112 protein-coding genes (1 of these 112 only partly in view) are annotated in these 113,679 nt (G+C 63.0%); 78 read left to right on the top strand and 34 right to left on the bottom strand.

The window, feature by feature from the left end:
- The 7 genes from GBB11_RS04320 to tuf all read left to right on the top strand — a co-directional run.
- Positions 1–1,006 carry the 3' portion of a DNA-directed RNA polymerase subunit beta gene (locus GBB11_RS04320; protein WP_192795902.1) on the top strand. Its footprint begins 2,492 nt before the window's first position, so 1,006 of the gene's 3,498 nt are visible here — the last part of the coding sequence; the start codon falls outside the window, past its left edge; its stop codon occupies positions 1,004–1,006.
- Positions 1,007–1,150: 144 nt separating this feature from the next.
- A complete protein-coding gene (locus GBB11_RS04315; RefSeq protein WP_151549456.1) occupies positions 1,151–5,167 on the top strand; it encodes a DNA-directed RNA polymerase subunit beta' in 4,017 nt (1,338 codons plus the stop codon).
- A 215-nt stretch (positions 5,168–5,382) separates the two neighbouring features.
- Entirely contained in the window at positions 5,383–6,219 is an 837-nt protein-coding gene (locus GBB11_RS04310) for a hypothetical protein (protein WP_151549457.1), read from the top strand.
- A 448-nt stretch (positions 6,220–6,667) separates the two neighbouring features.
- On the top strand, positions 6,668–7,039 hold the full coding sequence (rpsL, locus tag GBB11_RS04305) for a 30S ribosomal protein S12 (protein ID WP_151528973.1): 372 nt from the start codon (positions 6,668–6,670) through the stop codon (positions 7,037–7,039).
- A gap of 3 nt (positions 7,040–7,042) precedes the next feature.
- Positions 7,043–7,510: a 30S ribosomal protein S7 gene (gene rpsG / locus GBB11_RS04300; RefSeq protein WP_151528972.1), complete on the top strand. Its 468-nt coding sequence runs from the start codon at positions 7,043–7,045 to the stop codon at positions 7,508–7,510.
- Positions 7,511–7,730: 220 nt separating this feature from the next.
- A complete protein-coding gene (gene fusA, locus GBB11_RS04295; RefSeq protein WP_151528971.1) occupies positions 7,731–9,854 on the top strand; it encodes an elongation factor G in 2,124 nt (707 codons plus the stop codon).
- 367 nt (positions 9,855–10,221) lie between these two features.
- Positions 10,222–11,412, top strand: coding sequence for an elongation factor Tu (gene tuf / locus GBB11_RS04290; protein WP_151549458.1), 1,191 nt, complete (start codon positions 10,222–10,224; stop codon positions 11,410–11,412).
- Positions 11,413–11,924: 512 nt separating this feature from the next.
- Here the strand turns inward: tuf and GBB11_RS04285 are convergent.
- The 7 genes from GBB11_RS04285 to GBB11_RS04255 all read right to left on the bottom strand — a co-directional run bounded on the left by GBB11_RS04285 (position 11,925) and on the right by GBB11_RS04255 (position 16,230).
- Positions 11,925–12,545: a hypothetical protein gene (locus GBB11_RS04285; RefSeq protein WP_151549459.1), complete on the bottom strand. Its 621-nt coding sequence runs from the start codon at positions 12,543–12,545 to the stop codon at positions 11,925–11,927.
- A complete protein-coding gene (locus GBB11_RS04280; protein WP_151549460.1) occupies positions 12,546–13,067 on the bottom strand; it encodes a DUF6286 domain-containing protein in 522 nt (173 codons plus the stop codon). It lies immediately after the preceding gene.
- Complete coding sequence (locus GBB11_RS04275; RefSeq protein WP_151549461.1) at positions 13,064–14,047, bottom strand: hypothetical protein; 984 nt, start codon at positions 14,045–14,047, stop codon at positions 13,064–13,066. The genes GBB11_RS04280 and GBB11_RS04275 overlap by 4 nt, the downstream gene beginning before the upstream one ends.
- 3 nt (positions 14,048–14,050) lie before the next feature.
- Entirely contained in the window at positions 14,051–14,239 is a 189-nt protein-coding gene (locus tag GBB11_RS04270) for a hypothetical protein (protein WP_151549462.1), read from the bottom strand.
- Positions 14,240–14,301: 62 nt separating this feature from the next.
- Positions 14,302–14,613, bottom strand: a complete 312-nt coding sequence (locus tag GBB11_RS04265; RefSeq protein WP_151549463.1) for a hypothetical protein — start codon at positions 14,611–14,613, stop codon at positions 14,302–14,304.
- 38 nt (positions 14,614–14,651) lie between these two features.
- Entirely contained in the window at positions 14,652–15,107 is a 456-nt protein-coding gene (locus tag GBB11_RS04260; protein WP_151549464.1) for an Asp23/Gls24 family envelope stress response protein, read from the bottom strand.
- 376 nt (positions 15,108–15,483) lie between these two features.
- Entirely contained in the window at positions 15,484–16,230 is a 747-nt protein-coding gene (locus GBB11_RS04255; RefSeq protein ID WP_192796310.1) for a trypsin-like serine protease, read from the bottom strand.
- An 848-nt stretch (positions 16,231–17,078) separates the two neighbouring features.
- On the opposite strand from GBB11_RS04255, the gene rpsJ reads away from it, so the two are divergent.
- From rpsJ to GBB11_RS04180, 15 genes are all read left to right on the top strand, one after another.
- Entirely contained in the window at positions 17,079–17,384 is a 306-nt protein-coding gene (rpsJ, locus tag GBB11_RS04250) for a 30S ribosomal protein S10 (protein WP_003854291.1), read from the top strand.
- Between the two features lie 32 nt (positions 17,385–17,416).
- Positions 17,417–18,073 (top strand): 50S ribosomal protein L3, encoded by a 657-nt coding sequence (gene rplC / locus GBB11_RS04245; RefSeq protein WP_151528962.1) that lies wholly within the window; start codon positions 17,417–17,419, stop codon positions 18,071–18,073.
- Complete coding sequence (gene rplD / locus GBB11_RS04240; RefSeq protein ID WP_151528961.1) at positions 18,070–18,723, top strand: 50S ribosomal protein L4; 654 nt, start codon at positions 18,070–18,072, stop codon at positions 18,721–18,723. The genes rplC and rplD overlap by 4 nt, the downstream gene beginning before the upstream one ends.
- Positions 18,723–19,031, top strand: coding sequence for a 50S ribosomal protein L23 (gene rplW, locus GBB11_RS04235; protein ID WP_151528960.1), 309 nt, complete (start codon positions 18,723–18,725; stop codon positions 19,029–19,031). The genes rplD and rplW overlap by 1 nt, the downstream gene beginning before the upstream one ends.
- A gap of 33 nt (positions 19,032–19,064) precedes the next feature.
- Positions 19,065–19,901 (top strand): 50S ribosomal protein L2, encoded by an 837-nt coding sequence (gene rplB / locus GBB11_RS04230; protein WP_018018661.1) that lies wholly within the window; start codon positions 19,065–19,067, stop codon positions 19,899–19,901.
- A gap of 15 nt (positions 19,902–19,916) precedes the next feature.
- Complete coding sequence (gene rpsS / locus GBB11_RS04225) at positions 19,917–20,195, top strand: 30S ribosomal protein S19 (RefSeq protein WP_018018662.1); 279 nt, start codon at positions 19,917–19,919, stop codon at positions 20,193–20,195.
- Between the two features lie 3 nt (positions 20,196–20,198).
- Positions 20,199–20,558 (top strand): 50S ribosomal protein L22, encoded by a 360-nt coding sequence (gene rplV, locus GBB11_RS04220; RefSeq protein WP_151528959.1) that lies wholly within the window; start codon positions 20,199–20,201, stop codon positions 20,556–20,558.
- Positions 20,559–20,560: 2 nt separating this feature from the next.
- Positions 20,561–21,304: a 30S ribosomal protein S3 gene (gene rpsC / locus GBB11_RS04215; RefSeq protein ID WP_018018664.1), complete on the top strand. Its 744-nt coding sequence runs from the start codon at positions 20,561–20,563 to the stop codon at positions 21,302–21,304.
- Positions 21,305–21,309: 5 nt separating this feature from the next.
- On the top strand, positions 21,310–21,726 hold the full coding sequence (gene rplP / locus GBB11_RS04210) for a 50S ribosomal protein L16 (protein WP_018018665.1): 417 nt from the start codon (positions 21,310–21,312) through the stop codon (positions 21,724–21,726).
- Positions 21,726–21,956: a 50S ribosomal protein L29 gene (gene rpmC, locus GBB11_RS04205; RefSeq protein ID WP_018018666.1), complete on the top strand. Its 231-nt coding sequence runs from the start codon at positions 21,726–21,728 to the stop codon at positions 21,954–21,956. Before rplP ends, rpmC begins: the two co-directional genes overlap by 1 nt.
- Before the next feature lie 2 nt (positions 21,957–21,958).
- A complete protein-coding gene (gene rpsQ, locus GBB11_RS04200; RefSeq protein ID WP_151528958.1) occupies positions 21,959–22,237 on the top strand; it encodes a 30S ribosomal protein S17 in 279 nt (92 codons plus the stop codon).
- A gap of 293 nt (positions 22,238–22,530) precedes the next feature.
- The gene (locus GBB11_RS04195) at positions 22,531–23,946 is read left to right on the top strand and encodes an aminobutyraldehyde dehydrogenase (RefSeq protein WP_151549466.1); all 1,416 of its coding nucleotides are present in this window, start codon (positions 22,531–22,533) and stop codon (positions 23,944–23,946) included.
- Positions 23,947–24,051: 105 nt separating this feature from the next.
- On the top strand, positions 24,052–25,419 hold the full coding sequence (locus tag GBB11_RS04190) for an NAD(P)/FAD-dependent oxidoreductase (protein ID WP_151549467.1): 1,368 nt from the start codon (positions 24,052–24,054) through the stop codon (positions 25,417–25,419).
- Positions 25,420–25,421: 2 nt separating this feature from the next.
- Complete coding sequence (locus GBB11_RS04185; protein ID WP_151549468.1) at positions 25,422–26,303, top strand: universal stress protein; 882 nt, start codon at positions 25,422–25,424, stop codon at positions 26,301–26,303.
- Complete coding sequence (locus GBB11_RS04180; protein WP_151549469.1) at positions 26,300–27,844, top strand: APC family permease; 1,545 nt, start codon at positions 26,300–26,302, stop codon at positions 27,842–27,844. The genes GBB11_RS04185 and GBB11_RS04180 overlap by 4 nt, the downstream gene beginning before the upstream one ends.
- Positions 27,845–27,923: 79 nt before the next feature.
- Here the strand turns inward: GBB11_RS04180 and GBB11_RS04175 are convergent, their stop codons facing one another.
- Positions 27,924–29,135, bottom strand: a complete 1,212-nt coding sequence (locus tag GBB11_RS04175; protein ID WP_151549470.1) for an amino acid permease — start codon at positions 29,133–29,135, stop codon at positions 27,924–27,926.
- A gap of 170 nt (positions 29,136–29,305) precedes the next feature.
- The gene (gabT, locus tag GBB11_RS04170; RefSeq protein WP_151549471.1) at positions 29,306–30,634 is read right to left on the bottom strand and encodes a 4-aminobutyrate--2-oxoglutarate transaminase; all 1,329 of its coding nucleotides are present in this window, start codon (positions 30,632–30,634) and stop codon (positions 29,306–29,308) included.
- 171 nt (positions 30,635–30,805) lie between these two features.
- On the opposite strand from gabT, the gene GBB11_RS04165 reads away from it, so the two are divergent.
- Together GBB11_RS04165 and GBB11_RS04160 are read left to right on the top strand one after the other, a co-directional pair.
- Positions 30,806–32,347, top strand: a complete 1,542-nt coding sequence (locus tag GBB11_RS04165; protein ID WP_192796311.1) for a PucR family transcriptional regulator — start codon at positions 30,806–30,808, stop codon at positions 32,345–32,347.
- 276 nt (positions 32,348–32,623) lie between these two features.
- Complete coding sequence (locus GBB11_RS04160) at positions 32,624–34,375, top strand: siderophore-interacting protein (RefSeq protein ID WP_151549473.1); 1,752 nt, start codon at positions 32,624–32,626, stop codon at positions 34,373–34,375.
- An 89-nt stretch (positions 34,376–34,464) separates the two neighbouring features.
- On the opposite strand, the gene fabG is transcribed toward GBB11_RS04160, so the two are convergent.
- Positions 34,465–35,202 carry a 3-oxoacyl-ACP reductase FabG gene (gene fabG / locus GBB11_RS04155; RefSeq protein ID WP_151549474.1) on the bottom strand — a complete coding sequence of 246 codons (738 nt, stop codon included), beginning with the start codon at positions 35,200–35,202 and terminating at the stop codon, positions 34,465–34,467.
- Positions 35,203–35,637: 435 nt separating this feature from the next.
- On the opposite strand from fabG, the gene GBB11_RS04150 reads away from it, so the two are divergent.
- The 4 genes from GBB11_RS04150 (at position 35,638) to rplE (ending at position 37,843) form a co-directional block, all read left to right on the top strand.
- Entirely contained in the window at positions 35,638–36,291 is a 654-nt protein-coding gene (locus GBB11_RS04150; protein WP_151549475.1) for a TetR/AcrR family transcriptional regulator, read from the top strand.
- A gap of 286 nt (positions 36,292–36,577) precedes the next feature.
- Positions 36,578–36,946, top strand: a complete 369-nt coding sequence (gene rplN / locus GBB11_RS04145) for a 50S ribosomal protein L14 (protein WP_151528946.1) — start codon at positions 36,578–36,580, stop codon at positions 36,944–36,946.
- 4 nt (positions 36,947–36,950) lie between these two features.
- A complete protein-coding gene (gene rplX, locus GBB11_RS04140; RefSeq protein ID WP_151528945.1) occupies positions 36,951–37,265 on the top strand; it encodes a 50S ribosomal protein L24 in 315 nt (104 codons plus the stop codon).
- Between the two features lie 2 nt (positions 37,266–37,267).
- Positions 37,268–37,843, top strand: a complete 576-nt coding sequence (gene rplE, locus GBB11_RS04135; RefSeq protein WP_151528944.1) for a 50S ribosomal protein L5 — start codon at positions 37,268–37,270, stop codon at positions 37,841–37,843.
- Between the two features lie 135 nt (positions 37,844–37,978).
- Here the strand turns inward: rplE and GBB11_RS04130 are convergent, their stop codons facing one another.
- Positions 37,979–38,707, bottom strand: coding sequence for a hypothetical protein (locus GBB11_RS04130; RefSeq protein WP_151549476.1), 729 nt, complete (start codon positions 38,705–38,707; stop codon positions 37,979–37,981).
- A gap of 140 nt (positions 38,708–38,847) precedes the next feature.
- Between GBB11_RS04130 and pulA the strand changes: the two genes are divergently transcribed.
- From pulA to GBB11_RS04105, 5 genes are all read left to right on the top strand, one after another.
- The gene (pulA, locus tag GBB11_RS04125; protein WP_192796312.1) at positions 38,848–40,824 is read left to right on the top strand and encodes a type I pullulanase; all 1,977 of its coding nucleotides are present in this window, start codon (positions 38,848–38,850) and stop codon (positions 40,822–40,824) included.
- A 130-nt stretch (positions 40,825–40,954) separates the two neighbouring features.
- Positions 40,955–42,640 (top strand): alkaline phosphatase, encoded by a 1,686-nt coding sequence (locus GBB11_RS04120; protein ID WP_151549478.1) that lies wholly within the window; start codon positions 40,955–40,957, stop codon positions 42,638–42,640.
- 140 nt (positions 42,641–42,780) lie between these two features.
- Positions 42,781–43,902 carry a phosphatase PAP2 family protein gene (locus GBB11_RS04115; protein WP_151549541.1) on the top strand — a complete coding sequence of 374 codons (1,122 nt, stop codon included), beginning with the start codon at positions 42,781–42,783 and terminating at the stop codon, positions 43,900–43,902.
- Between the two features lie 224 nt (positions 43,903–44,126).
- Complete coding sequence (locus GBB11_RS04110) at positions 44,127–44,879, top strand: hypothetical protein (protein WP_151549479.1); 753 nt, start codon at positions 44,127–44,129, stop codon at positions 44,877–44,879.
- A 14-nt stretch (positions 44,880–44,893) separates the two neighbouring features.
- Positions 44,894–45,241: a DCC1-like thiol-disulfide oxidoreductase family protein gene (locus tag GBB11_RS04105; protein ID WP_151549480.1), complete on the top strand. Its 348-nt coding sequence runs from the start codon at positions 44,894–44,896 to the stop codon at positions 45,239–45,241.
- Between the two features lie 6 nt (positions 45,242–45,247).
- Here GBB11_RS04105 and GBB11_RS04100 read toward each other — a convergent pair whose 3' ends face one another.
- The 11 genes from GBB11_RS04100 to GBB11_RS04050 form a co-directional block, all read right to left on the bottom strand.
- The gene (locus GBB11_RS04100; protein ID WP_192796313.1) at positions 45,248–46,066 is read right to left on the bottom strand and encodes an SDR family NAD(P)-dependent oxidoreductase; all 819 of its coding nucleotides are present in this window, start codon (positions 46,064–46,066) and stop codon (positions 45,248–45,250) included.
- Positions 46,067–46,178: 112 nt separating this feature from the next.
- Positions 46,179–47,462 carry a hypothetical protein gene (locus GBB11_RS04095; protein ID WP_151549482.1) on the bottom strand — a complete coding sequence of 428 codons (1,284 nt, stop codon included), beginning with the start codon at positions 47,460–47,462 and terminating at the stop codon, positions 46,179–46,181.
- A 614-nt stretch (positions 47,463–48,076) separates the two neighbouring features.
- Positions 48,077–48,910 carry a formate dehydrogenase accessory sulfurtransferase FdhD gene (gene fdhD, locus GBB11_RS04090; protein ID WP_151549483.1) on the bottom strand — a complete coding sequence of 278 codons (834 nt, stop codon included), beginning with the start codon at positions 48,908–48,910 and terminating at the stop codon, positions 48,077–48,079.
- 78 nt (positions 48,911–48,988) lie between these two features.
- The gene (locus tag GBB11_RS04085) at positions 48,989–49,306 is read right to left on the bottom strand and encodes a DUF6457 domain-containing protein (RefSeq protein WP_225979182.1); all 318 of its coding nucleotides are present in this window, start codon (positions 49,304–49,306) and stop codon (positions 48,989–48,991) included.
- On the bottom strand, positions 49,299–51,626 hold the full coding sequence (locus GBB11_RS04080; protein ID WP_192796314.1) for an FdhF/YdeP family oxidoreductase: 2,328 nt from the start codon (positions 51,624–51,626) through the stop codon (positions 49,299–49,301). The genes GBB11_RS04085 and GBB11_RS04080 overlap by 8 nt, the downstream gene beginning before the upstream one ends.
- A 147-nt stretch (positions 51,627–51,773) precedes the next feature.
- Complete coding sequence (locus GBB11_RS04075; protein ID WP_151549485.1) at positions 51,774–52,943, bottom strand: 8-amino-7-oxononanoate synthase; 1,170 nt, start codon at positions 52,941–52,943, stop codon at positions 51,774–51,776.
- A complete protein-coding gene (locus GBB11_RS04070; RefSeq protein WP_151549486.1) occupies positions 52,940–53,644 on the bottom strand; it encodes a 6-carboxyhexanoate--CoA ligase in 705 nt (234 codons plus the stop codon). The genes GBB11_RS04075 and GBB11_RS04070 overlap by 4 nt, the downstream gene beginning before the upstream one ends.
- A 97-nt stretch (positions 53,645–53,741) precedes the next feature.
- On the bottom strand, positions 53,742–54,968 hold the full coding sequence (locus tag GBB11_RS04065; protein ID WP_151549487.1) for an RtcB family protein: 1,227 nt from the start codon (positions 54,966–54,968) through the stop codon (positions 53,742–53,744).
- Between the two features lie 460 nt (positions 54,969–55,428).
- The gene (locus tag GBB11_RS04060) at positions 55,429–56,202 is read right to left on the bottom strand and encodes an ABC transporter permease (protein ID WP_151549488.1); all 774 of its coding nucleotides are present in this window, start codon (positions 56,200–56,202) and stop codon (positions 55,429–55,431) included.
- Positions 56,192–56,992, bottom strand: a complete 801-nt coding sequence (locus tag GBB11_RS04055; protein ID WP_151549489.1) for an ABC transporter permease — start codon at positions 56,990–56,992, stop codon at positions 56,192–56,194. Before GBB11_RS04055 ends, GBB11_RS04060 begins: the two co-directional genes overlap by 11 nt.
- A complete protein-coding gene (locus tag GBB11_RS04050) occupies positions 56,989–58,032 on the bottom strand; it encodes an ATP-binding cassette domain-containing protein (RefSeq protein WP_225979191.1) in 1,044 nt (347 codons plus the stop codon). The genes GBB11_RS04055 and GBB11_RS04050 overlap by 4 nt, the downstream gene beginning before the upstream one ends.
- 394 nt (positions 58,033–58,426) lie before the next feature.
- Here GBB11_RS04050 and GBB11_RS04045 point away from each other — a divergent pair, with 394 nt between their 5' ends.
- From GBB11_RS04045 to rplQ, 20 genes are all read left to right on the top strand, one after another.
- Positions 58,427–59,425 carry a substrate-binding domain-containing protein gene (locus GBB11_RS04045; protein ID WP_151549543.1) on the top strand — a complete coding sequence of 333 codons (999 nt, stop codon included), beginning with the start codon at positions 58,427–58,429 and terminating at the stop codon, positions 59,423–59,425.
- 35 nt (positions 59,426–59,460) lie between these two features.
- The gene (locus GBB11_RS04040) at positions 59,461–60,462 is read left to right on the top strand and encodes an ABC transporter permease (RefSeq protein WP_151549544.1); all 1,002 of its coding nucleotides are present in this window, start codon (positions 59,461–59,463) and stop codon (positions 60,460–60,462) included.
- A gap of 3 nt (positions 60,463–60,465) precedes the next feature.
- Entirely contained in the window at positions 60,466–61,227 is a 762-nt protein-coding gene (locus GBB11_RS04035) for an ATP-binding cassette domain-containing protein (protein ID WP_151549491.1), read from the top strand.
- 303 nt (positions 61,228–61,530) lie between these two features.
- Entirely contained in the window at positions 61,531–61,929 is a 399-nt protein-coding gene (gene rpsH, locus GBB11_RS04030) for a 30S ribosomal protein S8 (RefSeq protein WP_151528927.1), read from the top strand.
- Positions 61,930–61,947: 18 nt separating this feature from the next.
- Positions 61,948–62,484, top strand: a complete 537-nt coding sequence (gene rplF, locus GBB11_RS04025; protein WP_151549492.1) for a 50S ribosomal protein L6 — start codon at positions 61,948–61,950, stop codon at positions 62,482–62,484.
- Positions 62,484–62,885 carry a 50S ribosomal protein L18 gene (gene rplR / locus GBB11_RS04020; RefSeq protein WP_151528925.1) on the top strand — a complete coding sequence of 134 codons (402 nt, stop codon included), beginning with the start codon at positions 62,484–62,486 and terminating at the stop codon, positions 62,883–62,885. The genes rplF and rplR overlap by 1 nt, the downstream gene beginning before the upstream one ends.
- Positions 62,886–62,925: 40 nt before the next feature.
- Positions 62,926–63,552 (top strand): 30S ribosomal protein S5, encoded by a 627-nt coding sequence (gene rpsE / locus GBB11_RS04015; RefSeq protein ID WP_151528924.1) that lies wholly within the window; start codon positions 62,926–62,928, stop codon positions 63,550–63,552.
- A gap of 3 nt (positions 63,553–63,555) precedes the next feature.
- Positions 63,556–63,741 carry a 50S ribosomal protein L30 gene (gene rpmD, locus GBB11_RS04010; protein WP_151528923.1) on the top strand — a complete coding sequence of 62 codons (186 nt, stop codon included), beginning with the start codon at positions 63,556–63,558 and terminating at the stop codon, positions 63,739–63,741.
- A 7-nt stretch (positions 63,742–63,748) separates the two neighbouring features.
- The gene (gene rplO, locus GBB11_RS04005; protein WP_151549493.1) at positions 63,749–64,198 is read left to right on the top strand and encodes a 50S ribosomal protein L15; all 450 of its coding nucleotides are present in this window, start codon (positions 63,749–63,751) and stop codon (positions 64,196–64,198) included.
- A 366-nt stretch (positions 64,199–64,564) separates the two neighbouring features.
- Positions 64,565–65,887 (top strand): preprotein translocase subunit SecY, encoded by a 1,323-nt coding sequence (gene secY, locus GBB11_RS04000; RefSeq protein ID WP_151549494.1) that lies wholly within the window; start codon positions 64,565–64,567, stop codon positions 65,885–65,887.
- Positions 65,887–66,432: an adenylate kinase gene (locus GBB11_RS03995; RefSeq protein ID WP_151549495.1), complete on the top strand. Its 546-nt coding sequence runs from the start codon at positions 65,887–65,889 to the stop codon at positions 66,430–66,432. The genes secY and GBB11_RS03995 overlap by 1 nt, the downstream gene beginning before the upstream one ends.
- A 98-nt stretch (positions 66,433–66,530) precedes the next feature.
- Positions 66,531–67,340, top strand: a complete 810-nt coding sequence (gene map / locus GBB11_RS03990) for a type I methionyl aminopeptidase (RefSeq protein ID WP_151549496.1) — start codon at positions 66,531–66,533, stop codon at positions 67,338–67,340.
- Positions 67,341–67,489: 149 nt separating this feature from the next.
- On the top strand, positions 67,490–68,329 hold the full coding sequence (locus GBB11_RS11020; RefSeq protein ID WP_192796315.1) for a L,D-transpeptidase: 840 nt from the start codon (positions 67,490–67,492) through the stop codon (positions 68,327–68,329).
- Positions 68,330–68,411: 82 nt separating this feature from the next.
- The gene (locus GBB11_RS03980) at positions 68,412–68,903 is read left to right on the top strand and encodes a GNAT family N-acetyltransferase (protein ID WP_192795895.1); all 492 of its coding nucleotides are present in this window, start codon (positions 68,412–68,414) and stop codon (positions 68,901–68,903) included.
- 157 nt (positions 68,904–69,060) lie between these two features.
- Positions 69,061–69,279: a translation initiation factor IF-1 gene (gene infA / locus GBB11_RS03975; RefSeq protein WP_012359610.1), complete on the top strand. Its 219-nt coding sequence runs from the start codon at positions 69,061–69,063 to the stop codon at positions 69,277–69,279.
- 252 nt (positions 69,280–69,531) lie between these two features.
- Positions 69,532–69,900 carry a 30S ribosomal protein S13 gene (gene rpsM / locus GBB11_RS03970; protein ID WP_018018724.1) on the top strand — a complete coding sequence of 123 codons (369 nt, stop codon included), beginning with the start codon at positions 69,532–69,534 and terminating at the stop codon, positions 69,898–69,900.
- A complete protein-coding gene (gene rpsK / locus GBB11_RS03965) occupies positions 69,900–70,304 on the top strand; it encodes a 30S ribosomal protein S11 (protein WP_018018725.1) in 405 nt (134 codons plus the stop codon). Before rpsM ends, rpsK begins: the two co-directional genes overlap by 1 nt.
- A gap of 28 nt (positions 70,305–70,332) precedes the next feature.
- Positions 70,333–70,938: a 30S ribosomal protein S4 gene (rpsD, locus tag GBB11_RS03960; RefSeq protein ID WP_151528916.1), complete on the top strand. Its 606-nt coding sequence runs from the start codon at positions 70,333–70,335 to the stop codon at positions 70,936–70,938.
- Positions 70,939–71,115: 177 nt separating this feature from the next.
- Entirely contained in the window at positions 71,116–72,141 is a 1,026-nt protein-coding gene (locus tag GBB11_RS03955; protein ID WP_151528915.1) for a DNA-directed RNA polymerase subunit alpha, read from the top strand.
- 94 nt (positions 72,142–72,235) lie between these two features.
- A complete protein-coding gene (rplQ, locus tag GBB11_RS03950; protein WP_151549499.1) occupies positions 72,236–72,727 on the top strand; it encodes a 50S ribosomal protein L17 in 492 nt (163 codons plus the stop codon).
- A 138-nt stretch (positions 72,728–72,865) separates the two neighbouring features.
- Here the strand turns inward: rplQ and GBB11_RS03945 are convergent, their stop codons facing one another.
- Positions 72,866–73,627, bottom strand: coding sequence for a siderophore-interacting protein (locus GBB11_RS03945; protein ID WP_151549500.1), 762 nt, complete (start codon positions 73,625–73,627; stop codon positions 72,866–72,868).
- Positions 73,628–73,822: 195 nt separating this feature from the next.
- On the opposite strand from GBB11_RS03945, the gene GBB11_RS03940 reads away from it, so the two are divergent.
- The 5 genes from GBB11_RS03940 to GBB11_RS10995 all read left to right on the top strand — a co-directional run bounded on the left by GBB11_RS03940 (position 73,823) and on the right by GBB11_RS10995 (position 79,397).
- A complete protein-coding gene (locus GBB11_RS03940; protein WP_151549501.1) occupies positions 73,823–74,695 on the top strand; it encodes a DUF998 domain-containing protein in 873 nt (290 codons plus the stop codon).
- Between the two features lie 64 nt (positions 74,696–74,759).
- On the top strand, positions 74,760–75,638 hold the full coding sequence (truA, locus tag GBB11_RS03935; protein ID WP_151549545.1) for a tRNA pseudouridine(38-40) synthase TruA: 879 nt from the start codon (positions 74,760–74,762) through the stop codon (positions 75,636–75,638).
- 111 nt (positions 75,639–75,749) lie between these two features.
- Positions 75,750–78,185 carry a DUF6541 family protein gene (locus tag GBB11_RS03930; protein ID WP_151549502.1) on the top strand — a complete coding sequence of 812 codons (2,436 nt, stop codon included), beginning with the start codon at positions 75,750–75,752 and terminating at the stop codon, positions 78,183–78,185.
- A gap of 28 nt (positions 78,186–78,213) precedes the next feature.
- Positions 78,214–78,372, top strand: coding sequence for a hypothetical protein (locus GBB11_RS10810; protein WP_192796316.1), 159 nt, complete (start codon positions 78,214–78,216; stop codon positions 78,370–78,372).
- An 899-nt stretch (positions 78,373–79,271) separates the two neighbouring features.
- Entirely contained in the window at positions 79,272–79,397 is a 126-nt protein-coding gene (locus GBB11_RS10995; RefSeq protein WP_255441697.1) for a hypothetical protein, read from the top strand.
- A gap of 346 nt (positions 79,398–79,743) precedes the next feature.
- On the opposite strand, the gene GBB11_RS03920 is transcribed toward GBB11_RS10995, so the two are convergent.
- Positions 79,744–80,325 (bottom strand): NADPH-dependent FMN reductase, encoded by a 582-nt coding sequence (locus tag GBB11_RS03920; RefSeq protein ID WP_151528910.1) that lies wholly within the window; start codon positions 80,323–80,325, stop codon positions 79,744–79,746.
- A 489-nt stretch (positions 80,326–80,814) separates the two neighbouring features.
- Here GBB11_RS03920 and GBB11_RS03915 point away from each other — a divergent pair, with 489 nt between their 5' ends.
- Complete coding sequence (locus GBB11_RS03915; protein WP_151549503.1) at positions 80,815–81,075, top strand: hypothetical protein; 261 nt, start codon at positions 80,815–80,817, stop codon at positions 81,073–81,075.
- A gap of 18 nt (positions 81,076–81,093) precedes the next feature.
- On the opposite strand, the gene GBB11_RS03910 is transcribed toward GBB11_RS03915, so the two are convergent.
- Positions 81,094–81,780, bottom strand: a complete 687-nt coding sequence (locus GBB11_RS03910) for a metal-dependent transcriptional regulator (protein WP_151528908.1) — start codon at positions 81,778–81,780, stop codon at positions 81,094–81,096.
- Positions 81,781–82,014: 234 nt separating this feature from the next.
- Positions 82,015–82,683 (bottom strand): SHOCT domain-containing protein, encoded by a 669-nt coding sequence (locus GBB11_RS10900; protein WP_225979193.1) that lies wholly within the window; start codon positions 82,681–82,683, stop codon positions 82,015–82,017.
- Between the two features lie 311 nt (positions 82,684–82,994).
- On the opposite strand from GBB11_RS10900, the gene eccB reads away from it, so the two are divergent.
- A complete protein-coding gene (gene eccB / locus GBB11_RS03900; RefSeq protein ID WP_151549504.1) occupies positions 82,995–84,338 on the top strand; it encodes a type VII secretion protein EccB in 1,344 nt (447 codons plus the stop codon).
- Between the two features lie 44 nt (positions 84,339–84,382).
- Here the strand turns inward: eccB and GBB11_RS03895 are convergent, their stop codons facing one another.
- On the bottom strand, positions 84,383–85,597 hold the full coding sequence (locus tag GBB11_RS03895; RefSeq protein ID WP_151582270.1) for a S8 family serine peptidase: 1,215 nt from the start codon (positions 85,595–85,597) through the stop codon (positions 84,383–84,385).
- Between the two features lie 6 nt (positions 85,598–85,603).
- A complete protein-coding gene (eccD, locus tag GBB11_RS03890; RefSeq protein WP_192795892.1) occupies positions 85,604–87,031 on the bottom strand; it encodes a type VII secretion integral membrane protein EccD in 1,428 nt (475 codons plus the stop codon).
- 362 nt (positions 87,032–87,393) lie between these two features.
- Here eccD and eccCa point away from each other — a divergent pair, with 362 nt between their 5' ends.
- The 4 genes from eccCa to GBB11_RS03870 all read left to right on the top strand — a co-directional run bounded on the left by eccCa (position 87,394) and on the right by GBB11_RS03870 (position 92,979).
- Complete coding sequence (gene eccCa / locus GBB11_RS03885; RefSeq protein ID WP_151549507.1) at positions 87,394–91,029, top strand: type VII secretion protein EccCa; 3,636 nt, start codon at positions 87,394–87,396, stop codon at positions 91,027–91,029.
- The gene (locus GBB11_RS03880) at positions 91,030–92,115 is read left to right on the top strand and encodes a type VII secretion-associated protein (RefSeq protein ID WP_151549508.1); all 1,086 of its coding nucleotides are present in this window, start codon (positions 91,030–91,032) and stop codon (positions 92,113–92,115) included.
- Between the two features lie 190 nt (positions 92,116–92,305).
- A complete protein-coding gene (locus GBB11_RS03875) occupies positions 92,306–92,620 on the top strand; it encodes a WXG100 family type VII secretion target (protein WP_151549509.1) in 315 nt (104 codons plus the stop codon).
- Positions 92,621–92,691: 71 nt separating this feature from the next.
- Complete coding sequence (locus tag GBB11_RS03870) at positions 92,692–92,979, top strand: WXG100 family type VII secretion target (RefSeq protein ID WP_151549510.1); 288 nt, start codon at positions 92,692–92,694, stop codon at positions 92,977–92,979.
- A gap of 271 nt (positions 92,980–93,250) precedes the next feature.
- On the opposite strand, the gene GBB11_RS03865 is transcribed toward GBB11_RS03870, so the two are convergent.
- Positions 93,251–93,934: an SDR family oxidoreductase gene (locus GBB11_RS03865; RefSeq protein WP_151549511.1), complete on the bottom strand. Its 684-nt coding sequence runs from the start codon at positions 93,932–93,934 to the stop codon at positions 93,251–93,253.
- A 320-nt stretch (positions 93,935–94,254) separates the two neighbouring features.
- Between GBB11_RS03865 and rplM the strand changes: the two genes are divergently transcribed.
- Together rplM and rpsI are read left to right on the top strand one after the other, a co-directional pair.
- A complete protein-coding gene (gene rplM / locus GBB11_RS03860; RefSeq protein WP_151528899.1) occupies positions 94,255–94,698 on the top strand; it encodes a 50S ribosomal protein L13 in 444 nt (147 codons plus the stop codon).
- Positions 94,695–95,243: a 30S ribosomal protein S9 gene (rpsI, locus tag GBB11_RS03855; RefSeq protein ID WP_151528898.1), complete on the top strand. Its 549-nt coding sequence runs from the start codon at positions 94,695–94,697 to the stop codon at positions 95,241–95,243. Before rplM ends, rpsI begins: the two co-directional genes overlap by 4 nt.
- Before the next feature lie 103 nt (positions 95,244–95,346).
- Here the strand turns inward: rpsI and GBB11_RS03850 are convergent, their stop codons facing one another.
- Complete coding sequence (locus GBB11_RS03850) at positions 95,347–96,345, bottom strand: TIGR00730 family Rossman fold protein (RefSeq protein WP_151549512.1); 999 nt, start codon at positions 96,343–96,345, stop codon at positions 95,347–95,349.
- A 135-nt stretch (positions 96,346–96,480) separates the two neighbouring features.
- Between GBB11_RS03850 and glmM the strand changes: the two genes are divergently transcribed.
- From glmM to GBB11_RS03835, 3 genes are all read left to right on the top strand, one after another.
- Positions 96,481–97,824, top strand: a complete 1,344-nt coding sequence (glmM, locus tag GBB11_RS03845; protein WP_151549513.1) for a phosphoglucosamine mutase — start codon at positions 96,481–96,483, stop codon at positions 97,822–97,824.
- A gap of 150 nt (positions 97,825–97,974) precedes the next feature.
- Positions 97,975–98,298 carry a hypothetical protein gene (locus tag GBB11_RS03840; RefSeq protein WP_151549514.1) on the top strand — a complete coding sequence of 108 codons (324 nt, stop codon included), beginning with the start codon at positions 97,975–97,977 and terminating at the stop codon, positions 98,296–98,298.
- Positions 98,295–99,776, top strand: coding sequence for a hypothetical protein (locus GBB11_RS03835; RefSeq protein WP_151549515.1), 1,482 nt, complete (start codon positions 98,295–98,297; stop codon positions 99,774–99,776). Before GBB11_RS03840 ends, GBB11_RS03835 begins: the two co-directional genes overlap by 4 nt.
- Positions 99,777–100,088: 312 nt before the next feature.
- Here the strand turns inward: GBB11_RS03835 and GBB11_RS03830 are convergent, their stop codons facing one another.
- Complete coding sequence (locus tag GBB11_RS03830) at positions 100,089–100,955, bottom strand: dienelactone hydrolase family protein (RefSeq protein ID WP_151549516.1); 867 nt, start codon at positions 100,953–100,955, stop codon at positions 100,089–100,091.
- Positions 100,956–101,110: 155 nt separating this feature from the next.
- On the opposite strand from GBB11_RS03830, the gene glmS reads away from it, so the two are divergent.
- Positions 101,111–102,976 (top strand): glutamine--fructose-6-phosphate transaminase (isomerizing), encoded by a 1,866-nt coding sequence (gene glmS / locus GBB11_RS03825; RefSeq protein WP_151549517.1) that lies wholly within the window; start codon positions 101,111–101,113, stop codon positions 102,974–102,976.
- A gap of 68 nt (positions 102,977–103,044) precedes the next feature.
- On the opposite strand, the gene GBB11_RS03820 is transcribed toward glmS, so the two are convergent.
- Positions 103,045–103,782, bottom strand: a complete 738-nt coding sequence (locus GBB11_RS03820) for a CPBP family intramembrane glutamic endopeptidase (RefSeq protein ID WP_151549518.1) — start codon at positions 103,780–103,782, stop codon at positions 103,045–103,047.
- Between the two features lie 43 nt (positions 103,783–103,825).
- Here GBB11_RS03820 and alr point away from each other — a divergent pair, with 43 nt between their 5' ends.
- Together alr and tsaE are read left to right on the top strand one after the other, a co-directional pair.
- Positions 103,826–104,989, top strand: coding sequence for an alanine racemase (gene alr, locus GBB11_RS03815; protein ID WP_151549519.1), 1,164 nt, complete (start codon positions 103,826–103,828; stop codon positions 104,987–104,989).
- Between the two features lie 6 nt (positions 104,990–104,995).
- Positions 104,996–105,484, top strand: a complete 489-nt coding sequence (gene tsaE, locus GBB11_RS03810) for a tRNA (adenosine(37)-N6)-threonylcarbamoyltransferase complex ATPase subunit type 1 TsaE (protein ID WP_151549520.1) — start codon at positions 104,996–104,998, stop codon at positions 105,482–105,484.
- Here the strand turns inward: tsaE and GBB11_RS03805 are convergent.
- Positions 105,462–106,934, bottom strand: a complete 1,473-nt coding sequence (locus GBB11_RS03805) for a hypothetical protein (protein ID WP_151549521.1) — start codon at positions 106,932–106,934, stop codon at positions 105,462–105,464. The two genes, tsaE and GBB11_RS03805, sit on opposite strands and share 23 nt — an antisense overlap.
- A 255-nt stretch (positions 106,935–107,189) precedes the next feature.
- Between GBB11_RS03805 and GBB11_RS03800 the strand changes: the two genes are divergently transcribed.
- Positions 107,190–108,644, top strand: a complete 1,455-nt coding sequence (locus GBB11_RS03800; RefSeq protein ID WP_151549522.1) for an MFS transporter — start codon at positions 107,190–107,192, stop codon at positions 108,642–108,644.
- Here GBB11_RS03800 and GBB11_RS03795 read toward each other — a convergent pair.
- Positions 108,641–109,093 carry a methylated-DNA--[protein]-cysteine S-methyltransferase gene (locus GBB11_RS03795; RefSeq protein WP_151549523.1) on the bottom strand — a complete coding sequence of 151 codons (453 nt, stop codon included), beginning with the start codon at positions 109,091–109,093 and terminating at the stop codon, positions 108,641–108,643. The two genes, GBB11_RS03800 and GBB11_RS03795, sit on opposite strands and share 4 nt — an antisense overlap.
- 37 nt (positions 109,094–109,130) lie before the next feature.
- On the opposite strand from GBB11_RS03795, the gene tsaB reads away from it, so the two are divergent.
- The 5 genes from tsaB to GBB11_RS03770 all read left to right on the top strand — a co-directional run bounded on the left by tsaB (position 109,131) and on the right by GBB11_RS03770 (position 113,621).
- A complete protein-coding gene (gene tsaB, locus GBB11_RS03790) occupies positions 109,131–109,805 on the top strand; it encodes a tRNA (adenosine(37)-N6)-threonylcarbamoyltransferase complex dimerization subunit type 1 TsaB (protein ID WP_151549524.1) in 675 nt (224 codons plus the stop codon).
- 157 nt (positions 109,806–109,962) lie between these two features.
- Positions 109,963–110,463, top strand: coding sequence for a ribosomal protein S18-alanine N-acetyltransferase (gene rimI, locus GBB11_RS03785; protein ID WP_370513514.1), 501 nt, complete (start codon positions 109,963–109,965; stop codon positions 110,461–110,463).
- Positions 110,464–110,477: 14 nt separating this feature from the next.
- Complete coding sequence (gene tsaD, locus GBB11_RS03780) at positions 110,478–111,506, top strand: tRNA (adenosine(37)-N6)-threonylcarbamoyltransferase complex transferase subunit TsaD (RefSeq protein ID WP_225979195.1); 1,029 nt, start codon at positions 110,478–110,480, stop codon at positions 111,504–111,506.
- A 152-nt stretch (positions 111,507–111,658) separates the two neighbouring features.
- The gene (locus GBB11_RS03775; protein ID WP_151549526.1) at positions 111,659–112,087 is read left to right on the top strand and encodes a hypothetical protein; all 429 of its coding nucleotides are present in this window, start codon (positions 111,659–111,661) and stop codon (positions 112,085–112,087) included.
- A gap of 175 nt (positions 112,088–112,262) precedes the next feature.
- Positions 112,263–113,621, top strand: a complete 1,359-nt coding sequence (locus GBB11_RS03770) for a sodium/glutamate symporter (RefSeq protein WP_151549527.1) — start codon at positions 112,263–112,265, stop codon at positions 113,619–113,621.
- Positions 113,622–113,679: the final 58 nt, after the last annotated feature.

Below are 113,679 nucleotides of genomic sequence, written 5' to 3'. Positions count from 1 at the left end.
AACCGGCAAGGTTATCGGCGTGCGTCGCTTCTCCCGTGAGGACGACGACGATCTCTCCCCGGGCGTGAACGAGATGATCCGCGTGTACGTGGCTCAGAAGCGCAAGATCCAGGACGGCGATAAGCTCGCCGGCCGCCACGGTAACAAGGGCGTGGTGGGCAAGATCCTGCCCGCCGAGGACATGCCCTTCATGGCTGATGGCACCCCAGTGGACATCATCCTGAACACTCACGGTGTGCCCCGTCGTATGAACATTGGTCAGGTGCTCGAGGTGCACTTGGGTTGGCTGGCCGCCGCTGGTTGGAAGATCGACCCCGAGGACGAGAAGAACGCCCAGCTGCTCAAGACTCTCCCCGAGGAGCTGTACGACGTTCCCGCCAACTCGCTCACCGCGACCCCAGTGTTCGACGGCGCCTCCAACGAGGAACTGGCTGGTCTGCTGGCCAACTCGCGTCCGAACCGCGATGGCGATGTGCTCATCGACGGCGACGGCAAAGCTCGACTCTTCGATGGTCGTTCCGGCGAGCCCTTCCAGCACCCGATCTCGGTCGGCTACATGTACATGCTGAAGCTGCACCACTTGGTGGATGAGAAGATCCACGCCCGCTCCACCGGCCCGTACTCCATGATCACCCAGCAGCCGCTGGGCGGTAAGGCACAGTTCGGTGGCCAGCGCTTCGGTGAGATGGAGGTGTGGGCTATGCAGGCCTATGGCGCCGCCTACACCCTGCAGGAGCTGCTCACCATCAAGTCCGATGACGTGGTGGGTCGTGTGAAGGTCTACGAGGCGATCGTCAAGGGCGATAACATCCCCGATCCTGGCATCCCCGAGTCCTTCAAGGTGCTGCTCAAGGAGCTGCAGTCGCTGTGCCTGAACGTGGAGGTTCTCTCCGCCGATGGCACTCCGATGGAGCTGGGCACTACCGACGATGATGAGTTCGATCAGGCCGGTGCCTCCCTGGGCATCAACCTTTCTCGCGACGAGCGCTCGGACGACATCGCCTAAAAATACGGTGCTTTCTTTCCCACCAGCTCCGGTGCGGCCGCAGGCCACGCCGCGAGCTCGGGGAATAAGCGCAAGAAACTGACACTTCAAGTTCTTTACAAAAACTACGACACCCCACCACCGCGTGGGGGAAAGGGAGTTTGCGTGCTCGACGTCAACTTCTTCGACGAGCTCCGTATTGGTCTGGCCACCGCCGACGATATCCGTCGTTGGTCCAAAGGCGAGGTCAAGAAGCCGGAGACCATTAACTACCGCACCCTCAAGCCGGAAAAGGACGGCCTCTTCTGTGAGCGTATCTTCGGTCCTACCCGCGACTGGGAGTGCGCCTGCGGCAAGTACAAGCGCGTCCGCTACAAGGGCATCATCTGTGAGCGCTGCGGCGTTGAGGTGACCAAGTCCAAGGTGCGCCGCGAGCGTATGGGCCACATTGAGCTGGCCGCGCCCGTGACCCACATCTGGTACTTCAAGGGCGTTCCCTCTCGCTTGGGCTACCTTCTGGACCTTGCTCCGAAGGACCTGGAGCGCATTATTTACTTCGCTGCCAACATCATCACCTCGGTGGACGATGAGGCCCGCCACGCCGACCTGACCACTCTGGAAGCTGAGATGCTGCTGGAGAAGAAGGACGTGGAGGCCGATGCCGAGTCTGAAATCGCTGAGCGCGCTCAGAAGATGGAAGAGGACCTCGCGGAGCTGGAAGAGGCCGGTGCGAAAGCCGATGCCCGCCGCAAGGTGCAGAATGCTGCCGAGAAGGAAATGCAGCACATCCGCGAGAAGGCCGAGCGTGAGATCGATCGTCTCGACGAGATCTGGCAGACCTTCACCAAGCTGGCCCCGAAGCAGATGATCATCGACGAGACCATCTACGAAGAGCTCGTCGACCGCTACGAGGATTACTTCACCGGTGGTATGGGCGCCGAGGCCATTCAGACCCTCGTGCGTAACTTCGACCTCGACGCCGAGGCCGAGAGCCTCCGCGAGATCATCAATAACGGCAAGGGCCAGAAGAAGATGCGTGCCCTCAAGCGCCTGAAGGTGGTTGCCGCCTTCCAGCGCTCGGGTAACGATCCGGCCGGCATGGTGCTCGACTGCATCCCGGTGATCCCGCCGGAGCTGCGCCCGATGGTGCAGCTCGACGGTGGCCGCTTCGCCACCTCGGACCTCAACGACCTCTACCGTCGTGTGATCAACCGCAATAACCGACTCAAGCGCATGATCGACCTCGGCGCGCCCGAGATCATCGTGAACAACGAGAAGCGCATGTTGCAGGAGTCCGTGGACGCGCTCTTCGACAACGGCCGTCGTGGCCGTCCCGTCACCGGCCCGGGTAACCGTCCGCTGAAGTCTCTGTCTGACCTGCTCAAGGGCAAGCAGGGCCGCTTCCGTCAGAACCTGCTGGGTAAGCGCGTGGACTACTCCGGTCGTTCCGTGATTATCGTCGGTCCGCAGCTGAAGCTGCACGAGTGTGGTCTGCCGAAGCTCATGGCCTTGGAGCTGTTCAAGCCCTTCGTGATGAAGCGTCTGGTGGAGCACGACTACGCTCAGAACATCAAGTCCGCGAAGCGCATGGTGGAGCGCCAGCGCCCCGAGGTGTGGGACGTGCTGGAAGAGGCCATCTCCGAGCACCCGGTGATGCTCAACCGTGCCCCCACCCTGCACCGCCTGGGTATTCAGGCCTTCGAGCCGGTGCTCGTCGAGGGTAAGGCTATTCAGCTGCACCCGCTGGCCTGTGAGGCCTTCAACGCCGACTTCGACGGTGACCAGATGGCCGTGCACCTGCCGCTGTCCGCCGAGGCTCAGGCCGAGGCCCGCATCCTGATGCTCGCCTCGAATAACATCCTGTCCCCGGCCTCCGGTAAGCCGCTGGCCATGCCGCGTCTGGACATGGTGACCGGCCTGTACTACCTGACCCTAGAGAAGACCCCGGATCAGCTCGGCGGCGAAGGCGCCTACAGCGCTGCCACCGAGGATGGTCCCGAGCAGGGCGTGTACTCCTCCTACGCGGAGGCCATCATGGCCCGCGACCGTGGGGTGTTGGGCCTGCAGGCCCCGATCAAGGTGCGCATCTCGCACCTGCGCCCGACCGCTGAGATCGAGGCGGAGCAGTTCCCCGATGGCTGGCAGCCCGGCCAGGTGTGGACCGCCCACACCACGCTCGGACGCATCATGTTCAACGAGCTGCTGCCGTGGAACTACCCGTACCTTGAAGGCATCATGGTGCGTAAGGGTGGCGGCCAGGACAAGATCATGCTCGGCGATGTGATTAACGATCTCGCCGCCAAGTACCCCATGATCACCGTGGCCCAGACCATGGACAAGATGAAGGATGCTGGTTTCTACTGGGCAACCCGCTCCGGTGTGACCATCACCATGTCCGACGTGCTGGTGCTTCCGAACAAGCACGAGATTCTCGAGCGCTACGAGGCCTCGGCCCGAGAGATCGAGAAAAAGTACTGGGAGAAGGGTGCTCTCACCCCGCGTGAGCGCTATGACCGCCTGGTGGAGCTGTGGAAGGACGCCACCGACACCGTGGGGCAGGCCGTGGAGGACCTCTACCCGGACGAGAACCCGATTCCGATGATCGTGAAGTCGGGCGCCGCCGGTAACATGCGTCAGATCTGGACCCTAGCCGGTATGAAGGGCATGGTTGTGAACTCGAAGGGTGACTACATCACCCGCCCGATCAAGACCTCCTTCCGTGAGGGCCTGTCGGTGCTCGAGTACTTCAACAACTCCCACGGTTCCCGTAAGGGCCTGGCCGATACCGCTCTGCGTACCGCCGACTCGGGTTACCTGACCCGTCGTCTGGTGGACGTCGCCCAGGATGTGATTGTGCGCGAGGACGACTGCGAGACCCGCCAAGGCATTCGCGTGGCCATCTCCGAGCCGGTCACCGATGCCTCCGGCGAGATCACCGGCTACACCCCGGATCCGCTCAATGAGACCAGTGTGTACGGCCGCGTGCTCGCCGCCGATGCCACCACCGACGAGGGCGAGGTTGTGCTGCCCGCCGGTACCTACATCGGCGAAGAGGAAGTCACTACCCTCATCGCTGGCGGGATCCAGGTCATCAAGCTGCGTTCGGTGCTCACCTGTGAAACCCCGGCCGGCGTCTGCGCCAAGTGCTATGGCAAGTCCATGGCCACCGGTAAGCAGGTGGAGATCGGCGAGGCCGTCGGTATTATCGCCGCCCAGTCGATTGGTGAGCCCGGTACCCAGCTGACCATGCGTACCTTCCACCAGGGTGGTGTCGGTGGCGACATCACCGGCGGTCTGCCCCGTGTGCAGGAGCTCTTCGAGGCCCGTGTGCCGAAGAACCGCGCTCCGATCGCCTCGGTGGCTGGTTCCGTCAAGCTGGAAGACACCGGTAACTTCTACACCCTCACCATCGTGCCGGACGACGGCTCCGATGATGTGGTCTACGAGAAGCTCTCCAAGCGTCAGGGCCTGGCCCAGGTGCGCGTACCCATGGAGTCCAACCCGCAGTCCACCATCGAGCGCACCCTGCGCGAAGGCGACCGAGTGGAAGTGGGCCAGCGCCTGCTCCGCGGCCCGGCCGATCCGCACGATGTGCTCGAGCACCTCGGCCGACGCGGCGTCGAAAAGCACCTTATTGATGAGGTGCAGGCGGTGTACCGCACCCAGGGTGTGGCGATCCACGATAAGCACATCGAGATCATCATCCGCCAGATGCTGCGCCGCGGCACCGTGATCGAGTCCGGCTCCACCGAGTTCCTTCCCGGTACCTTGGTGGACCTCTCCGAGGCGAAGGCTGCCAACCTCGAGGCCCGCAAGTCGGGTGGCGAGGCCGCACAGCTCCGCAGCGAGATCATGGGTATCACCAAGGCCTCGCTGGCTACCGAGTCGTGGCTGTCCGCCGCGTCCTTCCAGGAGACCACCCGTGTGCTCACCGATGCCGCTATTAACAAGCGCTCGGACAAGCTCATTGGCCTCAAGGAGAACGTGATCATCGGTAAGCTGATCCCGGCCGGCACCGGTATTTCGCGCTACCGCAACATTGCGGTCAAGCCCACCGAAGCCGCCAGCAGCCCGGCGTACTCGATCTCGCCCTTCGGCGATGCGATCTACGATCCGGACGGAAGCTACCAGGAGTTCACCGGCGCCAATGTGCCGCTGGAGGATACGAACTACCACGCCTAGTTCGGCCCTCGGTCTGCATTAGTACACAGCCCTTCTACCCTTCATCATCCGCCACAGAATTCGGCGGGGAGCGGCTCCTCAAAGTGGGAGAGGAGCCCTCCCATAACCGCTGAATACACGAGCGGCGAAGAACGGGTAGGAGGGCTGTTCTGTGTGTCACGGTGCCTACGGTCTAAGCTAATGCCGAACCTCGGAGCACACAGACAAGGTGAGATATGAGAATTTTATGGCCGTTGCGCGGCGGAATAGCGGTGATCGCGGCGTGCACCCTCGCCGGCTGCACCATCGGTATGGACTCCGATAGCCCCGTCACAGAGTCCAGTTCTTCGAACCCACGGCCCTCCTCAACCACCCGCGCCGGGGTCCCGCGCATCGATCATGCGGCGCTTGACGACGCCGTCTCGCAGCTAGAGAAACGCTATGGCCCCTTGGGTATCGCCGTCGATGGCGAGGTGCATGGCAGCCTCACCACGGGAGCAGCATGGTCCACCTCCAAGGTGGCCATCGCCATTGCCGCCGAGCGCGTCGGTGTGGCTGATCCCAGTGTGGTGGAGGCCGCCATCGCGGCCTCGGACAATGCCGCGGCAGAGATTCTGTGGAATGCCATCGGCGGTGGGGAAGAAGCGGCCCTCGCGGCCAATGAGGTGCTGCGCGATGGCGGCGATACCGAGACCGATTACAACGCCTTCCACCAAGGCCAATTCACTCCATATGGCCAAACCGAGTGGGCGTTGAAGGATCAGGTGCGTTTCGGTGCCAGCCTGCCCACCCTCGAAGGGGCAGAAACCATCTACGAAGCCATGGGTGATAGTGCTGAGCACCAGCCCTATGGGCTTGCCGTCCTGCCCGAACCGCGTTTCAAGGGCGGCTGGGGCCCCGATGATGCTGGGCGCTATCTCGTGCGCCAATTCGGGATCGTGCTGGGGCCCGATAACCGAGACCTACCGATCGCCATCATGGCCGAGCCCAAGGATGGCAGCTATGAATCCGGGCAAGAGGCGCTCACGGCGCTTGCTCGCAAGCTCAAGGATAGCGCGCGCACCTCGAGCTAAGCCGCGGAATTACTTCTGGATGGGAAGTGGAGCTCAGTGATTCTGCAGGTGGGGCTCTTGATTGTGGGATGGGTGTGAACTATACTTGCCCAAGCTTGAAAAAGATTTTTTGGGCGGCTTGCCATCACAGTGCCTGTGTGCTGCAAGAACCACCCCTGACACACCACCCAGTAGGCCAGCGAGAGCGGCTGACTGGGTTTGCCGTGTCTTGATTATTGGTTCTTTCATCGCCGGGTTGCGGTGGCAAGGAAAAATAAAGAGAACACCCGAAGACTGCGTAGAGGGCACAGTGGGCGTAAGCCCGCAGTGTTCACTGAGGGACTGCTAGGCGGACGCCTCCTGCGGCCGCCGGTGATGTCCTTGTGGAGTAGCTCCAGCACCATAGCCTCACCATGGGAATCCAGGTAGCTGTCTATTCGACGCGCTAGTCAGATACAGAAAGAAGTTCATGCCAACTATTCAGCAGCTGGTCCGCAAGGGCCGACATGATAAGACCGCAAAGGTGAAGACCGCGGCTCTTAAGGGCTCTCCGCAGCGCCGTGGCGTGTGCACCCGCGTGTACACCGTCACCCCGAAGAAGCCGAACTCCGCGCTCCGTAAGGTCGCCCGTGTGCGTCTGACCTCCGGTATCGAGGTGTCCGCCTACATTCCGGGCGAGGGCCACAACCTGCAGGAGCACTCCATGGTGCTCGTGCGTGGTGGTCGTGTGAAGGACCTCCCCGGTGTTCGTTACAAGATCGTGCGCGGCGCACTTGACACCCAGGGTGTGAAGGACCGCAAGCAGGCACGTTCCCGCTACGGTGCGAAGAAGGAGAAGTAAAACATGCGTAAGGGCAAGGCACCTGTACGTCCTGTAGTTAAGGACCCGATTTACAACTCCGAGCTCGTCACCCAGCTGATCAACAAGGTTCTGCTGGACGGCAAGAAGTCCACCGCTGAGCGCATCGTCTACAGCGCTCTCGAGATCTGCAAGGAAAAGACCGGCACCGATCCGGTGGGCACCTTGGAGAAGGCTGTTGGAAACATCAAGCCCGACCTCGAAGTTCGTTCCCGCCGCGTGGGTGGCGCCACCTACCAGGTTCCGGTCGAGGTTCGTCCCGGCCGTGCAACCACTCTCGCACTCCGCTGGATGGTGACCTTCACCCGTCAGCGCCGCGAGCACACCATGGTTGATCGTCTCGCTAATGAGATCCTCGATGCCGCAAACGGCCTCGGTGCTTCCGTGAAGCGCCGCGAGGACACCCACAAGATGGCTGAAGCTAACCGCGCATTCGCCCACTACCGCTGGTAGTGTCATTTTTCGTGTCCTGCTTGATGGGCGCCCCACTGGGAGATGCTTTGCATCTCACTGGTGGAGGCGAGCCCGAACAGCACGGGCGATGAGCCGCCATAGAGATGGCGTCGACTAGCTAACGGGCGATACGCTCGCGCGGATAGCTGAGAATGAGACAACTGTATCCACTCAGGGCGCCATTTGGCGGCCTACACCAACCAACAATTGGGGATTTACTGTGGCACAAGAAGTGCTTAAGGATCTAAAGAAGGTCCGCAATATCGGCATCATGGCCCACATCGATGCCGGTAAGACCACCACCACCGAACGTATTCTGTTCTACACCGGTATTAACCGTAAGGTCGGTGAGACCCACGACGGTGCCTCCACCACCGACTGGATGGAGCAGGAGAAGGAACGCGGCATTACCATTACCTCCGCAGCAGTGACCTGCTTCTGGGAGGGTAACCAGATCAACATCATCGACACCCCGGGTCACGTTGACTTCACCGTTGAGGTGGAGCGCTCCCTGCGCGTGCTCGATGGCGCTGTTGCTGTCTTCGACGGCAAGGAAGGCGTTGAGCCGCAGTCCGAGCAGGTGTGGCGTCAGGCTGCAAAGTATGACGTCCCGCGTATCTGCTTCGTGAACAAGATGGACAAGATGGGCGCGGACTTCTACTTCACCGTCCAGACCATCGTGGACCGCCTGAACGCGAAGCCGCTCGTTATGCAGCTCCCGATCGGTGCTGAGGACGACTTCGACGGCGTTGTCGACCTGCTCGAGATGAAGGCCCTCACTTGGCGTGGCAAGACCGATATCGGTACCGAAGCCACCGTCGAGGAGATCCCGGCCGATCTGCAGGAGAAGGCCGAGGAGTACCGCGAGAAGCTGCTCGAGGCCGTGGCTGAGTCCGACGAAGAGCTCATGGAGAAGTACTTCGGCGGCGAAGAGCTGACCATGGACGAGATCAAGGGCGCCATCCGCAAGATGACCGTCAACTCCGAGATCTACCCCGTGTACTGCGGTACCGCCTACCGCAATAAGGGTGTCCAGCCGCTGCTCGACGCTGTTGTGGACTTCCTGCCGAACCCGCTCGACGTGGGCGAGGTCGTGGGCCACAAGGTGGGCGAGGAAGAGGTCAAGCTGACCCGCAAGCCCTCCGACGACGCCCCGCTGTCCGCTCTTGCCTTCAAGATCGCAGCGCACCCGTTCTTCGGTAAGCTCACCTTCATCCGCGTGTACTCCGGTACCGCTGAGCCGGGCGAGCAGGTCCTGAACTCCACCAAGGACCGCAAGGAGCGCGTGGGCAAGATGTTCCAGATGCACGCCAACAAGGAGAACCCTGTTGAGAAGGCACACGCTGGTAACATCTACGCCTTCATTGGCCTGAAGGAGACCACCACTGGTGACACTCTCTGTAACGCCAATGACCCGATCATCCTCGAGTCCATGGACTTCCCGGATCCCGTGATCCAGGTGGCCATCGAGCCGAAGTCCAAGGCCGACCAGGAGAAGCTGGGTACCGCTATCCAGAAGCTGGCCGAAGAGGACCCGACCTTCACCGTGAACCTGGACGAGGAGTCCGGCCAGACCGTCATCGGCGGTATGGGCGAGCTGCACCTCGACGTTCTGGTTGACCGCATGAAGCGCGAGTTCAAGGTTGAGGCCAACGTGGGTGCCCCGCAGGTGGCGTACCGCGAGACCATCCGCAAGCCCGTGGAGAAGCTCGAGTACACCCACAAGAAGCAGACCGGTGGTTCCGGTCAGTTCGCGAAGGTCATCATCTCCATCGAGCCCTACGCACCCGATGCAGAGGAGCTCGAAGAGGGCGAGTCCGCAACCTACGCATTCGACAACCAAGTCACTGGTGGCCGCATCCCGAAGGAGTACATCCCCTCCGTGGACGCCGGTATCCAGGACGCTATGCAGTACGGCTTCCTCGCTGGCTTCCCGCTGGTGAACATCAAGGCCACCCTGCTCGACGGCCAGTACCACGAGGTTGACTCCTCTGAGATGGCCTTCAAGCTCGCCGGTTCCCAGGCGCTGAAGGAAGCTGTTGCCAAGGCAAAGCCGGCACTGCTCGAGCCGCTGATGGCCGTCGAGGTCATCACCCCCGAGGAGTACATGGGCGAGGTTATTGGCGATATCAACTCCCGCCGTGGCCAGGTTCAGTCCATGGACGACCGCTCCGGCGCGAAGGTTGTCAAGGCCCTCGTTCCGCTGTCTCAGATGTTCGGTTACGTCGGTGACCTGCGTTCGAAGACTCAGGGTCGTGCTAACTACACGATGATCTTCGATTCCTACGCAGAGGTTCCCACCAACGTGGCGCAGGACATCATCGCCGAGCGCACCGGCGCCTAAGCTCCGGCCGTGCCCTGGTTTCCAGCGAGGTTTTTGCCAGACCTAGCCGGGAACTGCGGGTAACGGCCCGCTGAGCGGGCACACTCTCCATGAGAGAGACCCGTTGAGCAGGCCGTTACCTGCGTTGGCCCGCACGCACCCATATCCTTATCCATCAGGGACGAAGGACGATGGTGGCGATGGGCCGGAATGGAAGTGAGGATGGTTTGAAATCTGCCATCACCACACCTATTATCATGTAACTGGCAATAAATGACCCGCTATATCTTCCTAAGTGAGATGCAACCGCATTGAGCCTAAGGGGAAATAGCAAACAACTTGTGGCTGCGAGAGTCGTAGCCACCGCGAAGTCCAGGAGGACACAGAAGTGGCAAAGGCTAAGTTCGAGCGTAACAAGCCGCACGTAAACATCGGTACTATCGGTCACGTCGACCACGGTAAGACCACCACCACCGCAGCTATCACCAAGGTTCTGGCAGAGAAGTTCCCGGACCTGAACGAGGCTTCCGCTTTCGAGGCGATTGACAACGCCCCCGAGGAGCGCGAGCGCGGTATTACCATTAACGTTTCTCACGTTGAGTACGAGACCGAGAAGCGCCACTACGCACACGTGGACGCCCCGGGCCACGCCGACTACATCAAGAACATGATTACCGGCGCTGCTCAGATGGACGGCGCAATCCTCGTGGTTGCCGCTACCGACGGCCCCATGCCGCAGACCCGTGAGCACGTGCTGCTCGCTCGCCAGGTTGGCGTGCCCTCCATCCTCGTTGCACTGAACAAGTGCGACATGGTGGATGACGAGGAAATCGTCGAGCTCGTCGAGATGGAGGTCCGCGAGCTGCTGGCCGACCAGGAGTACGACGAGGAAGCTCCGATCGTTCACATCTCCGCTCTGAAGGCTCTCGAGGGCGACCAGAAGTGGGTTGACTCCGTTGCTGAGCTCATGCAGGCTTGCGATGACTTCATCCCGGATCCGGTCCGCGAGACCGACAAGCCCTTCTTGATGCCGATCGAGGACATCTTCACCATCACCGGCCGCGGCACCGTGGTTACCGGTCGTGTGGAGCGCGGCAAGCTCGAGGTCAACGACGAGGTCGAGATCCTGGGTATCCGCGAGAAGTCCCAGAAGACCACCGTCACCGGTATCGAGATGTTCCGCAAGATGATGGACTACACCGAGGCTGGCGACAACTGTGGTCTGCTTCTGCGTGGTACCAAGCGCGAGGACGTCGAGCGTGGCCAGATTGTGGCCAAGCCGGGCGCCTACACCCCCCACACCCAGTTCGAGGGTTCCGTCTACGTCCTGTCCAAGGACGAGGGCGGCCGCCACACCCCGTTCTTCGACAACTACCGTCCGCAGTTCTACTTCCGCACCACCGACGTTACCGGTGTCGTGAAGCTTCCCGACGGTGTCGAGATGGTTATGCCTGGCGACAACGTTGACATGTCCGTCGAGCTGATCCAGCCCGTCGCCATGGACGAGGGTCTGCGCTTCGCTATCCGTGAGGGTGGCCGCACCGTGGGCGCTGGTCGCGTTACCAAGATCATCAAGTAATGATCTTCACGTCCTAGCCAGCACTTAGCTGCTCGCTAGAGCGAACTCATCCCCCTAGGTTCTCCTAGGGGGATTTTTCATGCCCGTCTGCCGCCGCTCGCGCAAGTGCAGCCCAGCGAAAGCTCCGCCTGCCCCGCTCACCACCCTGTGGTACGCTGTCAGTTTGGCCGCGGCTAAAGGGATAGCCAAGCAAGCCCATGCAGCCGCCACGGGGTACCTCAACGCCGCTGAGCGGCTACTGGCGGTTCCGCAAGGTCACCACGAGAGAGAAATACGCGGAGTGTGTGGCCTACCCGGACATGTGGAGCGGACCGGACGAGGCCCACCCCATCGGGCTACCCAGCGCAGAGAGGCAGCCTCACTGCGTGCACTGTGACGCTAGGGGAGTGCGCACCGAACGTGCGGGCCGCCGCGGCTGCGGTGTGCGGGGCAGAGACGCAGCAGCGCCCCTGCTCGCCGTAGCGAGAGGGGCGCTGCTGGTCCAATGAGCTGTCGAGGAACCCCAATGGCTCCTAGACGGTGCTATTGGTGGAGATGCGGCGCTGATTCGGCAACATCTCCAGGATGTAGCGAATCGCGATCTTGGTTTCCGGCAGGGCCTCGTCGAGGCTGTGGCGGATGGAGTCGAGCTCCGGGAGGAGGCCGCTGTGTAGCGAGGCCGGCTTCGCCAGAATCGTGAACTGCATGGTGGGCTCGGAGCGATCGACGTACACCTTGGTGCGGACGCGCTCCACGCCGTCGATGGTCTCGATGGAGTCTGCGGCGGCATCGGCGAGGTCAGCGACCTCGACACTAATGCGCCCGTGCAGATCCTCGGTACCGCCGAGTCCCGTGCCGGCAGCCTCCACCGAATCCCGGGAGGCGGTGCCTCGGGAGAAACGATGGGTGCGCAGGTTGGCGATGATCAGCGGCAATCCGATGAGGACGGCCACGGCGATGGTTACGGCTAGACCGATGATCCAGCCGCTGCCCTCCACGGCGTCGGGCCAATTGGGGATGTCAAGCCATGCGAAGATGTCTTGGGCCCACTGGGCGTCGAAAAGCGTACCAATAAACGGGGCAGCGAAGGCGCCGAGGAGCAGAGCTACGAGGAACACCACGAGACGGTCAATAAAAGAAAGGCGGGTAGTCATCTAGCTTTCCTTTCCGTCGTTGTGAGTGGTGATCTTCAGCTTCATGGACGAGGAGAGTGCATGAACGTGCTTCTCCTCTTCCGCGCGCAACTTGTCCAGCATGGCTTCGTCGGCGAAGTCAGTCTGTACCTGCACGCCCGCCTTCTTCTTCCGCACAGTGCTCTCCGCGGCGCGCACCCCAGGAATGCTGAGGGCGGTGGCGGTGAGCAGGCGGGCGAAGTCCACGCGACGAATATGCAGGGTGGTATCACCGTAGCTGTATTCGAGGTGCGTGGTGGAGCGCGGTTTGAATGCGATAAACAGCAGGATCAGGGCAAGCGCGGCGCACGCCCCGGCGACTGCAAACATCCACGTGGCCCACTGATCGACATCGCGCAGATAATTCAGCACGGGTTCGATCCAGCTGCTCTGGTTGGTATCGGAGAGCAGGACCCAAAGTTCCCGGCCGGCGATAGCGCCGGCGGCGACGAGGAGCAGGCCGATGAAGATCGCTACTCCGCGGGCTGCGGGTTGTGCTTTCATCGTGCGGACCTCCTCTTCTGGGGTGTGGGCTGGTAGACCGCACTGGGATTAACCACAGGACGGATGGTGGGTTTTTGCGGGTTACGACGTGGCTCGATGAGACGCGGACGCTTCGGCGCGCTCGGGCGGAAAGGCTCGATCGGCTTCGGCGCACGCACCTCCACCACGGGCACGCGGCGGGCCCGCACTGGGGTGAGTGCTGGGCGCTCCGGGGCGCTGGGGTGGTAGGGCTCGGTCGGCTGCGGGCGCTGCGCCGGACGCACGGGCACCGTGTTCACTCGCACGGGAGTGATTTCGGGGCGCGGGCGGACACGGGGCGAGTGCGGGGTGGCGCGTTTCGGCGCCTGCACCGGCACCGCCGTGATGCTCTTGGGAGCTTGCACCACGATCGGCTCTTGGCGCTGCGGCGCGCGTACCGGACGTGGTTCGGCGCTGCGATTGACCTTAATGGGCTGAAGCGGGGAACGCTCAGCTACCTCGATTTCAGCGAGCGCAGCACTCTGCTTATCGACGCTCACCTCGCGGCCTTTTACGCCGGGGTAATAGTCAGCGGTGGTGATGGCGGTGAGCTGCTCGGGGCGGCGATTCACCAGCTCCACGGGGGTGGGGATGGGATCGTAGTGGCGTAGCTCCTCGAGAGAGAGTCGCTGTTCGCCACGGACCACGGTGCCAACAACCACGGAGACTGATTCACACTCGTAGTCGAGATAGGTCTTCACCGCGCCGGCGATAGCGCGGCGGGCCATCTCTGCCACAGAGGTCACTGGGGCAGGGAAGGAGCAGGCGATGAAGGCCTCCACAGAGACGGTGCGGTACTCGTTGTCCACGAGGGCGTCGATACGCGGGAAGCTGCGGCGGCCAAGCCGCTCGAGCTTCACTGTGCCGGGGACAGCGTTCAGCGCTTCGAGGATGATCGTGCGAGTGACGCGTTCGTCGATGCTGGTGCGGCCGCGGCCATCAGTAGTACTGGGGGCCGTCACGTGCTATCCCCTTCCGCGATTGTTCACGGAGTCGAATGCGCGTCGCAGGTCGATCTCGCCACCGAAGTGGGCCCCGAGGACGCCGCCGAGGGTGCCCAGCGCGAGCGCAAGGAAGAAACCGCCGAAGCCGCCGAAAATGCCAGCGAAGGCAAGCGCGAGGCCAATGACGATTCCGAGTTCAAATTTACTCATGGAATGTGTCCTTGAAGTCTAGAAATGATGTGGGGTTCACGCCCTGGGAAGGGGTGAACCCGCTACGCGGCGACGTCGGCGATGGTGACATCGATAGCGCCAGAAACATAAGGGGATGCAACCTCGCGGCACCGTTGTGCCACGCCCTGTAGGTCAGAGAGGGCATCCTGGGTGACCACGAGATGGATCTCCAGTCGCTGGTCGCCATTATCGGACGTGCGCTGAGCCAAACCCGGGTAACGAACACCGGGATAGAGAAGCGCAATCTGCCCGTATCGCCCGGAGTGGAGGGAGTCAACCCCGTCCACTCCGAGGAGAGCATCGCTCAGTTCTGCCGCGTGTGTCTGGTCAAGACGATGCGGTGTATGAGACATATGGTTATGAACGCTGATGAGGCTGTTCGCAGTCGCGTTTAGTTGACGCGAGGAGCGGCGGACTCTTCCTCGTCCTCGTTCTCGTCCTTAGGGAGGTTGACGTCGTGAACCACAACGTTGACCTCGGTGACCTTCAGGCCGGTCATGGACTCGATAGCGTCGATAACGTTCTGGCGGATAGCCTCAGCCAGCTCGTGGATGGCTACGCCGTACTCGGCGATGATGGCGACGTCGGCAGCAGCCTCGGTCTCGCCAACCTCAACGTCCACACCCTGGCGCACGTCGGTGCCAGCGTTGAAGGAGTCGCGCAGAGCGCCAACCATACGAGCAGCGCCGCCGCCTAGGTCGTGCACACCGGAGACCTCGCGGGCAGCGATGCCAGCGATCTTTGCAACCACGACGTCGTCGATGCTGGTGCGGCCGCGCTGGGTGTCCAAAACGGAATCGTTCTTGACGTCGATGTCGGTGCCGGTCTTCTTCTCGTTCTCAGCCATGAGAAATTCTCCTTTGTATAAAGTATCGAAAATTCTGCGCCGGACCCATTCTCACCAGAGAACTAATCCTTAGGTGAGACGGCCCAGTATGCAGGGCCGAAGGTGTTCGGCGATCGTGCGGTCTTAATAGTTGAGGCCGCCCTCGCCATCTTAGACCTAACCTGCTGGTTTGGCACCCTTCGCTAGGTATCAGTTCAGTAACGAAGAAAAATAGGAGAAAAAGAACGCCATTTACACCTCATATCGCTATTCTTCAATGTTCTTAGTGGAATTCTCTGCGGGTAAGCCGCATCCGGACGACACGGGATAAACACGAGGAAACCCCCGACCATCGCAGGGATGATCGGGGGTGAGGTGCGCAGTCGCGCGGCGCTATTTAGCCGAAGAGCGGGAAATGGCTCGGGTCCGAGAAGGAATTGACGAGCAGGATGGTGCCGCCGGACAGGGCGCCAATGACGTGGCGCTTTCCGTCCGCGCCGGCCACGTGCAGCGGGCCGCCGGAGTCGCCCTGGATGGTGGGCACAATGGCCACCACGGTGGAGGACTCCGGATCGGAGTAGACGATCACGCCACAGGTGCGACCCAAGGAGCCACCTTCCTGGCAGGCGGTACGGCCGACGAGATCGGGAGTGATGGCCTGCGGCTCGCCGAGCTCCCACGGGGAGTTCCATGCATCGTAGAAGGGATTGCCCTTGACCAGCTCGCTCAGGATGGGGCGGTGGTGCGAATAGGAGTGGATGGTGGTGGCGTCATAGTCCACGCCAGCGGCGAGCGGGAATACCGCCACGTCTTGTACCTGCGGGGGAAGAAGCTCGTTATTGTGGCCGTAGAAGGTCTTGAGTTCAGCCAATTCGGTGCCGGTGGCGAGCACCTGGTCATCGCCGGCAGAGCGCACGGAGACGACATCGGCTTCTTCGAAGCAGTGGCCAGCAGTGACGCCCCAGGCGCGGCCAGTGTTGTCGTGGCGGATATCGGTGAGGGTGCAGCCATAGGTGCTGCCATCGGCGGTGTCCATCAAAATAGAATCACCGGAGTGGGTGGTGGCGCTGGCAGTGGGGGCGAAAACGGCGGCTGCGGCCATGATGCCGGCGGCAACGGTGGCGAAAAGGGAGGAAGGCTTCATTAATCTCATTCTGTTCGTGACGTGATGGGGAGAGGGGGTCTCTCACCCTAATCTATACCCGTACCTGTGAGCTGGGGCTCGCAGGTACGGGGCGCCGTGTCGGGCGACCACGTCTCGAGGGGGCGTGGGGTGGCGTCGCCCTGGGGTCTCTGCAGACACGGCGCGAAAAGAGGTAGACGGTCGCACGCCGCGATGTACACGGGACATAAGCTGAAACGCGCGCGGGGTGTGAAGCGTTACATCGCCCGGTGTCCGTAGCTTCTAGGGCAGGGACTAACGGTGCGGGGAGGGCGGCGTCGATAAGCGTGCCGCGGAGCGGAAAATCGGCAACTACTTGCGCTTATCGGGAGCTCTGTGTTTTAATACTTGAGTTGCCTTAACACGGCGGCGCCTCAAAACTGCCCTCTATCAGGGTGGATAGGGGTTGGCCGGCGCTGGTAGGGCAAGCATGAACCACCTTCTGTCGCATCTTCGGATGCGGCCGTAGAGATGGGGTCCGCGCACAAGGTTGCGTGGAGACCGGATCGCGAAGAAGGGGCATGGTAAGTAAACAGCGGCAGTATGGAAACCGGATGAACAATCCCTTCCAGCTTGGATAACTACGGTCATCGTCTCGCTCTCATCCAGTGTGAACTAGGGGGAAGCGGAACTAGCACGTAGGGATACAAAGCACTGGGCGTGATGTTTACATCATGCACCCAACTTTCTTTCCTACTTTGTGAGAAACCGACAAGTAACACTGGCGTTGCGACCAGCCCCAACTGACCGGCCGGACAACGTTATAGAGAACATGAAAGCGATTCCCACCACTCGAATTCGATGTGGGACAAGCGAGGAAGAGGATTAGCGTGGCGGGACAAAAAATCCGCATTCGGCTCAAGGCCTATGACCATGAGGCGATCGATGCGTCTGCACGCAAGATCGTGGAGACGGTCACCCGCACAGGCGCCCGTGTTGTCGGCCCTGTGCCACTGCCCACTGAAAAGAACGTGTACGCCGTTATTCGTTCTCCCCATAAGTACAAGGACTCTCGCGAGCACTTCGAGATGCGCACGCATAAGCGCCTGATCGATATCCTCGACCCGACGCCGAAGACGGTTGATGCCCTCATGCGCATCGATCTGCCGGCCAGCGTCGACGTGAACATTCAGTGATCGACGAAACTTTTTGGCACGGAGAATAGATAATGAGTGAACAAGAGATCAAGGGCATTCTGGGTACCAAGCTCGGCATGACCCAGGTCTTCGACGAGGAGAACCGCGTTGTACCGGTGACCGTCGTCGAGGCTGGGCCCTGTGTGGTTACCCAGATCCGAACCGTTGAAACCGATGGCTACAACGCCATCCAGATCGCCTATGGCGACATCGACCCTCGCAAGGTGAACAAGCCTGGCGCTGGTCACTTCAAGAAAGCTGGCGTTACCCCTCGCCGCCACCTCACCGAGATTCGTCTCGACGATGTGAGCGGATATGAGGTCGGCCAGGACGTGACCGTGGAGATCTTCGAAGGCATTGACTTCGTGGATGTCACCGGCACCTCCAAGGGCCACGGCTTCGCCGGCGGTATGAAGCGTCACGGCTTTGCTGGCCAGGGCGCAGCCCACGGTAACCAGGCCGCTCACCGCCGCGTCGGTGGCATTGGCGCCTGCGCTACCCCGGGTCGCGTTTTCAAGGGCAAGCGTATGGCTGGACGCATGGGTAACAACCGCGTCACCACCCAGAACCTGAAGGTTCAGAAGATCGACGCCGATTCCAATCTGTTGCTCATCAAGGGTGCTATCCCTGGTGTACGCGGTGGAATCGTAACCGTTAAGACCGCAGTGAAGGGCGGTGCACACGCATGACCAATCTCAAGCTTGACGTCCACACCGCTGACGGTGGCACCGACGGCCAGGTTGAGCTGCCCGCATCCATTTTCGACCAGGACGCCAGCATTGCGCTGATGCACCAGGTTGTGAATGCACAGCTCTCCGCCAAGCGTCAGGGCACTCACTCCACCAAGACCCGCGGCGAAGTCCGCGGCGGTGGTAAGAAGCCGTGGCGCCAGAAGGGCACCGGCCGTGCTCGCCAGGGTTCCATCCGTGCTCCGCACTGGACCGGTGGCGGCATTGTCCACGGCCCCAAGCCGCGTAACTACGCTCAGCGCACCCCGAAGAAGATGATCGCCGCCGCTCTGCGTGGCGCTCTCTCTGACCGCGCTCGTCACGACCGCATTCACGTGGTCTCCGAGCTCGTGCCGGGCCAGGTGCCTTCCACTAAGAAGGCCAAGGGCTTCCTCGAGCGTCTCACCGACCGTCGTCAGATTCTGGTTGTCGTGACTCGCGAGGACATCACCGCGCGCAAGTCCGTCAACAACCTGCCGCACGTTCGTACCCTCGTCGCCGATCAGCTCAACACCTACGATGTGTTGTACTCCGACGACGTCGTGTTCTCGGTCGAGGCACTGAACGCCTTCGTGACCCGCGCACAGCGCGTCGAGAAGGAGGAGAAGTAATGGCTAAGATCGCCAATCCCCGCGACATCATCATCGCTCCGGTTGTCTCCGAGAAGTCGTATGAGTTGATGGAGCAGAACACCTACACCTTCCTGGTGGACCCCCGCGCCAACAAGCGCGCTATTGGTCACGCCATCGAGGAGATCTTCGGTGTCAAGGTGGCTCGCGTCAACACCGCCAACCGTGAGGGCAAGCGCAAGCGCACCCGCACCGGCGGCTACGGCCAGCGCAAGGCAACCAAGCGCGCCTACGTGACTCTGCGCGAAGGCAGCGACGCAATCGACATCTTCGGCGGTTCGGCCGCGTAACCCGCGAGTCGAGACATTAAGGACTGAGAAAGTATGGCTATTCGTAAGTACAAGCCGACTACGCCGGGTCGCCGTCAGAGCTCTGTCTCCCAGTTCGAGGAAATCACTCGTTCCACCCCGGAGAAGTCTCTGCTGCGCCCGCTGAGCAAGACCGGTGGCCGTAACGTACACGGTCACATCACCGTTCGCCACAAGGGCGGCGGACACAAGCGTCGTTACCGCGTGATTGATTTCCGCCGTAACGACAAGGACGGTATTCCGGCCAAGGTCGCTCACATCGAGTACGACCCGAACCGTACCGCCAACATCGCTCTGCTTCACTACGCCGATGGCGAGAAGCGCTACATCGTGGCGCCGAAGAACCTGAAGCAGCACGCGATCGTTGAATCCGGCCCCAATGCTGATATCAAGCCCGGCAACAACCTGCCGCTGCGCAACATCCCGACCGGTACCACCATTCACTGCGTGGAACTGAAGCCGGGTGCTGGTGCCAAGCTGGCTCGTTCCGCTGGTGCCTCGATCCAGCTGCTCGGTAAGGAAGGAAAGTACGCCGTGCTGCGTATGCCCTCCTCCGAGATCCGCCGCGTGGATGTGCGCTGCCGCGCCACCATCGGCGAGGTCGGAAACCAGGATCAGATCAACATCCGCTGGGGCAAGGCTGGCCGTATGCGCTGGAAGGGCGTACGTCCTACCGTCCGCGGTGTCGTGATGAACCCGGTTGACCACCCGCACGGTGGTGGTGAAGGCCGCACCTCTGGTGGTCGCCACCCTGTGTCGCCTTGGGGTAAGAAGGAAGTTCGTACCCGCAAGCCGAACCGTTACAGCAACGACATGATCGTTCGCCGTCGTCGTTCCAACAAGAAGCGTTAAGAGGAGGGAATTTAGATGCCACGTAGCCTCAAGAAGGGCCCGTTCGTCGATGAGCACCTCCTCAACAAGGTGGATGTTCAGAACGAAAACGGTACCAAGAAGGTAATCAAGACCTGGTCTCGTCGTTCCACCATTCTTCCCGATTTCATCGGTCACACCTTCGCCGTCCATGACGGTCGCAAGCACGTGCCGGTGTTCGTGGATGATTCCATGGTGGGCCACAAGCTAGGCGAGTTCGCACCGACCAAGACCTTCAAGGGTCACGTCAAGGATGACAAGAAGGGACGTAGGTAAGCGATGAGTGACCAAATCACTACCGCCCGCGCTACCGCGCGCTTCGTCCGGGTCTCCCCGATGAAGGCACGTCGTGTCGTGGACCTGGTCCGCGGCAAGTCCGTGTCCGAAGCACTCGCGATCCTGAAGTACGCCCCCCAGGGCGCTTCCGATCCGGTCGCGAAGGTCGTTGCTTCCGCTGCGGCTAACGCAGAAAACAACTTCGGTCTGGACCCGAAGACCCTGGTTATCTCCCAGGCATGGGCAGACGAAGGCCCGACCATGCGCCGGATCCGTCCGCGCGCCCAGGGTCGTGCTTTCCAAGTTCGCAAGCGCACCAGCCACATCACCGTGGTTGTCGAGAGCCAGAAGGAAGGTGCCTAAGCATGGGCCAGAAAATCCATCCCCACGGCCTCCGGCTGGGTATCACTTCTGACTGGAAGTCCCACTGGTACGCCGACAAGAACTATGCAGACTACCTCGCTGAGGACATCAAGATCCGCGAGTTCCTCTCCAAGGGTCTTGACCGCGCTGGTATCGCCGATGTTGTCATCGAGCGCACCCGCGATCGCGTCCGCGTCGACATTCACACCGCCCGCCCGGGCATCGTGATCGGCCGTCGTGGTTCCGAGGCCGACCGCATCCGCGGCCAGCTGGAGAAGCTGACCGGCAAGCAGGTCGCCCTCAACATCCTCGAGGTTAAGAACATCGACGCTAACGCTCAGCTGGTGGCTCAGTCCATCGCCGAGCAGCTCGCTAACCGCGTTGCTTTCCGTCGTGCTATGCGCAAGGCCATCCAGTCCGCGATGCGCCAGCCGCACGTCAAGGGCATCAAGGTGCAGTGCGCCGGTCGTCTCGGCGGTGCCGAGATGTCCCGCACCGAGCGCTACCACGAGGGTCGCGTTCCGCTGCACACCCTGCGCGCCGAGATCGACTATGGCACCTACGAGGCCCACACCACCTTCGGCCGCATCGGCGTGAAGGTGTGGATCTACAAGGGTGACGTCGTCGGTGGCAAGCGCGAGTCCGAGCTCAACGCACCGCAGGCCCGTCGCGGCCGCGGCGACCGTCGCGAGCGTCCGCGCCGCGGTGGCCAGCGCCGTCAGCGCGCAGAGAAGAAGGAGGGCTAAACCTCATGCTTATTCCCAAGCGCGTGAAGTACCGTCGCCAGCACCGCCCGCACCGTCGCGGTATGGCCAAGGGCGGCACTCGCGTAACCTTCGGTGACTACGGAATCCAGGCTCTCGAGCCGGCCTACGTCACCAACCGTCAGATTGAGGCCGCACGTATTGCCATCAACCGCCACGTCAAGCGTGGTGGCAAGGTGTGGATCAACATCTTCCCGGATCGCCCCCTGACCCAGAAGCCGCTCGGCGTGCGTATGGGTTCCGGTAAGGGCCCCGTGGAGAAGTGGGTCGCCAACGTGAAGCCGGGTCGCATCCTCTTCGAGATGAGCTACCCGAACGAGGCAGTTGCCCTGGAGGCACTGCGTCGCGCTGGTCAAAAACTGCCCATGAAGTTCCGCATCGTTAGGAAGGAGGACCAGTTCTAATGGCTACCGGTACCCCTGCACACGAATTGCGTGAGCTTTCCGCAGAAGAACTGACCACCAAGCTGAACGAGGCCAAGGAAGAGCTGTTCAACCTGCGCTTCCAGTTGGCTACCGGTCAGCTGACCAACAACCGCCGCCTGCGCACGGTCAAGCGCGACATCGCCCGCATTTACACGGTTATCCGCGAGCGTGAGCTGGGCCTGTCCGTGGTTCCGGGAGCTGAGGCTTAACAATGAGTGAGGCAAACGTGAACAAGAAGGAAAAGGGCGCTCAGAAGGTCCGTCTCGGCTACGTGGTTTCTGACAAGATGCAGAAGACCATCGTGGTGGAGCTCGAGGACCGCAAGCAGCACGCCCTCTACGGCAAGACCATCCGCACCAACTCCAAGGTGAAGGCACACGATGAGAACGAGACCGCCGGCATCGGCGACCGCGTCCGCATCGAAGAATGCCGCCCGCTGTCCAAGGACAAGCACTACCGTCTCGTCGAGATCGTCGAGAAGGCCCGCTAAACCTGTAGCGGCATAAGAAAAACCGGCCCCGCCCATGAGGTGGTGGCCGGTTTTTTGCGCTTATCGACGCCGCCTCCCCGGACGCTGCACCGAATCTCCCCAGCTCCCCACGTGCCGCACGCCTCCTCCGTGCCGCGCGCGATTAGCGTAACCTAAGCACACAATGCACTCGCCCCGTGGGTGAATCTGAAAAGTGATTATTGCCACGTGGGCGATGTGTGTGTGGTGTACTGCCTCCCCATACTGAACAGCACAGCCCGCAGCATGGTGGGCCCTACGTGCTAGGAGGCGCAATGCTAGAGAACTTTATCAATAATCGTTTCGTGCCAGCGGAGACCTCCGAGGCTTTCGACCTCATCAGTCCCGTGACGGAGGAGGTGCTCGGACAGTCCCCGATTTCAGGCCAGCAGGATATTGATGCTGCGGTCGCCGCGGCCGACGCGGCCTTTAGCCAGTGGAGCCGCACCACCCCCAGCGAGCGGCAACGCTACCTGCTGCAGATCGCCGACGCTATCGAGGAGAACTCTCGCCACTTGGCCGAGGTGCAATCCCGCGAAACCGGCCAGCTCATTCACATGATCGAGGCCGAAGAGTGCCAGGTCGGCGCCGACCAGGTCCGCTTTTTCGCCGGCGCCGCCCGGACGCTGTCGGGGGTGGCGCAAAGCGAGTACATGGAGGGACACACCTCCTCGATCCGCCGCGAGCCGCTGGGCGTGGTGGCGCAGGTAGCGCCATGGAACTACCCGCTCATGATGGGACTGTGGAAGATCATTCCCGCCATCGCTGCCGGCAATACGGTGGTATTTAAGCCGAGCGATACGACGCCCTCTTCCACTCTGGCCCTCGCTAAGCTCCTGGCAGATATTCTGCCGGATGGTGTCGTCAATATCGTTCTCGGCGATGCCTCCACCGGCGCGGCTTTGGTGGCGCACCCGACGGTGCGGATGTGTGCGATCACCGGCTCGGTTCCGGCCGGGCGCGCCGTGGGGCGCAGCGCCGGTGAGAACCTCAAGCGCTCGCACCTTGAGCTGGGCGGCAAGGCCCCCGTGATCGTCTGTGCTGATGCCGATCTCGCCGCTGCTGCCGAAGGCATCGCGCAGGCTGGCTTCTTCAACGGCGGCCAGGATTGCACTGCCGCCACCCGGGTGCTGGTGGAGGCGAGTGTGGAGGAAGAATTCACGTCCTTGCTGGTGGAGCAGGCCGAGAAGTTGCGGCCGGGCGCACCGGAGGACACCGAGGCCTTCTATGGCGCGCTCAACAATCCCCGCCATTTCGAGAAAGTACTGGGTGTGCTCAACGACCTTCCCGAGCACGCCCACATCGCCACCGGCGGGGAGCGCGTGGGCAGCGCGGGGTTCTATCTGGCCCCCACCGTGATTACGGGGTTGCGGCAATCGGATCGAGCTATCCAGGAGGAGAGCTTCGGGCCGATTCTCACGGTGCAGCCCTTCGCCGATATCGATGAGGCGCTCACCTTGGCCAATGACGTCTCCTATGGTCTGGCCTCCAGCATCTGGACGAGCGATGTGCGGGTCTCGGATCGCGCCAGCCGCGAGCTGGACTTCGGATGTGTCTGGATCAACTGCCATATCCCGCTGGTGGCAGAAATGCCCCATGGCGGCTTCAAGGACTCCGGCTATGGCAAGGACCTCTCCCTCTACGGCTTGGAGGAATACACCCGTATCAAGCACGTCATGAGCGCCCACTAGCGGCTCATCCCCGCGGCGAGTGAGGCCGCATCCACGGGCTGTATCCACGGCCCTTATTACTACGGGCGTTGTCACGTCCCCCTGCATTATCGAAGGAGTTTTATCATGTCTGAGCACCGCACTGTCGATGTTGCGATCATTGGCGCCGGTCCCGCCGGCTTGTCCGCCGCGCATCGTCTCACCGAGGCCGGCCACAGCGTGGCCGTTCTCGAGGCCCGCGACCGAGTGGGCGGGCGCACCCGCTCTGATGTCATGGATGGCGGCTGGTTCGAGATCGGCGGCCAGTGGGTGTCGCCGGATCAAACCGAGCTGCTCGCCACCCTCGATGAACTCGGTTTGGAGACGTTTCAACGCTACCGCGAGGGCGAGTCCATCTACCTCGGCCCCGATGGCGAGGTGAAGCGCTATACCGGCGAAATATTCCCGTGCGCCGAATCCACGCAGCGCGAGATCCTCCGCCTTATCGCGCTGATGGATGAGCATGTCTCCGACATGGATCCGGCCCGGCCGTGGGAGCATCCGCGCGCCGAGGAGTGGGACAATGTGACATTCCAGCACTGGCTGGAGCAGCAGTCCGATGATGACGAGGCGCGCAAGAACATCGGCCTCTTCATTGCCGGCGGCATGCTCACCAAACCGGCTCACACCTTCTCCGCGCTGCAGGCGCTGCACATGGCCGCCTCGGCGGGATCATTCAGCAATTTGGTGGATGAGGACTTCATTCTCGATGCCCGCGTGGTGGGCGGTATGCAGAAGGTGTCTCTCACCCTCGCCGAGCGGATTGGCTCGGAAAATATCCTGCTCGGCACCCCGGTGCGCACCATCGAGCGCAGTGATGAGGGCGTGGTGGTCTACGGCGATAACGACACCGTGGTGGAGGCTTCCTATGCCATTCTTGCGATCCCGCCGAATCTTTACAATCGCATCTCCTATGTGCCGGAGATGCCCCGCACCCAGCACATCATGCACCAGCACCAGTCCATGGGTCTGGTGATTAAGGTGCACGCCACCTACGCCACTCCCTTCTGGCGCGACAAGGGGCTATCGGGTACCTGTTTCTCCTCGGAGCACCTGGTGCAGGAGATCTACGACAACACCAATTACGGCGATTCCCGCGGCACCCTCGTGGGCTTCATCATCGATACCCGCGCGGAGGAGATGTTCGCGCTGCCCGAGGAGGAGCGTAAGCGCACCATCCTCGACGCCATGGCTGTGATGCTCGGAGAGGAGGCCCGCGAGCCTGAGTCCTTCTACCTCTCCGATTGGGGCGCCGAGGAATGGACCCGCGGCGCCTATGCCTGCTCCTACGATATGGGTGGGCTCTTTCGCTGGGGGAAGTACAACGAGGAACCAGTCGGGCGCATGTACTTCGCCTGCTCGGATATTGCCGGCGCGGGCTACCAGCACGTTGATGGCGCGATCCGCATGGGGCATAAGGTTGCGGCCACCCTTCACGATCTGCTCGAGGAGTGATCATGCGATGTGTAGTCGGCTATGAAGCCACCCCGCAAGGGCTCGACGCCCTGAACTTGGGCATTGATGTGGCCCAGTCCCTCGATGCCGAGCTCACCATCGTGCTCGTCTTGCGCCGCCACGATGTGTTTAGCCACGAATACCCGCCCACCGGCGATGCTCACGACATTCTGCTCAACCAAGGGTTCCGCTGGCTGAAAGAAGCGCTCTCCCTCGTGCCCGAGGACGTGCGCATCTGCGCCCGTATCTACTCGGGGGCCACGACTGCCGAAGGTCTCAGCCGTGCCGCCGAGGAACTCGAGGCGGATTTGCTGTGCGTGGGCGGGGCGTCCTCCAGCCCGCTGAAGCGGCACAAGTTGGGAACCGTGGCCACGGACTTGCTCTTCGGTTCGCCGGTGCCGGTGGCCTTGGCGCCGCGGGGCTATCGCCGCCACCCGCTCCGCCGCATTACCTGTGCGGTGGGTACCCGCCCCGGGTCGGGCAGTCTCGTCGAAACAGGGCTGCTCACGGCGCGCCGGGCAGAGGTGCCGCTGCGACTACTGGCGCTGCTGGGGGTCAATCACGATGAGGCCCGAGAGTCCTTCGCCCAGGAGAACGCCCAACGGGTACTCGATGATGCGCGGGTGACCCTCGGCATCGCCACTCGCGCGGTGCCGGTAGCGATCGAGATGGGCAAGAGCAGCGAGATCACCAGCGCGGTGAACACCGTGGAGTGGCGCGAGGGGGATCTACTGTGTGTGGGCTCCTCGCGAGTGGAGCAATCCCGCTCCGTCTTCGCCGGCTCCATCACCATGCGCATCCTCAAGCACCTGACGGTGCCGATGGTCATTGTGCCTCGCGGCCATTGCGTGCGCTTTGCGGTGGAGGAGGGGAGGACATCATGAGCGAGACCCCCTCTTTGTCCGTATCCAAGGGGCTGAGCTCCGGCACCGTCGGCATCGTCGGCGCTGCGGTGATTGGTATCTCCTGTATTGCCCCGGCTTATACCCTCTCGGGTGCGTTGGGCCCCACCGCCAGTGAGGTCGGCGAACACATGCCGGCTGTGCTCTTGGTGGGGTTTGTGCCCATGCTTTTGGTGGCCATCGGCTATCGCCAGCTCAATGAATCGATGCCGGACTCGGGAACGACGTTCACCTGGGCCACCCGCGCCTTCGGCCCGGTCATCGGCTGGCTGGGTGGTTGGGGATTATTGGCCGCCACCATCTTGGTGCTGTCCAACCTCGCGGGTATTGCGGTGGACTTCTTCTACCTGCTGCTATCGCAGGTATTTCTCCGCCCCGAATTGGCGGCGCTAAAAGATAATGTGCTGGTCAATATTCTCACCTGTTTGGTGTTTATCGTTATCGCTTCTGCCATCTCCTATCGCGGTCTCGATACCACCAAGACCATCCAGTATGTGCTGGTGGCCGTGCAGATCGGGGTGCTGCTGCTCTTTTCTGGGATGGCGTTATTCAAGGCAGAAAATGGCAGCGCTTTCGATAGCACCCCCTTCAGTTGGGAGTGGCTCAATCCCTTCGGGGTGAGCTCCTTCTCGGCCTTCGCCGCCGGTATTGCGCTATCGGTGTTTATCTACTGGGGCTGGGACGTGGTGCTCACCATGAGTGAGGAGACCCAGGGATCCAATTCCACCCCGGGCAAGGCAGCCACCGCCACCATCCTGGTGATCGTCGTGCTCTACCAAATCATTGCAATTTCCACGCTGCGCTATTCCGGTCCGGGCAGCGGCGAGTTCGGTTTGGGCAATGAGACGATTCAGGAGAATATTTTTGCCGAATTGGCTGGTCCGGTGATGGGGCCGGTGGCGATCCTCATGTCTATCGCGGTGCTCGGGTCCTCGGCGGCCTCGCTGCAATCTACCTTCATTGGCCCCGCCCGCACGATGCTGGCCATGGGATTTTATGGGGCGCTGCCGCAGCGTTTCGCGCAGGTGACACCCAAGTACCAGTCCCCGGGTTTCGCCACGATCGTGGCCGCGATGGTCTCCTTTGGTTTCTATGCGATCATGCGTGTCATCAGCGAGGCCGTGCTGTGGGATACCATCACGGCGCTGGGCATGATGGTCTGCTTCTACTACGGAGTGACGGCCTTCGCCTGCGTGTGGTACTTCCGCCACCAGTCCTTGAAGAGCTGGTCCACGGCGCTCACCCAGTTTTTGGCGCCCTTCATCGGCGGGGCGTTGCTGCTCATTTTCTTCTTCCAGACCTCCCACGACGCCATGGATCCCGCCTATGGCTCGGGCTCCGAGATCTTCGGCATGGGCTTGGTGTTCGTGCTCGGAATAACCATTTTGGTGCTGGGTGTGCTGGTTATGGCGCTGACGTGGTGGCGCAATCCCGCCTTCTTCCGCAGCGAGGGGCTGAAGCGAGGTCTGCCGAGTGATGAGATGGTTACCGTCGATGATGTCCTCGACCTCGATCCCTACTAAAGGGGCTTGCACGCTTATCGACGCCGCCCTCCCCGGCCACCTATCGCGTGGGGTGGGGAGGGCGTAGCGGTGATGTGGCCTATTGCCAGGCCTCCGGAACGAGGTGCAGCAGCAGCGCGATGCTGAAGAGGAAGGCGGCCATGTAGACCACAACGATGGTGCCTTGGATCAGCGGATGCGCCTGCCAGGTGGTCTGCCATGCGGCGGGCTTGTCGCCGTGGGTGCGGGCGGTATTGAGTAAGAGCACTGGCACGATAGACATGATTGCCCCGGCAAAGCCGCCGGCATAGCTGAGCGCACTGACGAAGCCGCCGAAGCCCGCCAGAGAGATGAGCAGCGGCGGGAGCACGGTGATGCCGACGGCGGCGACGCGCTGCCAGCCATATTCCGGCCAGTGGGCGATGTTTAACACATTGCGCATTGTGGTGAAGCCGATGGCCAAAAAGGAGGTCAGCATGGCCAGCAGGGCAAAGACATTGGCCAGCAGGTAGGCGACGTCGCCAAGCTTCTCGCCCCACGCGAGGGTGACGACCTCGGTGACATCGCCGCCGAGCAGCCCGAGCGCGGCGAAGGGCACGAGCGTGAGGGTGAAACCGGTGATGCACATGCCGGCAACAATGGCGTGCGGAATGGAGGAGGGGTTATCCTCGGCGAGCCCGCGCGCCAGCTCGGGCACCACATACTGGGCGAGGAAGGTAAACACCGCCAAGTTCATGATCGGCACAATGTAGTAGGGGCGCAGAATCCACAGATTCTCCAGATCAATGCCCGGGCCAAAGAAGGTCCAGCCGCAGAGGATGGCGATGATGGCGGCCATGCCGGTGGTGATCGCGCCCTCGGCGATGCCGGTGGCGTGCAGTCCCTTCCACATCACCACCGAGCCCAGGAGGAAAAATAGCAGCGTGCCGAGGGTGGGGGAGATGTCGAGGAGATTGTGCAGGAGCCGGCCCGAGCCGGCGGCGTAGGCGATGAGCGCGCCGATACCGTTGATAAGGATGGCGCTAAACACCAGCCAGCGGCCGAGATTGCCGAGGTATTTCTCGGCGAGGCCGGAGAGCTGCAGCGGCTCCTGGGTACGCAGCGACACCTCGGCCACATAGAGCATGGAGATCGTGGTGAGAGTGCCGGCGATGAGCAGCGCGATCACGAGCGCTAAGAACCCACCATTTTTGCCGGCATAGGGCAGGGAGAGGATGCCGGCACCGATATTGGTGCCGAAAATCAGCGCCACTCCTTGCAGCGGGGTGATGCGGTGTTCTCTGTCCGCGCTGGTGCGAGTCTGTGTGCTCATAGATCACTCCTTAAGAAGATCGAAAAGGTATATGGGCCTAAGAGAAACCGCACTAGGTGCCTGTGTGGGGCCTCTGGTGCGGTGTATGTGGGGCGCTGATACGCGCCCGGCCTCTTGTTCCACCAGCCCAGCCGCGAGTCGGGCTGGTGGGGGAGGGCAATAAAAGGGGGCTAGGAACGGGCGCGAATTTCGGCGGCGAGAATGTCTAGGCCTTCGCGGAGCAGCGCCTCACTGATCACGAGGGAGGGCAGCAGGCGAATGACATTGCCATCGATGCCGCAAGAGAGAATGAGAATTCCCTGTTCCTTGCAGGCAGCTGCCACCTCACTGGTGAGGGCGCCAAGGGGCTCGCCGTCACTAGTGGCCAGCTCGATGGCGATCATTGCGCCGCGGCCGCGGACCTCAGCGACAGTGTCGAGCTCGGTGAGGGGCTCCAAGACCTCGCGGATGATGCGTTCCATCTCGCGGGCGCGCCCCGCTAGATCGTGCTCCTCCATCTCGCCGATGGCGGCCAGCGCGGCGTCGCAGGCGATGGGGTTACCGCCATAGGTGCCGCCAAGCCCGCCCACCACGGGCGCGTCCATCATCTCGGCGCGGCCGGTGACTGCCGAGAGCGGCAGACCGCCGGCAATCCCCTTGGCCATGGCCACGAGATCCGGCACCACCTGCTCCTCCTCGCAGGCGAACCACTGGCCCGTGCGGCAGAAGCCGGCTTGGATCTCATCGGCCACGAAGACCACATTGTTGTCCCGGCACCACGCCTGCAGGGCGGGCAAGAAGCCGCGAGCCGGTTCGATGAAGCCTCCCTCGCCCTGGATCGGTTCGATCACCACGCAGGCGAGATTCTCGACGCCGATCTCCTGCTCCATCATGGTGGTGGCGCGGGCGGCGGCACTAGCCCCATCGAGACCATCGCGCAGTGGATAGGACATCGGGGCGCGGTACACCTCGGCGGCGAAGGGGCCGAATCCCGTTTTATAGGGCTTGTTCTTGGCGGTCATCGCCATGGTGAGGTTGGTGCGGCCATGGTAGCCGTGATCGAAGACAACCACGGCGTTCTTGCGGGTGTGGGCGCGGGCGATCTTTACCGCGTTTTCCACAGCCTCGGCGCCGGAGTTGAGCAGCACCGACTTCTTGTGGTGATCGCCCGGAGTGAGCTCGGCTAGCTTCTCGCACACGGCCACATAGGACTCGTAGGGCGAGACCATGAAGCTGGTGTGGGTGAAGTGGGTGGCCGACTCGGCCACCGCCTCCGCCACCTTCTTATTGGAGGCGCCCACCGAGGTGACGGCGATGCCAGAGGCAAAGTCGATAAAAGAATTGCCGTCGGCGTCGACAAGCACACCGCCATCGGCGTCTACGACGAAGCCGGGCAGTCCCGGGGACAGGGCGCGGGCCACCGCAGCTTCGCGACGCTCACTCAAGGCAGCGGAGCGCGGTCCCGGCAGGCTGGTATGCACGGCGCGTTCCTGGGGGAGGCGATAGGTGAAATCGTGCATGGGCAACTCCTTTGAGCGTGGTTGGGGACTCTGAAAGCGTGATGCGTGGGCGCGAATCCACTAGTAACTGTGACCTATATCGCGCCAACGCCGGTAGCCTTGAGTATGCACCCCGAGCCCGCCCGAGGAATATCGCCATCTAGTCCAAAAAATTTATATAGATTGGACGCCATGGCGAATCCTGTGCGTGCGGCAGAACCGGCGCTGTCCGGCACCGCGACCTCCCCGTTGACTACTGACTGGCTGCTGCAACGACAGAGCCTCGAACTCACCCCACACAACGAGTGGAGCACCCAGTTTTTAGACATTCAAACCAATGAGCTGAAGAAACCCGCCGATTTCATCATCGCCAACTCCATCATTCTCACCCTCGGTATGTCCTTTACGGACACTCCTGAAGCACTGGGCGACTATGTGGATACCCTCGTCCACGCCGGGGCGGTGGCCATCGGCTTTGGCACTGGCTATGCCTTTGAGACGGTGCCGCAGCCAATGCTTGCTGCGGCGGAGCGGCACCGCATCCCCGTCTTTGAGGTTCCCCCGCACATTCCTTTTATCTCGGTGATCCATGCAGTGCACAAGGAGCAGGCGCGCCGCGCCGCCCAGGGGGAGCGCTGGCAGCAGCGTGTGCAGCAGCAGCTCAATAAGGATGCCGTCAGCGGTGATGTGCACCGGCTGCTCCGCAGCGCCTCGGCCTCGCTGCAGGCGGCCATCGCGATTGCGGATAATGACGCTCGAGTGCTGGTGAATGTGCCCTTCGGTGGTATCGACGCGGGGGAGCTTGTGGTGGCCGATATTGCGGCCGGTCACCGCCACTCGCGGGCCGGGCGGACAGGAGAACTGGTGCACCTTACCCAGCGGCTTTCTGAACAGGGAGAACGCGTGAACCTGATGATGGTAGTGCGGCGCAGCAGCTTCCACACCCGGGAGCGCAGTGTGCTCCAGCACTGTAGTGGTCTGGCGGACATCTTGTTGCAGCGTCCTACCTTCCTGCGGGCCGCCCGTTCGGAGATGAACTCGCTGGCGCTGGCGCTGCTGCTCGGCATCGACCAAGAGGGCTCCTTGGTGGCTCATGCCATGCGCCATGCTGTGGATTCCCAAGGGCGCGTTCGCGCCGTGGTGGTGCGTGCGGATGATCCCGCAGCCCTGATGGCGGCGCGTACCACGCTCGACTCACGGCTACAGGCCCATTCCCGAGCGCTCTTTAGCCTGCCGCTGGACACCGACATGCAGCTTTTCCTATTTCGCGGCTCCCGCGATGATCACGACATTGTGGAGCACTTCGGTCCAGAGGTGCGCGAGGTAGCGATCGCCATGGGGGCGGCTATCCGGTGGAATGAGCTCAGCCGCGAGCATGTGGCTGAGCTGATGCGCCGCGCCCGGGCGACAGCCACCGGCGCGCATGTGGGCCCCTTCAATGTAAAAGCCTCCTGGCTGCATCGGCCCGAAGTGCTCAGCGCCTTGCAGGCCCGCGGCGCGGAAACCTTCGATGTGCTCGCCGCCGCCGATGAACGCGACGGCACGGAATATGCCCGCACCCTCGAGCTGTATCTACGACTCGGCGGGCATATCGGAGATACCGCGGCGGCGCTGGGGGCGCATCGTCACACCGTGCGCAGCCGGCTCGCGCATATCAGCGAGGCGTGCAACGTTGACCTCTCCGATGCCGTGATCCGGGCCGAGTTGCTTTTTGTGGTGATTGCGCGGGACTAGGAGACAGCGGGCGCAATGTCCATCGATCCTGTGCTGCGTCAGGAGAAATTAATGAGCGTCTATTTCTAAATGCTCAAAACTCTTAAGCGGTTTCCTGTTCGAAGTCTGAGAGTGGCTCCTAGGTGTGGAAAAGGGGTCTGTTCAGTGTCGACAAATGTCGATAGCATGGTGGGGCAGTTCAGTATTTCTCGTGCCCAGATAGCTGTGGCAGATAATTGGCGGGGTTCTTCGCAGAAATATCCACAGCTATCTATATATAAGTGAGAAAGGCATTGTATGGCTCGGACACATAGACAACAAGATATATTTCCCATTACCCTGCGCGACCTCGAGGTGGTGCAGGTTCGTGATATTACGCCCAATCTCCGGCGCATCACTCTCGCTGGTGAGCAGCTCCAGGCCTTTGCCGGGTATGGCGTAGATAATCCGGAGTTCATCAGTACGGGTTTTGATGATGACGTCCGATTGGTCTTTCCTCACCCTGTCAGTGGCGATCGTCCCTATCCGCCGCCGCTGGGCAATGGCGCCCTCGATTGGACGGAAGAAGTAAAGAACCTCTTCCGCACATATACCGTGCGCCGATTCGATAAAGAGGCGGGCACCGTTGATATCGATTTCGCCCGCCACCACGACGGTCTCGCTGAGACATTTAGTGCCAAGGCAACTATTGGCGACAAAGTATATGTGGTGGGTCCGAAGAGAAGTGCCGCGCTGCCGACACACACGGACTGGCTTTTTCTCTGCGGCGATCACACCGCGCTGCCGGCTATCTCTCGCTGCCTCGAAGAGCTACCGCAGGGGCATCGCGTGATCGCGGTGATTGAGGTTGCTGAACGTTCGGACATTATGTCGCTTCCGAGCGATGCCGATGCAGACATCCACTGGGCGGTGGTCGCGGAAGGGGAGTCCTTCGCGGAGCGGGCTCTCAGCCTGCGAGATAGCCTGCCTGATGGTGAAGGCTTTGTGTGGGCGGCCGGGGAAGCGGGTGCCCTGAAGCAGATTCGTGCCCTCGCGAAGGAACTCGGCGTGGGGCGAGAGAACACCGAGATTGTCGGCTACTGGCGGGAGCACACATCCACCGTGGCTGAGGACGGCGCTCCGCTCAACACGCTCATGGCTATACGAGAAAAGCTCAGGGGAATGAGCAACATTCTCCCCATCTTTGCAGCGCAGGCCGCACTCCGCTCGGGTGTGGTGGCGCGGCTGTGGGAATTCACAGAGGGCGCTACCCCAGCGCAGATCACTGAGTCCGGCTGCGAACTTGATACCCATGCGGCACAGCGCTTGCTCCGCTATCTGTCCACTACCGGCCTTGTTATTGAGCAGGATGGACGCTTTGCTCTGAGCTCCGAGCTTGCCGAGATGCTGGACTACGAGACCATGAGCTATCTCCTCGCCACGGACTTTAAGCCTGAGGTTATGGGGCTAGGGGAAGCACTGCGCGGCGGTCAGCCTCGTGGTGCATCTCCCGCAGCCGCTGCCCCTCAGCGTCATCCGCTGGATAGTTCCACCGCGCCGTGGACGGCGCCCGCCGTGGCGGCCGCCATCTCTCCGCAGCGCACACTCAGTATCGGCGGCCCCGATGCAGAGGTGTACGCCGCCGAGATCGCGAGCCGCAAGGGCGTGACCGTCACGGTCGTTGTAGACGATGAGCGCGAGCTAGACCAGCGCGCTCAGGCCACGCAGGGCGAGCTAGAGCACGCAGGCATCACGCGTGCTGCGACATGGCAGGGGGATAGCGCGATGGTGATTACTCCCTGCGCGCTGGGTCCGATCGAGCAGCTCGGAGAGCTGCTGGAGCGCATCGCGGCGGCAGGAATCTCCACGTGTTGGATCGTGGAAGAGCTCATGGTCACGCACAGAATCCATGCGGAAGCATGCGAAAACGATTTGCAACGGCTCTGCGCTAACGGTGGCTGTGTTCCCTCTCAAGAGGAGATCACGGACGTGGTCACAGGCGCGGGGTGGCGAGTCGAAGCGGTACAGCCGGCCGGCTGGGGCATGCAGCTGCTCACCTTGAGCCGTTAAACCGCGGCCCCACATCGCCGGCCGCCTTAGCCCCTCAACACACAGCACCGTCCCGCTGGATATTTGGCAGCGCGCCGGTGTCGGTGTTTTTAGAAATCGGGTGATTCAGGCAGGATCTGGCCGCCATCGACCACAATGCCCTGACCGGTAATATAGCGGGCGGCATCGCTGGCGAGGAAGGCGACGGTGTGGCCGATGTCCTCGGGGGTGCCGAGGAATCCCAGCGGCACGGTGGCTTCCATGTCCGCGATGTACTTCTCGCCCATCTCCTTCAGGCCCGGGGTGAGAATATTGCCGGGAAGCACGGCGTTGACGGTGATGGACTGCGGCGCCAGCTCGATGGCGGCACTACGCACAAAGCCCATCTGGGCGGCCTTGGTGGCGCCATAGTGGGACCACAGCGGATAGCCGGTGTAGTTACCCGTGATCGAGGAGGTAATCACCACGCGCCCCGCACCGGAGGCCGCGAGCAGCGGGGTAGCGGCCTGCACCATGTGGATGGTGCCCTTGACGTTGACGTCGAAGATGAGGTCAATGTCCTCATCGCTCATCTCCGCAATGGAGGATTGCGGATAGATGCCGGCGTTGCTGGCCAGGATGTCCAGGCTGTCGAAGCTCTCGAGGAGCTGGGTGCAGGCCTCGGCGTCGCGTACATCGAGGACATGTGCCTCAAACTCGGAGGCGGCGCACTCCTCCTCGGTTAGGCCGGTGACGATCACGTGGGCGCCTTGGGCGGCGAGGGCGCGGGCGATTCCCGCCCCAATGCCGAGGGTGCCGCCACTAACGAGTGCAGTCTTGCCATTCAGGGTATTCGGTGAAGTACTCATGTTTCTTTAGTGTAAGTATTTTCGTTAAGAATGGAACCCCTCCTGAGCTGGCCCGCATGCGCGGGCGGAGCACGCTTATCGACGCCACCTTGGGGACATGGGGTGCATCTGAGAGGGGATGCGGGCCGCTCGGTGGGGTTACACAACACAGGTCCCTGTAATACGAATCGGGGCCAGAATGTACACCCCTTCGTAATTTATAATATGCATTATACTGAATATTAGTGAGAAGTTTTGTGGTCCCTACTGGGAATGGGGCACTCTAATCTGCGCTATTGTTGTTTCCTGGAGCGAGAGTTCCACGCTGGCAGGCTATATGCAGGAAAAATGCTGCATGTTCAACAATCTGACCTGTGCAGTGCGGCTAGCCTTACAGTTTCTGGTGACACGTTGTGACGTGTCCCGTGAGTGCGTAGAGAAGAAAGGCGACGTTTTATGCCGACAGGGACTGGCGATATTGACGCTGCAATTTTGGATGCTGCGCGCCAGAGTGTGCTCGAGGAGGGCCTCGAACGCACCACAATGTCTGGTGTGGCGCGCCGGGCCGGCATTTCTCGGCCCACTCTCTATGCCCGATATAAGGCCCTGTCTGATCTGACCACCACGCTGCTCACCGAGGAGCTCTTGACTGTGGTCTCCGCACTCAATCCGGCCCCAGAGACCGTGGAGGATCTCATCGCCGCGCTGGTGGTCTCCGCTGAGCAGGCCTCCGCTAGCGAGCTTTTGGAAGCGGTGCTGCGAGCGGATTACTCTCACGCCTATACCTTCACTATTGAACGCCTCGGCAGTGGCCAGCTGCGCATCGTCGCCCTACTGGAGAAGATCATCCAACGCATCCAAACCGCCGATGAAGTCCGCCTCGGAATCGGTGGGCGCGGCGCCGCCTCCGATGTGCCGTGTATCTCTGCCCGTGACCCGCGGGTATTGGCGCTGGTGAGCTACGGCATGGTGCGCCATGTTGCCGTCACCTCCACGCTCGCCGATAACGCCCTCGAGGGGCTATCGACCTGGCAGGAGGAGCTGGCCCGCAGCCTGCGCGGCTACCTGGTGGATCCCGAGCCGCAGCATCAGCGGGCTCGCCGCGCTTAACCCGCCCTGCGGTTTGGGTCTCGCGGGTACGGGTGGGGTGGTTGCGAGTGGGCGTCGACAAGCATCTGCGTGTGGCGAGAAAAATTTGGTGCACACGGTGGGCATGTGGTTGAATATTCGGGTTGCAACCGTCACACGACGGCATACATTCGGTGCGTTCCGAGCCGGATGGTCGTTCCCCGCTCATTAGGGCGGGTAGTAGTGGTTGTACGCAGAAAGACATAGACCGTGCGTGTACAGGACGGAAATCTGACACGCGTTATATCCAGGTCAGGAGAGACCCACTGTGATTCAACAAGAATCGCGTCTGAAGGTCGCCGACAACTCTGGTGCACGAGAGATTCTCTGCATCCGTGTGCTCGGCGGTTCCACCCGACGCTTCGCAGGAATCGGCGACGTCATTGTCGCCACCGTCAAGGAAGCTGCTCCGAATGGCAACGTGAAGTCTGGCGAGATCGTCAAGGCTGTCATCGTTCGCGCCAAGAAGGAGACCCGTCGCCCGGACGGCTCGTACATCAAGTTCGATGAGAACGCTGCAGTGATCATCAAGAACGACAACGAGCCCCGCGGTACCCGCATCTTCGGCCCCGTTGCTCGTGAGCTGCGCGACAAGAAGTTCATGAAGATTGTTTCTCTCGCTCCGGAGGTGATCTAAGACTATGAAGATCCATAAGGGCGATAACGTCATCGTGATCTCTGGTCCGGATAAGGGCGCTAAGGGCAAGGTCATTCAGGCTTTCCCGAAGCGGAACAAGGTCCTCGTCGAGGGCGTCAACCGCATCAAGAAGCACGTCGTCAACTCCGCACCCGAAGCCGGTGCTGAGTCCGGCGGAATTGTCACCCAGGAGGCTCCCATCCACGTGTCCAACGTGATGGTGCTCGACTCCGATGGCAACCCGACCCGCGTTGGCTACCGCTTCGACGAGAACGGCAAGAAGGTTCGTATCTCCAAGCGCAACGGGAAGGACATCTAACAATGGAGAACTACACCCCGCGTCTGAAGACCCGTTACCGCGAGGACATCAAGCAGAAGCTGGCTGAGGAGTTCAACCACTCCAACGTCATGGAGATCCCCGGCCTGACCAAGATCGTGGTCAACATGGGTGTGGGCGACGCTGCCCGCGACTCCAAGATGATCAACGGTGCTCTCGAGGACCTCACCGCTATCACCGGCCAGAAGCCGCAGATCCGTCGCGCCAAGAAGTCCATCGCGAACTTCAAGCTGCGTGAGGGCATGCCCATCGGCGCCCGCGTCACCCTGCGTGGCGACCGCATGTGGGAGTTCCTGGATCGTCTGCTGACCGTGGCTCTGCCGCGTATTCGTGACTTCCGTGGTCTGTCTGATCAGCAGTTCGATGGTCACGGTAACTACACCTTCGGTCTCACTGAGCAGTCCATGTTCTACGAGATCGATGTGGACAAGATTGACCGTCCGCGCGGTATGGACATCACCGTGGTCACCACCGCCACCAACAACGAGGAAGGCCGCGCCCTGCTGCGCCACCTGGGCTTCCCGTTCAAGGACAAGGATGGCAAGATGCAGCGCCCCTAAGGCGTTCATCGCTCGGCGCCGGCTAGTGAGTAGTCGCTAGGCAGCGCTGGGCATCTGTCTCAAGACTAGATAACCCGCCCCTTCTTTCCGGATCCGTTCCGGGGAAGGGGCGGGTCTTCTCTCTGTCTATCTTCGTTATGGCTGTGGCTGGGGGCGGGTGTTAAAGACCAATGCCATGGCGATAAGAGAGACGGGCAGGGCCAGGATGGGCCAGACATAGATCGCGCCGACCACGTTTTTGCTGATGATAAGCAGTGCGCCGATATGGGTGCTGATGGTGCCGAGCGCGGCGATGCTCAGTGCCAAGCGCTGGGTGAGGTTCCAGCGGTAGTAGCACACTGCAGCCACGAATCCGGCCCCGAGAACGAGGAGCAGGATTGTGGTGGGAAGGGTGAAAGCGAGCATGCCCAAGGCGGCCAGCGCGACGTAGCCCATCATGAGGAAATAGACGATGGGTGGCGCAGGCGTGGGGGATGGGTGCAGCAGCCCGCCGCGGGGAGCTCGCCGTCCTGTGCTGCGGGTGGCTCCTGGACCCCAGAGCTCCGCCCACGTGCCAAGGAGCGAGCCGCCGCAGGCCAAGGCGGCTACCAGTATGCCTATCCAGACGTCATAGATGCGTTCGGTGGCCACGATGGTGATGCCCGCTGCGACAAAGAGCGAGAAACGGGCGAGCGGCGGGAAGGTGGGGACCAGCGCGGCGTGAATAACCATCGCCAGCCCGCAGAGCACACAGAGCAACGCCGAGCCATCCGAGTAGCCCTCCTTGAGGGCCATAATCGCTAAAAAGAGCACCCCGGCAGTGATACTCAGGGCTCCCGTGGACAGCCCGATGGCGGGAATATCTTTGGTCGTTTGATGCTTCATACCTTCAGCTTAACGATCCATCGGCAACCGGGGTGCGATGATTAATCGCTATCGATGCGGCGGTAGCATACACACTGTGCCTACGTGCGCGGGGGAAGCTCGCGTCGGGCAGCGATGCAAGGAAGGGGACCGCCGCCACCGTGTCCGACGAGGATCTGCCCGCCCGCTCACTCGCCCACCCTGGTGCACACTCGCAGCGCTATCCCTATTACTCCGGCCCCTTGGGGGTGGTGTGTGACCGGCATGATCCGCACGCGGGGGCAGATTTTTATCTCTGGGCACCGACCGCACGTTCGGTGAGTCTGCATCTAGCGCCGCCGCAGCAGCCGATCGGCGGCCCAGCTGGGGGCGTCTCCTCGGCCGAACCGGCGGTCTATGCTCTGAAGCGCGGTGCACACGGTAGCTGGCACTGCCGGGTAGATAGCGATGTGTGGGGCTGGGACTACCACTATGTGCTGGAGTTTGCCGATTACAGCACTACGGCGGTGGACCCCTATGCCACCGCGGTCACGGCCAATGGGGTACGCGGTGTTGTGCTGGATCCGGCGCATCTGCTGCCCGCGGTGCAGCGGGCTCCCTCCTTCGGGGCGCTCGAGGATGCGGTGATCTACGAAGCACATATTCGGGATCTCACGATCGGCGAGGATAACGGCATCACCCACAAGGGAAAGTTCCTGGGCCTGACAGAGGAAGGCACTCGCACCGCGGCCGGTTATCCTTCGGGCCTAGATTATCTCTGCTCGCTCGGGGTGACGCACATTCAGCTCCTGCCGGTAAGCGATTTCGCCACCGTCGATGAAACCGCGGACCTCGGTTTCAATGCCCAATACAACTGGGGCTATGATCCGGCGCACTATAACGTCCCCGAGGGCAGTTATTCCACCGACCCTACTGACCCTGCGGCTAGAATTACCGAGTTCCGTGCACTCGTGGACGCACTGCACGCCCGTGGCCTGCGGGTGGTGATGGATGTGGTGTACAACCACGTCTACGATGCGACACAGCATCCATTTCAGCGCACGGTTCCCAGCTACTTCTTTCGCACGGACGCTAATGGCCAGCACTGCGATGGCTCCTTCTGCGGCAATGAGACGGCCTCGGAGCGGTCCATGATGCGCCGATATATTGTGGATTCCTTGTGCTATTGGGCCAGTACCTATGGCGTCGACGGTTTCCGGCTGGATCTCATGGGGCTGCACGATGTCGCCACCATCAGGGCGGTGCGCGCCGCGCTGGATGCGATCGATCCCGGCATCGTGCTGCTGGGGGAGGGCTGGGAGATGGGCAATCATCCGCCCGAGTCACTTGGTGCGAATCAAAGTAACGCGCGGCTGCTGCCGCGGGTGGCGATGTTCAATGACACCTTCCGCGATGTGATCAAAGGCGGGGTGTTTCACGCCGACTCTCGTGGATTCATCTCCGGTGGCGGCGGGGGACAGACGCTTATCGACGCCCACCTCGGTGCCCGTACCACCCGCACCTATCTCAGCGCGGCCCAATCGGTGGTGTACAACGAGGCGCACGACAACCTCACCATGTATGACAAACTTCTGGCCACCGGGGTCAGTGATCCGGTCCGGCGGCATGCCCTCGCCACCGAGATTCAGCTGCTCTCCCGCGGGGTGATGTTCCTGCATGCCGGGCAGGAATTCTGCCGCACCAAGCACGGGGTGGAGAACTCCTATAAGTCCCCAGATACGATCAACGTCTTCGACTATGACCGCGCCGCTGGCTTCCCGAACATGGGGCATGTCGTGCGGGATATGCTGCGGTTGCGGCGGGAGCACTCCTGGCTACGAGAAAGTGACTATGCCCAGATCGCGGCCCGCACCACGGTGCTGCACTGCGGCGAGGAGCGTCTGGCCTATGTGGTTCGCGCCGCCTTCGGCGAGAACGCCGCCCTAGTGCTCATCAACGGCTCCGAGGAGGCGTGGGTCCCCACGGCGGAATGGGGCCTGGGGGAGGTGGTGGCGCTGCATCTGCATGACCATAGCGTGCGGCGCCAGTCGGTGCGCGCGGATTCGGTAGCGGAGCTGAGTATCCCGCGCCTGAGCGTGACCTTGGCGGAGCTGCAAGAAGAAGCGCAGCCCTGGCCGGTGGGGCAGTGGCGGCGCTAGCAGGAATTCACCCCCGCTGCGTAACGGTGAGTTTAAGAAAAGTTAACGCGGCGTAAAACCTTGGAGGAACGTAAGAGAATGTGGTGAAAAACCGGTTCAACTGGGGAAGGATCCTGTTATTCTTAGCCGAGTGAAACGCCGACACTTTCTCGCATTAACCTCTGCCACGGGGCTTGCCGCTGTGGCTCCCGTGAGTCTCGCTGAGGCGAGTGAACCCGCCCCGCTGGGGGGCTACTTTCAGCACTCGGTGGCCTCCGGTGACCCGCTGCCCCATGCAGTTATCATCTGGACTCGGCTCACCCCTACCGCCGAGGCCCTCCCCGGCTCTGGGCTGGGGCCTGCCGTCGAGGTGTTCTGGGAGGTGGCTACCGATGAGACTTTTCGCCATATCGTCTCCACAGGTGTAGCCCACACCAGCGCGGAGCGAGATCACACCATTTCGGTGGACGTCACTGGTCTGCAACCGGCCACCGAGTACTACTACCGTTTCGCCTACCGTGAGGCGCATTCTCCCATCGGCCGCACCCGCACAGCGCCTGCGGCAGGAGCGATGGATCCCGTGCGCTTTGCAGTGTGTTCCTGTGCCAACTACGAGGCCGGGTATTTTCGTGGCTACCGACACATCGCAGAGCGAGATGACCTCGAATTTGTGCTGCATTTGGGTGACTACACCTATGAGTATGAAACCGGCGGCTACACCGGCGCCTTCGATACCGTGGTGCGTCGTGTACAGCCGCCGCGTCGCACCACCAGCCTGCAAGATTTCCGCATCCGGCAGGGGCATTATAAAAAGGATCCTGATCTCGCGGCCCTGCATGCTCGATTGCCTATGATCTGTATCTGGGACGATCACGAGTTCTCCGATAACGCCTATAAGGATGGTCAAGGCGGTGGTGCGCCGGAGTTTGGCGAGGATTATCAGCTGCTGCGCCGCAATGGCATGCAGGCCTATTACGAGTGGATGCCGGTACGCACCCAGGAAGGCCGCGAGACGATCTACCGCAGCTTCTCCTATGGCAGCCTTTTCGACCTCATCGTTCCGGACCTGCGCACCTTCCGCGATGCCGCGCTGGTGCACTCTGGAGACAATAAGGATCGCAGCGATCCTCTCTTCTGGGCCCACGCGAATGATTCCGAACGCTCCATGCTGGGAAGAGAGCAATTCGAGTGGTTTAGCGAGCAGCTGGCCAATTCCACCGCCCGGTGGCAGGTGGTGGGCAATGAGGTGATGATCGCACCCATGACGCTGCCTACCGGGCTCGATCCCCTGCTCCGCTCCTTCCTGCAAAAGCAGGTGGGGCTACCCGAAGAGGGTGTGGCACTGAATACTGACCAATGGGACGGCTTCATGGCGGAGCGCCAGCGCATTGTCGATAGTATCGTCGGCGCGGGCGGTCGCAATGTGCTCTTTCTCACCGGAGACATTCACAGTAGTTGGGCCAATGATGTGCCGCTGGACCCGCAAGGCTACCGAGACGGGAACCGACGGGTGGCCGCGACGGAATTTGTAACCACCTCTATCAGTGCTGCCGGCGCCTATGATGCAGTGAGCCAGAAAATCCCGCAGCATGAGGTGGTGAAGAACATGATGCGCGTCGGAGAGAGCACACTTACCGCCGTTAATCCCTGGTTTAAGCACATTGACTTCTCACGGCATGGCTATATGGCCGTAGAGATCACACCGGACTATGCCCACGCCGACTGGGTGTTGGGTGATAGCGTGCTCGAACCGGACGCACCACTCTGGGTAGACATGAGCTACCGCACCTATGCGGGAAAGCCGGGGGCCCAGCCCCACCCCCACGCCCTCGCCTAGACGAGAGGCGCCAGCACACCTCCGCGCCGCCGCATGGACGGCACGTCAGCACTGAAATGTTCTAAGGAGAAAAAACACTCATGGTGAATCCTCGTCGAGGTCGTGCCCTCACCCTGGCCGCCGTCCTCGGAAGTGTCATGATGATTGTCGCCCCGCTCGCCCAGGCGGATATAGCTGAGCCGACCCCGCAGCCCTTCGCAGCCAGCGACTACGTGGGATATATCTCCGATATCAGCTCCTATCCCGGTGGGGTGTATCTGCAGCCGGTTGCGGGATTCTGGGATCTCGAGCGCAACCACCCCGAGGTGGTGCAGGACAACCTTGCGCGCACCATCGCCATCAATAACGCCGCCGCCGATAACCCCGAGCTCATCGCCGCTGCCCAAGAAGGGGCACTCGCCGATAAAAGGGGACTGCTGCCGGTGGTCACGGATGCTCTCGGGCCGACGCTCGCCCAGCATGTGCGCGAAGCATTAGCGGCGGGGCGCCTACCTAAAACGGAGATGCTCCTCGGGCGCGGGTGGCTGGCGCGCGCCGGTGGCCCCGCCAGCTCCACATTCGCTGAGAAGGCGGCCTTCGGCTATGACCGGCCCTTTAAGGTGGCCCCCGAGCGGATCAACCGCTACAACCCCGAAGGTGAGAACCTCTATAAAGACAGCAAGTCCTTCCCCTCGGGGCACACCAACCAGGCTACGTGGACCACCACCTTGCTGGCCTATATGCTGCCGGAATTTGCCCCGCAGCTCATCGCCCGCGGTGCCGAATCCGGCTATCACCGCGTGGTGCTCGGAGTGCATTATCCCCTTGACGTGATCGGCGGGCGCATCACCGGCACGGCTGCGGCCGCGGACCGGCTCAATGATCCACGTATGCGCGAGGCCCTCGATGCGGCCGCCGCAGAATTGCGGGCGGAGCTAGAATGGCGCTGCCAGTCCAGCCTCTCCGCGTGCGCTGCAGGCATCGCCCCCAGCGCTGCGGTGGTGGATGCCTATACTGAGCGCCTCGACTATGGTTTCGCGCCCGTCTACTCCACCGCGGCGCCGATGATCGTTCCCGAGGCTGCACCGGTATTGCTGAGCTCGATATTTCCCGAACTCACTTGGCAGCAGCGCGCCGAGGTGCTGCGCCAGACTGCCGCTCCCGCTGGTGCCCCACTGGACGATCAATCCGCCGCTGGATCCTGGCAGCGCCTGAATCTTGCGCGTGCCGCCGCCGCGACAGTGCACGTCAATGACGACGGCTCGGTGAGTGTCGAGGGATAGCCCGCTCCGGTGAGGCGAAGGGCGCACCCACCATTTCTCCGGCCGATAGCAGAAAACACCTAGGGCAGGTGACACCTAGGGATGCTCTCGCTTGATGCCCGCTAAGGCGAAACTTCCCGCCCCGGAACGACTCCGTATCGCGCCGGGGCTATGCTCGTGTCCAGACCAGCGGTGCCGACACGGGGTAGTGAGCTCCGACGCCGCGGGAGCGAAAGGAGGGGGCCGTGGACCGCGATCCCACGCGTATCCCGATCCTCCTCGAGGAGCTGCGCCGCACTTGGGAAGCCCAGCCGGAAATGCCTTTCGCCCACCTTCTGCTGGGCTTAAGCACCCATGGTGTCAGCGCTACGAGTACGGATGAGGAGGTGGTGCAGGCGCTGCAGGCTGTGCGCGGCCAGCGCCTGCCCGCGCTGCCCCCGGAACTATCGGAGACCGACCGCTTTGCGCTGCGATTCGCGGACCACCCCCGGCTGCTTACTCTGCATGGCAGCACGGTAGTCAGCTGGCAACGGCAAAGCTCCGAGCGCACTTCTCGACGCTCCGCTGCCCGCCCAAGAGACGCAGAAACCAGCCCGCGCACCCCGCTGCGGCCATCGGTGTGGACCTTCTCCAAGGTGCGCCGCGCCGAGGTGTCCATGCCGCTCGTGCTACTCGATGCCGAGGGAGTGAGTCATCGTTTGGGCGTGATTGAGCGCATTGAGCGCCTCGCAGACGTCGAGTGCAGCCCCGAGGGGCTGCACCGCAGTGATCGTGGTGCGGGTTGCTGGTGCATCGATGTGGAGGATGATGTGCGGCTGCAGTTAGGCCGTGAGCTGGTGGAGTTTCGCCGCGGCCGGCGCACGAGTTCGACGCGCAGCTATCGCTGGGAGCAGGTGCTCGAGTGCAGTCCCGGTGCCCCGTTGCGGGTGCGCACGGCGGGCGGGGAGACGCGTCAGTTCGGTGCTGTAGTCACGTGGGTGCAATTAAAGGATCGGTAGGAGGCTGAGAAAAGATGCGAGTACAACCGGTTTTTTATTATGACGGCGACTGCGGATTTTGCCAGGCCTGCGCACTCAAACTCGCCCAGCTGGCCCCGCGGGTCGCGGTGGAGCCGGCCAGCCCCAGCGATGAGGGCTTGGCACGGGTTGTACGCGCGGAAATTATCGACCACGCCCTCTACACCACCGGCTTGCGGCTCTATCGCGGGAACACCGCCATTGGCATGGTCTTGCGCCAACACGGGCGCAGCCTCGGTATCCGCACCCTCGGCCTTGCGTGTCTCCTGCCTGGTGCGGGGATCGTGTATCGCTGGGTGGCGCGCAACCGCAGCCATATCTCGCGGCTGCTACACCTGCGCTAAAGCGCGCTAGTCCAGACCGACCTTCGCGGCGGAATCCACCCATAGCCGGGCGGCGGTCCGGCTATCTCGGCCTTTCGGCGGCAGTGGGAAGCGGCGATTGCGCACATAGTAGCCACCAGGCTCTACTCCCTCGCCGAAGGGTGTTTCTGCGAGATACACCATGCGGGTGGCCGAGGTCTCTGGGGTATCCATCACCTTTGGTGCGAGGCGACTGTTATAGAACGACCCCATGAGATTGCTGGCGTCGCGGGCAAAGGAAGTAGAGACCACACCGGGATGTAGCGACAGCCCTGTGATGCCGCGATCGCCCAAACGGTTGTTGATCTCGGCGCAGAACAAGGTAGTGGCCAGCTTGGAATCAGGATAGGCCTTGCGCCACGAGTAGTCCTCTGTGTGCATGAGGTTAGAGAAATCCACCTTGCCCACGAGTGCGGCGATGGAGGAGGTGCCCACCACCCGTCCTTCCCCAGCCGCGAGCTGCGGCACTAAGAGATTGGTGAGCAGGAAGGGGGCAAGGTGATTGAGCTGGTAGGTGCGCTCATAGCCATCGGCGCTGAGCCCATAGTGCTGGAACATGCCGCCTGCATTGTTCATGAGCACATCGATGCTGTCCCAGTGCCCGGCAATATCCGCAGCGAGGCGGCGTACCTGGTCGAGCTCGAGATAATCCGCCAAAAAGTAGGTGCAGTCCAGCTGGGTGGCCAGCCGGATTGTTTTCTCCTCGTTGCGACCAACAATCAGCACCCGGTGGCCACGCTCCACAAGCTGACGAGCGGTCGCCGCCCCCACCCCATCACTGGCACCTGTAATCACGATATTTTTCATGTCCTCTAGCCTAGTGCGGCGCTCCAGCGAAGGATGCTGCTCGGCAGCGCGCGACAGCGGCTGCGGGATGGCGTCGATAAGCGAAAACTCCCCGCCGAGGCGGGAAGACGTGCTATGAGGAGGGCGAAGTTGGGGTGTTGGAGGCGATAATCTGCTCCGCCTCATCCGAATCGGAATCGATGTCCACCTCGGTAAGGATCTCGGAGATGAACTCCTTTTCCGGAATGTTGGAGTTATAGGCGATTGTGCGCAGCTCCCGAGCCTCGGTGCGGGTTAGCTTCTCGTCGGAGGTGACTCGCTTGCCCAGCAGCTCGCGGGCGCGGCGGCGCAGCTCAGTTTCTGACTCTAGGTCACCGCGGTGCTTCCACCAGGCCCAGCCGATGATGATCATGATGAGGATGCCCATATAACCCAGGATCGGGTAAATCCAACCGATCAGATTGGAGAACCCAATGAAGCTGAGCACGAAACCGATGAGCACGGCGATGCAATAGGCCTTGTAGAAGTTCTGTGGCTTGTTCTTGGTCACGCGCTTGGCGAAGGCGTAGAACATACTGATCGCGGTGTTGTAGATCATGCCGTAGATGGCGAAGGTCATAATGAAGCCCAGCGTGGGGTGGATGTTATTGATCATCGCCAGGGTGGGCATGTCCGTTTCCATGACGGTGTCCACAGACATGTACATGGAGCCCACCAACACCGCCAGCAGGAAGAGGAACACGAAGCCGCCAACAATGCCGCCGATACCCACCTCGCGGGAATCGAGGAAGTTACCGCCGATCACGATGGCCATCGACACCACCACGATCACCTGCAGGCCGAGGTTATTGAGCGCGGAAATCCACCAATTGGGCAGCGTGGTGGGGATCTGGGTGGCCTGGTCGTGCAGCGTCGAGAAGTCTGGGTTGGAGTGGACAATCGTCCACAGGGTGGCGGTACTGATCAACACGATGATGAAGGGGGTGATGGCGCCGATGACGATGGTCACCTTATCCACGTCCAACAATCCCGTGAGCAGCACCAGAATGAGCATCGATATCGCGCCCACCCACACCGGCCAGCCGAATTGCTGCTCGAGATTCGCGCCGGCGCCAGCGAACATGGCGAAGCCGATACAAAACAGGGTGATCATGGTGGCACCATCCAAGATCTTGGAGGTGAGCGGGCCAGAGATCGCGTCGAAGACATTGGTGTGCTCCTTCGCGCGGTGATAACTGCCCAGCTGCAAAATGGTGACGCCGGCAATCATCATTGCCAATGAGGCCAAGACAGCCCCCAATATGCCCCAGTTACCGAAGGCCACATAGTATTGCAGCGCCTCGCGGCCCGAGGCGAAACTGGCTCCCACCAGCACGCCAATGAAGGCCATGGCGATTTCAAGCGAGCGGCGAATCATCGTTTATTCTCCTTTATCCAATAATGAAGCACTATCGGGCAGTGTCTTCCAGCCGCGCGGCAGTGCCGCGGCGCGGGTAGCCCCGATGCGGTGGCGGGGCGAGGACGTGTGTCTTCCCATTAATCTCACGCTGTGGCCGGCCGGGCATGCTGCTTCATGCCCGCTAGCGGCGCGGGGCCCGCTGGTGTGCACAGGCCCTGCGGTGGCTGCCGCCTCGTGGACGCGATAAGTCGCTGGCGCAACGACACGATCGTGCTGCCGGCGGCGCCGAGGCGCTGCGTGCTGTGCCCCAGCGATCTTGGAAGAACCGTAAACACAAGCAGGGCGGACGTAGAGAGCCGCGGGCAGCATCCTCCAGGGTGGGCACCGTGCTGGGTGGGCGAGCCGCTCGCAGCGGGCGCCTTGCAGCAGCGTACAGCCTTATACGCAGATCCCATACGGCCATCGCTCGGTGCCAGCGTCCATGACATAGAGTAGTGCCCCGCGCCCAGCAGCGAGGGCAGCGGGGGTAGGGGTGTGCGGGATGAATCGCATTGGCAGCGGATAGATCAAGGGGTTAATCAGGAGTTGATGTACCCGCCCTGCGGCGTGCTGAGTCAGAGCATAGTCAGCAGCTAGCTCTCGGTGTTCACCGCGGCCAGCTCGCCGGAGTAGAGGTTGAAGCGATCGCCTCGGTCAAACCCTACGAGCAGCAGCCCGGTGGCGCGGGCGAGGTCCACCGCCAGACTGGTGGCGGCTGATACCGCGACCAGTCCCGAGCACCCGGCCAGTACGGTTTTTTGTACCAGCTCGAAGGAGGCGCGCGAACTCATCACCATGATGTGCCCGGCGAGCGGAAACTCCATGCCCGCCATCAGCGCCGCCCCGATCACCTTGTCGCAGGCATTGTGCCGGCCCACGTCCTCGCGAATAAACAACGGCGTGCCATCGGGTGCGAAGAGCCCAGCGGCGTGAATGCCCCCAGTCTTCTCAAAGGCTTTTTGCTCGGTGCGCAGCGCCTCCGGCAGCGCGGCGATGAGCCGTGGGTGCGGGGTGATGGGGGTGATGGGATACCGGGCGGCGCGGGTGATCTCCTGGATAGAGTTGGTGCCGCACACACCGCAGGCGCTGGTCATGGTGCCGAGGCGGGGCCGCAGCGGGAGAACATCGCTTAAGGAGCACTCCAGCACGTTATAGGTGTTGGCGCCGTCTTCTCCGGTCGCCCCAGCGCAGTAGCGGGCTTCCTGTACATCCTCCGCGTTGCTAATAAGCCCTTCGCTGTAGAGGAAGCCGTGCATCCACTCGATATCGTTGCCGGCGGTGCGCATGGTGGTGGTGTAGGTGGTGCCGCCGACGCGCAGCTCGAGGGGTTCTTCCACCGCCACCGCATCGCTGCGCTCGTTCATAAAGATCTCATCATCGCGCAGGATCACCCGAGTGATGCGGGGGTTATCAATAATTCTGCCCACAGCTGTGCTTTCCACCTTATCTCGCAGTGGGCAGGGCGCTTATGGACACTGCGCTCCTGCCCACCACTACGGACTGGTTTAGTCCTCGATCAACCCGATGAGCCGCTCGGCGCGCTCCCGTACCGCAGCGCGCACCTGCTCGGGATCCAGCGCGCTGCTGTCTCCGGCGGTGTCCGCCCCCACGGCGAGGCCGAGCAGGAAACAGCTCAGCGGCGCGCCGGGGCGGCTAGGGCCATGGGCGATGCGCCCAGTAAGCCCCAGGAGCTGATCGGTGTTATCACTGGCCACGGCGCGATCCAAGCCTAGCTCCGAGCACACCTGATCGAGCCATTGCTGCATGGCCGCCATCTTCTCTGGGTCGTCTTTCTTGCCCTTGGCGGGGGAGGAATTAGTCATTGACATTCCTTCCCAGCGGCTCGATGAACACGCGGCAGGACTTGGACACTGGGGTGTGGGAGATGTGGGCGCGGGAATCCAGCGGCACCAGCACATTCGCCTCGGGGAAGTAGGTGGTCACGCAGTCCTTGGCCACGGGGAACTCCACGATGCGGAAGTTCGGGGCGCGGCGCTCGCTATCGGAGTAGCGGGAGACCAGATCCACCAGGTCGCCATCGCGGACCCCGCGCTCGCGGGCGTCCTCGGGGTTCATGAACACCACGCGGCGGCCATTCTTGATGCCGCGGTAGCGATCGTCCAGACCATAGATGGTGGAGTTGTATTGATCGTGCGAGCGGACGGTGTTCATCAGCAGCTCGCCCTCACGCAGGTCGATCACATTGGTCTCGTTGACGGTCAGGTGGGCCTTGCCGTCGTGAGTATTGAACTCACGCTGGCGCGGACCATTAGGCAGCATGAACCCGCCCGGGTTTTCGATGCGCTTGTTGTAGTCCTCGAAGCCAGGGATGGTGGCCGCGATGTGATCGCGGATCACCGAGTAGTCGTCGATCATCGGCTGCCACCACTCATCGCCGCACACCATCTTGCCGATGGTGCCCAGGATCTCGATTTCGCTGCGCAGCGAGAGATCGTGGTTGGCGGTGCGGTGGCCCTCAGAGGCGTGCACGGCACCGGCGGAATCCTCCACGGTGACCTTCTGCGGGCCGGAGGGCTTGTTATCCACATCGGTGCGGGCCAGAACCGGCAGGATGAGGGACTTCTCGCCCGGCCAGGCGTGGGAGCCATTGGGCTTGGTGGACAAGTGCACGGTCAGCTCATTGGAGGCCATGGCCTGCTCCACCACCGAGGTGTCCGAAGCCACGCGCACCAGGTTGCCGCCGAGAGAGAGGAAGAACTTGGTTTTGCCACTGCGCATCGCCTGCAGCGAGGGCACGGTGCCCAGACCGTCCTCGGCGGGGCAGTCGAAACCGAAGCGCTCTTCGAGGGCGAGGCGGAAGGGTTCCTTGATCTTCTCCCACACGCCCATGGTGCGGTCGCCCTGCACATTGGAGTGGCCGCGCAGCGGCGCGGTGCCGGCGCCCGGCTTGCCGATATTGCCGGTGAGCAGCAGGAAGTTCACCATCTCGCGGATGGTGTACACGGCGTTTTCGTGCTGGGTCACGCCGAGAGTCCAAGTAAGCACCACGGTGCGGGCTTCCTCCACCATGTCGGCGGCCTTCTTGATATCCGCCATGCTCAACCCGCAGCCGCGCAGCAGCTCGGCATCGTCGAGGGAGTTGAGGTGCTCGATCGTCTCCTCCACACCGGAGCAGAAGTTATCGAGGAACTTGTGATCGAGGGCGTCGCGACGGATCAGTTCCTTGTTGAGGGCCTGGAAGAAGGCGCGGTCGCCATCCAAGCGCACCTGCAAGAACTCATCGGCCAGCTTGGCGGGCTTGCCCACCAGAGCGGCGGGCTCCTGGGGGTCGCGGAAGCCTCGGAGGCCGGTCTCCGGCATGGGGTTAATCGCGAGGATTTTGCCGCCGTTTTCCTTGCACTTGGAGAAGGAACCGAGGGCACGCGGGTGGTTGGTGCCCGGGTTTTGTCCCACAGAGATAATCAGGTCAGTGCGGGAGAAGTCCTCAATCACCACGGAGCCCTTGCCCAGGCCGAGAGTTTCGCCCAGGGCGGCGCCGGTGGAGTCGTGGCACATATTCGCGCAGTCGGGCAGGTTATTGGTGCCGAAGCGGCGGGCCAGCAGCTGAATCATGTACGCCGACTCATTCGAGGCGCGGCCGGAGGTGTAGAACACAGCCTCATCGGGGTGAATGGTGCTCAGCTTGTCCGCAATGAGGGAGAAGGCATCCTCCCAGGAGATGGGGCGGTAGTGCTCATCGCCGCTGGAGCGGTCGTAGAGCAGCGGCTCGGTAATGCGGCCGCGCTTGCCCAACCAATAATCGGTTTTTTCGCGCATTTCGGGCACGGAGACGGAGGCCCAGAAATCACGATCGGCGCGATTCGGGGTGGTCTCTTCCGCGATAGCTTTGGCGCCGTTTTCGCAGAATTCCACAATGCCCAGCTCGTGCTGTGGCGGTTCGGGCCACGCACAGCCGGGACAGTCCACGCCGCCAGGCTTGTTCATAGTGAGCAGCGGCAGTAACCCGCGGTTCGGCACTGCGTGCTGCATCGCGTGCGCAACACCGGGAATACCCGCAGCGTAGGGCTTGGGCTTGCCGGTCGATTCGGGATTATCAAACTCGTTCGCCACGGGATTGACGGGCGCAGGCTTGAAACCGCCTGCGGGAGGGCGGAAACCAGAATCATTATGTGCGATAGTCATAGAATTGAGTATATAAGTCCTCCGAGCTTGCCCCTATATGGGGGAAATAGCTGGGGGTGGCTCCCCCACTCGGGGCTAAGCCGAGGCGCTCCGGAATCGCTGCACACCTCGTATTCAGCGCCGCGTGTCCGGCTGCGCCGTGGGCGGCTAAACGCCACGCACCTGAGCGAGGGCGGCGAGGAGGGCGTCAATATCCTCGTGTTCCATCGTCGTCTGCACCGTGAGCCGGAGCATGGCGGCACCGCGGGCCACGGTGGGGTAGCGAATGGCATTACAGAAAATCTGGCGTTGTTTCAGCGCCTCGCTGACAGCCATGGCCTCGCGCTCATCCCCGATCACCACCGGCACGATGGGCGACACCCCAGGGCTGGGCAGCCCTTGGTCGGCCAGACCCGCGCGCAGATAAGCAATATTGTCGTGCAAGCGCTGCTGGTGCTCCGGCTCCTGCGTAAGGATCTCTAGGGCGGTGCGGGCGGCGGCCACCGTGGCCGGCGGAGAGGAGGTGGAAAACACGAAGCTGCGGGCCCGATTGCGCAGCAGAGTGGCGGTGTCTTCATCACAGAGCACAAAACCGCCGGCACAGCCCAGCGCCTTGGAGGCGGTACCGATGAGCACATCGGGGCGAGAGATACCGTCGAGGCTGCCCCGGCCGTGTTCGCCGAGGGCACCCACACCGTGGGCATCGTCCACGAGCAGCCACATGCCGCGGCTGAGCGCGATCTCCTCCAAACGAGCGTGATCGGCGACCGCACCGGACATGGAGAACACACCGTCGGAGACAATGAGTCCGAATGTGGTGGGGCAGGTGGCGGTGAGCTCAGAGAGCGCGTCATAGTTGGCGTGCGGGAAGACAGTCACCTGGCAGCCGGCGGTGTGCCGCGCCATGCGGATGCCGTCGATAAGGCTGGCGTGATTGAGCGCATCGGAGAAGATCGTCAATTCACTGCCCGCAAGCTGAGCCAACGTAGCGATGGTGGAGAGATTCGCTTGGTACCCGCTGCCGAACCACACTGCGTCCTCATAACCGAAATGCTCGGCCAGCTCCCGCTCGAGGGCGCCGTGCATGGTGGTGCCGGTGGTCAGGCGTGAGCCGCCCGAGCCGGTGCCATAGCGCTCAATGGCGTTGGTAGCCGCGGTACGCATACGCGGGTGAGTGGATAACCCCAGATAGTCCGAACTGGAGAACTGGAGATAGTACTCGCCGTCGATCGTGCCGCGTGGCTGCTGTGAGCCGTCAAAGGTGTGAATCTGGCGTGCCAGGCCCTCGGCGGACCACACCTGATTGGCGGCGCGGGAGTGGTGGGAGAGTGTGCTCATAATTCAACTAATACTGGGATGTTTTCAAGATAGTTAATTGTCGCCGCGAGATCCGCGTCCGTACCCCTATATATAAGGACACGAGTACCACGTGTGCTGCCCTGCTCTTTCATGTTCAACAGGCGCCGGTAGTGGCCCGCGGTGGCGATATAGCCGGTGGTGTAGTCGGGGTCATCAGACATGCACAGCTCCGCCACAATGCCGGGGGCGCTCAGAGCCTTGGAGGCGAGGGTGAGTGCCTCGCGATAGTGTTCCTTCTCCGCAGACATCGAGCTGGCAGTGGCGTCGAAGGTGGATACCCGCACCCCGCGCTGGGGATCGGGTTCGCGCCGGGCGCCGGTAGCGGCATCGGCGATCATCGCCCCGCGCAGCCCCGATACCTCGCGCAATAGCCGCACGAAGGGGGCGGCATCCGCCACACCCACCTCGGTGAGAACCTCGGCGATCACCGCGTCGGCCGCGGCCGGGGAGTCGGTGGGCACCGTGCTGGTTTCTAGCGCGGGCACAGTAACGATCTGCTCATCCGCTACCGCCGTGGCGTGCAGCGAGATCTCCGCAGCCTGCCCCTTGGGGTGGGTCAGCGCGCGAGTGACGAGGATCTCTGCCATCTCCGCGAGCTGCTCCTTCGGCAGGATGCGCTCAGCTCCCGAAATGTGCTGGCCGTGCGCACTGGCGTGCATTTTGATGCTGTAATAACCCACGTGTGGTGACTATACCGGCGATGATTGAACAGCGTTAAGGGCGGCGCGGCGCGACGCTGTGCGTGCCGTGCCGCCTGTGGTGCTTCTCGCTGCCGCGCTAGGTGCCCTTGATGTTGAGCACCTGGCGCAGGGTGTGGCGGATGTGGACCAACTCGGCGGAGTCGGCCATCACCGCGTCGATGTCCTTATAGGCATCGGGAATCTCGTCCACCCAGGCATCGCCGTGGCGGTAAACGATCCCGCCCATGCGCTGGTCCAGATCCTCGACGGTGAAGCGCCGGCGCGCTTCGCTGCGAGAGAAGCGACGTCCCGCCCCGTGGGGTGCGGACCGCAGTGCTACTGCATTGCCCTTTCCCTCCACGACATAGCTGGCCGTGCCCATCGAGCCCGGGATGAGGGCGAGACTGCCCTCGTCGGCGCGGATGGCGCCCTTGCGGGTGAGCCACACGGTGCGCCCGTGGTGCTCCTCCTTCTCGGTGTAGTTGTGGTGGCAGTTAATGCGCTCCTCCTCCACCACCTCGGTGCCGAGGAACTCCCCGAGGCAGCGGGCAAAGCGGTCCATCATTTCTTCGCGGTTGAGATAGGCGAAGCGCTGCGCCCAGGTGAGATCCTTGATGTAGCGATCGAACTCGGGCGTGCCATCGACCAGGTAGGCCACGTCCTTATTGGGCAGCGGAATCCACCAGCGGTCCATGAGCTGCTGGGCGATACGGATGTGCATACGGGCGATCTGGTTGCCCACGCCCCGCGAGCCGGAGTGCAGAAACATCCACACCCGCTCCTCCTCGTCGAGGCAGAGCTCGATGAAGTGGTTCCCGCCGCCGAGCGAACCGAGCTGCTGCCGCCACCGAGGTGAGTGGCTCAGATCTACATCGTCGCCCTCGGCGAGCTCGTTGAGTTCGCGGCAGCGAGCATCGGCGCTGTCCGCAAGCTGCCAGTCGTTGTAGTTTCCCAGCGAGAGGGGGATGGCGGCCTCGACGGCGTCGCGCAGCTGCTCGAGGTTGCGGCCGGCAAGATCGGCGGCACTGAACTGGGTGCGCACACCGATCATGCCGCAGCCAATATCCACGCCCACGGCTGCAGGGATGACGGCGTCGATCGTGCCGAATACGCATCCCACAGAGGAGCCGAGTCCGATGTGGGCATCCGGCATGAGTGCTACGTGCGGGCGCACAAAGGGCATCGCGGCCAGCTGCTGGGCCTGGAGCAGAACCCCGTCCTCGATCTCTGAGGCGAAGTTCTTCACAATGGGGGAGTGCGGCTGCAGCGAACGGATCTCGGGATCTCTTCTGCGGCGGCCGCGTCGTCTGCGCTGTGGTGACATAGGTGCTCTCCTTCGATGAGCAAAGTGAGTATCGGTGGGTGGTGACCACACCGCCTCTGTCCTGTGCCGCAGTAGCGGGGCCGCTTATCGACGCCACCTCGCCCGCCCGGCTGGCGCATAGGCATCATTAACGATGCTGGGGGAGGAGGTGAAGGGGAGCGGCAAGAAAAACCGCGGGAAGGAGACAATCGGTGTGCGCTGTCAGCCGTACCCCGCGGTGGAATCTCGATCTAGGTGATCGGGCTCTGAATCCGCGTGGGGGCGAGGTACGGCGACAGCTTCTGCTTCACCTGTTGCTGGCCAAACATGGGGACTGTCCCTCCTTCAGTGGTGCGGATAAAAATAGTGTGTCCGGCGTGTCCCGCTAGCGCCTAGGGCTGATAAGAACACGCGCTCTTTCACTTCTAGCAGGTCAAAGTGCTCTAGGCAATGGTGATATGAGACATAGTGGAGGCTGTATTTAGCTCAGCTGCGTCTGGGCGCGCGAGTAGGTGCGGCTCGCGCCGATGAGGAATATCACCCCGGCGCCGACCGCCCAGGCGAGAGCAATGAGCAGGTGATTACCGGAATCGCTATCGGCGCTGAGGGCAGTGACCCCCTCCACGAGATGCGTGATGGGGTTATGCCGCACGAAGGGTTGTACGGGCTCTACAAAGCTGTCTGTTCCCACCACTCCGGCTGAGAGGAAGAGCAGCGTCATCAGCAGTGGGGTGACCATCATCAGCGATTCCGGATTGGTGGTGGAATACGCCATCCACGTGGCCATGAGCGCGGACACGAGCGAGGAGATCACGATTGCCAGCAGCACAACGGTGATGGTCGCCGCGCCGTGGAAGCGCGCCCCAGCGACCACTCCCACGAGGAGCGTCGCCAGTGCTGCGGAAAGGAAGCGAATCGCATAATAGAGGGTCTCGCCGCACACCAAGGGGACGGTGCCGCCTGGGCTGACGGCGATGCGGGCAGTAAATCCGGAGGTGCGCTCGCGGACGGTCTCTGAGGCGCAGTAGGTGGAGTTCATCCACTGGGCGCCGAGCACCATGAGTAGGCACACCGCCGTGAGATCGGGGCTGGTGCGGCCTTGGGAGGCGGCGATGAGATCCCCAAAGAGAATGCGCATGATCAGAAACATCACCACGGGGGTGAGCAGTGTTGCGGACATGCTGGCGCGGTCTCTGATGGTGCGCAGAATGCGGCGTCGCGTATGCAGCATGAGAGACGTGAGCTTAAGAGACATGGCCCCTCCTGAGCGCAGTACTAAATCCCCAGAATCCGGCCGCGCTGAGCACGATCAGCCACACTGCGGCCTCCACCCCGGTGGAGCCCAGTGGTTCGGCCGCGGCGAGTGCGCGCAAAGAATCCAAGATGGGAGAGAGTGGAATATGGGCGACCACCGTCCCCACATGCTCCGGCAGGGCGTCCGCGGGGACGAAGGCGGTGGATAGCAAAAGTATCGCGATGGTGAGCCCTTGGAAGGTGAGTGCGGTGGACACCGGATGGGCGGTGATGAGCACTAGCCCGTCGATCGCCGCGGAGAGCACCACGGTAATGAGGGCGAGGGCGAGCAGGAAGAGCGCCGCGGCACCGATGCCGCCGTGAAAGCGCGCACCAAGAAGAAATGCGAGCGCCAGCGGTATCGCCCCGGACCAGGTCATGCGGGTGAGATCAGCCAAGAGCCGGCCAGCCACAATCGACCAGGAGGGCACAGGCATGCTGAGCAGGCGAGAGTAAAAACCATCTTCTTTATCCTCGGCGACTGCTAGGCAGGAGCCACCAGCCGTGAAAATGATCGCCTGGGTGACGGCGGAAGGAAGGATGAAGTCGGCATAGCTATCCATAAAGTGCTCCGCGGAGCGGGCAAAGGACGCATAGAACGCGAGCATAAATATCGACGGAATCATGATGCTGGAGATCATCGCCGCCTGATTGCGCAGCAAGCGCAGCATGTCTCGTTTCCAGATGCTGGCGATCGCCCCGAAAGGCCGTGGAGTTGCTTCGAGGGGGTGGTGGATGCGAGTGGAGGTCATGGCCGCCCCCGCCGGTCGCTGCCCGCATCCGCAGGCTGCTCGCTGCTGGGGGAGGGGGTTATGTGCTGTCCGGCCACATCGCCGCTATCGGCAATGGCGGCGTAGACATCATCGAGCGAGGGCGGGGTGAGTGCCACGTCCACGATGCTGCTGTCCTCGCCCTCCCAGAGACCGAGCAAGCGAACGAGATCGCGGTGCCCACGGGGTGCTTCGGCGCGCACGCAGTTGTGTTCCACTTGGGCGGATAGTCCGGCCTTGTGGGCCTGCATGCAGAGCTTCTCGGCATGGGTGGCGCTATCCATGCTCACCTCGCAGATGAGCATGCCATAACGGCTCTTGAGTTCGGTGGGAGTGCCCTCATCAATCACCACGCCGTCGGCAAGCACCGCGATGCGATCGGCGAGACTATCGGCCTCGTCGAGATATTGCGTGGTGAGCAGAATGGAGGTGCCCTCATTGCTGAGCCGGGTGATGAGTTCCCACACATGGGCCCGCGCTGTCGGGTCGAGGCCGGTGGTCGGCTCATCGAGGAAGAGCAGGGTGGGCGGGACGGTGAGGGAGATGGCGATGTCTAGCCGGCGGCGCATACCGCCGGAATAATCCGCCACTCGGCGATGGGCGGCGGCATCCAGCTGGAACTCGCTGAGTAGCTCGGTGGTGCGGGCTGTGGCAGCGCTGCGAGACAGCCCCGCGAGACGGGCGAAGTAGATGAGATTTTCCGCTCCGGTGAGTCGCTCATCCACCGTGGCGAACTGCCCCGTCATGCTGATGTGTCGCCGCACCTCGGCGGGCTGGGTCGTGACATCGAGGCCCGCCACCCGCGCCGTGCCAGAGGATGCGGGAAGGAGAGTCGACAGCACATTGATGAGAGTGGTCTTACCGGCGCCATTGGCACCTAAGACCGCGACAATCTCGCCAGACGCTATGTGCAGGTTCACGCCTTTGAGTACGGGGATACGCTTCTTCGCCGGCCCTCGCTCGCAGCGCAGGTCCTTGACCTCAAGTGCGAGCTGAGAGTCGTGGTAGCAGGGATCAGGCACAAGTACCACCTCACTGAACTAGGGAAAGTATTCATACGCACCTAATTTCAAGGTTAGGCTACGCTAATGCTTAGGGCTAGAGGGGTGAGTGCGGAGGCACAGGGGATGCCCCCTTATGGTGTGTATCTCGGCGATAGGGGGGGGCAGCAGGCTCGCGGCCCGAGGGCCATGGGCGGGGTGTGAGGGTGTGCTCGCGGGTGGAGTTTGTACGGAGGGCTCTGTGCTAAAAGGCCAGAACAGCCATTCTTAATCGTTCAAGAAATGTCGGATGAGCTGGGCAAACGCATTTGACAGCGGGGAGGGCGCTTCCGTTGAATCAATAGTTATGCTAGGTCTTTCCCACCGTGTGTCCTCGCCGTACTCGCGGCACGCCACCTCCACCGCCACTATTCTCATGGCCCTCATCGGGGTGCTGGCGCTGCTTCTTAGCGGCTGCTCTTCTACCGGCGGCGCCCCGCGTCCCAGCGACTCCGGCGGCGGCACGGGCGGCGGCCCCGGCTTCGGCGGGGCCGATACCGATCGCGCGGTGGTGGCGATGGTCAGCCACGGCGCGCCGGGCGATACCTTCTGGGATCTGGTGCGCAAGGGCGCGGAGGATGCGGCCAAGAAGAGCAATATTGAGCTGCGCTACTCCTCCGATCCGCAGGCGCCCAATCAGGCGAACCTGGTGAAGTCGGCGGTGGATGCCGGGGTAGACGGCGTTGCTGTCACCCTGCCGAATGCGCAGGCGATCGGCCCCGCCGCCCAGAACGCCGTGGATGCCGGTATTCCCGTCGTGGGACTCAATGCCGGAATGAACGAGTATCAGAACTACGGCCTGAGCGGCTTCTTTGGCCAGGATGAATCCGTGGCCGGCGAGCTCGCCGGCGAGCGCCTCGCCGCAGATAATGCATCGAATGTGCTCTGTGTGATCCACGAGCAGGGCAACTCCTCCCAAGAGGCGCGCTGCGAGGGCGTGAAGAAGGGCCTCGAGAAGGTCGGTGCCGGCGGCTCGGTGGAGATTCTCTATGTCAATGGCATGGACCTCACCTCCGTCACCTCTACTCTGCAGGCGAAGCTCACGGAGGATCCGAGTATCGATTGGGTGATGGGGCTGGTGGCCCCAGTCGCGCTGGCCGCCGTGAAGTCCAAGGAGCAGGCCGGTTCCGAGGCCAAGATTTCTACGTTCGACACCAATGCGGAACTGGTGAGCGCCATCACCGCTGGAGACGTCGAGTGGGCAGTGGACCAGCAGCCCTATCTGCAGGGCTATCTGGCCGTGGATTCTCTGTGGCTGAATATGCGCAATGGCACCACCGTGGGCGGTGGCCGGCCGGTCTATACCGGCCCCTCCTTCGTGGACGCCAGCAATGTGGACGCCATCGCCGCCGCGGCAAAGGCGGGCCTGCGATGAGCGACACCGCTTCGGCGAGCGCGGCCGATGAACGCATGCTGCAGCGCTCGTTCTTTCAGAAACTCATTCGCCGCCCCGAGCTGGCGAGCCTGCTCGGCGCCATCGTGATTTTCACGCTCTTCATGATCGTGGCCCCACCCTTCCGCTCTTTTGAGTCGCTGGCCACGGTGCTCTATGCATCGTCCACGATGGGCATCATGGCCCTAGCGGTGGGCATGCTCATGATCGGCGATGAATTCGACCTCTCCTCTGGTGTCGCCGTGACGACTGCTGCTTTGGCCGCCACGATGCTCAATTACAATCTGCACCTGAACTCTTGGGTGGGGGCGGGCATTGCGCTGCTTATCGCGCTGACCATCGGCGCGCTCAACGGCTATCTCACGACCACCACCGGTATCCCCTCCTTCCTCATCACGCTGAGCGCCTTCCTCATGCTGCAGGGGCTGAACTTGGCCATCACCAAGCTCGTCACCGGCGCGGTGGCCACTCCTACCATCGCGGATATGGAGGGTTTCTACTCCGCGAACATGGTGTTTGCCTCCAATGTCAATGTCGCTGGGGTGCAGGTGCGGGTGACGGTGTTCTGGTGGATTGGCTTCGTGGCGCTGGCGTCGATCCTGCTTTTTAAAACCAAGTTTGGTAACTGGATCTTCGCCGTTGGCGGCAACCAGGACGCCGCCCATGCCGTGGGTGTGCCGGTGCGCCGCACCAAGATCATCCTGTTCATGTTCGTTGGTTTCGCCGCATGGTTTGTGGGCATGCACAATCTCTTCGCCTTCGACTCCATCCAAGCGGGCCAGGGCGTGGGCAATGAGTTCCTCTATATCATTGCGGCCGTCATCGGCGGCTGCGCGATGAATGGCGGCAAAGGCACCGCCGTCGGCACCGCTATCGGCGCCCTGATTTTCGGCATGACCAACCAAGGCATCGTCTACGCCGGGTGGAACCCGGACTGGTTCAAGTTCTTCCTCGGCGCCATGCTGCTGTTCGCCGTCATGACGAACCTCGGCGTCGCGAAATATACGGAAAAGAAATAGCCCATGGACCCGATCATTGAGCTGCACGACGTCAGCAAAAAATACGGCGCCTTCGACGCGCTTCGCTCGATCAATCTGCAGGTGGTGCCCGGCGAGGTCACCTGTGTGCTGGGCGATAATGGTGCCGGCAAATCCACGCTCATCAAGATTCTGGCCGGCCTGCATCCCCACACCTCGGGCACGATGCTTGTCGACGCCACCCCGACGCACTTCACTTCCCCGGCCGATGCTCTCGCCGCCGGTATTGCCACCGTGTACCAGGACTTGGCCGTGGTGGGGCAGATGAGTGTGTGGCGCAACTTCTTCCTCGGCCAGGAGATCAGCAATCGCTGGGGGTTGATCAATGAGGGGAAGATGAAGCGCATCGCCGCCACGGAGCTGGAACACATGGGCATTGTCATCCCCGATATCGATGCGCCCGTCTCCTCGCTGTCCGGTGGCCAGCGCCAAGTGGTGGCGATCGCCCGGGCTATCTACTTTGGCGCCCGCGTGGTGATTTTGGATGAGCCCACCGCCGCGTTGGGCGTGAAGCAGTCCGGCATGGTGCTGAAATTCATCGCCAAGGCCCGGGAACAGGGCACCGCCGTCATCTTCATCACCCACAACCCCAAGCACGCGCTGCTGGTGGGGGATAGGTTTGTGGTGCTCACCCTCGGCAAGCAGACGCTGCAGGCGCGGCGCGAGGACGTGGATGTTGACACCCTCACGCTAGAGATGTCCGGCGGCGGGGAACTCGACGCCCTGCAGCACGAGCTTCAGCGCTAGATGCACCGCCCCGGCCGAGAGCGGTGACGTGCTGAAACGTCTTGACCCGCAGGCTGGGGGTGTGTATCATTTCATTCTTGGACTCGCGAGATCCCGCGAGATCCTTTTATTTTGTACGTTCCTACTTTGTTGTAGGCCTTATATTCGCCCCATAACGTCCAGCGTTCGTGAGTGCAAGGCAGCGAGCTTTCCCACTATTGAGTGCGTGGAAGCGCCAGAGTCGCCGGCTCCCTAGTGACAGCTGACAACGGTTCTTGGGTGAATTAGGAACCGCAACGAGAAAGGTATCAAGGTCTAAGTCTTATGACCATGACTGATCCCATTGCAGACATGCTGTCTCGCATTCGTAACGCTAACCACGCGTACCACGAGACCGTGTCCATGCCGTCTTCCAAGCTGAAGGCGAACATCGCGGGCATCCTCAAGCAAGAGGGTTATATCAAGGATTACAAGGTGGAGGACGCCAAGGTTGGCAAGACCCTCACCCTGGATCTGAAGTATTCCTCCGCCCGTGAGCGTTCCATTTCCGGCGTTCGTCGCGTGTCCAAGCCCGGTCTGCGCGTGTACGCAAAGTCCACCAACCTGCCGCAGGTTCTCGGTGGCCTCGGTGTGGCGATTATCTCCACATCTCAGGGGCTGCTCACTGACCGCCAGGCTCACGAGAAGGGCGTAGGCGGAGAAGTCCTCGCCTACGTCTGGTAAGAGGGAGGGAATCTAAATATGTCTCGTATTGGTAAAGCTCCCATCGCCATCCCCAGCGGCGTTGACATCAAGATCGACGGCCAGAACGTTGAGGTCAAGGGCTCCAAGGGCACTCTGTCCCAGGACATCCCGGCCCCGATCACCGTTGCCGTGGAAGACAACCAGATTATTGTCTCCCGCCCCGATGATCACCGTAAGAACCGTTCCCTGCACGGTCTGTCCCGCTCTCTCGTGAACAACATGGTTGTGGGCGTGACCGAGGGCTACACCATCAAGATGGAAATCTTCGGTGTTGGTTACCGTGTGCAGGCCAAGGGCCAGAACCTCGAGTTCTCTCTCGGCTACAGCCACCCCGTGCTGGTTGAGGCCCCCGAGGGCATCACCTTCGCGGTCGATGGCAACACCAAGCTTTCGATCTCCGGTATCAACAAGCAGCAGGTCGGCCAGGTCGCCGCTAACATCCGTCGTCTGCGTAAGGATGACCCCTACAAGGGTAAGGGCATCCGCTACGAGGGTGAGCAGGTCCGCCGCAAGCTCGGAAAGACAGGTAAGTAATGAGCAACACTGCAGAGAACAAGCGCGTTCCTGTCGGCAAGGACATCTCTACCCGTCGTCGTCAGGCTCGTGCCCGTCGTCACTTCCGTCTGCGCAAGAAGCTGCGCGGTACCCCCGAGGCACCGCGTCTCGTCGTCCACCGTTCCTCCCGTCACATGCACGTTCAGGTCATCGACGACCTGGCCGGCCACACCCTGGCCGCTGCATCCTCGATGGACCAGTCCATCCGCGAGATGGAGGGCGACAAGAAGGCCAAGGCCACCGCTGTGGGCAAGCTCGTCGCCGAGCGCGCCAAGGCTGCCGGCATTGAGAAGGTTGTCTTTGACCGTGGTGGCTACCAGTTCCACGGCCGCGTTGCGGCTTTGGCCGATGGCGCTCGTGAAGGTGGTCTGAACTTCTAATGATCACCGCAGATAAGTTCAACAACGGAAGGATCGCGTAATGCCAGGACGTGAACGGCGCGACGGCGGACGCACCGCCGACGAGAACCAGAAGAACAACCGCAACGACCGCCGTGGTGGTCGTCGCAATGACCGCAACCAGCAGGACGAGCGCTCGCAGTACTTGGAGCGCGTTGTCACCATCAACCGCGTGTCCAAGGTCCAGAAGGGTGGTCGTCGCTTCAGCTTCACCGCTCTCGTGATCGTCGGCGACGGCCAGGGCATGGTCGGCGTTGGCTACGGCAAGGCCAAGGAAGTTCCCGCCGCTATCCAGAAGGGTGCCGAGGAAGCTCGTAAGAACTTCTTCCGCGTCCCGATGATTGCCGGAACCATCACCCACCCGGTTCAGGGTGAGGCCGCAGGCGGCGTCGTTATGCTTCGCCCCGCTGCCCCCGGTACCGGTGTGATCGCTGGTGGCGCTGCCCGCCCGGTGCTTGAGTGCGCTGGCGTGCAGGACATCCTGTCCAAGTCTCTCGGCTCGGACAACGCCATCAACGTTGTCCACGCCACCGTGGATGCCCTCAAGCAGCTCGTGCGCCCCGAAGAGGTCGCTGCCCGCCGCGGCAAGAGCATCGAAGAGGTCACCCCGGCCCGTATGCTGCGCGCACGCGCAGGTCAGGAGGCGTAAATCATGGCCCTCAAGATCACCATGACCAAAAGCACCGTCGGTGCTAAGAAGAATCAGCGTGACACGCTGCGCAGCCTCGGCCTGAAGCGCCCGAACAATGTTGTTGTTCGCCCGGACACCCCGATCGTTCGTGGCTACATCAACACTGTTCGCCACATGGTCGAGGTCGAAGAAGTAGCAGGGGAGTAGATAACTCATGAGCGAACCTATTAAGCTCCACGATCTGCGCCCGGCGAAGGGCGCGAAGAAGGCCAAGACCCGCGTGGGTCGCGGTAATGCCTCCAAGGGCACCACCGCTGGCCGCGGTACCAAGGGCACCAAGGCTCGTAAGCAGGTGCCAGCAGGTTTCGAGGGTGGCCAGATGCCCATCCACATGCGCCTGCCGAAGCTCAAGGGCTTCAAGGCCCGCAACAAGGTCATCTTCCAGGTGGTCAACGTTGCAGACATCGAGAAGGCTTTCCCGCAGGGCGGCGACGTCAGCGTTGCCGATCTCGTGGCAGCCGGCCTGGTGCGAAAGAACCAGCCCGTCAAGGTGCTCGGCAACGGCGACATCTCTGTGAAGGTCAACGTGACCGCACAGAAGTTCTCCGGTTCCGCCAAGGAAAAGATCGAGGCCGCCGGCGGCTCTGTCGCCGAGGCTCAGTAGCACCCCTCAGTCCCGCGCCGAGCGCGGGGCGCGAAGAGTGCGGAAGCCGCCAGTCCCAGCAGTAGCTGAGGCTGGCGGCTTTGTTATCTCCCATACGATGGCCGATCGAGGGCTGCGTCGATAAGCGCGCGGCCCTGCTGAGCGGGGGTTCCCCCTCAAGGTTAGGGTGTGGTGAGTACGCAATATCGGTGCCGGCGAGCATTGCTGGTAAAGTGGCACCGTTGTTAACTCTTGATCTCAGGCACGCGAGCTTGGTGCGTGCGCTGATTCGTCCAGTTAGGTATTTGTTACTACGTCCCTTATGTCCTCGATCGGGTGCGGCACACCCGCCGCAGATCGAGCTAGGGGTGTACAGGAGGATTATTAGTGTCCGCCATTGTCTCGGCCTTCAAGGACGCTGATCTGCGAAAGAAGATTCTGTTCACGCTCGCGATGGTCGTGCTGTACCGCATCGGTGCACAGATCCCCTCGCCCGGCGTGGACTATCGCGAGATCAGCGCACGGCTGCATGAGATCGCCTCGGAAAACTCCGGCGTGTACTCGCTGATTAACCTGTTTTCCGGCGGTGCGCTGCTGCAGCTCTCGGTGTTCGCCATCGGCATCATGCCCTACATTACGGCGTCGATTATCGTGCAGCTGCTCACAGTGGTGATCCCGCGATTCGAGGAGCTCAAAAAGGAAGGCCAATCGGGCCAATCTACGATGATGCAGTACACCCGCTACCTCACGGTGGCGTTGGCGCTGCTGCAATCCGCCGGCATCGTGGCGCTCGCCGATCGCGAGCAGCTACTGGGCCAAGGCCAGCGCGTGCTGGTGGAAAATTCGAATATCTTCACCCTGCTCATGCTGGTCGTGGTGATGACCTCCGGTGCGGTGCTGGTGATGTGGCTCGGCGAGCTCATCACCGAACGCGGCATCGGTAATGGCATGTCGCTGCTGATCTTCGCCGGTATCGCCACGCGTCTGCCCACCGACGGCATGAACATCCTGCAATCCTCCGGTGGGGTGGTCTTCGGTGTCGTGCTCGCCGCGGTGATCCTGCTGGTGATCGGCGTGGTCTTCATCGAGCAGGGGCAGCGCCGCATCCCAGTGCAGTACGCCAAGCGCATGGTGGGCCGCCGCCAATACGGTGGCACCTCCACCTACCTGCCGCTGAAGGTGAACCAGGGTGGCGTGATCCCGGTGATCTTCGCCTCCTCGCTCATCTACATGCCGGTGCTGATCACCCAGATCGTGAACTCCAATAGCGCCTCGGTGCCGGATAACTGGTGGATGCGCAACGTTATCGCGCACCTGCAGACCCCCTCCTCGTGGCAGTACATCGTGCTCTACTTTGTGCTCATCGTGTTCTTCTCCTACTTCTACGTCTCGGTGCAATACGACCCCTACGAGCAGGCCGAGAACATGAAGAAGTACGGCGGCTTCGTGCCGGGCATTCGCCCCGGGCGTCCCACCGCCCACTACTTGGGCTATGTGATGAACCGACTGCTCTTCGTGGGTGCCGCCTATCTGGGCATCATTGCCGTATTGCCGAACATCATGCTGGACCTCGGAGTTGGTAACATAGACGCAGGTGCAACTCCCTTTGGTGGTACCGCACTTCTGATTCTTGTCTCGGTGGCTCTGACCACCGTCAAGCAGATTGAGAGTCAGCTCCTGCAAAGCAACTATGAAGGATTCTTGAAGTAATGCGACTCGTTCTCCTAGGCCCTCCCGGTGCAGGCAAGGGCACCCAAGCTGCGATTCTTTCCGAGAAGCTGGGTGTTCCGCACATCTCCACCGGTGATCTATTCCGAGCAAATATTGGCGAAGGAACCCCGCTGGGCGTGGAGGCGAAAAGCTATATCGACGCCGGCAAACTCGTCCCCACCGAGGTGACCGCCCGCATGGTGGAATCCCGCCTCGCCGAGGACGACGCCAGCGAGGGCTTCCTGCTGGACGGCTTCCCCCGCACCACCGAGCAGGCCGACCTGCTGGCTGAGATGCTGCAGAAGCAAGGCGTGGACATCGACGGCGTGCTGAACTTCCAGGTATCCGAGGACGTCGTGGTCGAGCGCATGCTCGCCCGCGGTCGCGCCGACGATAACGAGGAGACCATCCGCACCCGCATGGAGGTCTACCGCGAGCAGACCGCCCCCGTGATCGACTACTACGGCGACAGCGTCTACACCGTCGAAGCTGAAGGCAGCATCGAAGAGATCAACGAGCGCGCCATGAGCGCCCTCGGCAAATAAGTTCATCTCTCGCCTCCGCCGGCCTCCTCTCCTCGAGAGGATGGTCGGCGTTGTGCTGTGCCGACCCCCTAACCAAGAACCAAAGGAGAACGCCGCCCATGGCGCGTCGCAAGAACAACCGCACAATCCCCGCCAAAACCCCCGAGCAGCTAGAGAAGATGGCGGCCGCGGGCGCTATCGTCGGCCACGCCCTGCACGAGGTGCGCGCCGCCGCCCGCGAGGGCATGAGCACACTCGAGCTCGACCGCATCGCCGAGACCGTCATCCGCGATCACGGCGCCACTCCCACCTTCCTCGGCTATGAAGGCTTCCCGGCCTCGATCTGCGCCTCCGTCAACGATGCCATCGTGCACGGCATCCCCAACGCCGAGACCATCCTGCAGCCCGGTGATCTCGTCTCCATCGACTGCGGCGCCACCTATAACGGCTGGGTCGGCGACTCCGCGCTCAGCTTCGGCATCGGGGAGCTTGACGACGCCACCTCCGCGCTCAATGACGCCACGGCATGGGTGCTACGCCAGGGCATTGCGGCCATGGTGCCGGGCAACCGGCTCACCGATATATCCCACGCCCTCGAGATGGCCACCCGCGCGGCCGAGAAGAAGTTCAACGTGGAGCTGTTCATCGTGGACGGCTATGGCGGCCACGGAATCGGGCGCACCATGCACGAGGATCCTTTCCTCGCCAATGAAGGGCGGGGCAATAGGGGACCGCTGATCCAGGAAGGCTCGGTGCTGGCGATCGAACCCATGCTCGCCGGCGGCACCGCCTATTCGGAGGTGCTCGAGGATAACTGGACGGTGGTCACCGAGGATGGTTCGCCCGCCGCGCACTGGGAGCACACGGTGGCCGCCACCGCTGCGGGGCCGCGCATTCTCACCACGCGCCCGGAGGGGGACTTCTCCTAGGGTGTGTCCCCTTGACTGCACCGCACGATAAGGGGATAAGATTCCTAAAATATCGCCCAACCTGAGTGTGATCAGATAGGGTGGGCTTGAAATACACAACGCGGCGCCCACATGAGGTGTCGCTTGAAGAAAAGGACGTCTACACTCCTATGGGCTCTCGTCACTCCTCCGGCTGCGGTGTTGGTGCTCGGCTCGTGCGCGGCGCTACCGCCGTGTGCGCCACCCTCGCTGTTGCTCTCCCGCTTGCTCCGGCAGCGCACGCACAGCTTCCCTTCGGCCTCGACAACATGGTGCCGGACTTCGGTTCCTCCCAGTTCGAGCTGCCGGGCCTCGATGGCTTCACCATCCCCACCCAGTCCGATTTCCAGGCCCAGGGCGAGGCCCAGGCATGGCGCACCCGTGGTGATCTGCACCGCAGCGCCGACCAGCTGCTGCCGGCACCGCTGGCACAGCAGGCCAAGGACGCCGTAGACCGCACCCTCGAGGCCGTCTACCCGGGCATCATCGCCCGCCACTCCGGCCCGCGCCCCGCACCGAATCCGGCTCCCGCTCCGGCCCCGCAGCCCGCTCCGGCGCCGAGTCCGCGCCCCACTCCCAGCCCGTGCCCGAAAGAGGCACGTGCCTGCGTGGACGCTGATAAGCAGGTGGCTTGGCTGCAGGACGGCAAGGGCCACCGCGTCAGTGACGTCATTCGCGTCTCCACCGGCGCCGATGGCTACGACACCCCGCCTGGTCGCCACTATGTGAACCGCAAGGTCAAGTACGAGGTCTCCCGCGAGTTCTACAACGCTCCCATGCCGAATTCCGTGTACTTCACCAGGAACGGTATCGCTTTCCACGGCGGTGACCCCGAGGTGCTCTCCCACGGTTGCGTGCACGTGCCCATGCGCGAGTCCGAGCGGTACTTCAACCACCTCAACATAGGCGATCTCGTCTATGTCTGGGGCGATGTGGACTACGGCGTTCCCAACGGGCACGTGCGTCGATAAGCACCCCTTAACGCGCGGCGGGGGCCAGCGCTCGGGCGCTGCTGGCATCATAGTGTGGCCTAGATCGCTACACTGGATAGTTATGCAGGACTATACGATCCGCCCCGCCCGTGACACAGACATCCCCGAGATCCTCGATCTCATCCACTGCCTCGCCGAACACGAGGGCGCTCCCAATGGTGTACGCGCCAATGAGGAGCGTCTCGAACAACACCTCTTTAGCCCGCACCCTTTGGCGCGGGTCACCGTGCTTCAAGAAGAGGGCGCCGAGCGGCTCGCCGGCTTCGCCCTGTGGTTCTATAAATTTTCCACTTGGGAATCCACGCCCGTCATTCACATGGAGGATCTCTATGTGCGCGAGGAGCACCGCGGCAAAGGCTATGGTCAGGCACTGCTGAGCTCCTTGGCCGCCGAATGCGTGGACCGCGGCTATGCCCGCATGGAGTGGAATGTGTCCAAAGACAATGACAATGGCCGTGCCTTCTACACCAGGATGGGCGGCGGGGCGCTGGAGGATCAAGAAATCTTCCGCCTCGAAGGCGATGCTCTCCTCCGCGCCGGTAACAAAAACTAAACCTCGCCGGCCCCTCGCGCGTGATGACGCAGCCATTTTGCGATTTCCAGCAGAAACGGTATGCTTGCGCTTTGGTGTGACTGTTTTGGCTGTCGCGCCTATGTAGCAGACGACCATCAAACCGGCCACAGCAGTGGCTGGGGAAATGTTTGAGGATATGGCAAAAGAAGGCGCAATTGAGGTTGAGGGTCGAATCATCGAGCCTCTTCCGAACGCAATGTTTCGAGTAGAGCTGGACAACGGCCACAAGGTGCTCGCGCACATCAGTGGCAAGATGCGCCAGCACTACATCCGTATCCTGCCCGAGGACCGCGTGGTAGTGGAGCTGTCTCCCTATGACCTGTCCCGCGGCCGCATCGTCTACCGCTACAAGTAAAACTCACAGCCTCCTAACTCTACCGAGTGCCCCGAGGCGAGACGGAACCCGACGGTTATTTCACGTTGGGTTCTTGCTCATGTATGCGCCTGCACGGCGGATCCAACCGTGGCACTCAACCAACCTTCGGCAATCGGTGGCTGAAGCCCTACGTATCTTGGCCCACAGTCCGGCACCGCATCCGGGCGAAGCGTCAACTGGTGGGGACGAGTTGGGAGAAAACCACCGTAACAACCGGAAAGGTAATGCCTCATGGCACGTCTAGCTGGAGTTGACCTCCCGCGCAATAAGCGCATGGAGGTCGCTCTCACCTACATTTACGGCATTGGCCCGGCTCGCGCCGCCAAGCTGCTGGAAGAGACTGGCATCTCTCCCGACCTGCGTACCGACGCTCTGACCGATGAGCAGATCTCTGCTCTGCGTGATGTTATCGAGAACTCGTGGAAGGTTGAGGGTGACCTCCGCCGCCAGGTTCAGGCTGACATCCGTCGCAAGATCGAGATCGGCTGCTACCAGGGTCTGCGCCACCGTCGTGGCCTGCCCGTGCGCGGTCAGCGCACCAAGACCAACGCTCGTACCCGTAAGGGCCCGAAGAAGACGATCGCAGGAAAGAAGAAGTAATGCCTCCAAAGACTCGCTCCGGCGCTCGCCGTTCTGGCCGTCGCGTCGTAAAGAAGAATGTGGCACAGGGTGCCGCTTACATTAAGTCCACCTTCAACAACACCATCGTGTCTATCACCGACCCGAATGGTGCCGTCATCTCTTGGGCCTCCTCCGGCCACGTCGGGTTCAAGGGCTCCCGTAAGTCCACCCCGTTCGCTGCGCAGATGGCTGCCGAGAACGCTGCCCGCAAGGCAATGGATCACGGCATGAAGAAGGTTGACGTCTACGTCAAGGGCCCGGGTTCGGGCCGCGAAACCGCAATCCGCTCCCTCCAGGCCGCCGGCCTTGAGGTTCTCTCGATCTCGGATGTGACTCCGCAGCCGCACAACGGTTGCCGTCCGCCGAAGCGTCGTCGCGTTTAAGAATTCGGGAAAGGAAGGTTAGAAACTCATGGCTCGTTATACCGGCCCAGCAACCCGTAAGTCCCGCCGTCTCCGCGTCGACCTCGTCGGTGGAGATATGTCCTTCGAGCGTCGCCCGTACCCCCCGGGACAGGCAGGCCGCGCTCGCATCAAGGAGTCCGAGTACCTCCTGCAGCTGCAGGAGAAGCAGAAGGCTCGTTTCACCTACGGCGTCATGGAGAAGCAGTTCCGCCGCTACTACGCCGAGGCGAACCGTCAGCCCGGCAAGACCGGCGACAACCTGCTCATCCTGCTCGAGTCCCGTCTCGACAACGTTGTCTACCGTGCCGGCCTCGCCCGCACGCGTCGTCAGGCTCGTCAGCTTGTCTCCCACGGTCACTTCACCGTGAACGGCAAGAACATCAACGTTCCGTCTTTCCAGGTTTCTCAGTACGACATCATCGATGTCCGTGAGAAGTCCCGCAAGATGGTCTGGTTCGACGAGGCCCAGGACAACCAGGTGGACGCCGTCGTTCCGGCATGGCTCCAGGTCGTGCCCTCCACCCTGCGCATCCTCGTGCACCAGTTGCCCGAGCGCGCCCAGATCGACATTCCGCTGCAGGAGCAGCTCATCGTCGAGCTTTACTCGAAGTAATAGCTGCCACTCGCTGGCCCATAGCGGCCGGCGGGGCGCCATTACCGAAGAGGAATCTTCACGTGCTCGTGCTGGTGCGACGCCACCTAGGTGGTTGCTGCACCGGCAGCACAACAACGTCATATGTTCCTTATCTCAGGCGTCATATAGCGGTCGCCACACAAGGAGTTCTATCCCATGCTCATTTCGCAACGCCCTACCCTCACCGAGGAGTTCGTTGAACAGGCTCGTTCACGCTTCGTGATCGAACCGCTGGAGCCCGGCTTCGGCTACACCCTCGGTAACTCGCTGCGTCGCACCCTGCTGTCGTCCATCCCGGGCGCGGCCGTGACCAGCATCAAGATCGACGGTGTGCTCCACGAGTTCACCACCATCTCGGGTGTGAAGGAAGATGTCTCCGACATCATCCTCAACATCAAGGGCCTCGTGCTGTCCTCCGACTCCGACGAGCCGGTTGTGATGTATCTGTCCAAGGAAGGCGAAGGCGACGTCACCGCAGCTGATATTCAGCCGCCGGCTGGCGTGGAGATCCACAATCCGGATCTGCACATCGCCTCGCTGAATGAGCAGGGTCGTCTGGACATCGAAATGGTGGTCGAGCGCGGCCGCGGCTACGTTCCCGCCACCATGTACAACGGCAGCAAGGAAATCGGCCGCATCCCCGTGGACCAGATTTACTCGCCGGTGCTCAAGGTGAGCTACAAGGTTGAGGCAACGCGTGTTGCGCAGCGCACCGACTTTGACAAGCTCATCATCGATGTGGAGACCAAGAACTCCATCACCGCCCGCGACGCTCTTGCCTCCGCCGGCAAGACCCTGGTGGAGCTGTTCGGTCTCGCCCGCGAGCTGAACACCGCCGCCGAGGGCATCGAGATCGGTCCCTCCCCGCAGGAGACCGAGAACATCGCCGCCTACAGCGTGGCCATCGAGGATCTGAACTTCTCCGTTCGCTCCTACAACTGCCTGAAGCGCCAGGACATCCACACCGTCGGTGAGCTCGCAGAGTGCACCGAGTCGGATCTGCTGGATATCCGCAACTTCGGTCAGAAGTCCATCAACGAGGTCAAGGTGAAGCTCGCAGGGCTGGGCCTGACCCTCAAGGACGCGCCGGAGGACTTCGATCCCACCCAAATCGAGGGCTACGACGCCGAGACCGGCGACTTCGTGGACACTGACGCCTCCGACGCTGAAGATTCCGAGTAAGACATATCCGGGCGAAACCGCCGCCCACCAGCGCTAAACGGCTGGGCCCGCGGCGGGAATAAGCTCACAACATTCCTATACGAGGAGAACCATTATGCCTACCCCGAAGAAGGGTGCCCGTCTGGGCGGCTCGGCTTCTCACCAGAAGAAGATTCTGGCGAACCTGGCAGCCCAGCTGTTCATGAACGAGCAGATCGTTACCACCCACGCCAAGGCCAAGCTGCTTCGCCCCTACGCGGAGAAGCTCATCACCAAGGCCAAGAAGGGCACCGTCGCGGATCGCCGCAACGTTGCTAAGCACATCCAGGACAAGGATGTCATCTTCCACCTCTTCCACGAGCTGGCTCCCCAGTTCGAGGGTCGCGAGGGCGGCTACACCCGCATCATCAAGCTGGAGAACCGTCGCGGCGACAACGCCCCGATGTCCCAGATCTCGCTGGTGCTCGAGCCCACCGTCTCCACCGAGGCGGAGCGCGCCACCCGCGCCGCAGCTTCCAAGAAGGCTGAAGAGGCTCAGGCTGAGGAGACCGATGTCGAGGAGGCCGAGGCCGCTGAGACCACCGAGTCCACCGAGGACAAGGCTTAAGCGCTTTCGCTAAAGCCGGACACTCGTCGGATTGAGACAGAAACACCGCAGGGATATCCCTGCGGTGTTCGTCTTTTTCTAGGGCTGCGCGGGGCGGGAAACGCTCGGCCGTGTCAGTCGCGGCTGCGGTACGGGCGCCTAATCCTGAGAGCGGGAGACGTCTCGGCTGGTTCCCATCGCCTTGCCGGCAATCCAATACGCGTGGATGTGCATGTCGCCCTTTTTCATACCCACGTTTTTCAGCAGGTAGCGTCGCGTAGCGAGCAGCACCTTCGCTTCGCAAATGAGGTGCGGATACCAGCCCTCCCAGGTGAAGCCGCGAGCCTTTTCCAGCAGCGCCTCGCTGGTGGGAGCCACCCATTCCACCGAGATATTCTCGTGCTCCATGATGGGGATCTCATGATCGGTAGGGTGCCAATCAAGCATCCACACCTGCACGGGACAGCGGGGCGCTAAATCGGCGGCGAGGGCATTGACATAGGGAATACCAGCGGCGTCGGCAATGAAAACGAAGCCATAGGGGTCTGCACCCTCCACGCGAAAGGGGCTGGAGCCGTAGTAGGCGGCGTCGAATGTATCGCCCTCTGTGGCGCTCTGCGCCCACGCGCACGCGGGCCCGGCAGGCTCGTGGAGCAGGAAATAGAGGGTGAACTCCCCGGTGTCATAGTCGATATCGGTCAGGGTGTAGCCGCGCATCACTTCTTTAGCCGGGTTGCTCAGCTCTGGGAACCAGCAGCGCAGATACTCGCCCTCGGCGGGCCGGATGGTGCGAATAAACTCGGGCGAGCTGATGCGCAGCGCTTTCATAGTGTCGGTGTGCATCCACACCCGCTCGACCGTGCACTGCAGATCCTCCGCCCGCAGCAGCTTCATGATCGTGCCGTATATTCCCTTACCCATGCTGCTGTGTCCTTTACGCGTCTGCGGCTCATCATGGCTCGTTAGTCACGTCGATGCTATCGGACTAACGAATAATAAGGCAAGGCGGCCCTAAGAATATGGGCGGCGCAGAGCAGTGATGGTGCACGCACAGGTGCTAGAGGTTTCTTCCTTGTGGTCGTTAGTCGGTTGCAGGTGATCGGTTAGGGTAGAGGCGTGAATGAAACCAGCGGCGCCCCGCAGTCCCCGCAGCCACCCGAGGAGGGTTCTCGTGCTGCGGATACGTCGAGCGCCGCCACGCCCAGCGCCACCCCGAGCGCCGCGGCCACGGGCGAGGAGCAGCGACCGCGCCCCCGCTATGAGGACCGCCCCTCCAATGCCGCGATGCAGTGGTCGCGCATCCGCACGATCGGCTGGATGATCTTCCTCGGGCCGCTCCTGATTTTCCTGGCCCGCCTCTATGCCGCGCGGGTCTATCTGGGCGATTTCAATATCGAGACCAACCGAGTCGATGATCTCGGTGCCCGCACTTGCGGCTCCTTGCCCATGGAGATCCCCGCGGTGGAGATCTGCTCCCCGGGATTCTTCGTGTTTAACGGGGCGCTCCTCGCCACTGGGGTGTTGATGCTCACCGCCTCATTGATGTGCGAGCAGCTCCGCATGGGCATCACCCGCCTCCACCCGCTCTTAGATGCCCGCGTGACTCGGCTGATCGGCGTGTGGGGTGTGGGCGTGGGCCTGGCAGGGCTGGCGCCTCTCGATATCACCCGGTGGGTGCATGAGGCCATGCTGGGGCTGATCTACATTTCCGCGTGGTCCACCTTGGTGGTCACATTCATCGTGATTGTCGGCGCCCGCGCCGCGCACGGGGTGAAGGCCGCCGGCTGGGCGTTCATCATCACCACCGCGCTCATACTCTTTTTCTCCGTTGTCTCCGCGATGATGTTCCTCGTGGCGGTCACCGGCGCCTCGGGCGGTATCTTCCAGCGCATCTCCCTCGATACCCTCGGGCTGTGGCTGCAGTTTTATGGTTTGACGGTGGTGCTCACCGGCTCCAAGCGTTTCACCAAGTATTTTATGAACAACTAAACGGCCGCGTCACCGTGGCCGTGTCTCGCTCATCCCGCAAGGAGGATTATCTCCCGTGTCTGAGATCGACACCGCGCAGTCTGATACTGTCCGCCTGCGCTTTGACCTCGCCTATGACGGCACGGACTTTCACGGCTGGGCCAAACAATTCAACCGTGCGCACCCCGATGCCCCGCGCCCGCGCACGGTGCAAGAGGAGCTGGAAGAGCGGCTGAGCACGATCTTTCGCCAGCCCATTGAGCTGGTTGTGGCTGGCCGTACCGATGCGGGCGTCCATGCCCTCGCCCAGGTCGCCCATGCTGATGTGCCTGCTGCGGCCCTGGAGTCCCGCTCCATTAATGGCGATCCCGCGCGTTTGGTGACGCGGCTGAATAAGATGCTCCAGGGCGATATCCAGGTCCGCGATGTGCAGCTTGCCCCGCAGGGTTTCGACGCGCGTTTTTCCGCTTTACGACGCCACTACGTCTACCGTCTCACCTGTGCCCGCGCCGGAGCCCACCCGTTGCGTCGCCGCGATACCGCGCAGGTCCGTCACGAACTGGATCTCGAGCTGATGCACCAGGCCGCGGACCGGCTGCTCGGCCTGCACGATTTTGCGGGCTTCTGCAAAGCCAAGCCCCACGCCACTACGATCCGCACTCTGCAGTATTTCCAGTGGGAGGATATCTCCACTGCCCTGGAGCCCCGGCTCTTTCAAGCGTCGCTAAGCGCGGATGCGTTTTGCTGGAACATGGTGCGCGCCCTCGTCGGCGCCTGCATCGAGGTAGGTCGCGGCGCCGAACCGGTGGAGTTCGTGGACGATCTGCTTCTCCGCGACACCCGTTCCCCGCGGCTGCGGTTGGCCCCAGCACGAGGGCTGGCGCTGGCCGGGGTGGACTATCCGACGAGCGTCGAGGAGCTGCAGGCACGCTCCCTCGTGACCAAAAAACGCCGTGATCACTAGCGGTGTGCAGCGCGGGCATACCTGCCCGTGGGGTAGTGGGTCTAGGATAAAAGTCCGTGCAGTATCCCTCATGCGAGTAATGAAGGCAGGGTAGACGCGTTGTTGTTCTCGGTGCTCACCATCACCAGTCTGGTCTTTCTGCTGCCCGGCTTTATTTTCGCCCTGATCAGCGGGCTGCGTCCCTCGAGCGCAGCTGCCATGTCCTTGCCGCTGAGCTTCGGCATCTACGGGTTGTTGGCGTGGTTGGCCGGCGCTATCGATAAAGACTACGACGGTGGATTTATCCGCGGCGGCATCATCAGCATGTGGGTGATCGCAGCCCTATGGGGGTTGGCGCGGCTCGTGATTGCCCAACGGCGCTTCGCGCGGGCGCGCGGCGGCGAAGGCTGGGGCGATGCCTCCTCGCGTATCACCGACGCGGTGCGACGCCGCGCGCGCAATAGCCGCACCTACACCTGGTTGATCGCGGCGGCCGGTGTGCTCCTGGGGGTCAGTATGTTCCTCCGACGGGGGCTGGAGATCCTCACAGACACCCCCGAGGGGCTGGGCTCGATCCACCAAGGCTGGGATGTGGAATGGCACGCCAATGTGGTGCGCTACATCGCGGAGAACCACATGGCGTCGCCGACCCGCATGGGTGAGGTACTCTCCCGCGAGCCCGAGGTGAGCCAGTTTTATCCCTCCGGTTGGCATGCTGGGGTTTTTGCGCTTGTCGACGCCAGCAACTACTCCGTTATCGAGGCACTGAATATATCCTCCATCATGCTCCCAGCACTGGGCTTTGTGATGGCCGCAGCCTATGTGGCATGGCGCATCCTTGGCTCGCGCGGCATGGCGGCGGGCATTGCGGCCGCCTTCGCCGCGATTATTGTTTACGCTATTCCGGCTGTGTTCTGGATCGGGCACTACGTGGGGGCGTGGCCGTATATCGCGGGTGTAGGCATGGCGATGATCGCTGGCTGCGCGATGATGAAGGTGTCGGAGAACCCTGGCCGGGCGTTGGCCGCCGGGATGGCTTTTTTGGGCGCGGCCCAAGTGCATTCCTCGGTAGTCACGATCGTGGTGACACTCGTGGCCTGTTATTGGCTGTTGTATCTGCTGTGGTCGCCGTCGACGACACCGGCGAATTGGCGGGAACGCATTCTCGTCCGGTTGAAGGATGTGGGGTTGCTTTCCGCGACTGGTGCAGGCGCAATGCTAGTGCTCTTGCCCCAGATTGTGGCTGGTTTCGGCGCGACGAAGGAAGTGGAGGCCTTCGGGGAGGACTTCGGTTTCTCCCGTTCGGAGGCGTGGTATCACGCCGCTACGTTGCAGACCCGCCACACCGAGATATTTGAGTCCCACATGGGGCTGCTCTGGCTGGCATTGGCCGGCGGCATTGTGGCGCTGCTGTGGCGTCGCGCGCTGTGGGCTGCCGCAGCCTATGGAGTGTTCTTGGCGGTCACCACCGAAGCCTTCGAGCCCTTCGGCACCGGCGTGGGAGATCTGCTGCACATGATCTCGGCGTTGCACTACAACGGCCCACACCGACTGGTGATGCCGGTGGGGATCTTCATCGCCGCCGGCGCCGGCGTGGCCCTCGCTGCCGCGGTGCGGCTAGTGTCTTTGGCCCCTGTGACTTGGTGGCTGCGTCGTTCCCAGATACGCCGCGCCCGTGCCGCAGCGGGGGAGCATGCCCACTCCCCAGACTATGACGATCCCGCCCCAAGCAAACAGGTGCGTGCCTGGGCGGCGGCCTCTGCCGCGGTATCGCTGCTCTTCAGCGGAATCGTGGTACTCGTGGCCATCGACGAGGCCCAGGCGGCTGTGCGCGGCGGCGACCAGTGGGCGGTGGGCTCCACCTACCGCGTAGAGCGCATGGTCACCCCCTATGATCGCCATGCCTTCGACTGGCTGGCCAAGCAGCCCGGTGCCTATGAGGGAACGATCATTGGTGAGCCGGCGGATGGTCATGGGTGGATGTATGCCTATAACGGGCTGCCCGCGGTGTTTAAGCACTATCAGTGGCCCGAGCCGCCCATTGGTTCGCCGACACACATCGCCCATGATTATCCGAACTTGGTGGGCGCTGGCACCACCTATGATCCGGATGAGGAGAACTTTGCCGATGAAATGGTCAAAGAACTCAACGTGAAGTACTACATCTCCTCCCCGCCGATCTTCTGGCCCTTCCAGCACCCACACCTGCGCCTCGACCACGGTAGCTGGGAATCACCTGGGCTCACCCCGGTGTACAAGGACCACGACACAGTGATCTGGGCGGTGAACGCTAATTTCACCGACAAGGAGCTGCTGGAGATTCGCAAGAACTCACGCTTCTCCCCGGAGAAGCTGCCGCCCTTGCCCACCCGCGTCAACGACGAGGGCGAAGAGGTGCCCTATTTCCATCGCCCCTCTAAACCCAATAAGAATCGTGACCGCGATCCGAAGGAGCTCTCTGTCACCATGCAGGGCTGGCGCTTTAAGGGCGATCACCTCGATGATCCGCCCCGCGGCCCAGCACCCCAGCCGATCGCAGCCGCGGATCCAGAAGACAAGGACTCCTAACCCGACGACAGCACGGAGGTGCGCAACCATGGGCGCAGGCGACATCCTCATCATTGTTCTCATCTTCTTCATCACCTTGGTGACTCCCACAGTGGTGGTCGCCGCCAAGGTCCTCGGCAAAGGCGCGCGCCCATCGCAGCGGCGGGACTCTGGCGATGGCGCAGATGAGCGAGATGATGAGCGCTAGTTAACGGGGTGGGGGAGCAGTGGCGGATAGGTGTGGATTCGGTCCATGGGGTGTAGGTGGCCGTGCTCCTCTCAGGGCTGATAGAGCTGCTCGTGGGCTCGGATAGCCGCCGAGGCAGCGTCGGTACATGCCTGAAACTCAGTAGTAGCCATGATAAGCGCCTAGGGTGACATGATTCGGGGTGCGCGCGAGCGCGACTGTGTCTTCTCGCCTTTATGCCGGTGAACGTTCCCCGATCCGGATACCCTGACAGCAGTACCGTTGTGCCAGTGGGCGCGGTGACGTAAAATGTTCGGTGATAGATCCTCGGTCAGGCCTCTTCCCCTTGTGGGTAATGCACACATGACTGGGGCCTTTCATTTCTATGGAGGCATACGCGATGGAGAAAAGGTGGCTGAGCTACGAGCAACAGGTAGAACTGCTCGAGCAACGCGGCATGCGCATCGACGACAAGGCAGCTGCAGGGACCTTCCTCGCGCGGGGAAGGGCTCAACCAGCTCGATACGGAGACATGCCTCACGGCATCCTTATTGGGTAGTCCCTTTTAAAAGAACGTATTCGGATCCACCCGTTGACAGCAGCAGGCCTGCGGCCAGACGCAGCGCCTCCACCGTGGAGCCGTAGCAGGTCACGGAGCTGTTCATCTACCCTCCTCTGCCATATCGATGGGGTGCAGGGCGCCGGCCACCTCGTGGTCCTGCTCTGAGAGGGCGCGGAGATGATCGCTGGCGACAGAGAGCCAATGAACACGCAGGGCAGTGTTCCACGAGTGTGCAGATCTTCCTCGCTTCGGTGGGGTTCGCGAGGTAGTATAAGCACCAACATGACCGGTTCCGCTGCCCACCTCGGTGGGGGCAGGGCCGGTCCTTGTCTTGTGTGCTGGGGTACATATGAGGCAGATGAAGCAGTTCAAGACCTATAGGGAACAGATCGAATTGCTTCGCGAACGCGGGTTGAGGGCGGATGATCCCACCCGCGCTGAGAAATTAGTGGCGCGGCTTAACTACTATCGCTTGTCCGGATAGTGGTTTCCGACGCGGCGCTTTGCTCCGTCCGATGGCACCGCGCAAGATGAGTTTGTTGAGGGAGCCGAAGTGATCGAGGGCGAGCTCGGTAGAGCGGCGGATAGTGGAGTGCTGCCCAGTCGTCTATGTGGATCGGCACTTTCATAGAACTCACCGCACCTCGGTGGCGCCGTTAAAGAGGTACGAAAAAGCCGCGCCAGGAGGCTGCACAGCTAGTGGGTGGTAGCTAGAGACCCAAAGCTGTTGCCTCCACTAGTCGCCGGTACGTGCAGACCGAAACGATTGGCGCGGCTTAATTCGTGAGCGCAATTGGTTGGGGTGTACGTACCCCTCCGCGCACGGGGCGTTAGGCCTTGTTTCGCGGGTTGGCTTCCATGAGCTCGACGAAGCGCTGGACGTGGCCCTGGAGGAACTCCACCGTGGATTCCACGGCGATCTTGTCATTGTCGTCGAAAAGCGTCGGCGACTGGCCGAGGAATACCTCCGGCTGCCCCAGCATCGGCATGTCGAAGTAGGAGAGTGCCAGCTTCAGGTTCTTTTGGGAGGAGTAGCCGCCCATGCGGCCAACGGAGTGGCTGATGATCGCGGCGGGCAGGCCCTTCCATGCCACATCGGAGTTGGGCTTGGATCCGATATCAACGGCGTTCTTCAGTGCAGCGGGGATGGTGCGGTTGTTTTCTGCCGTAACGAAGAGAACGCCATCGGCTTGCTTGAGCCGCTCGCGGAACTCGGTGTACTCCTGCGGGGTGGTCTTGTCCTCGACCTCGGGATCGTCATAATCGAAGTCGTACAAAGGTAGGTCCCGGATCTCCACGATCTCGGCGGAGATGTCCTCGGGGAACATGGGGATCACATTCTTCGCGATCTTGCGGGCGAAGGATCCACGTCGCAAGCTTCCGACAAGTACTACTACGTTCTTGTTAGTCATACATACTCCTTAAAGCGTGTGTAGCTGGTGTTGAGGGGCTGCTCGGCGCTTCCCGCAGTGGAGGACGATCCTGGTGTGGGGGCCGTGCTGTGGCATAACCACGCTGAGGCACGTGCCGCTGAGACGATGAGCACGCGACGGGAAAGCTCCATCGCGGAGGGGCCGTGCGGGCCCGCTCAGAAAGGCTCGTACTCATGCATTCGCAGCGGTGGTGATCCACTTTGAGCTGCATAAATGCGCTAATCCGCCCCGCCCGCAGCGACCGCGGGCACCAGTGTGTAGTTATCCACGGCAATTATGAGCGCTTGTGATAGGCTGTGTCAAACATTTAACTTCGACTAGACGAACACTGCGGCTCTGTTGTGATCTGCAGTGCGTGAACCGAAGACCATGCACATGTTCACCGATATGGGCAGTGGCTGTGTCCTCGACGCAGCCGGTGCTGGTGCGGTGGATGGACACTTCTCGTCATACGAGGGAGGAAGAGCGATGGATGCACAACCAGCCTCCGATGGTCACTGGATAGAAGCCGTAGGCATGTTTAGTGATCTCAAAGAGGGAAACCCCGCATCGGCTACGCGCATCTTGGCTAGCTCCCATGCGCCTGAAGAGGTCATGGAATATTTCATGAGGATGGTCAGCCTCTACCTGCGCAACGCCGATCAAGACGACGTGACCCGTTTTGTGGATGCAGCCTGGCAGATGGGGCCGCCGCCCCGAATCCCAGATGCGCTCCGCGGATTCTTCTGATCGCGCGGCGCAGCGTAGTTAGTCCTGCGGCTGCGAGGGGATAGCGAAGATCGACTGCGCTATGGTGCTGCTGATAGTGAGTGCCTCCTCGCCGTCGTGCGGCGTGATAGTGATCGACTCGCTAAAGGGCGGTCCCGCCGTCACCTGAACGCGCGTATCGAGGCCGATGTCATGTTCGGCAAGGTACTGCAAAAGCTGTGGATCATCATCGGCAATGCGGGCAATGGTCACCACGGAATGCGGTTCGCATTCCGTTAATCGCACCGCGGGCGGGCGGATAATAGTGCCCTGCGAGTCAGGAATTGCATCCCCGTGCGGGTCGCGTTGTGGATGGCCAAGGTGCTCATCCAATCGTTCGATCATCAGATCAGACACCACATGTTCAAGAGCATCCGCTTCGCGATCCACCTGTTCCCAGCGATATCCCAAGGTGTCCACGAGGAAGGTTTCGATCAGGCGGTGCCTGCGCACCATGGCCACTGCGTACTCTCTGCCCAGATCCGTTAGAGTCACTGCGGAATAGCGCGAGTGCTCGACGAGGCCGGCGTCACTAAGCTTGCGCAACGCATCGGAGACCGTGGACTTCTTCACCCCAGCTTTGTCTGCGATCATTCCCGTGGTGATGGGCGCCGTACTCCATTCGCTCAGTCCCCAAATGATCTTCACATAATTCTGGGTACTGGCAGATAACGAGCTAACAGACATGCTTCCAGACTACCCGTACTTCGGGCCTCCCAACTCAGAATTTCGCTTAGTCAGCGATATCGCTTATCGCGCTGTGGCGATGCTCCACAAACGGCGTATAACTCTTTGCACTGGGATGGAGGTCCCTTGACTCGGGTGTCCCCATCCCAAGCGCATCAGTGTTATCACCAGGCCACCGTCACGACCACAGCGGCCCGATGTCGTGACTAGCGATAACTCATCGTATGGCGGTTATTAGAGTCCGAGGGCCTTGGCCTTCGCGGCCGCGAATTCCTCGTCGGAGAGAATTCCTTGGGCATGAAGATCAGCAAGTTTCTTAATCTGTTCCATGCCGGTATCGAGATCAGAAGGGGCAGCCGCGGCCTGGGAAGGCGAAGTGGCTGCATCCTGCGCTCCGGCTGTTTGGCGCTCGCGCACAATGTCCTGCAATTCCTCGAAATCCCGAGTGCACTTTTCGAGTTGAATCATCTGGGCATTAGACCACAGATTAATCCATGCTCCTCGGAGATTACGCCCCACGTCAATACGATCGATTGCGCTGTAGAGCAGCTCTGTATGGGCGAAGTTGAGCGTCTTGTTATAGGCAATAAAAATGCGATCCACCGTGGCGACAAGTACGCATCCGACATCTAAGTCCGCTTCTTTGGCTACGGCTGCAAAAAGAATCTCTTCATCGTCTCGCAGGACCATCCCAGCCTGTGATACTGCTGCAAGACAGGAGTTTCGCTCAAGTGCGGGGAGATGCTTCTGGATGATTTTCGTTTTGGCGATCATCCGCTTCTGCAACGCGATTTCGGAATCGACCTTGGCGCCGAGCTTGTCCACCATCGACCCCACGAGGTTGGTGTTCTTCGAATCAGACGATGAAGGGGTCTGCCCAGACCGGCGCTTAAAAATGCCCACAGTGTTCCTCCACAAGATGGTTGAGTACTCCAACCTCTGCAGAATACCGGGCGGGGGTAGAGCTCTGGGGAATGATTCAGTGAGTACAGGAGAGCACGCGCTGTCCTCACCCTGCACCCCGCCTGCGCAGCGTTTAAAGTGAGAGCAGCGTCGCTCAGCGCAGGTACACAGCACAGAATCTGCAGGCCTTGAGGCCATCAGCACCCGTCGGGGACGGGGTGCGTCGAAAAGCCACCTAGAGGCTTTCGCGTGAGTGTGTGTGCGAGGGCGCGGTCCTAATAGTCATTCTCGGGGGAGGAGTCTGGTGCCACATGGGTGAGCACTCCGATACACACCATCAGCCGCTGCGGTCGATCCTGCAGCCCACCACGCAGGCGCAGGTGAGCGGCTATAAGTTTCTGCTCCGTCGCGCCGAGCTCGGGGCGGTGATGGGCGATATTCGAATGATCCACGATCCGCTCGGGGCGCGGAATAAGGCGCTGGCCTTTGGTGCTGCCGCGGCTGTGGTGGTGGGGTTGGGCGCCGGCGCGATGGCGTTATTTTCGCCGCAGCGCGATCCAGGGGAGGCGCCGATCATGGTGGCCGATTCGGGGGCGCTCTATGTGCGCTCCGAGGAGGGCGTTCATCCCGTAACTAATTTGGCTTCGGCACGGCTGGTGGTGGGCGAGGCCGCCACCCCAGCGCGGATTTCGGATGCGGTGCTGGCCACGCAGCGTTTCGCGCATGAGGTGGGCATCGGGGTGGCGCCGTCGGCCGTGGCGGACACGGCGCCGGAGCAGCCTTTGGTGGCCTGCCACGAGGTGCGTAGTGATGAGCTGCACGTGGGCTCGGGGATTGAGTATCGGCCGCTGGGGGAGGAGGAGGCGTTTGTGGCCCGCGATGAGCGCGGTACGCAGTGGTTGATTACCTCCGAGGGGCGTCGCCGGTTGCCTTTTGCGCGTGATGAGCTGGGGGCCGCTACCCGCCAGGCAGTGGGGGTGGATAGAGACACTCCGGTGGTGGAGACCTCCAGTACGTGGCTGAATACTGTTCATGCGCTGCCGGATTTCGCGGTGCCCTCGGGCCCGTGGGAGATCGCGGATGTGGGCGGGGCCGCCTATCTCATCCGCCGCGAGGGCCTGATAGAGCTCACGGACACGCAACGCAGCATTCTCGTGCAACTGGGGGCGCGGACGCGCGAGCGCACGCGGGAGGACATCAGTGGTTTCGGCGATAGTGGGCAGACACTGCAGCTGCTGCGTCGCCCGTATTCGCTTATCGACGCCCCCTTCCTCGGCGCGCCGGAGTCGCATCCAGCGGCGGTGTGCTCGGCGGGTACACAGCGCGGCCCTGGGGTGCGGATGGGCGCGCTGGAGGGTTCGATCCCCGTGTTGGGTGCCCATGCCACCCATTACCGTCCGGCCTATGAGGATGAGCAGCGCTCGGGCTTGGCTTTTGGGGTGGATACCGCCCAGGGCACGCATGTGATCTCGGAGACGGGGCGGCGGCATGCGGTGCCCTCGGGCAAAGAGTTAGCGGTGGTGGGCGTGGAGTCCACCACGGCGGCCTCATGGTCGGTGGTGTCGTTATTGCCGGAGGGCGAGGTGCTGTCTTTTGAAGCGGCCCGCGCTCCCGCGCATCGCAATATAAGAGGAATAGCTCAGCGCTATAAGTAACCCCTTGCCCTTCGCCTCAGCCTGTGGGCGAGGGGCGAGGGTTTTTAGGCCTCGTGGTCGCTGTGCCAGCCGCGGATGATGGCGCGGAGTGCGATCGCGGCGAGGGCCACCGCTGCCATGATCGCCACCCGGCTGCGGGTGGGATCGCTCTGCACGGTGCGGATGGTGATATCCCGCTCCGCTGCGGTGGTGCGGGTATCGAGATCGAGGTGAGTGAGCGCGGCGTGGATATCGAATTCACCCCGCGCCGGGTCGGCGATGGCGGCCAGTCGCGCCCGGATCTCCGCGGGGCTGGCGTGGCGGTCGCGCTGCAGCAGGAGTGCGACGGTGCCAGAGACCACCGGCGTGGCGAAGCTGGTGCCGCTATAGCCGTGTACTTGCCCTTCGTCGCCATATACCCCAGAGGCGAGGCCGCTTCCTTCCGAGTGCAGGGCTATGGGCACATCGCCCTTGGCGCTGAGCCGCAGCCCAGTGTCCTCGGCGGCGGGGAGTGCGTAGTCGGCGAGGCTGCGCGTGGAGTGATCGACGGCGCTGACCGCGATCACGGTGGGCAGATGCGCCGGATACACCACATCGCCGGGTGAGCACTTCTCGGAGACATTGCCGGCCGCGGCGACCACCACGACGTTGCTGGCCTCCGCCCGTCGTACCGCAGCGCGGAGTGCTTGCGTGTTCAGCCCCGCGGCGCGGGCGGGAGAGACGCAGGACACCACCGACACGTTGATCACATCCGCTTTGGCGTCGATGGCCGCGTGGATAGCCTCGGCGAGATTCGCGAGATTGCCGCTGCTGCTGCGCTGCGGGCTGCGATAGTGGGTGCTGGTGTGGCGGATGCTGAGGATCTCAGCATCCGGGGCGATGCCGGTGAGTTCATCGCTGCTCGGGTCGGGGAGCATACCGATGATCCCCGCCACCACGGTGCCGTGGGAGTCACAATCATGATCCGCGCGCGGCTGTTCGGGATGGATAAAATCCGCATCTGGGGTCATGCGCAGGCGTGGATGCTGCGCCACCCCGGTATCGACCACGGCGACTTTTACCCCGGCACCGGTGGCGTGCTGGTGGGTATCGCGGAGGGCGAGGGAGCGTCGTACAGCCTCATCCCACGCGGTACGATCGCCAGCGGAGTCGCTGATCTGCACGGGCTGAGCGCAGGCAATGTCTGGGGCATCCGGCGCGGGCGGCGAGTCCTGGGCGACGGTGAGAGGGGCGCAGCCGACGAGCAGCACGGCGGCCATCAGGGGACACACGAAGCGCATCACGACCTACCATCCCCAGGTGCGGATCGCGGTGAATATGCCCATGAGGTGCGCGGAGAGCGGAATGATGGCGGCCAATGCGATGTGCTCCACTCGCTCGAGGCGCCGCTGCCATGTGGGCTCCATGGTGGATAGCGGCCCAGTGAGTAGGGGAGCGGCGCCCGCAAGCGCGAGCACAGCCCCGGCGAGCACCAACGGCCAGATAATCCACGAGCCCTGGCCGGCAAGCTCCGCGGTGGCCATACGCAGCGCGCATAGCGCGAGCGCGGCCATCCCGGCGCAGCTAGAGACCCACAACGCCCACATGCTCCAGACATCGTGATGACGGGCGGCATGCACCACCACGGACCCCACGGTGCAGGCCACCAAGGCGAGGGCGAAGGCATCGGCGCGCTGGGCGAGCACCAGCAGCAGCGGGCTCAGTACCACCGTGAGCCCAAGGTAGAAACCACCCAGGATCTGCGCAGTTCGCCGGGCCTTCTTCTCCGGCTCGGCGATCGTATGATCGGCCACCTCGAGGTCCTGGCCGGCCGAGGGGATCAGCGGCACCCGGAGACCCGCGGCTTTCAGTGCCACACTGGGCGCGGCGCTCATAGCCACCATGGCCATCGCGATGGTGCCGGCGCTGGCAGCCACCCACTCGCCGCTCGCGGCCAGCAACCCGCCGCACACCGTCAGCAGGGCGACCGTGGTGATCGCCGCGGCACAGTGCCGAATATGCAGGGTCTTCGCGCCGAGGGCGGTGGCGGCGGCCAGTCCACCCGCAGCAGCCACCAGAGTCCACCCCGCGGCACTGCTCGAGAGCGCGAGGGCCTCCACGCCGCGCTGCTGGGCGGCGCTGGCCCCGGCTATCGCTGCGCTGAGCTGGGCAATGCCCATATAGCAGGCGGTGGCCTCTGGGTTGAGCCGGCGGCGCGCCCGCAGGGCCACTGCGCTGGCCGCCAGCGCGAGGCTGGCACCCCACCACGCCACTGCGGTGGCACTCAGCGGTGCGGCCACCGCGCCGAGACACACTACTAGGCCCGCCACCAGCAGCGGTAGCGTATCGAGGCCGCGCCGGCAGGGGGTGCTGGCGGCGTCGGCAAGCGCATGGGCGGTGTCTTTGACCACCGGCGCGGCGTGCTGCTCATACGGCCCGAGCACCAGCACGCCCCCATGCAGGAAGGGCACGGTGTGCAGCGGCCGGGTGGCGTCGATAGGCACCCCTGCGGCGGTGCGCCCCTGCCAGGGCACGCTGATGCTCGGCGCATCGAGGAGATCTAAGACCTCATCGAGCACCTCCGCCAGTGAGGAACGCGGCGGCAACACAATATCGAGCTGACGATTGCGCTCGGGCTGCTCCGGCACGTCGAGACGGATGGTGGTGGTCACCGCCGTGGTGGCGGGGCGCGGCTCGTGCGGCGGCGCCGATGGTGAGTGAAGTGACAGCGTCACAAGAAATTCCCCCTGAGTAGATAACACGATCACGCCCACAGACGGCACAGAGAGATAGCGGTGCTCGCGCGCACGACGGCGTCGAGTGCTGCTGCGATGGTTCCCCCGAACCATCTCCCCCTCCACCCTCCATGGGGTGCTGGCGAGCTGCAGACGCGAAACCTTTGGCCTGCAGTGCCCATCAGCTTGGCTTAGGATCAGTGCCGTGTCCACTCGAGGCGCACCGGAGCAGCGGCCGAGCACCGCTGTTCCGGTGGGGCTGAGCGAGCGGGCGACGTCGATCATGCATGCGGCGCGGGGATGGGGGACATGCCTGCGCGCCGGGTGCAGCCAGTATCCGTGCTACGGGGGGAGTTTGAGATATGGCTGTCGCATTTCCGCAGGCAGTAGAAGAAACCAGAGCGATCGAGCGGATCGCGGCACCACCGCTGCCCAGCGGCAGCATCCAGCCGGAAGCCGTACCGGATGCCCCGACGCGGCAGCCGGTGCCGCTGGTGCGCATCATCATCCCGGTGGTGATGGTGCTGGCCATGGTGGGCATGGTGGCGCTGATGCTCACCGGAGAACGGCAGCTTAATCCCATGATGCTGCTCTTTCCGCTGATGATGGGCGCCTCGATGCTGGCGATGTTTATGCCCCAGGGTGGCGAGGACAGCGATGACACCCGCCGCACCTATCTGCGGCATCTCTCGCATGTTCGCCGCGCCGCGCTGAACAACGCCGCCGCGCAGCGCGCCCACGAGCTGCACCGCCACCCCGATCCGAAGGCGCTCTACGCCGCCGCCGGCTCGCCGCGGATGTGGGAGCGTAGCCTCGGCGATCCCGATGTGGGGGAGGTGCGCATCGGGCGTGGCACCACCGCGCTCTGCACGCCGATCGAATTACACAACATCAACGCCACCGAGGACCTTGACCCGGTGTGCGCGGTGGCGCTGCGCCACATGGTGACCGCCGTGGACACCGTGCCCGCCATGCCACTGGTGGTGCAGGTGGGCTCGTTCAGCGTGCTCTCGCTGCACGGGGAAAAGGCCCGGGCTCTCGCGCGGGCACTCATCGCCCAACTGGTCTTTCACCACGGGCCCGAGGCCATCGGCATCGAGGTGCTCAGCGGCACCCGCGCCGCTGCCGCCGCCGAGGGGGAGTGGCAGTGGCTAAAATGGTTGCCGCACACCCGCACTCCCAGCGAGGCCGCCTGCCGGGTACTCATCGTGGATATCGACGATGCCGAGCAGCCCGCCCACCTCGTGGGCTCGCGCCGCTGGGATCTCATTATCGCCATCGACGCCCACCAGGCCACGCCGCTGTATGAGGCAGCCTTCAATGACGGGCTGATCCTGCACGCCGATGCCGCGCTGGTGGTCTCGATTCTCGGCGGCGAGGAAACCATCGGGGTGCCCGATACCCTCAGCATCGCCGAGGCCACCTGCCTGGCCAAGGCCCTTCATCCCCACGACCGGCCAGAGCGGCACAGCACCGCTCCTTCGGGAGAGCTCCTGCCGCTGCTCGGCTACCACGAGCAAGAGCATGTGCGCGCCGAGACCCTGTGGGCGCCTCGCGCCCCAGGCGATCCCACCCGCCTCAACGTGCCCATCGGTGTGGGAAGCGATGGTCAGCCGCTGCTGCTCGATATCAAAGAATCCGCCCACGGCGGGGTGGGGCCGCACGGGCTGTGTATCGGTGCCACCGGATCGGGAAAATCCGAGCTCCTGCGCACGTTCGTGGTCTCTCTTGCCCTTAGCCACTCCCCAGCGGAGCTGAACTTTGTGCTGGTGGACTTCAAAGGCGGCGCCACCTTCCTCGGCCTCGATGGCCTGCCGCACACCTCCGCAGTGATCACCAACCTGCACGCCGAGGCTGATCTGGTAGAGCGCATGAGCGACGCCATCTCTGGGGAGATGAACCGCCGCCAAGAAGTACTGCGCGCGGCCGGCAACGTGCCCAATGTGGAGGCCTTCAACGCCGCCGCGGCCGCAGCTGGCACCGAGCCGATGCCGGCGCTGGTGATCGTGATCGATGAGTTCTCCGAGCTGCTCGGCCAGCATCCCGACTTCGCCGATCTCTTCGCCGCCGTCGGCCGGCTGGGCCGCTCCCTGCACATCCACCTGCTGCTCGCCAGCCAGCGCCTGGAGGAGGGGCGGCTGCGCGGGCTGGACTCGCACCTCAGCTACCGCATTGGGTTGCGCACCTTCTCGGCCATGGAATCCCGCCACGTGCTCGGCGTGCCGGACGCCTATGAGCTGCCCAATCAACCCGGCCGTGGCTTCATCAAAGCCGATGCCGCCGAGGTGCGCGGCTTCCAAGCAAGCTATGTCTCCGGCCCGGTCAGCGCCAGTACCAGCCCCGCTGCGGAGGCGATCGTGCGGGTGGGCCGCTTCGATACCCGCGCCGATACCCTGCCCGAGCCGCGCCTGCCCGCCGCCAGCGCCAGCTCGCAGCAGGGCCCCTCGAGTACCCAGACGCTCGTGGATCTCACCGTGGAACTCACCACCGCCCGCGCCGCCCAGCTGGGGCTGAAGGCGCACAAGGTGTGGCTGGATCCGCTGCCCGCTGCCATCCCGCTCGGCGGGGTGGTGGAGGATCTCGGCCCCCTACGTGCTGCGGTGGGCGTGATCGATCGCCCCTATGAGCAGCGCCAAGATCCCCTCGTGGTGGACTTCACCGGCCAAAACGGGCATGTGGCCGTCTGCGGCGGGCCGCAGAGCGGCAAAACCACCATGCTGCGTAGCATCGCCACCGCGCTCGCCTCCACCCACAGCACCGAGACGCTACGCGTGTACGCTCTGGACCTCGGCGGCGGCGGGCTCGGCACCCTCACTCGCCTCCCACACACCGCTGGGGTGGCTGGCCGCGAGCAGGAAGAAACCATCGCCCGCGTGGTGGATGAGGTGCTCGGTTTTATCGATGAGCCGGAGCAGCGCCACACTTTTTTGCTTATCGACGGTTGGCAGGCACTCACCACCGACTTCGAGGAGCTCACCCCGAGCCTGCAGCGCATCGCCAGCGAGGGCCTCGCGGCGCGGGTGCATCTGGTGATCTCTACCTCCCGCTGGACCGCCCTGCGGCCATCGGTGCGGGATCTCATCGGCCAACGCTATGAGCTGCGTCTGCCCGAGGCCATGGACTCAGTGATCGATCGCCGCCGCCAAGAAAAACTCCCCGCCCTGCCCGGCCGAGGACTCAACGCGGCAGGGGAGAATATCCTCATCGCCCAATCCAGCGCCCAAGACATCGCCCATGTGGCCCGGCAGAGCGAGGAAGCCGGCATGGCGGCCGTGCCGGCGCTGAAAACCCTGCCTCTTAGCCTGCCGGCCGCCAGCCTGCCCGACTCCGAGCAGGTGCTACTGGGCTTGGGCGGGGCCCGACTCGAGCCGGTGGCGGTGGACTTCAGCGACACCCAGCACGTGATTGCCCTCGGCAACAAGGGCTGCGGCAAATCCCAGTTGCTCAAGGTCGTGGGCCGCCACCTCGCACAGCTGCCGCATGAGCAGGTGCGGCTGCTGGTGATCGATCATCGCCGCCGCCACCTCGGGGCATTCCCCGAGCACATGCTGGCCGGCTATAGCGGCACTACCGACGCCAGCCGCAGCCTCATTAGCGATCTCTGCACCACGCTGCGCCAGCGCCTACCCAGCGAAGACATCACCCCGCAGCAGCTGCTTCAACGTTCCTGGTGGAGCGGGCCCGAGCTATATCTGCTTATCGACGACGCCGAGCTGCTGCCGCACGGGCTACTCGATCCGCTCGCGCCCCTGCTCCCGCACGCCGCCGATATCGGCCTGCACCTGATCTACGCCCGCAAATCCGGCGGCGCCTCCCGTGCCTTCTTTGCGCCTGGACTCGCGGAATTGAAGGACTCCTCGCCGCTGGTGCTGCTCTTCGACAGTGATAAAGACGAGGGCCCGCTCTTCGGGGCGCGGCCCGCCACCCTCGCGCCGGGTCGGGCCCAGTTGATCCGCGGCGGCAGTGCCGAAGGACTCATTCAGGTGGTGAGTGACTAAATGATGCCCCGTTGGGAAGTCTCCGTCACCGATGCGCTCACCATCGTGGTCGAGGCAACCACCGCTAAAGCGCACTACTTCTATGATCTCGGCGCCGCCGCCTTAAGCGAGCCCGATCAGGCCCGCCGCTTAGTCTCCGAGCTGCGGGATCTGACCGGTAGCCAGTGGCCGCAGGTCGAGGTGATCATCGATGCCGCCGAAGAACCCGGCGAGTGCCTGCTGGAGCAGTGTCACACCGCCCGCGTGCGGGCCTGGCGCTATGGCGAGCCGCCACCCGAGCCAGTCGAAGCGTCCGAGCCCACCGCGCCTGCAGCGCCACCCGCCCCGCCCGCCACCGCGCTGCGATCTACTGCGGCGCCGCAACCGGAGCCCGAGGACGGCCCGTGGCCGCAGCCGCCACAGGGCGTGCGCCGCCGCTCTCTCCACGGTGGCGGCATCGCCCGGCTGCTGGAGCGGGTCAATCTCTTTAGCGTGGGCATCGTGGCAGTGGTGCTGTTCGTGGTGGGGGTGAGTTGGTGGTCTACCCGGCAGTCCTTGGAGCCGGCGCCGGTGCGCACCGTGGCGGAACCGGAGCAGCCGGGTTCCAGCCCGCCGCCGAGTGACAATGCCGGGGAGGAGGCGTCGACAAGCGCTGCGGCGCCGCGAGAGATAGTGGTAGAGCGCGGCCCAGTGCGGGTGCGCACCCCGGAGGGATTCGAGATTAGTGACCGTGGGGACAGTAGCTTTCAGCTCAACGGTGCGGATCCCGAACTGCGCATCCTCATCTCCTTCGATGAGGTCTATTCTGTGTCGCCGGAGGCGGTGATCGCCGAGGTAGAGGCGATGGTGGCCGTGGATGAGACACTGCGCACCGAGGCGGCCGTATTTCGCCGGCACGGGCAGCCCGCCCAGACCAGCTATATCGAAGAACCAGGCGATGGCTCGCTGGTGCGCTGGACCGCCTGGGTAGAGCAGGACACCTTGATCAGCGTGGGCTGTCATTCGCGGCATCAGCCCAGCCATGCGCATACCGCCAGCTGCCGCATGGCGGTGGATAGTCTCGAGCACCGCGATAACACCACCGGCGATGGGGAGAAGCTTTTTTAGCCGGGGCGGAACCTCAGTCGCTGTGCCTGACGTCTATATCCCATGAAGCCACTTGGTTTCACCACCACAGGGGGGATTGTGTGGAGCACTCGGGGGAGCATCACATCCGATCACTGTGCAGTCCATTCCCTATATATCCGGCAGCAGCTGCTGCATCAATGCACACAGGATTATCTTTCAAGGAGCATCTATGACTGGGCACTTTCGCACAGAATCACAGACCATGGTCGCCACCGCAGGCAAGGTGGATCAGACCAACCACGACGTTCAGGCCGAGCTGGCTCGGCTGCGCGGCACCGTCGACGCCATCGGTGGTAGCTGGCAAGGCAGCGCGCAGCTGGCTTTCACCAATCTCATGAGCCGCTGGGACGCCTCGGCACGCCAGCTGCAGGAGGCGCTGAGCTCCATCTCGGAGAATATCCGCGCCAACGCCCGCGCCTTCGACGTTTCCGAGACCGAGAACGAAACCGCATTCCGTCGGGTGGGTGGCGGCTTGGCGCTCTAGCGCCGCCGCATCCCACTCGCCTGCATCAGCACACTTAATAAGAGCGCAACACAGAAAGGCTAATGCCACTCATGGACACGATTCGTTATCAATTCGGCGCCATCAGCCAAGCGGCTGAGGATATTCGCGCCACCTCCGCCAAGATCAACGGCAACTTGGAGGACCTCAAAGCCCAGATCGCGCCGATGACCGCGGCGTGGGAAGGCGAGTCCTCCTCCGCCTACCAAGAAGCCCAGCGCGCGTGGGATGCCGCCGCACTGGAGATCAACACCATTTTGGCCACCATCTCCCGCACTGTGGCAGAAGGCAATGAGCGTATGAGCGATGTCAATCGCCGCGCTGCCGCTAGCTGGAGCTAGCCGCCCGCCGCCGCAGAGGCTCGGGCCGGTGTGTCTCGCGCGCGGGCGTGTCCGTGGAATCCCCGTGTTCTCCGTGTATCTCCACATTCCAGGGACGCAGCCACCCACTCGCGTGAGCGCACCGCCTCGTGCCGCGCGGCCTCAAGAACCACCACCTCATCGAGCAATACGCAGCCACACCCCGCGTCGTAGCACCAGCCGCCAGTGATGAATGGGCGGCACGCTACCGCGGGGTGTGTGCTGTCGCACGTCCCCCGAGCGCTGTCCGGTATTAGCTGATCTCCGAGTAGTCTTCAGGCACCTCGGCGAGGGCCTCGGCGATAGGGGTGGAGCCATTGATAAAGGGGATCACCCGGTGGATGGTGGCGGGCTGCTGCAGTGCGCCAGCCGCCACCTGTGCGACATTGCCGCGGGAGGTCTCGGAGGACATCCCGTGCGTTAGTGGAGTGACGCGCACCGTCCCTGTCGCCGGCTCATCGCTCAGTGTGCCAGGACCCAGGATGGTCCACTCTAAGTCGCTGCCCACCAGGTGCATATCGGCCGCGAGCTTGGCCACGGCGTAGTCGTAGAGGGGATGATCCTCCGGAATCTGTAGTGGGGAGCGCGAACCATTGAAGGAGACCATAATATAGCGCTTCACCCCGGCGGCTTGGGCGGCGTCCATGCTGCGGATAGCCGCGTCCCGATCAACGGCGTAGGTGCGCGCCGCCCCACCAGAGCCGCCGGCGCCGGCGGACCACACCACGGCATCCGCGCCACGCAGGGCCGCGGTGAGCTCTGCGATCGAGGATTCTTCCACGTCGACCACCACCGGATGTGCTCCGGCAGCCTCCACATCGGCGGCATGGTCGGGATTTCGGATCAATGCAGTGACGCTATCGCCGCGTTCGCTGAGAATAGAGGCCAGCTCAAGGGCGATCTTTCCGTGGCCACCAATAATGACGATATGAGACATAGATGTCCTCCTTAAGCTATAGACGCGTGGTTCCACCCTGGGGGAGAGCCCACGGTGTTTCATTGCGGCACCAACGACACAGCCTGGGACGATATTCCCGAGCTAGCCGGAGCAGTGACGCGGCGAGGAGTTTGCGCTGCGCAGCTATAGGGGGCTAAAATTCACTCTTCGTGTGTACTCGCCGTAGTAACGCCTGCCCTTCGAGGGGATGCGGAAGCTGGGAAGAGTACTGATAGCGCGGGTCTCCACCGGCCGCCGCGCTATCCATAACTGACACGTTTGGCTGGCAGCGAGCAGAATAGACTTTGAAAGGTTTTGCATTGTCTACTTATCACCCGAAGAGCGGTGACATCACCCGCAAGTGGTATGTCATCGACGCCACTGATGTGGTGCTGGGTCGCCTGGCAGTGACCGCCGCAGGCCTCCTGCGCGGCAAGGGCAAGCCCCAGTACGCACCCAATGTCGACTGCGGTGACCACGTCATCATCATCAATGCTGACAAGGTTGCTGTTTCCTCTAACAAGCGCGAGCGTGAGTTCCGCTACCGTCACTCCGGCTACCCGGGTGGTCTGAAGACCATGTCCCTGGGTCGCTCCCTCGAGCTGCACCCGGAGCGCGTTGTGTTCGAGTCTGTTGAGGGCATGATGCCGCACAACCGTCTCTCCCGCGCCTCGGTGAAGAAGCTTCACGTCTTCGCCGGCTCCGAGCACCCGTATGCAGCCCAGAAGCCCGAGACCTTCGAGATCAAGCAGGTGGCCCAGTGACCGAACAGAACCAGAACGAATCCCAGGTAGCCTCCGCTGAGGACATCGCTGCAGCGCAGGCCGCAACCGAGGAGTTCACCAACACCATCGGTGACTCCCTCGTGGACGAGTCCGCCGAGACCGCCGAGGCTCCCGCAGCCGAGGGCCCGGCCGATCTCAGCCAGCCGATCCAGACCGTTGGCCGTCGTAAGCGCGCCGTCGCCCGCGTCACCATGACCCAGGGCACCGGCAAGATCACCGTCAACGGCCGTGAGTTCGAGGAGTACTTCCCCTCCAAGCTCAACCAGCAGGACATCAAGACCCCGCTGACCCTTCTGGAGCGCGAGAACCAGTTCGACATCCGTGCCCGCATCTCCGGTGGCGGCCCCACCGGTCAGTCCGGTGCTATGCGTCTGGCTATCGCCCGCGCCCTCAACGAGTACAACCCGGCTGAGCGTAAGCAGCTGAAGAAGGCTGGCCTTCTCACTCGCGACGCCCGTGCCGTGGAGCGCAAGAAGGCAGGTCTGCACAAGGCCCGTCGTGCTCCGCAGTACTCCAAGCGTTAAACACCAACGCTTCTTCAACGCCCGTGGCTTCGGCCGCGGGCGTTGCTCGTTTCTGGGGCACCGCTAGCAGCACCACGGCCGGAAAACGCCTGCCGTGGTGCTGCTAGCTCCACTTGGGTCGTGGGGCGATCCAGGTGCGCATGGCCTGGAGAATCTCCTCGGGGCTATCGCCGAGGATGAGCGCGTCATAATCTTCTGCTCGCACAAAGCCCTCCTCTACCATGATGCTGAGCGCACGCAGAGTGGGAGCCCAATAGTCGCTGTCTAAAAACGCGATCGGCTTGGCGTGATATCCGAGCTGCTGGCCGGTCCACACATCGTAGAACTCATCCAATGTGCCGGTGCCGCCGGGCAGGCAGAGGAAGGCGTCGGCACGCTCGCTCATGCGCTGTTTGCGGGCGTGCATTGTCTCCACCACCTCGAGCTGCGTCAGTCTGGGATGCGCGATCTCGCCGTGCATCAGGCTCTGCGGTAGCACCCCGCTCACCGCTCCGCCGGCCTCGAGGGCCGCCGTGGACACGGCCCCCATCAACCCCATTGCGCTGCCGCCATAGACAAGCCGCATGCCATTGCGTGCCAGGCTCTCTCCCACAGCGCGGGCAGCCACGAGGTGGCGCCCATCCTGTCCCGCGCGGGCGCCGCTAAACACCGCCACCGAGTGAATGGGGTGGCCCCGAAGATAATCCAGCACATGCTCTGTGAGCAGCGGCGTCAGTGGCACGGAGCGATCATCGAGTGTATCGAGTGCGAGCCACTGCCGCTCGGGGCCCAGCCCCTGTCCCGCGGCAGGTGCTGTCCTGTCCTGGGCGGCTGCGTCGTGAAGCGGCGAGCCGGGGACGAGAAATAGTGCCACCCGCGCCAGCTCGGTGTCCGTGCTGCTAGCGCGGGTCGTGATGTCTCCGCAGGGGGTGAGCTCCGCTGCTGCGATGGTGATGCCGAGTTCCTGCAGCGCCCTGAGTGCGGCGTGGGTGGCGGATTCTCCCGGCTGAGCTACAGCCTGGGGGAGGGTCAGCGCGGCGCCGGCGGGCTCGCGCACGGTGAGCAGGCGGCGGCGGGGATCACGAATAATAACGGCACTACTATCGCGGGCATCTACTGGCATGGCTGCAAGGCTACTAGCTGCCAGCCCCGGCGCACGGGCAGCTGCTTCCGCATGGGCACGGGTCATACGTCTGAGTACCACCGCAAGGGAATGTCTGGCGTGGGATCGGGGTAGCCGAGCGTGCATAATGGAGGAATGACTCGACTCTTCGGAACAGACGGTGTACGTGGATTAGCCAATAAGAAGCTGACGGCCCCCTTGGCGCTGCAGCTCGGTGCAGCGGCTGCGGAGGTACTGACAAAGGAGTACCGCAACTCCAAGCGCCGCCCCGTCGCCATCGTGGGCCGCGACCCGCGCGTCTCCGGCGAGATGCTGGCCGCGGCGATCTCCGCGGGCATGGCATCGCGCGGTGTGGACGTGTTGCGCGTCGGCGTGATCCCCACCCCGGCGGTGGCATTTTTGACCGATGATTATGGCGCAGATATGGGCGTGATGATCTCCGCCTCCCACAACCCCATGCCGGATAATGGCATCAAGTTCTTTTCCGACGGCGGCCATAAACTGCCCGATGAGGTAGAGGACGAGATCGAGCGCCGCATGGACAATATCGCCGCCGAAGGCCCCACCGGCCACGGTATTGGCCGCGTGATTGAGGAAGCCTCGGACGCCCAAGAACGCTATCTGATGCACCTAGCCCAGGCCGTGCCGCAGGATCTCTCTGGGATCAAGGTGGTGGTGGACTGCGCCAATGGTGCCGCCGCCGAGGTAGCCCCATTAGCCTATGGCGCCGCCGGTGCCGAGGTGATTCCGATTCACCACAAGCCGAATTCCTACAACATCAACGATGGCTGCGGCTCCACCCACATCGAGGAGGTGCAGCGCGCGGTCCGCGAGCACGGCGCCGATATTGGCTTGGCTCACGATGGCGACGCCGATCGCTGCCTCGCCGTGGACGCCGAGGGCACCATCGTTGATGGCGATCAGATCATGGCGATTCTGGCCGTGGCGATGAAGGCCAATAGCGAGCTGCGTAAGAACACCCTGGTGGCCACAGTGATGTCGAATCTAGGGCTGAAGCTGGCCATGGAGGACGCCGACATTGAGGTGCTCACCACCCAGGTGGGCGATCGCTATGTCCTCGCCGAGCTCAACCGCAGCGGCTATAGCCTCGGCGGCGAGCAGTCCGGCCACATCGTGATCCCCGATCACGGAACCACCGGCGATGGCGTACTCACCGGCCTTTCGCTCATGGCACGCATGGCAGAAACCGGCTCAAGCCTTAAGGAATTGGCCACCGTGATGACGGTGCTGCCGCAGATGCTCATCAACGTTCCGGTCTCGGACAAGTCCATAATCATGGATCATCCTCGGGTTAAGGAGGCCATCACCAAGGCTGAGGCGGAGCTGGGCGACACCGGCCGAGTGCTGCTGCGTGCCTCCGGCACAGAGGATCTCTTCCGCGTCATGGTGGAGGCCGCCCACGAGGAGCAGGCCCGAAAGGTGGCCGGTCGTCTGGCCGCCGTGGTCGCTGAGGTCTAAACCCGCCTCCCGCCGTCATTCCCGCGGGGTGCGCAGAATACTTCCGCGCCGCGGGAACCTCCCAAGGGTAAGTGTGCGTCTAACTCGGTGAGAAGGTGCGCCCTGTCAGGGTGCACGCCGCCGTTTCTTTGACCTCGCATGGGGGAGGCTATGACGCACACTGACATAGATGTCGATCCACCAACCGCGCTGGCGCATACCGCCGAGTTGCTCCGCACTATCGCCGAGAACACGAGCGCGCACCAGCGCCACGCACCACAGTTCCCGCCCGCCGCGGCGGGGAAGGGGCTGAGGGAACGCGGTGAAACCCTCGCCCGTGTCTTCACCCAACTGCACACCGATACCGCCACTGCTTTAGACGCAGCTCGCTTATCGACGCATACCGCCAGCGATCATCTCCGCGCCCTCTCAGAGCAGGACCACGAGGTGGCCAGCGCCCTGCACCGCATCGATAAGGCAGGTGAAGGCAGATGAACAGCTCCGTGACCTGCTACGGCTCCACGGTGGAGGCGCTGCGTCTGGCCGCGGGCCCGCTGTACACCGGGCCGCAGATCAGCGCCGAGGAGTTAAGCGCCGCCGCCGAGAATCTCGCCGGTGTGGATACTTCCGCACTACGCACAGCCGCGAGCTACGCCCTAGGAGAATCCGCCCCGCAGGACGCCAGCCGCTGGGTGCAGGAGGTGCTCAGCCCCGCTCTCGCCGGAGTGGCCGAGGGGGCCATGTGCGGCGGCCTGAGCGAGGCTATGCGGCAGTGGGAGCAGCGGGTAGAAGGTGCCGCAGCAGTAGAGGCGGCCGCGCATTCTTGCGCTGATAGCATCGACGCGGTCGGAAGCAGCGCCCATGAGGCGGCGCAGGCGATGACGCTGAGCCTTGATGAGGCAGTACGCGCGGTGTGCCACGCCCTCGAATTGCTGGGCAGTAGCGGTGCCCGCGGTCTGGCGCAGCAATTAGTGCACATGGGCGCAGGGCTGATCGATAGCGCCGGCCAGCAGCTGCTGGGTATCTTCGGCGATCACGACACAGCCGTGGCGGGCTGTTTTGATGAGCTGATCGCCCACGCCGAGCAGCACTGCGCCACCGAAGCTCCCGCCGCGTGCGAGTCCGCGCCACCGTGTGAGCCGGAGCCGCCGTGTGAGCCCGCGGCCGCCCCGCCCGTAGCGAAGCCGGAGCCCTGCGTGACGGAGACTCCCGTACCGCAGCCAGCACCGGCGCCGGCGGCAGCGCCCCTGCCGCCGCCGGTAGAGCCGCAGCCGGCCCCACAACCGGCCCCGGCCTGCGAGCCCGCGTCAGCCGCGCCGCCGCCACAGCCACCGACAACGCCGCCTAAGCCCTGCGTACCAGAAACCCCAGCGACCCCACCGAGCCCGCCACCGGCACCTGCTCCCGCCGCCGCACCGCCGTGCCCAGCCGTTGAGCTCGGGCAGCTGGTGAGTGGTTCGGTACTCACGGTGGGGCAGGCGATGGCCAGCGCCGCCGCCGTCGGAGTGGCACAGGCTCAGGCCTCGCTTCATGCGCACCTCGAGGCCGCTATAGCCGGCACTATCGAGGTATCCGCGCATCTTGGACAAGCACCCAGCGCCTGCCCGCCCACACCGGTAGTGGAGTGCCCGCCAGTGGTGGAACAACCCTGCGCCCCGGTTGCGCCGGCTGCCGACCCTGCACCCACACCGCAGCCCGAGCCAGAAGCGCCTCAGCCGGTCGATCCCTGCCCACCGGAGGATCTCGCCGCTGTGCCCGAACCCGAGCCACCGGCACAGAAGGTGGCCATGCAGAACGTGGCGCAGGAGGCAGCCCCAGACCCAGCCCCAGAATCGGCACCGCCCGAGCCACAACCAGAATCGCCGGCCGAGGCTGCCGCGCCGGTAGCAGCTGCCGCCGATGCCGCCCCACCGACTGATGAAGGAGAACACAGTGAGCACACCAGCTGGCCCCACAAGGCAGGTGCGTGGTGACTAACGTGAACCCCGATTTCCTCCGGCACCTCGAGACCTTCCAGCGCCACACGAGTGCGCGGCTAACTGAGTTTTCCCGCTCCCTCGATGAGCTCACCGCCCAAGCCCGGCGCGAGGCGCGAACCAGCGCAGAACACACTCCAACCCCGCCGCATACGAGTGCCACACAGCGCCCGGCGGCGAATGCGGCAGAGCGGGCATGGCCGCGCCCAGCGCAGAAGAAACCCGCCCCGCGCGGTCCTGTTCGGGGAGTGCTGAGAAACTCGCCTTAAAGGCACCGCTCGGGGCGGGGATAAAGATGAGATGTGGAGGTTAGTCCTGCTCGGCATCCTCGGTGGAGGCATCCGCATAGGGGTCGTGCTTGGCTACCTCTTCACGTAGCTCTTGGCGGGTCCAGGCGGTCACGCCCTTGCCCTCAGCCGCGAAGGCAGAGAATGCCGAGTACTTATTCTCCCCGGCGAGCTGGTGCAGCAGGAAGCCGGTGACTAGTCCGCGGGCAGTCTCTTGGGCGCCGAACTCGAGCCCGCTGATTCCGGTGAGGAGCTTGCTCACGCTTGCCTCGCGGAAGCCGGTCTGGCTCGCCTTGTCCACGACGCGGAAAGCGACATCGCCGCCCCAGTTGAAGGCCACCTTCGGCGGGTTACCCATATCGAGGAACTCGCCGCGGCCCGGGGAGAGTACAAGCCCAGGCACGTTCACGTGGCGGGCGGCTTCTTCGGAGGAGGGGGCGGTAACGGAGGGGTAGATGGCGGCGACGGCCTTGACCAGATCGCGGTCTACGGCGGCAAGAATCGCGGCGCCGGCTCCCATGCCGTGGCCCACCAAGCCGATTTTGCCCGGGGCGACGGTGATATTGCCTTGGCCGAGCTTCACCCCAGCGGCAATCTGCATGCAGGTTTCTAGATCAGCAGCGAAGCCACGGTGATCGGGGGCGAAACCGGTCTCGGTGTCCGGTGCCACCGCCACAATGCCCCAGCTCGCGAGGTGGCGCAGGGTGGCGTGGTAGTGCTTAATGCCCTGCCGCCAATCGTGGCCAAAGGCCACTGCGGGCAGGCCCTGGCCCTCGGCGGGGGTATAAACCTTGCCGGGGATGCCGGCATAGGACAGATCGCCCACGAGCACGCGGTGGGGGCCACGCTTGGACAGTTTGCTTAGGTGTTTCTTCAAGTTCTCAGCCACGGTGTTCAAGGATAGTCTATGCACGCCAGACCGTGGGGCTGCGGCTCCAGCCGGAGAGTGCACGGCCGAGGTGCAGGGGGCGGGCTTCAGGGCTCGCGGCGCGCGGTGAGCTGTTGCGAGGGGAGGTGTCTCTGGGTTGGGTTAGGATGAACGGCATGTGTGGAATCGTTGGATACATCGGTCATCGTGAAGGCTTGGGTGTGGCGCTCGGCGCCCTCAAGCGCATGGAATACCGCGGCTATGACTCTTCAGGAATCGCCGTCGCAGACGGTGCGGGCAGCATTAATGCTGTGAAGAAGGCCGGCAAGATTAGCAACCTCGAGATGCGTATCGATGAGGAAGGTGCCGATAACTTCCGGGGCCACACCGCTGTGGGGCACACTCGCTGGGCTACGCACGGGCGTCCCACCGATAGCAATGCCCACCCGCACCTGTCTGCGGACGGCAAGGTGGCCATTGTGCACAACGGCATTATCGAGAACTTCGCGGTGCTGCGCGAGGAGCTGGAGTACAGCGGCGTGGAACTGCTCTCGGAAACCGACTCGGAGGTGGCCGCGCACATGCTGGCCGCCGCCTATAACGAGGGTGAGACCAAGGGCGATTTCCAGGCCTCGGCCCTGCATGTGCTCAATCGTCTCGAGGGCGCATTCACCCTGCTGTTTACCCACGCCGATCACCCGGACACCATCATTGCGGCCCGCCGTTCCACCCCGTTGATCGTCGGTATCGGCGAGGACGAGATGTTTCTTGGCTCGGATGTGGCGGCCTTTATTGAATACACCAAGGATGCTGTTGAGCTGGGCCAGGACAACGTGGTGATCATCACCCGTGATTCCTATGAGATTCTCAACTTCGATGGCAGCCCCGCTGAGGGCAAGCCCTTCACCATTGACTGGGATTTGAGCGCCGCCGAGAAGGGTGGCTTCGATTCCTTCATGATGAAGGAGATTCATGAGCAGCCCGCGGCGGTGCGCGACACCTTGGCCGGCCACTTCCAGGACGGCCGCATCGTCTTGGACGAGCAGAACTTCAGCCAGGCCGATCTCAAGGCCGTGGACAAAATCTTCGTGGTGGCCTGCGGTTCGGCCTACCACTCGGGCCTGCTGGCCAAGTATGCCATCGAGCACTGGGCCCGCGTCCCCGTGGAGATCGAGGTAGCCAGCGAGTTCCGTTATCGCGATCCGGTGCTGGACAAAAACACCCTCGTGGTGGCCGTGTCCCAGTCCGGTGAGACCGCCGATACGCTTGAGGCCGTTCGCCACGCCAAGGCCCAGGGCGCCAAGGTGCTGGCGGTGTGCAACACCAACGGGGCACAGATTCCCCGCGAGTCCGATGCGGTGCTCTACACCCACGCTGGCCCGGAGATTGGTGTGGCCTCCACCAAGGCCTTTTTGGCGCAGGTGGCCGCCAACTACATCGTGGGCTTGGCCCTGGCGCAGGCCAAGGGCACCAAGTACCCGGATGAGATCACAGATATCTACCATGATCTGGAGTCCATCCCGGAGAAGATCGAGACTCTGCTCGCCGTTGAGGACGAGACCAAGCGCATCTCGGAGGTGCTGGGCGCGATTCCCACCATGCTGTTCTTGGGCCGCGGCGTGGGCTTCCCCGTGGCGCTGGAGGGTGCGCTGAAGCTGAAGGAGCTGGCCTATATTCACGCCGAGGGCTTCCCGGCTGGTGAGCTTAAGCATGGGCCGATCGCGCTCATCGAGGACGATCTTCCCGTGGTTGTGGTGGTGCCCTCGCCGCGTGGGGTGAAGCTGCTGCACTCCAAGATCGTCTCCAATATTCAGGAGATCCGTGCCCGCGGCGCGAAAACCATCGTGATCGCCGAGGAAGGCGATGATGCAGTGGAACCCTACGCCAACTGGCTCATCCGTATCCCCGAGACCTCCACGATCATGCAGCCCCTGTTGGCCACCGTCCCGCTGCAGTTCCTCGCTGCGTTCATCGCCCGCGAGTGCGGTAACGAGGACATCGACAAGCCCCGTAACCTGGCGAAGTCCGTGACTGTGGAATAGTCCCAGCAGCAAAAAGAACTCGAGCCCACATGCCGTGGTGCTCGAGTTTTTTGCTTATCGACGCCGTCCTAGAGCCACGTCCACGCCGCCGCGGCCGCCAGCGCCCCGGTGGCGTTGAGTGCCCAGTGCAAACCAATGGGGGCGATCACGCTATCGGTATGGTGGCGCAGCCAGGTGAGTACCGCCCCAGCACCGGCGGTGGCCAGTACCGCTAAGCCCACCCCGATCCAGGTGGCGAGGCTGCCGGAGCCGAGTAACCCCGACAGGCCCGCGTTGGAGGCAGTCAGTCCCAGCGAGGAGCTGATATGCCACAGCCCGAACAACACAGAACCCGCCCCAAACACCAGCTTGGTGCCGCCGAGGCGAGCGAGGGAGACGTGCAGCATGCCGCGAAAAGCCAGCTCCTCCGGAACCACGGTTTGCAGCGGGATAATCACCAGCGCGGCCAGCAGGGCGCGGCGCAGAGTGGCGTAGGAATCATTGAGGAAGAACTCGCGTGTAAACGGCAACGCCAGCCCGGCGCCCACCACGAGGATGACTGCCGCTATCGATATCCCAGCCCAGCGCGCGCCACGGCGCAGTGTGGACCGGGAGATCCCCATCGCTTGTGGGGTATAGCCGCGGGCGAAGGACAGCAGCACCATCGCCGCTACTCCGAGCGGCACCGTGGAACGATAGGACGCCAGCTCGGTGAAGTGGGCGAGGGAATTGATGATGGCGAGGCTGCCGACCAGGAGGGCGACGTCGATAAGCGCTGAGCACCGCGATCGTGACAGGTGAGGGCGGCGGGCAGCGGAAACGAACATGCGGTTCATCCTACGCTGCGGTGACAGTGGCACAATGTGGCTTATGGATTTGCTCAGCACCACCATTGATCTTGAGGCGATTGCGCACAATACCCGTGCGCTCAAGGCGCGCGCCGGGAATGCCCAGCTCATCGCAGTGGTGAAGGCCGATGCCTATGGCCATGGCATGGCGGAATGCGCTGCCGTGATGGCGCGCGAGGGCGCCGATATGTTTGGGGTGGCCACCCTGCCTGAGGCGCTCGAGCTGGTCGCCGCGCTGCGCCTACGCGGCTATGAGCAGCCGGTGCTGTGCTGGCTCTGGCATCCCGCCCAGGACCTTGATGCTGCGCTCGAGGCGGGAGTGGTGCTGGGCATCGCGAACATGGAGCAGGCCCGTAGTCTTATTGCCCAGCTACAGGGGCGACCTATCACCGTGCACGTGAAGGTGGATACCGGGCTGAATCGCTCGGGGGTGGATGAAGAGGAGTGGGAGGAGATCTTTCACCTGCTCGCCGCCGCCCCTACGGTGACGGTCGATGGTATTTTCAGCCACCTGGCCTGCGCCGATGATCCCGGCAATAGCAGCATCGACGCCCAAGCAGAGTTGCTGCGCCGCGCCTGGGATTGCGCCCAGCGCTGCGGCCTGCGCCCGCGGCTGCGGCATCTGGCCAATTCCCCAGCCACCCTGACGCGCCCCGATCTCTACTTCGAGGCCATCCGTCCCGGGCTGGCGCTCTATGGGGTCTCCCCCTTCGCCGGAAGAGACGTTAAGGAGTGGGGGCTTATCCCCGCGATGCGGTGGACGGCGCGGGTGACCACCATCAAAACCACCCATGCCGGCGAGGGCGTTAGCTACGGGCTGACGTGGCGTGCCCCGCGGGAGAGCGTGACCGCCGTGGTGGCGGTGGGCTACGCCGATGGGCTGCCGCGCGCCGTGCAGACCCGGCGCGGCGAATCCGATCTATGGGTGAGTATCAAGGGCCAGCGCTATCGGCAGATCGGTCGGGTGTGTATGGATCAGATCGTGGTGGACCTCGGGGATAATGCACAGGGGGTGGCCATCGGTGATGAGGTGGTGCTCTGTGGCGATGGCAGCGCGGGAGAGATGACCGCTGCTGAGCTCGCCGCGGCCGCCGGCACGATCGCCTATGAGATGGTGTGCGCCCCGAAGGGACGGACGGTGCGGCACTATCTGCCGGCTCAGCAGCACAACCCAGTGGAGGAGTAGGAGTAGATGCTTAAAGAGTGGCCCGCCTCTGGGCAGGAGCGTTGCGAGGAATTGGAGGACACCCACGCCTTCGGGGAACGGCTCGGCCGTGTCCTCGAGGCTGGGGATGTGGTGATTCTGGATGGCCCGCTGGGGGCGGGAAAAACCAGCCTCACCCAGGGCGTCGCCCGCGGTATGAATGTGAAGGGGCGGGTGACCTCGCCGACCTTTACTATCGCCCGGGAGCATCGCCCGCGCGGCAGCGGCCCGAGCCTGATCCACGTGGATGCGTATCGGCTGCTCGGGGAGGGCAGCGGCCCGGTGGATCCGGTGGGGGCGCTTGACTCTTTGGATATGGATAGCGAGCTGCACGAGGCGGTGGTGGTGGCCGAGTGGGGCAAGGGCTTGATGGAGCAGCTCGCCGAGCATTATCTGCTGCTCACCCTCGATCGCCATTCCGCGGTGGAGGCCGACCCAGATTCGGAGGCGCGCCTCATTTCTTGGCAGTGGCACTAGCTGCGCGTGGACGTCCGCTCCGCAGCACCCACGATGGTGAGCGCGAGGGCGGCTCGCCGCCGCTGGTGCTCGTGGCAATGCTGAGGCGGTGAAGCAGATATTCCATGGGGCCGCGCCGCCAGCGCAGGCGATAGAGCGAGGTGCCGAGCAGGACGATCAACAGTTGGATGCTGAGCACACTCACGTCCTGCCAGCTATAGGGCTCGGCGTCTGGTGTCGGGATCTCGCCGACGCTGCCATCTGCATCGGGGGAGTACTCGCCGATGAAGCGCTCAGCACTCTCTTTGGCGGCCGCGGGGGAGTCGAGTGCGAGAAGCTCATCGCGGAGCTGTTGCTGCTCGGCAGACAGCGGCGCCGGTGAGCCGACAACGGGATCGGGCTCGGCCATGTAATAGTCCAGGGTGTACTCGCTCAGAGCACGCTCGAACTGCTCGCTGTTGAGGGGCCCGCGCAGGCGCATGTGAAGCACATCCAGGGCGCGCTGGCGCTGCTGCAACACCTCTGCTTCCGCGGGGCCGGCCACCGAGTCGCCTTCTTCGTAGCGTGTGCTGCCCGGAGCTGTGTCTGTGTCATCTGTGCCGAATGCAGAGGAACCGAACGCTGGGGCGGAGGAATAGCCATCCGTCGAGGGGTTGAGCGCCGCCGTCAAAGGCGCGGTGAGTAGAACGTGGGTGACGTAGACCGTCAGGGCCATGGAGCCGATGGCCTGCAGCGGGTAGAAGTGGGCATATCGCAGGGCCACGATGACGGCCACGGCCGCAAGCCCAGTAGCCACCATATCGCCGATGGAGCCGCTGTGAGGCAGCGGCAGCAGATAGAACTGCAGCGCAGCGGATAACGGCGAGTCTGCCATCCCCGCGGGGGCGAGAAAAGAATCGGCGTGGCCAATAAGCACAGAGCGGGCAAGTACGGCACCTACGCCGGCGGGGATACACCACAGCAGCGCTCGCGCCCAATACACCCTGGCGAGCAGGACTCCGAGGAGGGTGTAGGCCAGCCATGCCGGCAGCGGATAGACGCCGTCTCCTATCAGGCCGACAGGGCTCATCGACATAAGAAGCGCCTTTTGCAGCAACGGCGCGATAAGCACGAGCACCGCGGTGAGAATGACTAAGCGCCGCGTGCTCCACTGCGCGAGGGGCGCGAGCAGGATCTGCGCCACGCCAATGGTACCGAGGACGACGGCGATCGCGCCGCTGAAGGGCGTGAGGACGATACTCACCGCGATTAGGGCGATGCCTCTGATGGTGGCCACGCTCCAGTGATGTCTATCCACGATGATGGCCAAGGTGATGCCGCTGAGCACGGCGAAGAGGGTAGAAGGATAGCCGTCCGAAAGATCTATGAGTACGCTCGGCCCGTGATACACGGTGTGCGCGTACATCATGCCGATGATCGCGAGCGCCCGTGCGATATCGAGCCCATCGACTCTCCGCGGTGATGTCGCCATGGCTCATAACTGTAGGCGCGTCCAGTGGGCGGCGCCGGAGAAAGAGGAGTATGAGTAGGGTGGTGCTGCGTTCAGCCGGAGCACTATTCCACGAATTTTTTCGGGGAGTGCTCGGCCCAGCACGTCGGCATTGAGAAATATCGCGTTCCCGCCGTATTAGGTTTGTGTGGGAGCGACGCTGCGGCTGTGCATGATCGGCGCCGATGAAGGACGAGCCCAGTGTGGTGACGATGGATAGATGAGGAGACTAAGCAGTTGAGTACCACCCCCGCTGCCGCGGATCCTATTCGCTGGAAAATCCTCGGGCTCATGCTCGTGTCCGTGTTTATGTCCCTGATGTCCGTGAGCATCATGAACGTGGCGCTGCCCGCGATCCAGGCCGGCCTGGGTGCCACCCACACCGATATCCAATGGGTGCTCTCCGGCTACACACTCGTCTTTGGTGCCTTCCTCGTGCCCGCCGGTCGGGCCGGAGATATTTTCGGCCGCCCTGGGTTTTTCCTCATCGGCCTGATTGTGTTCCTCAGCGGCTCCGTCGCAGGTGGCCTGTCGCCTACTCCCGCCTTCCTCGTGGGAGCTCGGCTGGTGCAGGGCATGGGTGCGGGGTTAATGAATCCGCAGCTGATCGGCATGATTCAGTACTATTTCACCGGCAAAGAACGCGGCCGTGCCTTTGGTTTCTTCGGCTCCACCGTGGGCATCGCGGTGGCCATTGGCCCTGTGCTCGGCGGGTTCCTCATCGGTCTCGGCGGGGAAGACTTAGGCTGGCAGCTCACCATGTTCGTCAATCTGCCTATCGGGCTGATCGTGCTGATCTTGGGGCTTTTATGGTTCCCGCGGCCGCTGGCGAGCGCCGATCCGGTGCGCACGCCGGACGGCAGCTACAAGATCTCCTCGGTGATCCGCGCCATCGACCCCGTGGGCGTAGCGCTGCTGACCAGCGCCGTGCTGCTCTTCCTGCTGCCTTTCGTGGAGGGAAAAGAACGGCCGTGGGTGTGGGGCTTAGTACTGGTCTCCCTGCTGCTGCTCACCGCTTTTGTGCGCTGGGAACGCTCCTATAAGGATTCCGGCCACGCCCCCATGGTGGATCTCGATGTGCTGGTTGTCTCGAGTTTCCGCAATGGTGCCGCACTATCCTCGCTGTATTTTTTGGGCATCACCAGCATCTGGGTGATCGTGGCCATGTACTTCCAGCAAGGTTTGGGATACTCGGCGCTTGTGGCCGGCTCCGTGGGGATCCCCGCCGCGCTGGCCTCCTCGCTCTCTGCGGACTGGGCCGGCCGGCGAGTGATGGACCTCGGCCGCCCACTGGTCGTGGGCGGCATGCTCGTGGCCACCACCGGCATGATCTTGAGCATCCTGGTGATCCTCGGCGAGCACCGCGGCATGCTCAGCGAGTGGTGGCTGGTGGCCACCCTCGGCATCGTCGGCGTGGGGCAGGGCAGCGTGATCAGCCCGAACCAAACCTTGTCGCTGGCGGATGTGCCCCAAAACTATGCCGGTTCCTCTGGGGCGGTGTTGCAGGTGGGCCAGCGCATCGGCACCGCCATCGGCCTGGCCATGATTACCGCTGTGCTCTTCACCCTGCTGGAGCGCGTGGCCTGGCCGGTGGCCGTGGCCGGCAGTTTCGGCATCATCGTCGTCATCATGCTCAGCGCCACCACGATCGGGGTGCACGATGTTCGCCAGCGCCGCGCCACCGCAGACTAGATCTCCACGCCCTCCAGGCGCAGCAGCCGGCGCTTCAGCTCCACCCCGCCGGCATAGCCGCCGATAGTGCCGTCGCCGCGCAGAATCCGATGGCAGGGCAGAAACACGGGCACAGGATTCAGCCGGAGCGCCGTGCCGGTGGCGCGCACCGCCTGGGGATGCCCGGCCCGCGCTGCGAGCTGGGCGTAGCTAATGGTCTCGCCATAGTCCACGGTGCTCAGGGCGGCGTAGAGATGGCGTCGAAAAGCGGTGTGGGGGCGAGAATCCCACGCCACCGAGAACCGCCGGCGCTCGCCCGCGGCATAGGCACACAACTCCTCGCACGCCTGGCGCAGCAGGTCAGAAGCTGGGGCGATGGGCTGCTCCGCGCCGAAACTCACCCGGGTAATACCCTGCGGGCCCGCGGTGAGAGTAAAAGCGCCCACGGCGGTGGTCACTGTTGCCTGCATAGGCTTCTAGCCTAGCGGGTGGGTAGGGTGATACATCGTGTTGTGCTTAGCCATCGATACCTCCACACCTACACTTGTCGCCGGCATCGTCGACACCGCCCACGGCGAGCTCGCCGTGCAGCTGGTGCGCGACTGCCGCAAGCACAATGAGGTGCTTATTCCTACCATCCAAGACTGCGCCGCCCGCGCCGGCTGCACCCTGCCTGATCTCGACGCCATCGTGGTCGGCTGCGGCCCGGGGCCCTTCACCGGCCTGCGCGTGGGCATGGCCACTGCCGCCGCCCTCGGCGATGCGCTCGGCATCCCCGTGCACGGAGTGGTCTCCCACGATGCGATCGCCCAGCAGCTTATCGACGCCACCTCCCCGCCCAGTAGCCTCCTCGTGGCCACCGACGCCCGCCGCCGCGAGGTCTACTGGTCCCGCTACCGCGACGGCCAGCGCAGCGCCGGCCCCGAGGTGCACGCCCCCGCCCATGTGGCCGAGCTGCTGCAGGATGATCCGGTGGAGGTGCTCAACTGCCCCGCGCACATTGAGCTGCCCGCCACGGCGCGGCGCGTGGATATCAGCCCCACCCCGGCATCGCTGGTGGCGGTGGCGGACTGGGGGCGTGAGCCCGAGCCGCTGGTGCCGCTCTATTTGCGCCGGCCCGATGCCGTGGAACCCGCGCCGCAGCCGCTATCGCCGGCGATCCCCGACATCAATCTGGGCTAGCGGCTGCGTATAGTGTCGAAGATAAGCGGCGCATCGCGGCACCGCCCGTGTAGCGCCGGGCATCGCCCATCAACACCGAGTGAGACCCGTCAAGGAAGTGTGAACTGTTCCCGTGAGTGACTCCAACCCTGCGTCATCATCCACCCCGCGCCCTGCGATCACCGACGACGATGGGCAGCTGATCCTGCCCGACGCGCTGCGCCTGTTGAACAACGAGGATGCCCCGCGCTGCGCCCAGCTGGAAAAGCAGCTCTTCGGCGAGGATGATCCGTGGAGCGAGCAGGCCTTCTACTATGAGTTCGCCGGCCGCACCATCTATATCGGCTACGAAGACAATGGCGTGCTCGTGGGCTATGCCGGCCTCGCCATGCTCGGACCGGAGGATGATCCCGAGTTCGAGATCCACACCATTGGCGTGGACCCCGACTACCGCCGCCAGGGCATCGCCACCCTCATGCTGCAGGTTTTCGTGGACGTGGCCGACTATTATGAGGGGCCGATCTTCCTCGAATGCCGCACCGATAACACCGCCGCGGTGACGCTTTACCAGCGCTATGGCTTCGGCGTTATCGACGAGCGCAAGAACTACTATCAGCCCTCCGGCGCCGATGCCTATGTGATGCAGCGCAACCCGCACGGCGCCCCCAACCCCAGCTAGGTCAATACAGAGTCGTGTCACGCTTTATCTGCGGGATCGAATCATCCTGCGACGAAACCGGTGTCGGCATCATCGAGCTCTTCGAGGATGGCCGCATGGCCGTCCGCGCCAATGCCGTCGCCTCCTCCATGGACCAGCACGCCCGCTTCGGCGGCGTGGTGCCCGAAATCGCCTCCCGCGCCCACTTGGAATCCATCCAACCGGTGATGCACCAAGCCCTGCGCGAGGCCGGCATCGACAAACCCGATGTCGTGGCTGCCACCGTGGGCCCCGGCCTTGCCGGCGCGCTGCTGGTGGGCGCCTCCGCCGCGAAGGCCTATGCCGCGGCCTGGGGCGTGGACTTCTACGGGCTCAATCACCTCGGCGGCCACGTGGCCGTCGCCAATATCGACGGCGAGCAGCTGCCGCACTGCGTGGCGCTGCTGGTCTCCGGCGGGCACACCCAGCTACTCGAGGTGCGCGCCGTAGGCGAGCCCATGGTGGAACTGGGCTCTACCGTGGACGATGCCGCCGGTGAAGCCTATGACAAGGTGGCTAGACTGCTGCGTCTCGGCTACCCGGGCGGGCCCGTGATCGACCGCCTCGCCCGCACCGGCAACCCCAAGGCCATCGCCTTTCCCCGCGGCATGCGCAAATCCGCCTATGACTTCTCCTTTTCCGGGCTCAAAACCGCCGTCGCCCGCTATGTGGAGCAGGCCGAGCGCGAGGGCCAGGTGATCGATATCCCCGATGTGTGTGCCTCCTTCCAAGAAGCCGTGGTGGATGTCCTCACGGCCAAGGCGGTGCGCGCCTGCCGCGACACCGGCGCCAGCGTGTTGCTGCTTGGCGGGGGAGTGGCCGCCAATTCCCGCTTGCGTGAGCTCGCCCAGCGGCGCTGCCGCTCCGCCGGCATCGAGTTACGGGTGCCGCCGCTGAGCTACTGCACCGATAACGGAGTGATGATCGCCGCGCTCTGCGCCGAGCGGATTCGCGCCGGGGCCGCCCCCTCGGATCTCAGCGTGGGCACCGACCCCTCGCTTGAGGTGGAACAGCCCCAGGCTTAGTTGCCGCCGCGCACACGCGGGGTGAAACTTTGGGAAACATCTGCTGAATTATGCGGCGAGGGCAGGCGCTTGGGTTGGTTGCTCTGTTAGACACAGAAGATGTCCCTGCGCCCGCGCGCTCCTCACGCAGAACTAGCAAAGGTTGTTTCTCCATGCCCCGTGGCCTGCTCGTACACCCCGATTCCTCTTCGCAGCTAATCACCTTCGAGCTTGAGGACGCCGCCTCGTATCTCGGCGCCGATGGGCAGCGTTTGTCCGTCACCTTCCGTGATGATGGCACCACCGTGGCCGCGCTCTACGCCGCCGCTGCGGCCAGCGAGGGCGCCGAGCCCAACCCCGTGGCATCCATGGGCCGCCAAGAGGCCACCACCGGAAACTCCGCCTTCCTCACCGACCCCACCAATGCCGTCTGCGGGCCGGTGCTCTTTGTCGGCGCCGATGGCTCCGATATCAGCGATGACGATATCGAGCAGGTGCGTTCCGGTATCCGCGCCGTGGACAACTACCGGGAAGACGAGCCGGAGGATTATGCCCTCTGGCGAGCGGCAGTGCTCAACCTCGGCCGCCGCGCCGCCGAGTAGACGCGCCCCGTGCAGCACGGGTATCGCCCTCGCGTCCGCGACAGCGCCCGCTCGTCGCGGGCGCGTGCTCGTGTGTGGGGAGGGTTTCGAGACGCTAAGAGAAGTCTGTAGTCTAGCTGACATTGTTGTGAATATGGCTTAAGTCATAGACCTTCCAAAGATGTGAGGTACGCCTATGGATGATTTCTCGCCCTATGTTTTGCTGCTGGATCTCGGCTGGATCTCCGTGTTGCTCATGGTGGGCAAACTACTGCGGCGATTCGTGCCGGTATTCCAAAAACTCATGGTGCCTGCGCCCATTACCGCGGGCATTCTCGGCCTCGCCCTCGGCCCCGAGGGGCTGGGATGGATCCCCTTCTCCGATCAGCTCAACACCTACACCACCATGCTTATCGCGGCCGTCTTCGGCGCATTGCCCTACACCATGAACTTCTCCCAAGAGGTTCGCTCCGGGGCGCGCACGATGTGGTCGGTATCGGTGTCTATGTTCCTGACGCAGTGGGGCATATTCGCCCTGCTCGGCGTGCTCCTCTTCGCCCCGCTCGTGGGCACGCCCGAGTGGTTCGGCGCGATGGTGCCGGTGGGCTTTGTGGGCGGCTTCGGCGTGGCCGCAGCGGTTGGCGGATCGCTAGAAAGCCAGGGCCAAGAAGCCGCGATGACGCTCGGCTTCACGGCGGCCACTGTCGGCACCCTCGCCGCTGTGGTGGGCGGGGTGATCATCGCCAAGTGGGGGTCGTCTACGGGCAAGACCTCGCAGCTGCCGGATTTCTCCAGCCTCTCGGACGATATTCGCACCGGCTGGATCGGCCAGAGCAGTGAGCGCCCGAGCGTGGGTAAGGCCACCACGAACCCCTCCTCGATCGAGCCGATCGCCCTGCATGTCTCCGTCGTGGGCATCACCATGTTCGTGGGCTATCAGATCAAGCTGCTGCTCGAGTCGCTATTTCCGGTGCTGTCCGTGCCGCTGTTTGCGTCCTCGTTCGTCGTCGGCATGCTCGGGGTGGGGTTGCTGCATATGGTGAAAGCGCCCCACTTTGTGGATAAGGACCTGGTGGGCTCTATTTCCGGCGGCTTCACCGACTATCTTGTGGTCACGGGTGTGGCCGCGATTATTCCCGCGGTGGTGGCCGACTATGCCGTAGCGCTGGTGTTGCTTTTTCTCTTCGCCCTGGCGTTCTGCTGCGTCTATGCCTTTGTGGTGGCGCCGCGCGCCTTCAAGGATCCATGGTTTGAGCGCGCTCTCTTTGGCTGGGGCTGGTCCACCGCCTCTGTGGCCACGGCGATTGCCATTTTGAAGATCGTGGATCCGAATATGAAGTCCGGCACCCTCGAGGAGTTTGGCGTGGCCTATGTGGGATTCGCGCCCATCGAGATTCTGGTGATCATTATTGCCCCCATGCTGATCCTCGGTGGCTTTACCCTCGGGCTGGGTGCGGCCACCCTCGGGGCGGGGCTGATAGTCCTGTCCTTGCCCTTTATCGCCCAGTGGCGCCGCCGATCCTCCGCAGAGGCGGGCGCGTCGACGCCAGGCTGAGGCCCCAGGCCCGAGAGCTCAGCACCCTAGCAGTGGGCACAGTTGAGCGTTAGCACTC

It is taken from the genome of Corynebacterium sp. 74A (assembly GCF_008930665.1).
GTDB lineage: Bacteria > Actinomycetota > Actinomycetes > Mycobacteriales > Mycobacteriaceae > Corynebacterium > Corynebacterium megadyptis.
Note: the sequence above shows the minus strand (reverse complement) of the source record. Positions and strands in the feature narration are given on the sequence as shown.

What these genes read in the sequence shown, in the direction of transcription:
- GBB11_RS04310 (WP_151549457.1), top strand. Translation starts at nt 5,383, where the DNA reads ATGAGAATTTTATGGCCGTTGCGCGGCGGAATAGCGGTGATCGCGGCG.
- rpsL (WP_151528973.1), top strand. Translation starts at nt 6,668, where the DNA reads ATGCCAACTATTCAGCAGCTGGTCCGCAAGGGCCGACATGATAAGACC.
- rpsG (WP_151528972.1), top strand. Translation starts at nt 7,043, where the DNA reads ATGCGTAAGGGCAAGGCACCTGTACGTCCTGTAGTTAAGGACCCGATT.
- GBB11_RS04285 (WP_151549459.1), bottom strand. Translation starts at nt 12,545, where the DNA reads ATGACTACCCGCCTTTCTTTTATTGACCGTCTCGTGGTGTTCCTCGTA.
- GBB11_RS04280 (WP_151549460.1), bottom strand. Translation starts at nt 13,067, where the DNA reads ATGAAAGCACAACCCGCAGCCCGCGGAGTAGCGATCTTCATCGGCCTG.
- GBB11_RS04270 (WP_151549462.1), bottom strand. Translation starts at nt 14,239, where the DNA reads ATGAGTAAATTTGAACTCGGAATCGTCATTGGCCTCGCGCTTGCCTTC.
- GBB11_RS04265 (WP_151549463.1), bottom strand. Translation starts at nt 14,613, where the DNA reads ATGTCTCATACACCGCATCGTCTTGACCAGACACACGCGGCAGAACTG.
- GBB11_RS04260 (WP_151549464.1), bottom strand. Translation starts at nt 15,107, where the DNA reads ATGGCTGAGAACGAGAAGAAGACCGGCACCGACATCGACGTCAAGAAC.
- GBB11_RS04255 (WP_192796310.1), bottom strand. Translation starts at nt 16,230, where the DNA reads ATGAAGCCTTCCTCCCTTTTCGCCACCGTTGCCGCCGGCATCATGGCC.
- rplC (WP_151528962.1), top strand. Translation starts at nt 17,417, where the DNA reads ATGAGTGAACAAGAGATCAAGGGCATTCTGGGTACCAAGCTCGGCATG.
- rplD (WP_151528961.1), top strand. Translation starts at nt 18,070, where the DNA reads ATGACCAATCTCAAGCTTGACGTCCACACCGCTGACGGTGGCACCGAC.
- rplW (WP_151528960.1), top strand. Translation starts at nt 18,723, where the DNA reads ATGGCTAAGATCGCCAATCCCCGCGACATCATCATCGCTCCGGTTGTC.
- rplB (WP_018018661.1), top strand. Translation starts at nt 19,065, where the DNA reads ATGGCTATTCGTAAGTACAAGCCGACTACGCCGGGTCGCCGTCAGAGC.
- rpsS (WP_018018662.1), top strand. Translation starts at nt 19,917, where the DNA reads ATGCCACGTAGCCTCAAGAAGGGCCCGTTCGTCGATGAGCACCTCCTC.
- rplV (WP_151528959.1), top strand. Translation starts at nt 20,199, where the DNA reads ATGAGTGACCAAATCACTACCGCCCGCGCTACCGCGCGCTTCGTCCGG.
- rpsC (WP_018018664.1), top strand. Translation starts at nt 20,561, where the DNA reads ATGGGCCAGAAAATCCATCCCCACGGCCTCCGGCTGGGTATCACTTCT.
- rplP (WP_018018665.1), top strand. Translation starts at nt 21,310, where the DNA reads ATGCTTATTCCCAAGCGCGTGAAGTACCGTCGCCAGCACCGCCCGCAC.
- rpmC (WP_018018666.1), top strand. Translation starts at nt 21,726, where the DNA reads ATGGCTACCGGTACCCCTGCACACGAATTGCGTGAGCTTTCCGCAGAA.
- rpsQ (WP_151528958.1), top strand. Translation starts at nt 21,959, where the DNA reads ATGAGTGAGGCAAACGTGAACAAGAAGGAAAAGGGCGCTCAGAAGGTC.
- GBB11_RS04195 (WP_151549466.1), top strand. Translation starts at nt 22,531, where the DNA reads ATGCTAGAGAACTTTATCAATAATCGTTTCGTGCCAGCGGAGACCTCC.
- GBB11_RS04190 (WP_151549467.1), top strand. Translation starts at nt 24,052, where the DNA reads ATGTCTGAGCACCGCACTGTCGATGTTGCGATCATTGGCGCCGGTCCC.
- GBB11_RS04185 (WP_151549468.1), top strand. Translation starts at nt 25,422, where the DNA reads ATGCGATGTGTAGTCGGCTATGAAGCCACCCCGCAAGGGCTCGACGCC.
- GBB11_RS04180 (WP_151549469.1), top strand. Translation starts at nt 26,300, where the DNA reads ATGAGCGAGACCCCCTCTTTGTCCGTATCCAAGGGGCTGAGCTCCGGC.
- GBB11_RS04175 (WP_151549470.1), bottom strand. Translation starts at nt 29,135, where the DNA reads ATGAGCACACAGACTCGCACCAGCGCGGACAGAGAACACCGCATCACC.
- gabT (WP_151549471.1), bottom strand. Translation starts at nt 30,634, where the DNA reads ATGCACGATTTCACCTATCGCCTCCCCCAGGAACGCGCCGTGCATACC.
- GBB11_RS04165 (WP_192796311.1), top strand. Translation starts at nt 30,806, where the DNA reads ATGGCGAATCCTGTGCGTGCGGCAGAACCGGCGCTGTCCGGCACCGCG.
- GBB11_RS04160 (WP_151549473.1), top strand. Translation starts at nt 32,624, where the DNA reads ATGGCTCGGACACATAGACAACAAGATATATTTCCCATTACCCTGCGC.
- fabG (WP_151549474.1), bottom strand. Translation starts at nt 35,202, where the DNA reads ATGAGTACTTCACCGAATACCCTGAATGGCAAGACTGCACTCGTTAGT.
- GBB11_RS04150 (WP_151549475.1), top strand. Translation starts at nt 35,638, where the DNA reads ATGCCGACAGGGACTGGCGATATTGACGCTGCAATTTTGGATGCTGCG.
- rplX (WP_151528945.1), top strand. Translation starts at nt 36,951, where the DNA reads ATGAAGATCCATAAGGGCGATAACGTCATCGTGATCTCTGGTCCGGAT.
- rplE (WP_151528944.1), top strand. Translation starts at nt 37,268, where the DNA reads ATGGAGAACTACACCCCGCGTCTGAAGACCCGTTACCGCGAGGACATC.
- GBB11_RS04130 (WP_151549476.1), bottom strand. Translation starts at nt 38,707, where the DNA reads ATGAAGCATCAAACGACCAAAGATATTCCCGCCATCGGGCTGTCCACG.
- GBB11_RS04115 (WP_151549541.1), top strand. Translation starts at nt 42,781, where the DNA reads ATGATTGTCGCCCCGCTCGCCCAGGCGGATATAGCTGAGCCGACCCCG.
- GBB11_RS04105 (WP_151549480.1), top strand. Translation starts at nt 44,894, where the DNA reads ATGCGAGTACAACCGGTTTTTTATTATGACGGCGACTGCGGATTTTGC.
- GBB11_RS04100 (WP_192796313.1), bottom strand. Translation starts at nt 46,066, where the DNA reads ATGAAAAATATCGTGATTACAGGTGCCAGTGATGGGGTGGGGGCGGCG.
- GBB11_RS04095 (WP_151549482.1), bottom strand. Translation starts at nt 47,462, where the DNA reads ATGATTCGCCGCTCGCTTGAAATCGCCATGGCCTTCATTGGCGTGCTG.
- GBB11_RS04085 (WP_225979182.1), bottom strand. Translation starts at nt 49,306, where the DNA reads ATGACTAATTCCTCCCCCGCCAAGGGCAAGAAAGACGACCCAGAGAAG.
- GBB11_RS04080 (WP_192796314.1), bottom strand. Translation starts at nt 51,626, where the DNA reads ATGACTATCGCACATAATGATTCTGGTTTCCGCCCTCCCGCAGGCGGT.
- GBB11_RS04075 (WP_151549485.1), bottom strand. Translation starts at nt 52,943, where the DNA reads ATGAGCACACTCTCCCACCACTCCCGCGCCGCCAATCAGGTGTGGTCC.
- GBB11_RS04065 (WP_151549487.1), bottom strand. Translation starts at nt 54,968, where the DNA reads ATGTCACCACAGCGCAGACGACGCGGCCGCCGCAGAAGAGATCCCGAG.
- GBB11_RS04060 (WP_151549488.1), bottom strand. Translation starts at nt 56,202, where the DNA reads ATGTCTCTTAAGCTCACGTCTCTCATGCTGCATACGCGACGCCGCATT.
- GBB11_RS04055 (WP_151549489.1), bottom strand. Translation starts at nt 56,992, where the DNA reads ATGACCTCCACTCGCATCCACCACCCCCTCGAAGCAACTCCACGGCCT.
- GBB11_RS04045 (WP_151549543.1), top strand. Translation starts at nt 58,427, where the DNA reads ATGGCCCTCATCGGGGTGCTGGCGCTGCTTCTTAGCGGCTGCTCTTCT.
- GBB11_RS04040 (WP_151549544.1), top strand. Translation starts at nt 59,461, where the DNA reads ATGCTGCAGCGCTCGTTCTTTCAGAAACTCATTCGCCGCCCCGAGCTG.
- GBB11_RS04035 (WP_151549491.1), top strand. Translation starts at nt 60,466, where the DNA reads ATGGACCCGATCATTGAGCTGCACGACGTCAGCAAAAAATACGGCGCC.
- rpsH (WP_151528927.1), top strand. Translation starts at nt 61,531, where the DNA reads ATGACCATGACTGATCCCATTGCAGACATGCTGTCTCGCATTCGTAAC.
- rplF (WP_151549492.1), top strand. Translation starts at nt 61,948, where the DNA reads ATGTCTCGTATTGGTAAAGCTCCCATCGCCATCCCCAGCGGCGTTGAC.
- rplR (WP_151528925.1), top strand. Translation starts at nt 62,484, where the DNA reads ATGAGCAACACTGCAGAGAACAAGCGCGTTCCTGTCGGCAAGGACATC.
- rpsE (WP_151528924.1), top strand. Translation starts at nt 62,926, where the DNA reads ATGCCAGGACGTGAACGGCGCGACGGCGGACGCACCGCCGACGAGAAC.
- rpmD (WP_151528923.1), top strand. Translation starts at nt 63,556, where the DNA reads ATGGCCCTCAAGATCACCATGACCAAAAGCACCGTCGGTGCTAAGAAG.
- rplO (WP_151549493.1), top strand. Translation starts at nt 63,749, where the DNA reads ATGAGCGAACCTATTAAGCTCCACGATCTGCGCCCGGCGAAGGGCGCG.
- GBB11_RS03995 (WP_151549495.1), top strand. Translation starts at nt 65,887, where the DNA reads ATGCGACTCGTTCTCCTAGGCCCTCCCGGTGCAGGCAAGGGCACCCAA.
- map (WP_151549496.1), top strand. Translation starts at nt 66,531, where the DNA reads ATGGCGCGTCGCAAGAACAACCGCACAATCCCCGCCAAAACCCCCGAG.
- GBB11_RS11020 (WP_192796315.1), top strand. Translation starts at nt 67,490, where the DNA reads ATGGGCTCTCGTCACTCCTCCGGCTGCGGTGTTGGTGCTCGGCTCGTG.
- GBB11_RS03980 (WP_192795895.1), top strand. Translation starts at nt 68,412, where the DNA reads ATGCAGGACTATACGATCCGCCCCGCCCGTGACACAGACATCCCCGAG.
- infA (WP_012359610.1), top strand. Translation starts at nt 69,061, where the DNA reads ATGGCAAAAGAAGGCGCAATTGAGGTTGAGGGTCGAATCATCGAGCCT.
- rpsM (WP_018018724.1), top strand. Translation starts at nt 69,532, where the DNA reads ATGGCACGTCTAGCTGGAGTTGACCTCCCGCGCAATAAGCGCATGGAG.
- rpsK (WP_018018725.1), top strand. Translation starts at nt 69,900, where the DNA reads ATGCCTCCAAAGACTCGCTCCGGCGCTCGCCGTTCTGGCCGTCGCGTC.
- rpsD (WP_151528916.1), top strand. Translation starts at nt 70,333, where the DNA reads ATGGCTCGTTATACCGGCCCAGCAACCCGTAAGTCCCGCCGTCTCCGC.
- GBB11_RS03955 (WP_151528915.1), top strand. Translation starts at nt 71,116, where the DNA reads ATGCTCATTTCGCAACGCCCTACCCTCACCGAGGAGTTCGTTGAACAG.
- rplQ (WP_151549499.1), top strand. Translation starts at nt 72,236, where the DNA reads ATGCCTACCCCGAAGAAGGGTGCCCGTCTGGGCGGCTCGGCTTCTCAC.
- GBB11_RS03945 (WP_151549500.1), bottom strand. Translation starts at nt 73,627, where the DNA reads ATGGGTAAGGGAATATACGGCACGATCATGAAGCTGCTGCGGGCGGAG.
- GBB11_RS10810 (WP_192796316.1), top strand. Translation starts at nt 78,214, where the DNA reads ATGGGCGCAGGCGACATCCTCATCATTGTTCTCATCTTCTTCATCACC.
- GBB11_RS10995 (WP_255441697.1), top strand. Translation starts at nt 79,272, where the DNA reads ATGAAGCAGTTCAAGACCTATAGGGAACAGATCGAATTGCTTCGCGAA.
- GBB11_RS03920 (WP_151528910.1), bottom strand. Translation starts at nt 80,325, where the DNA reads ATGACTAACAAGAACGTAGTAGTACTTGTCGGAAGCTTGCGACGTGGA.
- GBB11_RS03915 (WP_151549503.1), top strand. Translation starts at nt 80,815, where the DNA reads ATGGATGCACAACCAGCCTCCGATGGTCACTGGATAGAAGCCGTAGGC.
- GBB11_RS03910 (WP_151528908.1), bottom strand. Translation starts at nt 81,780, where the DNA reads ATGTCTGTTAGCTCGTTATCTGCCAGTACCCAGAATTATGTGAAGATC.
- eccB (WP_151549504.1), top strand. Translation starts at nt 82,995, where the DNA reads ATGGGTGAGCACTCCGATACACACCATCAGCCGCTGCGGTCGATCCTG.
- GBB11_RS03895 (WP_151582270.1), bottom strand. Translation starts at nt 85,597, where the DNA reads ATGCGCTTCGTGTGTCCCCTGATGGCCGCCGTGCTGCTCGTCGGCTGC.
- eccCa (WP_151549507.1), top strand. Translation starts at nt 87,394, where the DNA reads ATGGCTGTCGCATTTCCGCAGGCAGTAGAAGAAACCAGAGCGATCGAG.
- GBB11_RS03880 (WP_151549508.1), top strand. Translation starts at nt 91,030, where the DNA reads ATGATGCCCCGTTGGGAAGTCTCCGTCACCGATGCGCTCACCATCGTG.
- GBB11_RS03875 (WP_151549509.1), top strand. Translation starts at nt 92,306, where the DNA reads ATGACTGGGCACTTTCGCACAGAATCACAGACCATGGTCGCCACCGCA.
- GBB11_RS03870 (WP_151549510.1), top strand. Translation starts at nt 92,692, where the DNA reads ATGGACACGATTCGTTATCAATTCGGCGCCATCAGCCAAGCGGCTGAG.
- GBB11_RS03865 (WP_151549511.1), bottom strand. Translation starts at nt 93,934, where the DNA reads ATGTCTCATATCGTCATTATTGGTGGCCACGGAAAGATCGCCCTTGAG.
- GBB11_RS03850 (WP_151549512.1), bottom strand. Translation starts at nt 96,345, where the DNA reads ATGCCAGTAGATGCCCGCGATAGTAGTGCCGTTATTATTCGTGATCCC.
- glmM (WP_151549513.1), top strand. Translation starts at nt 96,481, where the DNA reads ATGACTCGACTCTTCGGAACAGACGGTGTACGTGGATTAGCCAATAAG.
- GBB11_RS03840 (WP_151549514.1), top strand. Translation starts at nt 97,975, where the DNA reads ATGACGCACACTGACATAGATGTCGATCCACCAACCGCGCTGGCGCAT.
- GBB11_RS03835 (WP_151549515.1), top strand. Translation starts at nt 98,295, where the DNA reads ATGAACAGCTCCGTGACCTGCTACGGCTCCACGGTGGAGGCGCTGCGT.
- glmS (WP_151549517.1), top strand. Translation starts at nt 101,111, where the DNA reads ATGTGTGGAATCGTTGGATACATCGGTCATCGTGAAGGCTTGGGTGTG.
- GBB11_RS03820 (WP_151549518.1), bottom strand. Translation starts at nt 103,782, where the DNA reads ATGTTCGTTTCCGCTGCCCGCCGCCCTCACCTGTCACGATCGCGGTGC.
- alr (WP_151549519.1), top strand. Translation starts at nt 103,826, where the DNA reads ATGGATTTGCTCAGCACCACCATTGATCTTGAGGCGATTGCGCACAAT.
- tsaE (WP_151549520.1), top strand. Translation starts at nt 104,996, where the DNA reads ATGCTTAAAGAGTGGCCCGCCTCTGGGCAGGAGCGTTGCGAGGAATTG.
- GBB11_RS03805 (WP_151549521.1), bottom strand. Translation starts at nt 106,934, where the DNA reads ATGGCGACATCACCGCGGAGAGTCGATGGGCTCGATATCGCACGGGCG.
- GBB11_RS03795 (WP_151549523.1), bottom strand. Translation starts at nt 109,093, where the DNA reads ATGCAGGCAACAGTGACCACCGCCGTGGGCGCTTTTACTCTCACCGCG.
- GBB11_RS03775 (WP_151549526.1), top strand. Translation starts at nt 111,659, where the DNA reads ATGCCCCGTGGCCTGCTCGTACACCCCGATTCCTCTTCGCAGCTAATC.
- GBB11_RS03770 (WP_151549527.1), top strand. Translation starts at nt 112,263, where the DNA reads ATGGATGATTTCTCGCCCTATGTTTTGCTGCTGGATCTCGGCTGGATC.